This window comes from Erwinia sp. AnSW2-5, from assembly GCF_045107195.1.
Taxonomy (GTDB): Bacteria; Pseudomonadota; Gammaproteobacteria; order Enterobacterales; family Enterobacteriaceae; genus Erwinia.
This window is the reverse complement of the sequence record NZ_JBJGXA010000018.1, coordinates 1-115,343: the sequence shown is the minus strand read 5'-3', so window position 1 is coordinate 115,343 and position 115,343 is coordinate 1. Positions and strand designations below refer to the sequence as shown.

Genomic DNA, 115,343 nt, shown 5'->3' with positions numbered 1-115,343 from the left:
ATGCCCAACCTACCTTTATGCGAGATCGAGAAGCTCCAACTTCAGGGAGACCGAAAGCTGTGCGAGCATTAATCCTCTATCCGATGAATGCGCTGGTAGAAGATCAATTAGTGCGTATGCGCAGGGCGCTCGATTCTGATGAAGCTCATAAGGTAATGGATTCCCATTTTGGTGACAATCGTATTTTCTTTGGTCGTTATACCAGTGCCACCAAAGTGACTGGGTGGTTGGATCATCCTCGACAGGGTAATGAGCCAAAAGAGAAAAAACGTGTCGCAAGTAAAGTCGCTGAATTACGTGAATATCTGCAATTTGCTGAAAAAACCCATCAAGAGGCTGTACATCAAGGCAACCTCGATAAGGATGAGAATCTACAGTTCAATTTCCCCAGACCAGGCGGAGGCGAAGTGCTTAGCCGCTGGGAAATGCAAAAGATGCCGCCAGATATTCTCATTACCAACACCAGCATGCTTTCAACTATGCTAGTGCGTGAAATTGATGATCCTATCTTTGATCAGACCCAACAATGGATTGAACGCGATCCGAACGCCTACTTTTACCTTGTGCTCGATGAACTGCATCTTCAGCGCGGTACGGCAGGTACAGAAGTCAGTTATTTGCTTAAACATTTGATCAATCGCCTGGGGTTAGATCAACCACAACATCGACACAAATTACGAATTCTGGCTTCGAGTGCTTCACTCCCCGTGAGTGGTCAGGACGGTAATCAAAGTATTGACTATCTATGGGGCATGTTTGGTCAACGCGGATTACCGATGAATGCCAGCTCTAAGGACTGGAAGACTTGTATCGTAGATGGGAAACTCGAGGAACTGGTTGATATACCGTGTTTTTGTAGCGATCTCCAAGCGTTTTGTCAGGCAGTTGAGAAACTAAAGTCAACTGAAGCATCTGTAATATGGTGTGACATAGCTCGTAGCCTGAGATGCTATCGCGATGGTGTCGCTATAGAAGAATTGGCGCAGCATGTAGTCTTATTGGCTGCCAGAATGCTTGAAAAAGGATGTATCGATCATAACAAATCTCTACGCGCAACTGCTATCAGCTCACTGGCAACCGATATATTTGGAGAACATCCCGATGCGCGCAGGGGAGTAAGTGCGCTAATTTGGATACGGACGACGGTTGATAGTTGGCAACAGTGGTTTGAACAACCTTTTCCTACTCATATCGTTCTGCCACGTTTCCGGGCTCACGCATTTTTACGCGCATTGGAAGGTTTGTATGTTGCTCCGCTTCCATCGACACCACAAGCAGATAAAGATGAAATAAACCAATGGTTATTTGCTGATCTTACGGTTGAATCTGGTCTACGCTACGGCGATCGTTTGTATGGAGACAAGCAGCGTTCGCGACGCGTGGAACTGCTTTATTGTGAATGTTGTGCAACATTATTTTGGGGCGGAAAACCATCTACCTTCTCAGCGACATGTCACCGGACAGAACTACTACCAAACGATCCTGACACAGAGAAGCTCCCGGAGCACGCAAAATCAGTGATGATTGAGCGACGTTCAGCGGAAGAATATGTCTTATTCATGCCAACCGTTGATCGGTTCTGGCCTCTCGGTAATGAAAAACTCATAGATGACGATTCTTTTGGTAAATGGAGGGAGGCAAGTTACGATCCGTTTACCGCAACGATTACTCAGCCAAGATCTTTAGTGAAACCTTTACTGGAAACCGAGATTGCAGGTTGGTTTTATAATGTTCCTTCGGGTGATTTTATCCTCCCGAAAAGAGATCAGTCATCCAGTAAATCGCCTGGATCTTCATTGCCTTTCCAATGCCCAGCATGTGGGACCTCATATAAGTATGGTAAAGGAAAACAGTCGCCTATTCGTGGTTTTCGAGTGGGTTTCGCGAAAACCACGCAGCTCCTTGCTAGTACATTAATGGCAGAATTGCAGAAATCAGGAGGTCAAGAACGGCTGGTAACATTCTCTGATAGTCGACAAGATGCGGCTAAGGCGGCGCTTGATCTTGAATCTGGGCATCATGATGATATCAGGAGGGAGATTCTCATCGGTTCGCTGAAAGAACTTGCAGCGGATAAATGTTCTCATGAAAAATTGCTAATACGTTTTGATGAGGTTATAAAAAGGAAGAAAGAACTTGATATTCTTGATGATCTTAACAAACTTTCAGATGCGCAGGAAAAAGAATTAGACGATCTTTGGAAAGAACGAAAACGTATCAAAGAAACGTTATTACTCCCACAGGCTGATAGTGTCTCGCTAGAAGCGATATTGGAAAATTCACCCAAAGCGGGAGAGCCACTTAATAAATTACTGGCAAAACTGGTTAAAGCCGGTATTCATCCAACGGACCGGACTGGCATTACTCCGGTACCCGATCCATCAAAACATAGCGAAGATATTAAAACTTTCACATGGCAGCAGCTCTTTGATAAAAACCATCAAAATAAATGGTGCTGGAAGGCTTTTCCTTACTATGAAAGTGATCTGGATATTGCCCGACAGGAAATTTCACGCGACCTGAAAGAATTAGCTGGTGAAAGCATCTTCAGTAAAACTTACTTTGCATTGGAAGAAGCTGGATGGGGGTATCCCTGCATCCCTATTTCTGAGAGTTTTTCCCGGGAAAAATTAGCAATATTTGATGCATTACTTCGAGTTTTAGCGGACGCTTATCGAGTTGAGCCATCGCAGTATCGTAATCCCGACAAGCCTAATACACCTTGGGGAGCGGCATCAGCTATTCCTAAAAATAATAGGGTATTTCGCTTTGCTAATTCAATATGTCAACAATCTGGCGGTAGTGTTTTAGGCTTACTTGGTGAGTTTCTTCTGTTACTTGAAAAAGCAGGCCACCTAGGTGGCATCATTGATATTGGGAAAGTACATTTCCATTTAGTTGAGCCTGCAGGTAGCTTCTGGCGTTGCAGTAAGTGCGGTCGCGTTCACTTACATCTGGGGGCAAAAATATGCACCCGCTGTCATGCTGTTTTACCCGAAATACAATACGGTGAAGCAGGTGTACTTCAAAAACAAAACTACCTTGGTAAGCGTATTTTACATTCATCCGGAAGCCATCGAATGCGTTCTGAGGAGCTCACTGGGATGACAGAAAATCCAGCGGCAAGATTACGTCGCTTCAAAGGTATTCTGATTGCGGATGATGATGATATTTTACCAACGGGACTAAAAAACTTTGATCCAGACCCTGACCTAGATAGAAAGGCACGCGTTATTGACGTACTTTCTGTCACCACTACCATGGAAGTTGGCGTTGATATTGGCGATTTACGTGCTGTATTTCAGGCCAACATGCCACCACAGCGTTTTAATTACCAGCAGCGTGTTGGTCGTGCTGGACGACGTGGGCAGGCTTTTGCTTTCGTTCTGACCGCATGTCGTAGCAAAAGTCATGATCTGTTTTACTTCCGCCATCCAGAAAAAATAACTGGCGACCTTCCACCTCCGCCTTTCTTAACCACCAAACTGGAAATGATCTGCCAGAGACTAGTACGCAAAGTGTGGTTGGTGGCTGCGTTCAAATGGTTAAGACAGAAGACAATTAATTCACACCAGTCATGGCCTGTGGATGAACACAGGCAAAAACCTGATAACCACGGCGAGTTTTTTCAAGTTGACTGGCTAAAAGGCTATCGGAACGAGTGGCTACCACGTATCCGTCACGCATTAACAGCAACGTTGAGAGATCGTGATGAATTTGCCCATGTCTGTATGCCGGATGATCAATCCTTCTATCATAGTATTGTACAATTACTAACCCCCGATAAGCTTATACAAGATATTGATGCAGCGCTAAACGACGATGCGATGGCAGGTAAAGGGCTGGCTGAGGCATTGGCTGAGCGAGGGCAATTCCCGATGTATGGTATGCCAACGCGCACGCGTCTGTTACAGAGTCGAGCTATTGCTACACGCGAAGATGATATCCAATTTGCTAACATGGATCGCGATCTAGACATTGCAATACAAGAGTTTGCTCCAGGAAAATATCTGGTACAAGACAAACGACGGTACTTAACAGCAGGCTATGCTGGGATGCTTAGGCAGCGCTATCCTAAATCGAGAGAGTTTGATTCCAACGTGAATGAGTTGGGAGAAGGCCGAACGATGACTGCCTGTCCTGTGTGTCATGTCTGGACTCCAATCAATCATACCATCAGCGAGTGTACCGCCTGTGGTGCGGAGATAGATGATGTTGAGCAGTACCAATGTTATGTTCCTTATGGGTTTATTACCTCACTGGAAGATAAATCAGTCAAAGAGGATGTCGATCAAACCCTGACTAATGCTAGCCGAGTTTCTATTGCTGAGGCTTACTCATTTTCATCTGGGGCAGAGTTTGAGGCTAATGTTGCTATTCAACTTGAATCTCAAATCTGTCTTCACCGTCTTAATCGCGGCACTTATGTCGATGAACGGTGGAGCGGTTTTAATGCAGTACAGGGAAATTTACGAGTTCCCTTTAGAAAAGAAGGGGTGTATCAGTCATTAACGGCAAATCGCGTTTGGGTAGATAGCCAATTGCTTGAGGGTGATCGTTTTTTGAACAAACGGTTCACACCTTTGCCGGAAAGTAGAACTTCTTTTTATCTTGCCGCCCCTAAAGTGACGGACTTGTTGGCTCTGATGGTAGTTAATACCCCTGTTGGCCTTCAGTTACAGACGCAAGCATTCCGGGCCGCAGCACTTTCTGCTGCTTTTATTATTGTTAACTATGCTTCAAAAGAGTTGCTCGATATTGATCCAGAAGAAATCGAAGTTCTGGAACCGCGTGTCCAACGATTATCGGATGGAAGGCTTGCACCGATACTGCAAATGGCCGATCGTTTGGTTAATGGTTCCGGATTATGTGAGCGCCTACAACAGAAAGGAACGTCCGGTACGCCGATAATTCTTGAGGTAATGAAAGCTATTGTAAGCAACAAAAATGGTTTCCCGCTTAAAGAGTTTCTGGACAATGACCATCCTAAAAAATGTATTCAGGCGTGTTATTACTGCCTGCACCGATATGGTAATCAGGCTTATCATGGGTTGCTTGACTGGCGACTAGGGTTGGATGTTATCCAACTGCTACTGGATAAAAACTATGACGCCGGATTAAATGGTGATTTCTCAGCTCCTGGTATCGTTGACTGGCGAGAAAACGCCGTGAGTTTGGCTAAAGAGGCGGCATCACTCTTTAATAGTGAAGTTAGAATGGTAGGTCATATTCCGCTGATCAACATTGGTCCACAACGCTGGGTTGCGGTGACCCATCCATTTTGGAACGTGGATGGAGTTTTTACTGCTAATCCTGAACTTGAAAGGCTATTCCTTGAATGGCAACTAGAGAAAAAAACGATCAGTACTTTTGATCTCTCTCGTCGCATGGGGGCTGTTATGACCAAGCTAAGAAATCCAGACAGAAATCAGGCGAGTTGAGAACGATATGAATTCTATTGAACTGGCACGTACTCGCCCGGCGCTACCTTCCAAATTAGGGGTGTTTATGGCCTGTCCAGCGAGATATTTGTTGGAGAGTGAACCCCATACGATCCAACAAGTACCAGTACACCCACGGACGGTCCTTGGAAGTGCTGTGCATCGGCTGGCATATATATTGCAAAAGGATAAGGAGATTAAGTCAGCCTCTGTTATAGAGCTGTTGGAAAAGAGTTTTATTAGCGAACTGGATAATAATCGGCGGTCAGGGCTTATTACTCAATGGGCTTTACAGCACCATGGTGTGGCAGGATTAATCTCACGCCATACGCTGCTTGAACAAGTTCGCTATGCCATATCGCTTACAGTTCCCGTTGCGGAAAGAGAGAACTTTTTATCAGATAGTCCAAAAAAGCGGCAGAGTTATATCCCTGTTGGTCGAGAACAATTACTTACCAGTTTTCAGTTTAATATGAGCGGACGAGCTGATCTTATCTATCAGATAGACTCGAGGACGTTACGGGTTGTTGATTATAAAACAGGAAAAGTAACCGATGATCTAAACCAACCGAAAGATCACTATCTGTTGCAGATTGCGGCATATGGCATGATGCTGAAAGAACTTGCTCCCGATATAGATATTGAATTGGAACTGACTGGTATTTCTGATCGTTGGATAGGGGGTCTGGATTTTAATCTTAATAATAGAGTTGCTCATATTCTTTCCAGCATGGATAACACACTGCCGCTCAATGAACCTATGCATATATCAGCTCTTGCGCAAACAGGCCAGCATTGCATTACTTGCATCAGCCGTTGTTCATGTCCTGTCTATCAGAAAAAATTAGAGCTGTATTTGCAGCGACGTCTGTTTGATTTAAATAATTTTGGCTATGATATGGTCGGGCGCTTGATATCGGTTGAAGAGGAGAATGAATTAATTACGCTGAGAGTTAAGCTAGACAATGGTTTTGCGATAAAAATATTTCGTATCCCTACACGGTTTTTTCCTGAGTCAGAAAGAGTTATTGGTCGCTATTTGTCTATATATGGTGCAAATCGATTAGGTGAAAGCGTGGCAGGAAGATTTCATCGAAATTTTTATGTCATTGATACACAGGACCCAAAGAGATCCGCATTCCAATTTTTCTTGCAATGGAAATAAGACTTACCTGAAAGGTGAAATATTTCTTAAAAGGGGAAATAGCCTTCCCCTTTAGTTGCGCTTTAACCTGGGAATTACTTAAACAGGTCAATCAGTCGTAACAACGCTAATAAAATCTTCAGTACGACAATGATCACATATAGCATGTTCATCCGCTTTCCCCTTACATAAGGAGCACGACGCCAGCACGTAAATTGATTCTCGCTGGATGACCGACCTACAAACAGGCAAAAGTGGAAGGCGGGCAGGTGCGTAAAGGGGAACACAGCACTACCGCCATTTTCTATACCACACTGGAAAAGGAAAAGGAAAAGGAAAAGGAAAAGGAAAAGGAAAAGGAAAAGGAAAAGGAAAAGGAAAAGGAAAAGGATGATGGAAAAACTGACTTTATCCCGATGCAGAAAATGTTTACCGTGTTTATGTTGAGCAAATGGATGGTTTGCCTCTGAGTGATGAAGCCGTTTTCCCGGCAGAGACTTTTGACCCGTTGCCGCGTGAGGAAGCGCTTTTCCTTAACAACTGGTGCAACCAGCCTTGAGAAGGGACATAACATCTTTTTCGCACCTTCAACCGACAAAATCCATTTATCGGAACGTCGTCTTTTTAGCGATGCTGCCAATTTCTACGCTACGGACCTGCATGAACTGGCTCACTTGAGTGGAGCCAGAAGTCGGCTAAATCCTGAAATGAAATGAAATGAAATGAAAGGGAAGTTTGGCAGTGAGGGGATGCATTTGAAGAGTTGATCGCCGAGTTGGGAAGTGCGTTCCTGATGGCGGATCTAGGGATCACTGGAGAGGTTCAGCATGAAAGCTATATCGCTCCTTGGCTGATAGCACTGAAAAACGACAAACGCTTTATTTTCAAGGCCGACAGTGCGGCATCAAAAGCGCATCGCTAATTGATGGTTCAAATCTAAGTCAGGCAGAGATTCAATCATTCCAGACAACAAAAAGCCCGCTCAGGTTTCCCTGAGCGGGCTTCTTAAATTTGGCTCCTCTGACTGGACTCGAACCAGTGACATACGGATTAACAGTCCGCCGTTCTACCGACTGAACTACAGAGGAATTGTTGGAACGGGGCGCATGATATCCAGCAGGGCAGGGGATGTCAAAGGCTGTTTTCACGCTTTTGGTTCAACTGCTGAATAAAGCAGCATACTTCAGAAAGGTCTGTGATTTTTGCCACAAAAATCGTGCTTTTGCGTATTGCGTAGCAGGATGCGGTGGGACTTGCAGCGGCGTTACATTCATTTTCGCCAGGGCGATCACGTTTGTTTCATTTTGACGTTGAATAGCGATGTGGCGAAATATACATTTCATGCATATTGAATTTTTGTTCCATTTTGTTCCCCTACATCTAAGGATTTATCATGAAAAAAGTCAGAATTGGCCTGATCGGCACCGGTTATATCGGACGCTGCCATGCGATTGCCTACTCTCAGGCGCCGACAGTGTTCAACCTGAAAGGGGAATTGGTTCGTGAGATGCTGGCGGAGGTAAACCCGGAGCTGGCGAGTGCGCAGGCGGCGACGCTCGGCTTCAACCGTTCAACCGGAGACTGGCGTGAACTGGTGGCGGATGAAAATATCGACGTTGTGGATATCTGCGCGCCTAACTTCCTGCATAAAGAGATGGCGCTGGAAGCCATTCGTCACGGTAAGCATGTCTATTCTGAAAAACCGCTGGCGCTGGATGTTGCCGATGCCGAAGAGATGGTGCGTGCCGCCGAAAAAGCCGGGGTGAAAACGCTGGTGGGCTTCAACTATATGAAGAACCCGACCAGCCAGCTGGCGAAAGAGATTATTGCCCGTGGCGAAATCGGTGATGTGGTGCACTTCTACGGCACGCACAACGAAGATTACCTGGCGAATCCAAACACGCCGCTGGACTGGCACTGCCAGAAAGCGCTGGCGGGCCTTGGCGCACTGGGTGACCTGGCCGCGCACATTGTCAATATGGCGCACTATCTGGTGGGCAACATCGATGAAGTCAGCGGCGATATGATGACGGTGATCAAGCAGCGCCCGGACCCGAAAAACCTCTCCCAGCTGCGCGATGTGGAAAACGAAGATCAGGCCAGCGCACTGCTGCGCTTTGCTAACGGCGCCCACGGCGTGATTGAAACCTCACGTATCGCCTGTGGCAGCAAAATGGGCCTGACCTATGTGGTGACCGGCACCAAAGGCAGCATCCGTTACACCCAGGAGCGCATGGCGGAGCTGGAGCTGTATATTCATGATGACCCGGCCGGCCGCCAGGGCTTTAAAACCATCCTTACCGGCCCGGCGCACCCGGATTATGCGGCGTTCTGTATTTCTGCCGGACACGGTATTGGCTTTAACGACCAGAAAACCGTGGAAGTCCGCGATCTGATTAACGGTATTGCCGCCGATGACCGTATGTGGCCTGACTTTGCTGAAGGTTTGCAGGTGTCGAAGGTCCTTGAGGCGATTGCCCTCTCTGCCGCCGAAGGGCGCTGGATGAAAGTCTAATTTTTCACTGAGGCCGGGCTTGCCCGGCCTTAATTATGGCTAACTGTTTTCCCCCGCACGTTCCGATCTGTCATAAGCGATTTAAATTCCCCGCCATTAAATGTATGATAATAATACTCATTTGCAACGAAATGGCTAAGATGAAAAAACTGTTCTCCTTCCCGGTGCTGTGCGCACTGCTGGTGGCTGCCGCGCTGATCTTTGTTGTCTCAGTCCGCAGCTGTTCAACTCAGTATTCAGAGGCGCAGCCCGCCTCGCCACAGGCTGCGGCCGCAGCTGAGGCGCCATCGGGCGCGCAGCAGGGCTGGCCGCGTACCCTGCAAACCCCCAAAGGGCCACTCACCCTGGCAAAAGCCCCGGAGCGCATCGTCTCCACCAGCGTGACCATTACCGGCACGCTGCTGGCGATCAATGCGCCGCTGGTCGGTTCCGGCGGCACCAGCCGTAACAGCACGGTGTCGGATGACCAGGGTTTTTTTAAACAGTGGAGCGCCGTGGCGAAGCAGGCCGGTCTAAAGCCGCTCTACATTTCTGAACCGAACGCCGAGGCGATTGCCGCTGCGGCACCGGACCTGATTGTGATTGCCGCCACGGGCGGTGACTCCGCGTTAAAGCTCTACGATCAGCTGTCGGCGATAGCCCCGACGCTGGTGATCGACTACGGCGATAAAAGCTGGCAGCAGCTGGCAACGCAGCTGGGTGAAATCACCGGGCATGAGAACGATGCCAGCACCGTGATCGACCGTTTTGAGCAACGCGTGCAGGCAGTGAAGCAGACGATCACGCTGCCACCGCAGCCGGTTTCAGCGCTGGTTTACTATGAAGATGGTCGCGGAGTGAATCTGTGGACCCTGGCATCAGCGCAGGGCAAACTGCTGTCGGCGCTGGGCTTTACCCTGGCGATGCCACCGTCGGACGTGCAGGGCGGCACCAGCATGGGCAAGCGTAACGATGTTATTCAGTTGTCCGGCGAGAATATGGCGGCGGGCCTCACCGGGAAGAGTATGTTGCTGTTCTCCGCAGACGACGAGACGGTGGGGCGCGTGCGGGCCAATCCGTTCCTGGAACATCTGGAGCCGGTGACGGCAGAACGGGTGTATGCGATGGGCCCGGATACGTTCCGTCTGGATTATTACAGTGCCAGCAATATGCTGGACAGCATCGAACGGCATTTTAAGTCCCACTAAGGTGGGATTTCCTCAGGTTCTGCGCTGCTGTGATTTATTGTAGGGTTCGACCTTCTGTTCCGGTCGAACCGTGCTGAGGGTTGGCACAACAGGCCTCATCAGCCGCCGTTATTTTCCATCTCCCGGCTATAATCCTCTGTTATAACGGAATAATCCTGCGGCGCGAAGGGATGCGGTACACCCTTTATCATCCTGAATTCAGAAACAATTATGCGGCGTATCATCCTTCTCTCGGTGGTGCATCTCTGTCTCTGATAGAAAGGTAATGCGCGTAATAGTCTCCGGCATTGTTAATCTGGAAACAGAATCCGGTCTCAGTTTTGGAAACTTGTCCGATTTCAAGTGAGGGAAAGTGATCTCCCAACCAGCAACTTGTTAGTAATAAAGAGAGAAGGGCAGGCAGCACGAGTTTATTGATCTTCATAGGGTATAAACATCCCTTACTCTATCCATAGATACTAACGAATTCCCGAGCATAACAACGGCGCATTTTATTGGAAATTCTTCGATATACGATTTTGATACTGGCATTATGGCCGCCAGGGACGCCTCTTTTCCCTGTCTATCCAGGCTGATGGCCTACACAGTGGATCAGATTAACCTCCAGATCAGCGCTGCGGGCCGACCGAAACAGAAGGTCGGCCGCTACGGTCGTTGGCCGGGTGTTATGGTACGTTGTAGGGTTCGACCTTCTGTTCCGGTCGAACCGTGCTGAGGGTTGGCACAACAGGTCAGCTCAACCGCCGTTTTTTTCACTCTCCCGGATATAATCAACCGTAAGCACGGAATAATCCCGCGGCGCGAAGGGATGCGGTACACCTTTTATCATCCTGAATTCAGATATAATGATGCGGCGTATCATCCTTCTTTCTGTGGGAGAACGTAATGATATATCTACGTTAATTTCACCGGACTGCGGGAATTGATAGTAAGTCTCAGGGATGCAAAGCTGATTATTAGCAACTTTTAAAGCAGGTAACTTGCGGTTGAAACCCGACCTTTCAGGTGCATGTCTGTCTCTGATAGAAAGATAATGCACATAATAGTCTCCGGCATTGTTAATCTGGAAACAGAATCCGGCGTCCGTTCTGGAAACCTGTCCGACTTCATACGGCGGGAAGTGGTCCCCCAACCAGCAGCCAGTGAGTAATAAAGAGAGAAGGGCAGGCAGCACGAGTTTACTGATCTTCATAGGGTATAAATATCCCTTACTCTATCCATAGATACTAACGAATGCCCGAGCATAACAACGGCGGTTTTTATTGGAAATTCGTTGATATGCGATTTTCCGGTATCGCCATTAATGAACTCAGCTCATAACGACGACCTGATTACCTGCCATTATCTTCACAGAGTAACCCGCTACTATACCGTTCTCCCTTTCTGCCCCGATGGATTGCCATGACTGACTCTCAGGCGCATGCGCCGTTAGCCACCCCAAAAACCACCGGCTTTACCTTTGTACTGATCCTCAGTGCATTAATGGCCATTACTTCGTTATCGACCGATATTTACCTGCCTGCCATGCCCGTGATGACGAAGGATTTACAGGGCGATGCGGAGCTGACCATCACCGGCTTCTTAATCGGATTTTGCATTGCGCAACTGATTTGGGGACCAATCAGCGACCACTTCGGTCGCCGTTTGCCCATGTGCATTGGCATGGTGCTGTTTGTGATGGGATCGGTGGGCTGTGCGTTATCCACGGATATTGTGCATATCGTCTTCTGGCGGGTGTTTCAGGCGCTGGGCGCGTGTACCGGCCCGATGCTGGCGCGGGCGATGATCCGCGATCTCTACAGCCGCAGCCGTGCAGCACAGATGATGTCCACGCTGATGATTGTCATGGCCATTGCCCCGATAGCCGGGCCGCTGCTGGGCGGGCAGATGATTAACATCGCCTCATGGCATGCCATTTTCTGGCTGCTGGCGATCATCGGTGCCGTGATGCTGCTGGCGATCGCCTGGCTGCCTGAAACCTTGCCCGAAGCGAAACGGGTGAAAGCCTCGATACCCGGTGCCTTTCGCAACTATTACCGGTTACTGACGCACGCCACCTTTATGCGTTTCACGCTCTGTGTGACGTTTTATTATGTCGCGGCCTACGCGTTTATTACCGGATCTCCGTTTGTTTATATCTCCTATTTTGGTATCGACCCGGCACATTACGGCTGGTTGTTTGCGGTCAATATCGTCGGATTAATGGCGGTCAGCATGGTGAACCGACGGCTGGTCCATCGCTATCCGCTGGAAACCTTGCTCAAGTGTGCCGCCTCGGTTGCAGCTATCGCCGGACTGCTATTAGCGGTGGCGGCCGGGACAGGCTTTGGTGGGATTGGGCTGATTATTGCAGCGGTATTCGTTTTCTTTTCCATGAACGGGATTATTGCGGCAACGTCAACCGCCGCCGCCCTGGATGCCGCGCCGCAGATGGCGGGTTCAGCCTCGGCGCTGGTGGGATCGTTGCAGTACGGCAGCGGCATTATTTCGTCGCTGTTACTGGCGCTGTTTAGCGATGGCACGCCCTGGACGATGGGCTGGATCATCGCGCTGTTTACCCTGGCCAGCGCGGTAATGGCACTGACCACGCGCACAACGAAAATAGTCAGATAGACTTGAGATACCGGTTGATGAAAATTATTCAGGAAATGCGTTGAATCGCGTTCACCCAGAAAAGAGACGTTCCCGGAAAGTACCTGGATGAAAAAACAATAATAAGGCGGGATCAGCGATGAAAAAGATAGCCATAATCGGCTCGGGACCAACAGGCATTTACACGTTTTACGCGTTGCTGGGCAATCCGCAACCGCTGTCTGTTTCTGTCTATGAACAGGCCGCTGAGGCGGGCGTTGGCATGCCCTACAGCATTGAGGATAACTCGCGCATGATGCTGGCAAATATCGCCAGTATTGAAATCCCGCCTGTTTTTATCACCTATATCGCGTGGCTGCGCACCCTGAGTGACCGCCACCTGGCCCGCTATGGCGTCGAGGCATCTTCCCTGCATGTGCGCCAGTTCCTGCCGCGTATCCTTCTGGGGGAATATTTTCGCCACCAGTTTCTGGAAATCGTTGCGCAGGCCAGGCGTCAGGGTTTTGAGGTCAACATTCATGAAGCCTGTGAGGTGACCGATCTGGAGGCGACCTCGCAGGGTGTCCATGTCTGGGCGCAGGGTGAACGCGCCCCGGAGCTGTTTGACCTCGCGGTGATTGCCACAGGGCACGTCTGGCCCGATGACAGCCAGGCGACCCGCACCTTTTTCCCCAGCCCCTGGTCAGGATTAATGGATGCCCGTATTCCCGCCTGCGAGGTCGGCATTATGGGGACGTCGTTGAGTGGCATTGATGCCGCAATGGCGGTGGTGGCTCAGCATGGAAAATTTACAGAGGGCGATAACGCACAGATGACCTTTGCCCTGAATCAGGAAAGTGAGTTGCTCAGCATCACGCTGATGTCCCGCACGGGTATCCTGCCGGAAGCCGATTTTTATTGTCCGATCCCCTATGAACCGTTAAACATCGTCACGCCAGATGCCATCGAAAAGGCGATTGCTGGAGGATCGGATGGCCTGCTTGATCGGGTGTTCGGGCTGATGGTTGAGGAGATAGCGCAAAGCGATCCGGCATGGGCAAAACATATCTCCCTGAGGACGCTGGACGCTGACCGTTTTCCGGCCGCCTGGTTCGCCGATCGGCATCAACATGACCCATTCGACTGGGCCTGCGCCAATCTGAATGAGGTCGAGCGCAACAAGCGTGAAAAACACACGGTGCCCTGGCGTTATACCCTCCTGCGCTTACACGAAACCGTTGAGGATATTGTTCCTTTTCTTAATGAGAAAGATGCGAAGAGGTTCAACAGCGGCCTGGCCCGTGTATTTATCGATAATTATGCCGCCATTCCCTCGCAATCGATCCGTCGGCTGCTGGCGCTGCATCAGGCCGGGATCATCAGCATCCTGGCGCTCGGGCAGGATTATCATCTGAGTGAGAACGGCAGCCAGACGCTGATTTCCGCTGAAGGGAACACGCGGGTGTTTGATGTTTTTATTGATGCCCGGGGGCAAAAACCGTTAAAGACCAGCGACCTGCCATTTCCAACGCTGCGTACCCAGTTGCAAGCCTGTGGGGATGATATTCCTGACGTCGGTGATGATTACACGTTGCTGTCCCCCGAGATTGCACGCGGACGCATTGCGTTTGGGGCCTTGCCTTATTTAATGCACGATCGGCCGTTTGTGCAGGGTATTACCGTCAGTGCTGAAATCGGTGCGGCGATGGCGAGGGCAGCCCTTGAGCCACCCTCGCGCACGCGCAGACGATTGCCCTACATTGACATCTGACCAACCCGATGTTTGCCACGGCGAAATGAATCCCATGGCACGCTTATGGCTAAATGTTTTTATCGAAGAACGGTTCAAGCTGGCTGAGCGCCTGGTCCACATAGCGTGGCACCCAGTAGGTTTCGATATGCGTTGCGCCTTCGATCAGGTACAGCCTTTTGTTCTGCGTACCGCTGGCCTTTTTGAATGCGCTTTCGGTCATATAAAGCGAGTCGGCTTTGCTTCCGGCGATCATCAGCAGCGGCTGATTGATCAGGTCCATATTGCTTTGTGCATCAAAGCGCATCAGGTCCAGCAGGCTGCTGGTGGTATAGCGGAACGTCGAGTTCGGGTGCGCATGGGTTTTGCCGTAATACTCAAAGCCCTGGCGATAGAGATCAAACGGCAGTTTAGCAATCTGCTCGTCGGTGAGCTTTGCATCACCGCTGTAAGTGATTTCCCCGGTGGCTGCTTCCCTGGCGCGGGCCGCGGAGGCTTCCTGTAAACGCTGCTGAATGGTGGCGATCTGTGAATCTTGATAGCCGTTACGGCGCACCAGCCCGGAGTCAAACATGCTGAGCGTTGCCAGGGCTTTAAAACGTTTGTCCGTCTGCGCGGCCTTCAGTGAATAACCGCCGCCGCCGCAGATGCCGAGCAGACCAATACGCGTGGTATCGGCACCCGGATACTGGCTGATGTAATCCGCCATGCCGTGAATATCTTCAATGCGGTTGGCCGGTTTATCCACGCTGCGCGGCATCCCGCCGCTGGCTCCCTGATAAGCAGCATCGGCGGTGATGGTGATATAGCCGTGCTCCGCCAGGCGTTGCGCATACAGCCCGGCAACCTGTTCTTTTACGCCGCCGTTAGGGTGCGCCACCACGACGACCGGGTATTTTTTTGCCGGATCGTAGTTGGCGGGAGTGTAAACATTGGCCGCGATCTGGATGCCATGAAGGTCGTATTTCACCGGATGGATATTGACCTTGCCCGCCACGTTGGCGGTGATGGCGCCCTCATACACCAGGGTAAACGGGTTCTTTCTGTAATCGGCGGCCTGCACGGAAGCCGAGCTGACGATAGCGGTCAGCAGCAGGGCGTTTAATGGCGTGAATGTCATGATCTCTCCTGATAAGCGATGGCCTGATTCAACCAGGCGGGTGAGACAGAGTAGGGAGATCGGGCTGTCAGCAGCATGACCGCAACATAACAACGCTGTCAGTTAACCGGCTGGCCTTAACTGACAGCGTTGTCAGGAAAATGTCAGCCTGGCGTTGGCAGCGATCATTTATCCTCGCGCGAAAACGCGAGTCACACCAACACTCAGAAGGAAAAGCAGATGCGACTGCTGCTGGTGGAAGACGAAGAAAAAACATCGACCTATCTCAGCCGCGCGCTGGGGGAGTCGGGATTCAGGGTGGATGTCTCAGCTGATGGCGCGGAAGGCCTGCACTACGCGCAGGAGTTCGACTATGACGCCATCATCCTCGATGTGATGCTGCCGGGCATGGACGGCTACAAAGTGCTGGAAGGGTTACGCGCCAGTAAACACACCCCGGTGCTGATGCTCTCAGCCCGCGGATCGGTGGATGAGCGCGTCAAAGGCCTGCGCCTGGGGGCGGATGATTATCTGCCCAAACCGTTTTCCCTGATTGAACTGGTGGCACGCATTCAGGCGCTGGTGCGCCGACGCCCCCCGGATGGGGCCGATATGACGCAGTTGCAGATCCACGATCTGCAACTGGACCTGCTGGCACGCCGGGTGTTTCGTGACGGGGTCCGTCTGGAGCTGACGGCAAAAGAGTATGCGCTGCTCAGCCTGCTGGCGCGCCACCAGGGAGAGATCCTCTCCAAGATGATGATTGCGGAGCAGGTGTGGGATATGAATTTCGACAGCGATGCTAACGTGGTGGAAGTCGCCATCAAACGTCTGCGTGCCAAGGTCGACGTGCCGTTCGGCGTCCGCTTACTGCACACCGTGCGCGGCATGGGCTATGTGCTGGAAGTCCGGCCGGATACTGCGCATTAAATGAAGGGGAAAGCGATGTTCAGACGTTCCATCTCTCTGCATCTGGCGCTGATGTTTGCATTGGCAGCCTTACTGATTGTATCGACCATCGGCATTCTGCTGCGCAGTTCGCTGCATCAGTCGCTGCAAAAGCAGATGCATAACGAACTGCTTTTTCGTGAATCCCTGATGAGTCCGTGGATCACTGCCCGCACCTCGGCAGAAGGCTGGTCAACGCTGGCGAACAAGTTCACCGTGCTGGCAAGTTCGGAAGGGGAGCGGGTGCGTTACTGGATCGTCAGCGATCGCCCGGGGTTTAGCGTGGGCGGCCCTCCGCCTGCGGGCGTGAACGGGTCTTCACTTGCCGAAGGGTTTAACAAGCTGCCGGGCGTGACAGAAGGGGCCTGTTCGCTGTTTCTGCTGGTGAAAACCCTGCCCGCCAACGGAGATCGCCCGGCGTTGCGCTATATCGTCGCCATCGACTCCACGCCCTATATGGGCACGCTGGATGCCTTCACGCGCACGCTGTTGATTATCACGGCGCTGGGCGTGCTGATTGTTGCTCTGCTGGGTTATGCCGTCTCGCGCATTGGCCTGCGTCCGCTGGGCGCACTCAGCGATCAGGCACAGCGGCTGGCTCCGGGGGATCACGGCCAGCGTCTGGATAGCGCGGCACTGCCGCAGGAGTTGCAGCAGCTGGCATCATCCTTCAACGGTGTGCTTGAACGCCAGGAGATTGCCTGGCGGCAGCTGGAGAGTTTTAACGCCGATGTGGCGCACGAACTGCGCACGCCGCTGACCAATCTCACCGGGCAAACGCAGCTTGGCCTGGCGCGCCGACGCTCGCATGAGGAGCTGGAAGAGTTGCTGGGTTCCAATCTGGAAGAGCTGGAGCGCATGACCTCAATCGTCAACGATATGCTGTTCCTGTCGCACGCCCACGCCGGGGAACATGCCGCCCAGTTAACCCGCATTTCCCTGCGCGAAGAGACGCTAAAAACGGCAGAGTACGTGGAGCCATCGTTTGCTGCCAAACAGCTTTCACTGAATGTGGAGGGGGACGCGATTGCTCATATTGACCGACGCCTGTTCCACCGCTCGCTGGCAAATCTGCTGGAGAACAGCGCCAGGCACTCAGCGCCGCACAGTACCATTACGGTCAGGCTGAACGAACGGGATCAGCAGGCTTCGGTGGCTGTCTCCAATCCTGGCGACCCGATTGCGTCCCCGCATCTTCACCGTCTGTTTGAACGCTTCTATCGCGTGGACTCATCGCGCACCCGCAGCGATACCCATCACGGCCTCGGGCTGTCTATCGTGCGTGCCGTGGCGATTATGCACCGGGGAGAGGTGTTTGCGCGCAGTGAAGAGGGCGTGAATACCTTTGGGCTGACGTTCGCCTTAACCCCATATGTCGCCTCCCCACGAAATGCCGCGCTGCATTCTGAAAGCTCATTATCTGGCCCGGCTGACAATATTGTCAGGCAGCCGTCAGCCTGACGACATCGGCACCTCGTTACACTCATCGCCACGCAGCATCCACTCAACTGATGATAAGGACGCAACGCATGATGAAAGCAATGAGGTGCTTCGGGCTGTTACTGCCGCTGATCGCCTGCTCTTCCCTGGTACAGGCGCAAAGCCCGGCCGTACATATCGCACCCGGCGGGAGCCAGACCGCGCTGGCCGGACCGGAAGAAAACTTCACCGGACGCGTGCGCGTGGACCCGCTATTTCGCGCGGATAAAGATATCAACGTGTCCGGTGCGTACGTCACCTTCGAACCGGGCGCACGCTCGGCCTGGCATACTCACCCGGCGGGGCAGCGGCTGGTTGTCACCTCCGGCATCGGCCTGACGCAGCAGGAAGGTCAACCGGTGCAAACGATCCGCGCAGGTGATGTCGTCTTATGCCCGCCGGGCGTAAAACACTGGCATGGCGCCGCGCCGGGCAGTGCCATGACGCATCTGGCGATCACCGGTGTGGTCGAAGACAAAAGCGTTACATGGATGGAGAAGGTGAGCGATGAACATTATCACGCGCAGTAGAACACGCCGTGCCGCAGCACTCCTGCTGCTCAGCATCAGCCTGACGTCGGGCGCTGTACCTGCTACAGGAACAGGTTCCACGATGGATCAACAACAAAGCGCATCCGCTACGTTATCTGCGCGTCAGCAGGCCATTCCCTTAATCGGCGCATTGATGGCCAGCAGCAAGATGCCCCAACTGAATGCCGCCCTGAACCAGGGGCTGGATGCCGGGCTGACCATCAATGAATCCAAAGAGATCCTGGTGCAGCTTTATGCCTACAGCGGATTTCCGCGCAGCCTGAATGCCCTGACGGAACTGATGAAGGTGGTGGAGGCGCGTAAAGCGCGTGGTATCCGCGATGCGGAGGGCAGCGAGCCTGCCGGCCCGATTCCGGTCGGGGAGGAACTGCGCCGCGTGGGCACCGCCAACCAGACCCGGATTTCGGGCGCAGCGGTGCAGGGTCCGCTGTTCGATTTTGCGCCGGTGATTAATCAGTTCCTGCAAACTCATCTGTTCGGCGATATTTTTGCCCGCGACAATCTGGACTGGCAAAGCCGTGAGCTGGCTACCGTCGGCGCACTGGCCGCCACGCCCGGTGTGGAAGCGCAGCTGCTGTCCCATATGCGCGCCAGCCTGCGCGTGGGGCTGACGGCCGGGCAACTGCGCCAGCTGGTGCAGGTTCTGCGTGAGCATGGCGAAACGGATGCCGCGATACGAGCGGAAACGGCACTGGCTGCCGCCAGTCGCTGATTGATCACCGGGAGGGATTAATTTTGACAATACGATCAACAACGCTGGGGTTCTGCATGCTGGCGGGCGCATTTGCCGCTTATGCAGAGCCGCTGACGATTCAGGCGCAGGGCAGTTTCTCTGCGGGCGGGACGGTCGCGACCGCGCCGGGGACATTCGACGCCACCCAACCGCTGGAGCCTGGCGGGCAGACGTACCACGGCGATCACGCCTCGGTGTTTTATCAGATCCCGCAACACCCGCACCGCTACCCGATAGTGATGCTGCACGGTGCCGGACAGTCTTCCCGTACCTGGCAGAGCACGCCGGATGGCCGCGAAGGGTTCCAGACTCTCTTCCTGCGCCGTGGTTTCGCGACGTATCTGGTGGATCAACCGCGCCGGGGGGCAGCAGGGCGCAGCAGCGTAGAGGGAACGGTGACGCCGAAAGCCGATGAGCAGCTGTGGTTTAATCAGTTCCGCGTTGGCGTCTGGCCGAACTATTTTTCGGGTGTGCAGTTCTCTCACGACAAAGAGGCGCTGAATCAATATTTCCGCCAGATGACGCCAAATACCGGGCCTTACGACAGCCAGGTGATTTCCGATGCGCTCTCCGCCGTGGTTGATAAAAGCGGCCCGGCGATCCTGTTCACCCATTCCCAGGGCGGCGGCCCGGGCTGGTATACCGCCATGAAAAATCACAAGGTGAAGGCCATCGTGGCCTTTGAACCCGGCAGCGGTTTTGTTTTCCCGGAAAATGCGCTGCCAGCACCAATGCCCAGCGCGTTCGATACCCTGAAAGGTGAAGCGGTGCCGCTGACGCAATTTACCGCGTTAACCAAAATCCCTATCCTGATTATCTATGGCGATAACATCCCCGCGAAACCCGTTGCCATGCCCGCACAGGACAGTTGGCGCGTGCGGCTGGCGATGGCGCGGCAGTGGCGCGATGTGGTGAACCGGCAGGGCGGTGATGTCCGGGTGGTTCATCTGCCGGAGATCGGGATCAAGGGCAATACCCATTTTCCATTCTCCGACCTGAACAATGTGCAGATTGCCGGGCTGGTGGAGGCTTTCCTGAAAGAGAAAAATCTGCTGTAGGGGTCGATCATCTTTTCCGATCGACCCGTACAGATTACCCCAGACTCACAAAACCCCTCTGTTTTACTGCTTTGCATCGCCCGGCGTATTCGCCATAATCCCTTGATACGCCATCATTATTTGAGAGCACTATGATTAGGGTTTTGGTTCCGTTTCTGGCCGTTGCATCGGCATCCGTCCTGGCAGTTGAGGCGCCACCTGCCATCAAACCGCTGCCCTTAACGGCCGTGAAAAGCGGCAGCGATCAGTACCGCAGTCTGTGTGCGGCACTTAAAAATCGCTGTGATGCAGCGAAAGAAACCACCTTATGGAAAAGTAAGGCCGATGCGAACGCCTTCTATCTGATCAATTCATCCCCGGAATTGATGAAGATTGAGAAAGTGGGCAGCACCTGGACCGTGAAAGGAACCTGGGACTTTAGCCAGTATCATCACAGTCATAGCGAGCCAAACCAGAGTGATGACGAGCTGTCTGCCAGCGGTGTTACGCTCTATCCCGCGTTATATCCCCTGGGTAAAAACCAGCAGGCGGTCGCCCTGGTATCCCAATGGTCAACGGGATATTCGGGCGGCGGGCGTGAAGAAAACTATGCTGACTTTATGCAAATCAATGATGACGGGAGTTACCAGGCCGCCTTCAAAGACATTCTGTTTTCCTCCCGTGAAATGATCCGCGCCTGTTTCTCCGAGCAGGATTATGCTCGCAAGTCGCATTGCCACGATGAGAGCTGGCGTGTGTTGCAGTTGAAAATAACGGACGAGGGGAAGGCGTATTATGCCTGGGAGTTCATTACCCAATCCTCCGACTGGCCGTCGTTTACCGATAAATCAGAGATAACCACCTCCGTCAGCCGTGAAGTGAAAGTACCGTTTGCGGAGCGTGCGCAGTAGCCGGGAAAACAGCCTGTGGGTACAACCTGGTACAGCCCTAAAAATTAAAGGTATAATCCCCCGCATTATTCAACGGATTCAGAAGCGAACATGACAAAACTCACCTTACAAGAGCAGATGTTGAAAGCGGGATTAGTCAGCAGCAAAAAAATGGCCAAAGTTCAGAGAACGGTCAAAAAATCAAAGGCTCAGGCCCGTGAGGCCAGAGAAGCAGTAGAAGAGAATAAAAAAGCGCAGATTGAGCGCGATAAGCTGCTCAGCGAACAGCAGAAGCAGGCAGCGCTATCAAAAGAATATAAAGCGCAGGTCAAGCAGCTGATTGAGATGAACAAAATCGATATTGGCAAAGGCAATATTGATTTTAATTTCACCGATAACAACCTGATCAAAAAAATCGCCGTCGATAAGGCCACACAAGCTCAGCTTATCAGCGGTCGTCTTGCCATTGCGCGTTTGCTGGGGAGCAACGGCGAGAACGAATACGCCATTATCCCTGCGGTGGTCGCCGATAAGATTGCGCAGCGCGATGCGAACAGCATTGTGTTAAATAGCGCACTGAGCGCGGAAGAGCAGAACGAAGACGATCCGTATGCCGACTTCAAAGTGCCTGATGATCTGATGTGGTAAATCAGAACGGCGAGGCATTGCAGGCTTTGATTAACGCTTCGCTGATCGGATGAACAAAATGCAACTCACTGGCGTGCAGCATCATACGCGGCGTCAGTTCTGTCCCTGGTAACAGCAAACCACCATACAGATCGCAGCCCAGAATCGGGTGGCCCAGCTGCTGGCAGTGAATGCGTAGCTGATGGGTGCGCCCGGTCTCCGGGGTGAGCTGTACCCGCGTCAATGGCAGTAACGTCCCGTCTTCCTGCTCCTGAACCATGCGCTCAACCACCCGATAGCGGGAGCGGGCGGGCTTACCATTAATGGGGCAAATCGACATCAGCGGGAACAGCGCCGGATCTTTAGCAATTGCCGCATCAATTACCCCTTCGTTGTTATCCAGATGCCCGCACAGCAGCGCGCTGTAAACCTTGGTCACCGTGCGCTGACTGAACTGATGGCAGAGGGCGGCATTGATCGCCTTATTGCGTGCAATCACCATCAACCCGGACGTGCCGAAATCAAGCCGATGGATCAGGGTGCAACCGGGAAAAATCTGTACCAGCCGGTGATGCACGGAATCGAGATTAAGCGGATTTTTCCCTGAAAGACTGAGCAGTCCGGCGGGCTTATTGATCAACACCAGATGCTCATCCTGATAAAGGATCGCTATCTTGTCATGGCACGGCGGGGCAATAAAGGTATCGAAAATCACAGACATCAGGCAGCCCGGGAGGTGAATGGCAGCGGATAATAACCAATTATCAGCCAACTGGCGACGTTAGCGGCTTGTCAGGTTATAAATACAGCAAAGTACCCGTTTATCGCGGGTGGCTGGTCAAAAGCCCTTTAAGGAATGATATTATCGGGTTGAGACGCTGAAAACAGCAAGATGTAAGGCTATTAATCCCTGAGGATAACGAACGAATGAATAACACCATCCCCCTTAAATTTTATGATATCGCTGATGAATATTCGACGGAATCTGCAAAACCGCTCAGTGAGGCAGAACGTGATTCCGTGGCACTCTATTTCCAGCTGCTGCTCACCCGTTTAATGAACAACGAAGAAATCAGCGAGGAAGGGCAGCAGGAGATGGCGGTTGAAGCGGGCATCGACGCGCAGCGTATCGATGAGATAGCCACATTCCTGAACCAATGGGGCAATGAGTAGCCCTTGCTCCGGCGTGCCACGGATGGCGCACCACAGTAAAACCTCGCCTCACTTGCGACATAATCAGATAACCATTACCAATCATTCTATTTGCTTGTGTTTGTATCAAACAGTAACGTTGTTAAAAATAGCGCAATAACAATGGGCTTATCATTAATTTACCTCTGAAATTGAAAATTCGGAGTGAATGATTGCAACGTTATCTGGGGTGGGAATGAACGGACTATCAAAAGCCATTGTATTTACCGCAATGACGCTGACGGCATTTAACATTGCAGCGGCAGAGAATAACAGCAGTGATAATATTATTCGCTACGCAATATGGAGCAATCCCAGCGGTAATTTCCATCCGACACTGTATTTCACGGACTACGATCGCGCGGTTATTTTCACTCTGTTTGGTCGCCTGTTTACCCTCGATCAACAGCAAAATCCAAAACCCTCTCTCGCCGAAAAATATGAATACTCCCGTGACGGGAAAACCCTGACGCTTCATTTAAAACCCGGCGTGAAATGGCACGATGGCACCGCGTTTACCGCTGAAGATGTCTATTTCACCTACGCCACCGAAGCCGATGCAGGCTTCCCGAAAGATACCCCCGGCTTTGTGAAGCACCTGGAAGGTTACGACGATTACCACGCGGGTAAAACGGACCGCCTGGCGGGTATCAAAGTGATCGACCCGCAAACCATTAGTTTCACCTTTGTAGCGCCTTATGCGGCGGCCTTCTCGCACTTTGCCGACCGCCCGGTGCTGGCCAAACATATCTGGAGTAAAGTCCCGGTTTCCGAGTGGAACAAAGCCACCGATCTGCTGCGCAACCCGGTCGGTACCGGCCCGTACAAGTTTGTTGAGTTCCTGCCCGATCAGTACGTCAAGCTGGAGCGCAATGACGACTACTACGGCGGAAAACCGAAAACCAACACGCTGATATTTAAAGTCTCTAACGCGCAGACGGTACAAAATGAGCTGATCAATGGCGACGTGGATATTGCTGAACTCTCCTCCTGGAATAGCCGCGATTTACAGACCTATAAAAATGCCGGCATTCAAATTGTCGAGCAGCCGGGCGTGGGCGCTCAGTATTTATCACTGGATACGCGCAATAAAAATCTGTCGGATCGTCGTGTCAGACAAGCGCTGGTCTATGGCATTGACCGCCAGGCAATTGTCGATAAATTACTTTACGGCCACGGTCAGATATTTAACACCAAAGATAATCCGCACAGCCCTTACTATCCTCAGACGTTAAACCGTTATGCCTATAACCCGGAAAAGGCGAAGGCGTTATTAAAAGAGGCGGGCTGGGCAGACACTAACGGTGATGGCGTGGTGGATAAAGACGGCAAAGATTTCACCCTGACCATCAATTACCCAACCGGTAACCGCACCCGTGAATTAACCGCGCCAATTATTCAGCAAAACCTGAAAAAAATTGGCATCAAGGTGGTGCTTAACGTCGCCGACTTCAACGCCACGCTCTCGATTTTGCAAGATAAAGCGCAGGTCTACGATGGCGTATTGATGGGCGGCACCTTCCGGCCGGGCGAATATGATAACAACTTCTGGTGGGAGCGCTTCGCTACGCCGCAGCTGGATGCTTTCGCCAGTCAGTTTAATGCCAGCATTGACCCTGCCGTCCTCAAGACCCGCATCGGTGGCTGGTTAACGGGAATAAATGAAGAGGTGCCGCACGTCTGGCTTTATATCCCCAACATCGGCTACGCCCTGAGTAAGCGGGTGACAAACTACCACTCTTACCCTTATGAACCTTTCGCCGATGTCGCTGGCTGGAGCGTAAAACAGTAACGCCGGCGCAGTACAGGGTTTTACAGGGCATATTTCTGTAAAACCCGTTCACTTCAGTACGGGATTTTTTATGTTCAGGGTTATTGTTCACCGATTATTGATCGCCATTCCGGTGCTGCTCGGCATCTCACTGCTGGTCTTCTTCTTAATTCAATTACAGCCTGGCGATCCGCTGGTCGGCATGATCTCGCCCGAGACAACGCCCGAGCAGAAACAGGACATGCTGCGCCAGGCTGGCTACCTCGACCCGATATGGCTGCAATACCTGCGCTGGGCCTCGCGCGCGTTAGTGGGGGACTTCGGTTATTCACTCCACAGTGGCGCGCCGGTATTAACGCTGATCGGTGAGCGCATCTTGAATACGCTGCTGCTGGCGGGCAGTTCGCTGTTAATCACCTTAATCGTGGCGCTGCCGCTGGGGATTTATCTCGGCCTGCGTCGTGGTTCCACAGCGGATATCACGGTTTCGCTGTTGTCGTTTGTCATCCTGTCCATTCCGGTGTTTTTCATCGCTATTTTACTGGTGAAAGTCTTTGCCATGAACCTGCGCTGGTTTCCCGTCTCGGGCGTGTCTACGCTCGGCAGTCACCTGACCGGCGTTGACCATCTCGTTGACGTGGCGAAGCACCTTGTTCTGCCTGCTATCACCCTGGCGTTGGGCAATATCGCTATTTTTAGCCGTTATCTGCGTTCCAGTATCAGCGAGTTAATTAACCAGAACTTTATCAAAGCGCTGTTCGCCAGAGGAATGAAGCGCTCGGGCGTCATCTATCCGCATCTGCTGAAAAATGCCGCCAAACCGCTGATTACCGTGGTGGGGATGGAGATCCCGGCGCTGCTTTCGGCCACGCTGCTGACCGAGATTATCTTTAACTGGCCGGGCATTGGACGTCTGAGTTTTGATGCTATTCAGTCACGCGATTTTCCCCTGCTGATGGGCATTGTGCTGTTCCTGGCCGTTATCACCTTAGCCATCAATATCCTGGCGGATATTCTCTATGCTCTCGCCGATCCGCGCGTAAGGCTGACCCGATGATGCCGGACACCGCTCAGCGGCCGCGCACGCGGTTACCTCCTCTGCTGAAAGACAGCTATTTTGTCAGTGGCCTGCTTTTACTGACCTTGCTGGCCGCCTTTTCCCTGTTCGCCCCCTGGCTGACGCCTTACAGCCCCGATGATATGGACCTCTATAATATCGAGGCACCACCCGGCAGCGAACACTGGCTGGGCACCGATGAGATTGGCCGCGATGTCTTCTCCCGGCTGCTCTACGGCGGCCGCGTATCGATTATGGTGGCGCTGGCGGCGGTGTTTTTTCAGGCGGTGCTCGGCATCGTACTGGGCAGCATTGCGGGCTATAAAAGCGGTGCGACCGATATGATCATTATGCGTATCACCGACATTATTATGTGTTTCCCCTTCTACGCGATGGCGATTACTCTCGCGGCCCTGCTGGGTGCCAGCGTCTGGAACGTGATTCTGATCATCGGCGTGCTTCACTGGCCGGGCATCGCCCGACTGGTGCGTGCGGAGCTGCTTTCCCTACGCGAAAGCGGCTACGTACAGGCCGCAAAATCCATGGGCGTGAGCAGCTTCACCATCGTCTGGCGGCATTTGCTGAGGAATGCTTACGCGCCGATCGTGGTGAATCTCACCCTCGCGGTGGCAAACGCCATTCTTGCCGAAGCCGCGCTGAGCTTTATCGGGCTGGGCGTGAAACAGCCGCAGCCGTCATGGGGCAATATGCTCTCGGCGGCGCAGAGTATTCGGGTTATTGACTACGAATGGTGGCTGTGGATCCCGCCCGGTTTAACCATCGTGTTGATGGTACTGGCGATTAACTTTATCGGCGAAGGGCTTGCCCGGGTGTTAAACCCACGGCCTGCGGTGCCGGTGAAAGATATCCACCTCACTCGCTGAAACTCTCTCAAAAAAGGAAAAGCACATGAGTCCGTCCCTTCAGGAAAAAGGCTTCACTGGCAATCTCTCCGCAGAGGAGAGGGTTTTTTCGGAAAAAATTGAACAGTGGTTTGAGCAACACCGTGAAGAATTTATTCAGGATCTGCTGCAATGGGTGGCTTATCCGAGCATTGCCGATGAGGCATTAGCGCAGGACGGCAAGCCTTATGGCAACGAAGTGGAGAAAATTTTCCAGCACGTGAAAGCGCAGGCGGAGAAGCTGGGCTTTGCCACGGAACAGCATCAGGGGCACGCGCTGTCTGTGCTGGCCGATAACCGTAGCGATACCCAGGAACTGGGGCTGATTTCACATCTTGATGTTGTGCCGCCGGGAGATAACTGGCGCTTTGCGCCGTTCGAACCCTTCTATAAACAGGGCTTTGTGATTGGCCGTGGATCGTCGGATAACAAAGGTCCGGCGCTGCTGGATCTCTACCTGCTGCGCGCCTTCCGCGATCTCGGCGTCTCCCTGCACCATAAGCTGCGTGTGATTTACGGGGGCGCAGAGGAAATTGGCATGGGCGACATGAAATATTTCGCCAAAAACGGGCCGGTTCCGCGCTTTTCGGTGATCACCGATGGCGCATTCCCCGTCAACTACGCGCAAAAAGGCGGCCTGAACCTGATTTTACAGATCCCGACCGGCCCGGTGTTATCCCGGCTGTCGGCGGGGGTGGCGGAAAATGCCGTTCCGGCCAGCGCGACATTGCGCTTGAATGCCACGGACGCTGCCACCCTTGAAACCGCACTTGCCCGCTTACCGGACGGGCTGCGCAAAACGCTGTCGGTCACGCCTGAAGGCAGCGATGCGCTGCTGGTGGCGCATGGCAAATCCGGGCACGCTGCGTTTCCTGAAAACACGCAAAATGCCATCCCGCTACTGCTCAATGCCGCCGTGGACGCCGGGCTGCTGACTGATGCTGACCTGAACGCGGCCACGCTGATTGCGCAACTGCTGGCCGATCCCTGGGGCAACGGCGCGGGCATCGCCTTTGAAGATGAGCAGACCGGTAAGCTGACGCTGAACGGCGGCTTAGCGATCCCCAATGCGCACGGCGTGGCGATCTATCTGGATATCCGCTATCCGATCTTGACGGATAAAGACGCCTTGCTGGCGACGCTGAAGCAGGCTATTGCGCCGCTGAACGGCAGCTTAACCATCCTGCGCGACGACCTGCCAATGCACGTGGATAAAGAGAGCCTGCTGGTACAGCGCTTGCAGCAAACCTATGACGCCATCGCGGATGCCAGAACCGAACCTTACACCATGGGCGGTGGCACCCATGCGCGCGTGTTGCCGAACGCCATCACCTTTGGTCCGGGATTTGGCCGGGGTGCGTCGGCGTTGTTCAACGGGGAAAACGTCAACCAACGGCCTGACTTTATTCCTGACGGACACGGTTCCCCGCACGGTCCTGACGAGTTTGTCTCGATTGAAAACCTGAAGCGCGCGTTTAAAGTGTATGCCATCGCCATTCCGCGTTTAGACAGCTGGCTGGCGCAGGGGCTTATCGACAATGACGGATAACGCGCCTTTACTCAGCATCGAGGGGCTGTCCGTGCGCTATCCGGGGCAGGGCGCAGACGTGACGGCGGTGGACCAGGTGAGCCTGAGCGTTGCTGCCGGGGAAATACTGGCCGTCATCGGTGAATCGGGTGCCGGAAAATCGGCGATTGCGCAGGCGATCCCGGGATTATTACCGGCGAATGCCCTCGTTTCCGGCAAGATCCTGTTTCAGGGCATCGACCTGCTGACGCTCAATCGCACTGAACTCTCCGCCCTCAGAGGGCGGGAGATCGCCATGATATTTCAGGACCCGACGTCATCACTCGACCCGGTTTTCTCCGTCGGCACCCAGCTGAACGAGTCTATTGCCCTGTGCGATCCCTCACTCAATGCTGTGCAGCGGAAGGCACGCGCCATGACGTTGCTGACGCAGGTGGGCATTGCGCAGGCGGATAAACGCCTGAAAAACTACCCTCACCAATTCTCGGGCGGCCAGATCCAGCGCATCATGATCGCGATGGCGCTGGCCGGGCGACCAAAGATGCTGATTGCCGATGAGCCAACCACCGCGCTGGACGTCACCACGCAGCAGGAAATCCTCGATCTGCTGTTCAGCCTCAACCAGCAGTCCGGCATGGCGCTGCTGCTGATCACCCATGATATGGGCGTGGTCGCCGATATTGCGCAGCGGGTGATTGTGATGCGGCAGGGAAAAATTGAGGAAAACAGCGTAACAAAAACCCTGTTCCGTACCCCCGAAAGTGCCTATACCCGCCAGCTGCTGGCGGCTATCCCGTCATCCGTATCACAACAGATGGCCGCTGAGGAAACGTTTGACGCACTGGTGCAGGTGAACAATGTACACATCAGTTATCCGGCAGGCTTTGGCCAGCGTCATAACATTGTGGGCGGCGTCTCTTTTAACATCGGTAAAGGCGAGTTTCTCGGCCTGCTGGGGGAATCCGGTTCGGGGAAAACCACACTGGGGCGCAGCCTGCTGGGCATGATTAAACCGGATCGGGGCACCCTGACGCTGGCAGGAGAGGCGATTTATGCCCCCAGCCGCACGCGCAGCAAAGCGATTAAATCGCAGGTGGGTGCTATTTTCCAGAACCCGCTAAGCTCGCTCAATCCACGTATGACGCTCGGCCAGTCGATTGCTGAACCCTTACGCACGCACAGCACATTAAAGGAGGTGGCGATCCTCAACCGGGTGAAGTCATTAATCACGGAAGTCGGGCTTCCTGCCGAATGGCACCAGAAATACCCGTATGAGATTTCAGGCGGACAGTGCCAGCGCATTGCGATTGCGCGTGCGCTGGCGCTGAACCCGCAGCTGCTGATTGCCGATGAACCCACCTCGGCGCTCGATGTCTCTATCCAGGAAAGCATCCTCACGCTGCTGCGCAATCTGCAAAAGGAGTATCAGTTTGCCTGCCTGTTTATCAGCCACGACCTGGCGGTGGTGCGCAGCCTGTGCCAGTCGGCGCTGGTCTTGAGGAACGGCTCTGTGGTGGAGCAGGGGCGGGTAAGCGAACTGTTTTCACGGCCTGCAAGCGACTATACGCGATCGCTGATCGACAGCATTCCCTTCGCCGATCCGCAGCATCAGGAAAATAAGCGTCGGCTGCGGGCGCCGTGGCTGTTTGCGAATGCATACGAATTGGTGGGCTGACTGCGGGGGAAATGACCTCAGGCCCACGCAAGGAGAATCATTCTACGCAGACACAATGATGGCCAATACCGCGCTGACCCTTTCGGCATGAAATGAAATTGAAACGGCTACCCGTGCCCAGCGCGCGTTAGCCGCTTTCCTCTCCACAAAATTTGAGACGCAACAGATCCTGATTAAAGATGCGGATGTTAAACTTCGTTTAATTCAGCACGTAATAACGTTTCGAACGCATTTCGTGCGTGGTGAAGATCTATTCTACTATTTTTTATAAAGTAATTTTGTACGGGAGGTAACTGGTTAAACGTATACCCCCTGATATTACCTGTTCTTTTGAACTGCTCAAAAAAGCCAGCAGGCACCAGGGAGACACCTGCTCCGGAACTGACACACCCGAGAATAGTTCCGTAACTTGCAATGCTGGTAATATCGACCGGAACCTGATGCTGATTTAGCCAACGTTCCAGGGCCTGTCGGTAAGGGCACCCGTGTGGCCACATATAAACGCGTTTACCTTCCAGGTCCTGAGGAATGGATATCTTTCCTGCATAAGGTGATGCAATCAATATCAGTGATTCTTTATGAGCATTCACATAAGTGATATCCGGATGGTCACTCTTTGTCGCAATAACAGCACAATCGAGTTTATGTTCAGCGACATCACTGACTAGCTGTTGCCATGTCCCTGTACTGAACTGCATCTGGACGGCAGGGCAGTTTTGATGGAATGCTGAGAGAACGGCCGGTAGTCGTCCTGTTGCTGCAGATTCAATAGCCCCGATCCGTAGCACCCCTCCAGGCTCTGAGGAGGGTTCAAGTGCCCGGCGGGCTTCCTGGCAGTAAGCCAGTATTTTTCTGGCGTACTCAAGCAGTATTTCTCCCGAAGGTGTAATAACCAGACCGCGTCCTTTGCGTATAAAAAGAGAAACACCCAGTTCCGATTCCAGGAGCCTGATTCTGTTTGTGATATTCGAGGGAACACAGTGCAATAGCCCGGATGCTTTGGCGATGCTACCTTGCTCGACGACTGTTTTGAACATTTTCAGCTGAGATAAATCCATTCTCATATAACTCACGAAAAGTGAATGATTAACTCACTATAAGTCAGTTGTAGTGTGCCAATCAATCATCCTACACTCCATGGAGAAAGTGGGGTCAGACAGTATTTTTCAAAACACCGTAATAAAAATCGGAATTATTTAATTTTCATCCGTTTACCCATGAGCGATTCAAGCGCTTTTAAATGATTTCAGTCAGTGAATAACAGAGGTGAATATATGAATTCATTATCTTTGCAATGCTGTGATGGCATATCAACAAAACCTTCTTCTATGCATAAACTGGGGGGGGTATTCATCGATGGTTTGCCTAAACATATCTCAATGTTAAAAATCCCTGGTCGATGGATAGCCGGGAATGTTCGCATGTCACCCATGCCCGTGCATATTGAGCATGTCAAAGATATTCAGAATATGATGTACGAAGTTCTTTATCATGAGATAACTCAGGAGGCTCAGGCTTACGCGGAGGGGACTTTTCTCGCCTTTCTGAAAAAAGAAAAAGTTGATCCCGGAGTGCTCAGTTTCTTTAACGGCTGGAATGAAACGCACAAAACGACAAGCCTGGTATCTGGAAAAATAATCATGCGCCTGTCAGCTGATGCACGTTACATTTCACATGAAGAACAGGCTATCTATCATAATGTTCTGGCTCATATGCATGAAGTGACAAAAGATGACTTTGGCCTTGGTCAAAAGGGACATGATGGAATGTATAAATACATGGCGAATGCTTTTGGGGCTGCCGCCTGGGTTGATGATAAATATAAAATCAATGAGTGTAATACGTTCTCTGATTTCCTCTACAATATCGGCATTGCAAAACATCAGTCTGCGATGAATTCCCCTGAATACTGGCAGTCTGTCATGGATGCCATGATGGTTTCTGTCGCTTCTGAACTCTGGAACGGACGCGAATACAATTTTTTTGCCCAGTTTATAGAGGGGAAATTATTGTCCTTCGATGCGTCGTTAAATGAGGACGCTAAAACTCTGCATAAAGCCAAAGGTTACGTCATGGGACATGCTGGTGAGGTGGAAAACCGGCATGGTTTGCATGCGCTGGGCGCATTACAGGCTTTTGGCCGTATCGCCAAGCTTTCATTCGATACAGAAAGACTTAAAAATGCCATGTTTGATTATAACAGGAGAGCGGGAGTCGCTTTTTGTGCATTACAAAATGTGCTAACTCACTAAAATACGAGGCTGGCTATTAATTTGACAGGGCTGGCTGCAATTGCTTCTTTATGACTTAATCCTGTCATTATCCGTCCATCGACTGTTATTCAGTAACTGACTGATTTTCATAGGGGGAGGAAGAATTTATGAATATTGATATTTCTCTTGTTGCACTGGGAGGCTTCGCTTTCTGTGGCGGTCTGATCGATGCTGCTGTGGGTGGCGGAGGGCTGGTCCAAATTCCTGCTCTTATTCATGCTTTACCAGACTCCAGTCTGTCGACGATTTTTGGTACCAACAAACTTGCAGTACTTCTGGGGAACTCATTTTCTGTCTCAGGTTACCTCCGCCGTGTAAAAGTTAAATGGCAGCTTATTATTCCAACAATGGGTGCTGCATTTATTTTTTCATTTTCTGGCGCATATGCTGTCTCTCTTATACCAAGGGAGTTTATGGAATACCTGATTTTTGTTATTCTTATTATTATGGCTGTATATACATTTATAAAAAAAGACTTGGGGCGGATACATTCTGATATCAAGATTGGTTCGAAAGAGATACTGTTGGGGATAGTTCTGGGCGCTGTTATCGGATTCTATGATGGCATATTCGGAGCAGGTAGTGGAAGTCTTTTGCTTTTTGCCTTTGTTAAATATTTCGGCTTTGATTTTTTGAATGCTTCTGCATCAGCAAAATTAATAAATATTGGGACATTTACCGCTGCGCTAATTTTTTTCGTACCGTCAGGGCATGTATTGTGGGTGACTGGAAGTATTGTCGGTATTTGTAATGTTGCCGGGGCTGTGACAGGCGTATTTTTAGCGTTGCGGTTTGGCAGTGGGTTTATCAGGTTTTTTTTTCTGATATTATTACTGTTTCTCATCGGGCGAATGGGAATTTCCCTTCTCTGAATCAGTCTGAACAGAATGCCGATAGCCTGTCCTGAGAGGGGCATGATATGAGGCACAATCGGTAAAGGCTCAAGCCCACAATCTGCATTTTTTTCATTGAAAAATATCCACCGCTGCAGGCTGTTACAGCGAGTTATAGATGGATTCTATATCTCTCTGCAATAAATCAATTTCACTTCGCCTGATGCCCGCCCTATGCTGCAGCGGAAAATATGAAATGTTCTCAGGAGGAAATGTGGAAAAACAACAGCTCGCGGCGGGTGTGCTGAAGGCATTAGGGGGGGCGGACAATCTCGTTAAGCTGAGTTACTGCGCCAGTCGCATCAGGGTGACCATTCGTGACAACGCGCGCTTCGACAGGCACGCGTTAGAAGCGTTAGACGCGATTAAATCCGTGCTGGAAGTCGACACGGCTCAGCACAGCACTGAGTATCACCTGGTTGTCGGCCCCGGTAACTCGCGTTCGTTGTATGAGGCGCTGACGGGGTTAACCGATCAGCGTCGTTAAACCAGCAGGTGGCGGATCGGCTCAAGATGCTGTTGCATCAGTTCCTGCATTTGCACCACGTGAGCCGTGTCCCTCTTCTCACGCATCAAATAAAAGCCGACGTTATAGCGTGTGCTGGGTTGCGTGGTTTGCAACGGAACGATCTTATGGTGAGAAAAGAAGTCAGCCATGCATAACGGATAGCTCAACATCACGGCATCCGACTCGTTGATCATGTCGACTGCCGCCATCATCGAGTTAGTTGACCAGATAACCCTCTCCTCTAAATGCATGCGGTTTCTTGCCTGCCTTTTCGGTTGCATATCCTCCATCATATGTTGAAAGCGACCCTCATCCGGCGTCAGCTCCACACAAGGATAATCCTGCAGTTCAACCGGTTCGATGACTCTGTTGCTCAGCGGATGACCCTGCCGGACAAACAGGCTGTCTGTGACGCTAAACAGCGGCACAAAGCTGATCCCCGCCTTCGAATTCAGCCCCTGAATTTCATGCCCGACAAACAGATCGATATCACCACCCAGTAACAGGTCCATCAATCTGAGATGGTTTCCCTGGTCGATGTGAATATTGACGGTAGGGTGCAGCGTTCTGTAAGCGGTGAAGCTGTCGCGGATAAACAGGTGCCACCAGGCATGTCCGGTGCCCATGCGCAGGCTTTGCACCTGACGCGCCTTAATAAAGGCCAGTTTTGTCAGCGTATTTTCATAAATCCGCTGCATCATTTGCGCCTGCTCAAGCAAAAGATCGCCATATTCAGTGGTCTTCACGCCCGTTGACGTGCGCTCCAGCAGCTGCACGCCCAGACTCTCTTCTAACTTCTTCATATTATGGGTAACGGTGGGCTGGCTAAGGCAAAGTTTGTTTGCAGCATGACTCACATTTTTGAACATCGCGACTTCAATAAACTGACGAAGAATTTTATCCACGATCACATATTCCCCTCATGCTATAGATTTTTTCTATAGCTTAGCGGTGAAAATCAATTTCCGTCAATGTCATGGTTTCGCTATTTTTTTCTTATGACGATATTCTCGCCCCCACCTGAGAACAAGCTATGAGAAGAGTGATCCCGGAACTGGTGCTTGCCGTGCTGACCCTGACATCGGGTCTGGCTGCTGCAGATACCCTGCGCATGGAGTGTCCGCCCAGCAAGGAAGGCCGTCAATTTTGTCACTACATTAAACAGAAGTTTGAGGCTCAAACGGGCCATACCCTGAAATTTATCGATCTTCCTCCCGCCTCCAATGAAAAACTGTCGTTGTTCCAGCAGTTGTTTGCCGCGAAAGATGCCGATGCCATTGATCTGTTTCAGGCGGATACCGTGTGGATTGGTGTGCTGGACAAACATCTTCTGGATTTGACGGACAGCGTTAGCGATATCCGCAATGACTTTTTCCCCACCGCGATGCAAAACGATGTGATCAATGGACGCGTGAAAGCGATTCCCGCCTATATGGATGCGGGGGCGTTGTTTTATCGCAAAGACTTACTGGCTAAATACGGCGAAAAGCCCCCGGTGACCTGGACAGAACTGACCCGTATTGCCACGCGCATTCAGCAGAGTGAACGCGAATCAGGGCATAAAAATTTCTGGGGAATGGTGTTTCAGGGCAAAGCCTATGAAGGGCTGACCTGTAATGCGCTGGAGTGGGTGGAGTCACAGAACGGCGGCAGTATTATTGATGCTCAAGGCAATATTACTATCAACAACGCGCGCGCTGCACAGGCGTTGGATATGGCCGCAGGCTGGATCGGTAAAATCGTACCGCCTGGGGCGCTGGGCTATATGGAAGAGGAGTCGCGTTCGGTATTCCAAAACGGTGATGCCCTGTTTATGCGCAACTGGCCTTATGCCTATACGCTGGCAGAAGACCGCAGCAGTGCCATTCGTGGCAAGGTCGGCGTTATGCCGTTACCCGCAAGCGATGATGGCACACCGGTCAGCGCCATGGGCGGCTGGCACTGGGCGATCAGTGCTTATACCAAAAATCCACAGGCAGCGATTGCCTTGCTCAACATCGTCAGCAGTGCCGAATCACAGAAGAAAACGCTGGCGCTGATGGGGTGGACTCCGTCACGCACCGCGCTGTATGACGATCCCGACATCCTGGCGCAGGCACCTTATCTCTCTGACTTCAAAAATATCTTCTTGCTGGCCAAACCGCGTCCCGCCACGCAGACCCGACGCCAGTACGCGCAGGTCTCTAAAGCTATCTATAACGCCACCTACAATGTGTTGCGCGGTGACATTGATGGGGCAACAGCGGTGGCCGGGTTACAGCAGCGGCTGGAGAGAATTAAAGCCAGAGGATGGCGTTAAAGCCAATGCCCCATTAACGGTCCGGAGTACGATGTATGAAGCAAGAAACGCCTTCCCTGTCCCTTCCTGACAACAACGCCAGCGCACCGGTAGCGAAGCGCAACTATCAATTGCGCCGCAGCCGTATCGCCTGGCTGCTGGTGGCGCCTGCGCTACTGTTACTGGCCGGCGTCGCTGGCTGGCCTCTCTTTCGAACGCTGTTTTACAGCTTCACTGACGCCATGCTGGATTCGCCTGACGATTACCATTTTGTCGGCTTTTCCAATTATTTTGACTTTGCGGCGGGTGGCCATCATTACGGCGTGCTGGCAGATCCGCTGTGGTGGATGGCCGTTGGTAACACGCTGCGTTTCAGCATGATGTCGGTATCGCTTGAGCTGGTCTTCGGCATGCTGTTGGCGCTGTTGATGAACGAGAAGTTTCGCGGGCAGGGGCTGGTGCGCACCGCAATCCTGGTGCCCTGGGCGATCCCGACGATTGTGTCCGCCAGAATGTGGAGCTGGATGTTTCACGATCAGTACGGCGTGGTGAACGACTTGCTGCTCAACATGGGCGTGATCAACACCCCCCTGGCCTGGGTGGCGGACCCGATGCTCTCAATGTGGGCGGTGGTGATCGTTGATGTGTGGAAAACCACGCCGTTTATGGCACTGATGCTGTTGGCCGCGCTTCAGCTGATCCCCCGCGACTTATACGAAGCGGCACGGATTGATGGCGCCAACGCGTGGCAGCGTTTTCGTCGCATCACGCTGCCCTTAATTATGCCTGCGATGATTGTGGCGCTGATTTTCCGCGTCATGGATGCGCTGCGCGTCTTTGATCTGATTTATATCCTGACCTCCAATAGTGAGGCGACGGTGTCGGTGTCAGGTTACGCACGAGATCAGTTAGTGAGTTATCAGGAAATGGGGTCCGGTTCCGCTGCGTCGGTACTGGTATTCATGATGGTGGCCGGGATTGCAGCGTGTTTTGTGATGCTGGGCCGTCGTAGCAATGGAGAGGCAAAATCATGAGGCTGAACCGTCAACAACAACAGCTTGCCCGGCGTTTAATGATTCTGGCAGCAGCAACACTCGCCTGTTTGATCTGCCTGTTCCCGTTTTATTACGCCATTATCACGTCACTGCGTTCAGGGCAGAATCTCTTCAAGGTGGAGTGGCTACCCAATGAAATGAACTGGGGGAACTATGTCACGGCGCTGATGGATAACGGCATCGCCCGCAGCCTTTTCAACTCGGCAGTGGTGGCAACGCTGACCGTGGGGCTGTGCCTTCTGGTGTCGATTACCGCCGCTTTTGCTTTGTCGCGCATTCAGTTTACAGGCCGCAAGTATTTGCTGTTCACCATTCTCTGCGTGTCGATGTTCCCACAGGTGGCGGTGCTGTCCGGTATGTTTGAGCTGGTGCGTTTTATGGGGTTGTATGACTCGCTTGGCGCGCTGGTGCTCTCCTACACCACCTTTTCATTGCCGTTCACCATCTGGGTGCTGACCACCTTTATGAAAGCTATCCCAACGGAGCTGGAAGAGGCAGCCATCGTCGACGGTGCCAGCACCTGGACCATCATCCGTCGTATTTTCGTGCCGATCATGGGGCCGTCGCTGGTGACAACAGGATTGCTGGCATTTATCGGCGCGTGGAATGAATTCATGTTCGCCCTGACGTTTGTCATTTCCGGTGATAAACGCACCGTGCCTGTTGCGATCGGCATGATGCAGGGATCTTCTCAATTCGAACTCCCGTGGGGGGCCATCATGGCGTCCTCGGTGATCGTAACGCTTCCCATTGTGGCGCTGGTGCTGATCTTCCAGCGACGCATCGTCAGTGGATTAACCAACGGTGCAGTTAAGGGCTAATGCCCACATTATCCTCGTCAGGAGACGTAAACATGGCTACAAAAATCGTTTTAGTGGGTGCAGGCAGTGCTCAGTTTGGCTACGGCACCTTGGGGGACATCTTCCAGAGCCGTACGCTGTACGGCAGTGAAATCGTCCTGCATGACATCAATCCTGCTGCACTGGCGGTGACCGAAAAGACGGCGAAAGACTTTCTGGCAAAAGAAGATTTACCGTTCATCGTCAGTGCCACCACCGACCGTGGCACGGCACTGCGCGGGGCAGAATTTGTCATCATTTCGATTGAGGTGGGCGACCGTTTTGCCTTGTGGGACCTGGACTGGCAGATCCCGCAGCAGTACGGCATTCAGCAGGTTTATGGCGAGAATGGGGGGCCGGGGGGGTTATTCCATTCGCTGCGTATTATTCCACCGATCCTCGATATTTGTGCCGATGTGGCTGACATCTGCCCTGATGCCTGGATTTTTAACTATTCGAATCCCATGAGTCGTATTTGTACCACCGTTCATCGTCGCTTCCCGGAACTCAATTTTGTTGGCATGTGCCATGAAATTGCCTCACTGGAGCGCTATCTGCCTGAAATGCTTAACACCTCATTCGAGAACCTGAGCCTGCGTGCGGGGGGCCTTAACCACTTCAGCGTGCTGCTGGACGCGCGTTACAAAGACAGTGGCAAAGATGCCTATGCCGATGTCCGCGCCAAAGCGCCTGACTATTTCGCCAGCCTGCCGGGTTACAGCGACATCCTGGCGTATACGCGTCAGCACGGCAAACTGGTGGATACCGAGGGCAGTACTGAGCGTCATGCGGTGGGCGGTAAAGACAGTTCGTATCCGTGGGCAGACCGCACCCTGTTCAAAGAGATCCTGGAGAAGTTCCACTGCATGCCTATCACCGTGGATAGCCACTTTGGCGAATACATCAGCTGGGCGAGTGAGGTCAGTGACCATCGTGGCATTCTCGACTTTTACACGTTCTACCGTAACTACCTTGGCGGGGTGCAGCCGAAGATCGAGCTGAAATTAAAGGAAAGAGTGGTGGCGATTATTGAGGGGATCCTGACCGACTCCGGCTATGAAGAGTCCGCCGTCAATATTCCTAATCGTGGGTTTATTAAACAACTGCCCGAATTTATCGCGGTAGAAGTGCCGGCCATCATTGACCGTAAAGGCGTGCACGGTATTCAGGTTGACATCCCACCGGGTATTGGTGGGCTGCTCAGTAATCAGATTGCCATTCACGATCTTACTGCCGAGGCCATTATTGCTGGCTCGCGCGATCTGGTGATTCAGGCGCTGCTGGTGGACTCGGTGAATAACCAATGCCGTGCGATCCCAGAGCTGGTCGATGTGATGATCTCTCGTCAACAGCCGTGGCTCAACTATCTGAAATAGCGTCATTTCATTCATGCCGGTGGCGAACCGGCATCATTTTATTGAGGATGGGGAGAGGAATATGGCGCAGTTGACGCTGGACAAGATTCAAAAACGCTATGGCGCTAAGGCGGAGGTCATTCGTTCGCTGAATTTGCAGATTAAAAGCGGAGAGTTTGTGGTGATCGTCGGGCCTTCTGGCTGCGGCAAGTCAACGCTGCTGCGGATGATTGCCGGGCTGGAGGAGATCAGCGGCGGTGGCATGTACATCGATGGTCACTACGCCAATGACGACAGCCCGGCTGAACGCGGTGTCGGCATGGTTTTCCAGTCATATGCCCTTTATCCGCATATGAGTGTTTATCAGAATATGGCATTCGCGCTGGAGCTTGCGCACTGTTCAAAGCCGGAGATTGATCAACGGGTGCGGGAGTGCGCGCGTATTTTACAGCTGGAGCCGTTGCTGGAACGACGGCCGAAAGATTTGTCTGGTGGCCAGCGTCAGCGCGTGGCGATCGGGCGTGCCATTGTGCGCGAACCGCGACTGTTTCTGTTTGATGAACCGCTATCCAACCTTGATGCCTCGCTGCGGGTGCAGATGCGTATGGAGGTCTCTGCCCTGCATAAACGTCTGGGCGTCACCATTATTTATGTGACGCACGATCAGGTCGAGGCGATGACGCTGGCCGACCGGATCGTGGTGCTTAACCAGGGGAATATCGAACAGGTCGGAACGCCGCTTGAGCTGTACGATCAGCCCGCCAATGAGTTTGTCGCCCAGTTTATCGGTTCACCGAAGATGAATCTGATCCCGGCCACGCTCCGCCGGTCGGGCGAACAGCAAAGCGTGGTGGAACTGGACAATGGCAAAACGCTGGTGTTATCCATCGCCACCCCGGCAGAGGCGGAGGGCCGCAGCGTGAACATCGGTATTCGTCCAGAACATATTCGCAGTGGCGATGTGGAACAGTGTGAATACCAGGGCGAGGTGATGTTTGTTGAACAGATGGGCAATGAAACCCTGCTGTATCTGGACAACGGCAATGCGGGCGAACCCTGGGTCGTGCGGCATGCTGAGCGTTCGGCCATTCATGTTGGCCAAACCGTTGGGGTACGGCTTCCGGTGGAGTGCTGTTACCTGTTCGACAGTCACGGCCAGGCGTTCCAACGTCATCTGGCAAAAGTACACTAATTCGTCTGGGGGAACATCACGTGATAAACGATATGCACAGCGCACCGCACTGGAAAGAGGCCGTGGTTTATCAGGTCTATCCGCGCAGCTTTATGGACAGCAACGGCGACGGTACCGGCGATCTCAACGGTATTATCAGCAAGCTCGATTACCTGCAACAGCTCGGCATCACGCTTTTGTGGTTGTCGCCCGTTTACCGTTCACCTATGGACGATAACGGCTATGACATCTCCGGCTATGAAGAAATTGCCGACATCTTTGGCTCGATGAGCGATATGGAACGCCTGATTTCAGAAGCCAAAGCGCGCGATATCGAGATCCTGATGGATCTGGTGGTCAATCACACCTCTGATGAACACCCCTGGTTTATCGATGCACTGACCTCAAAAAACAGTGCTTACCGTGACTTTTATATCTGGCGAAAACCGGCGGCAGACGGCGGGCCGCCTGATGACTCGCGCTCGAACTTTGGTGGCAGTGCCTGGACGCGCGATCAGGCCAGCGGTGAATACTACCTGCATCAGTTTTCCACGCGCCAGCCCGATCTCAACTGGGAAAACCCGCGCGTTCGCGAAGCCATCCACGCCATGATGAATCGCTGGCTGGATAAGGGCATCGGCGGATTTCGCATGGACGTTATTGACCTGATCGGTAAAGAAGTGGATCAACAGATTATGGCGAATGGCCGCCATCTTCACCGGTATCTTCACCAGATGAACCGGGCGACCTTTGGCCCGCGCGGCAGCGTGACGGTGGGGGAGACGTGGAGCGCAACGCCGGAAGACGCGCTGCTCTACAGTGCCGAAGAGCGGCAAGAGCTGACGATGGTCTTTCAGTTTGAACACATCAAGCTTTTCTGGGATGAACAGTACGGGAAGTGGTGCAACCAGCCGTTTGATCTGTTGCGCTTTAAGGCCGTGATTGACAAGTGGCAGACGGCACTGGCTGACCATGGCTGGAACTCGTTGTTCTGGAGCAACCATGATTTGCCGCGCGCGGTGTCCAAATTTGGTGATGACGGCGAGTATCGCGTGGTGTCAGCAAAAATGCTCGCCACCGCGCTTCACTGCCTTAAAGGCACACCTTACATTTATCAGGGTGAAGAGATTGGCATGACCAACGTGCGTTTTGCCGATATTGACGACTATCGGGACATTGAAAGCCTGAATCTTTATCAGGAACGGATCGGCGAAGGGATGAGCCATGAAGCGATGATGCTCGGTATCCACGCCAACGGGCGCGATAATGCGCGAACGCCGATGCAGTGGGACAGCAGCCCACATGCCGGGTTTACCAGCGGTCAGCCGTGGATTGAGACGAATCCCAACTTCAGGACGGTGAATGTCGCGGCTGCGCTTGACGATCCTGACTCTGTTTTTTACCACTACCAGAAGCTGGTGACATTGCGTAAGCAACTCCCGCTGCTGGTTCACGGTGACTTCAGGCAGATCGTTGTCGACCATCCGCAGGTCTTTGCCTGGCTGCGCACGATGGGGGAGCAGACGCTGGTGGTGATCAATAACTTCACGCGAGAGTCTGTGATGCTGGCGATCCCCGACAACCTGCAGTGCCTGCAGGGCCATTGTCTCATCAGCAATTACGCGCCACGGGAGCGGCTGGAGCCGATGATGGAACTGCAACCTTATGAATCCTTTGCATTACTTATTGGGAGGTTGTGATGGCAAACTGGTGGAAAGAGGCCGTGGCGTATCAGATATACCCGCGCAGCTTCAACGACAGCAATAACGATGGCATTGGTGACCTGAATGGCATCACGGAAAAACTCGATTACCTGGAAGATTTGGGTATCGATCTGATTTGGATCTGCCCCATCTACCAGTCTCCCAATGATGACAACGGCTATGACATCAGCGATTACCAGAAAATCATGGCAGAGTTTGGCACGATGGACGATTTTGACCGTCTGCTTGAACAGGTGCATGCGCGCGGTATGCGCCTGATTATTGATTTAGTGGTGAACCATACTTCTGATGAGCATCCGTGGTTTTTAGCGTCCAGCGCCTCACGGGATAACCCGAAACGCGACTGGTATATCTGGCGCGACGGTAAAGGGGGCGCGGAGCCGAACAACTGGGAAAGCATCTTCAACGGTTCTGCCTGGAAATACAGCGCGGCGACCGGGCAGTATTTCCTGCATCTGTTCTCCGAAAGGCAGCCCGATTTGAACTGGGAGAACCCCGAGGTGCGTTCGGCGGTATACGCCATGATGCGCTGGTGGCTTGACAAAGGGGTGGATGGTTTTCGCATTGATGCCATCTGTCATATGAAAAAAGATCCGACTTTCAGCGATATGCCTAATCCTCTGGCGCTGCCTTACGTACCGTCATTCGAGCGCCATCTCAACTATGACGGGCTGCTTGATTACGTCGATGACATGTGCGAACAGGTGTTCCGTCACTATGACATGGTGACCATCGGCGAAATGAACGGTGCCTCCGCTGAACAGGGTGAAGAGTGGGTCGGCGAGCAGCGCGGCAGGCTGAATATGATCTTTCAGTTTGAGCACGTGAAGCTGTGGCAGGATGGGCAAAAGGACACCCTGGAGGCCAGCCTTGATTTACCCGGCTTAAAAGAGATTTTCACGCGCTGGCAGACGCTGCTGGAAAACAAAGGCTGGAACGCGTTATACGTGGAAAATCATGATCTTCCCCGCGTGGTATCGGGCTGGGGCGACGATAAAAATTATCAACGCGAAAGCGCGACCGCCATTGCGGCGATGTTCTTCCTGATGAAAGGGACGCCGTTTATTTATCAGGGGCAGGAACTTGGCATGACCAATACGCATTTCGCCAGCCTGGAGGATTTTGACGACGTTGCTGCGAAGAAACTCGCCGTTGAAATGCGCCGACAGGGCAGGGAAGAGCCAGAGATCCTCGCATTCCTCAGCCGCACCGGGCGCGATAACTCTCGCACCCCGATGCAGTGGGATCAGAGTGCCCACGGCGGTTTCAGCAATGCTACCCCCTGGTTTCCTGCCAACAGTCATTATCCTGAGATCAACGTGGCGGATCAGCGTGCTGACAGCGGTTCCGTGCTGAACTTCTATCGTGCGCTAATTCGTCTGCGTCGGCAGATGCCGGTATTGATCGAAGGGGCTTATCAACTCCTGCTGCCGACACATCCGCAGATTTATGCTTATATCCGTAGTCTGAATGAACAGCAGGTGTTGGTGATCGTCAATTTCAGTGCCCGCCAGCAGGAGATAGATCCGCAACAGCTGTTACTGGACGGCTGGCAACCGTTGCTGAGCAATTATCAGGAACAGGGGAAACGACAGAGCTTACGGGCTTATGAGGCACAGATTTATCAGCGGTAACATCTCTGCCTTTAAGGGGATATCTGATAATTTTCACAGCTTTTCTATCAGTGATTTTAATTGTGCAATGACAGATTTTTTCTCATCCACGTCTTCTCCACCGTAAGGACAGGTTGACTGGCGGATAATCAAATGTGTCGGCAGCAATTCACGGATGCGAATCTGAGGGGCGGCCATCTGCTGGATTAACAACTCGACGGCCCGCTTACCCAGCTTGTTGAAATCCTGCGCAACGGTTGTGAGCGGTGGCTGGAAATAGAGGCTGTCCGCCGTATCATCATAACCGGTGACGGAAACCATCCTGTTGCCGGTGCGATTCAGTTGCGCGAGAGCGCTCAAAACCCCTAGCGCCATTTGATCGTTCGCTACGACGATCGCGCTAATCCGCGTATACTGATGTAACAGCTCAAAGGCCTTATGCCGGCCACTGGCGGCACTCCAGTCACCAAAGACCGTAACCGCATTACTCACCCCAAGCCGGTGCAATGTCTCACGCCAGCTACTCAATCGCATACGCGCCGAAACGGAACTCTCAGGCCCTGCCAGCAGGCCAAACTCCCGATGCCCCAGTTCCCAGAGATGACGGATGCATGCTCCGCAGCCATCAAGGTGATCAAACCGGACGCAGCAGACATCCGTTTCCGGCGAAACATCTAAAAACAGACAGCAAATATCCGGGTTTTCATTCACCATTTTTTCCGCAATGTGATCCTCAAGGGGCAGATTAATCACCGCGCCCCGGATATTTTGTGCGCGAAATTCATTCAGCCGCGCCTGAAGTGAGGCATAGTCAGCCATCACCGGCATCGCGATAGCAACCTCCAGTTGATGTGTACCTGCGTGACTTTTTATCGCAGCGGCGATTTGCGAGGGCGCATGCAGAGTCAATGACGCGGTAATCAACCCTATAGACGGTGCCGACTTCCCCGCCAGCAATTGTGCTGAGCGGTTCGGTACATAGTGCAGTGCCTGCATTGCACGAATGACTTTATCGCGGGTACGCTCAGCCACCACATCAGGTTTATTCAGCACGCGTGAGACCGTCTGCTGGGATACACCGGCCTCGCGAGCCACATCTTCTAAGGTTGCCGTACGGCGCTCCATCGTTTTTTCCTTTAGCTGCTAATAATGTCATTCGCTAACATTTTATGTCAGAAAGACGACAATAAATTGTTGCTTTAGTCTTGTTTCGTGATCGTTCGTGAGTTTCAACTTCAACATTGTTGCCGCTATTAACAAAATATCTGATAACTCATTCTATCTTGTCTAGCGAATGACATTTTATATTGATCCTACAGGTATACCTATGCGACATCACGATTGCCACCTCTCCGGTGGTCCTCTGTTTCATGACGTACTTGCCCGTGAAGACTGGCAAAACCAGACCATTACGCACCTGAACCGTTTACCGGCCCATCCGACCTTTGCCAGCTGGCGCGATCTTCGCTCGGCAAGGGAGAATCAGTTCTCTGCACACCGCCGCCTGCTGGATGGTCAGTGGCAATTTTCTTATGCCCGCAGCCCGTTTGAGGTGGACGCCAGCTGGCTGGAAAACGATTTGGCTGACAGTCGCAGTACACCGGTCCCCTCGAACTGGCAAATGGAGGGGTATGACGTGCCAATCTATACCAACGTGCGTTATCCCATCGATACTACGCCGCCACGCGTACCCGACGAAAACCCGACCGGTTGCTATTCACTCTCGTTTAGCGTGGAGAAAGACTGGCTGGCTGAGGGCCAGACGCAGATTATCTTCGATGGCGTTAACTCCGCATTCCACTTGTGGTGCAACGGCGAATGGGTCGGTTACTCGCAGGACAGTCGCCTGCCTGCGGCCTTCGATCTCAGTGCGTTCCTACAGGCGGGCGAGAACCGCCTCTGCGTCATGGTGATGCGCTGGAGCGCAGGCACCTGGCTTGAAGATCAGGATATGTGGCGTATGAGCGGGATCTTCCGTTCCGTCTGGCTGCTGAATAAACCGACGCTGCACCTGAGCGATGTACACCTCACTCCGCAACTCGATGCGCTTTATCGCGATGCCGAACTGGAGGTCCATGCCACCGTCGCCGCCCCGACACAGCTGCTGGAAAAACTCACGGTGGCCGTTGAGCTGTGGAATGACACGCAACGGGTCGCCAGACATCAGCAGTCGCTCGGTTCACCAGTCACTGATGAACGCGGTAATTATGCTGAACGCACCGTGATGCGTTTCCCTGTGGAACGTCCGGCACTGTGGAGCGCGGAAACACCGAACTGCTACCGGGCAGTCGTCTCACTGTGGCGTGGCGATGAACTGATTGAAGCCGAAGCCTGGGATATCGGGTTTCGCCGGGTTGAAATCGATAATGGCCTGTTGAAGTTGAATGGTAAACCGTTGTTGATCCGGGGTGTAAACCGTCATGAGCACCACCATCAGCGCGGTCAGGTTGTTACCGAAGAAGATATGGTGCAGGACATTCTGCTGATGAAGCAGAATAACTTTAACGCTGCTCGCTGCTCTCACTATCCTAACGCGCCACGCTGGTACGAACTCTGTAACCACTATGGCCTGTACGTGGTCGATGAGGCTAATATCGAGACCCACGGCATGGTGCCAATGAGCCGTCTTTCCGACGATCCGTCCTGGTTAGCGGCCTGGAGCGCCCGCGTCACACGAATGGTGCAAAACAATCGCAACCACCCGTCGATTATTATCTGGTCGCTGGGCAATGAGTCCGGCGTGGGTGGCAATCACGAAGCTATGTACCACTGGCTCAAGCGTAACGACCCGTCACGTCCGGTGCAGTATGAAGGCGGCGGCGCTAACAGCACGACCACCGATATTCTCTGCCCGATGTATGCCCGCGTAAAAAGCGATCAGATTATTCCTGCGGTACCGAAATGGGGGATTAAAAAGTGGATCAGCCTGCCTGGCGAGCAGCGCCCGTTAATCCTTTGCGAATACGCTCACGCAATGGGCAACAGTCTGGGAAATTTTGCCGATTACTGGCAAGCATTCCGTGATTATCCGCGCCTGCAGGGGGGCTTTATCTGGGACTGGGCCGATCAGGCCATCACTAAAACTTTCGATGATGGTAGCGTCGGCTGGGCATATGGCGGTGATTTTGGCGATAAACCCAACGATCGCCAGTTCTGTATGAACGGTCTTGTCTTCCCCGACCGTAGCCCTCATCCGTCATTAATTGAAGCCAAACATGCACAGCAATACTTCCAGTTTACCCTGCTGTCGCAAACGCCGCTTTGCATTAGCATTACCAGTGAGTACCTGTTTCGCACAACGGATAACGAGGCGTTGCACTGGCAGGTCCAGGCTGCTGGAGAAACGGTTGCCAGCGGCAGCTTAACCCTTGAGCTTCACCCTGAAGGACATCGCGAGCTAACGCTGTCGGGGACATTAACACTGCCTGCCGGGGCCGAAGACGTATGGCTCACGCTGGAGGTTATCCAGCCGCAGGCCACGAAATGGTCCGATGCCGGGCATCGCGTCGCCTGGCAGCAGTTTGCCCTCGCAGCACCGCTGGTGCTTCGGGCACCTTTGTCAGCAGGAAATGCCCCTGAGCTTGAGCTTAGTGACAGTGCATGGACGGTGCGCAGCGGCTCGCAGCAGTGGGTGATCGACCGTCAAAGCGGACTGTTGGCACACTGGCAGGTGGACGGCGTGGAGCAACTGCTGACCCCGTTGCGCGACCAGTTCGTACGCGCACCACTGGATAATGATATTGGCGTGAGTGAAGTGGAGCGCATCGATCCCAACGCCTGGGTTGAACGCTGGAAAAGTGCTGGCCTGTACAACCTCACTACCCGCTGCGTGCAGTGTGACGCGCAGCGTCTGAACAGCAGCGTTGTTGTAGATAGCCGCTGGCATTACCTGAGCGGGGACGAGGTTATGATCGTCAGCCACTGGCGGATGACCTTTGACGCACAAGGCAAGCTGCACCTGGCCATTGACGGCGAACGTGCTGGCACCCTGCCGCCGCTGCCACGCATCGGGCTGAATTTCCAGGTACGGGATCAGAACAAACCGGTCTCATGGCTGGGATTCGGCCCGCATGAGAACTACCCGGATCGTCGCACCAGCGCCTGTTTCTCCCGCTGGGAACTGCCACTGGACGAGATGACGACACCGTACATATTCCCCACTGAGAATGGCCTGCGTTGTGATAACAAAGCACTTGACTGGGGGCGCTGGCATGTGGCGGGCGATTTCCACTTTTCCCTACAGCCTTACGGTACCGCGCAATTAATGAAGACTGACCACTGGCACTGGATGCAGCCGGAAAGTGGCGTCTGGATAACCCTTGATGGGCAGCACATGGGCGTCGGCGGTGATGACTCCTGGACACCCAGCGTACTGCAGCAATGGCTATTGCTTGAAACACAATGGAAATATCAGTTAACGATTCATTTCCAGTAATAATCGAAGCGTGAGCCACGGGCTTACCGGCATAACCAGATGGAACAGTCAAAATGAAACTCTCTGAACTCGCACCAAGAGAACGACATAACTTCATTTACTTTATGTTGTTCTTCTTCTTATATTATTTCATTATGTCGGCCTACTTTCCTTTCTTTCCGGTCTGGCTGGCAGAAGTTAACCACTTAACCAAAACAGAAACAGGGATTGTGTTTTCATCTATCTCGCTGTTTGCAATTATTTTCCAGCCGGTGTTTGGTCTGCTCTCCGATAAACTGGGATTACGCAAACACTTGCTCTGGATTATCACGGTCTTACTGATTTTATTTGCACCCTTCTTTATTTTTGTTCTGTCCCCTCTACTGCAGATGAATGTTTTTGCGGGCGCCCTGGCTGGCGGGATCTATCTGGGAGTCGTCTTCTCCAGTGGATCCGGTGCGGTAGAAGCCTATATTGAACGCGTGAGTCGGGCTAACCGTTTTGAGTACGGAAAGGTTCGTGTTTCCGGCTGTATTGGCTGGGCGTTATGTGCATCAATCACCGGTATTTTATTTAGCATCGACCCTAATATTACATTCTGGATCGCCTCCGGTTTTGCTCTGGCGCTTGCCGTACTGTTATGGATGTCACGCCCGGAAGGGAGCAACAGCGAGCGGGTTATCGACGCACTTGGTGCCAACCGCCAGGCTTTTTCTATGCGCACCGCCGCCGAGCTATTGCGGATGCCACGCTTCTGGGGATTTATTATTTACGTGGTAGGCGTCGCCAGTGTCTATGACGTATTCGACCAGCAGTTTGCTAACTTCTTCAAAGGTTTTTTCTCCAGCCCACAACGCGGGACCGAAGTGTTTGGTTTTGTCACTACCGGTGGGGAGATACTCAATGCAACGATTATGTTTTTTGCCCCTGCCATCGTTAACCGCATTGGTGCGAAGAACGCCCTCCTGGCCGCAGGCGTCATTATGTCGGCGCGTATTTTGGGTTCTTCTTTTGCCTCTTCAGCCACAGAAGTGGTTATCTTAAAAATGCTCCATATGTTTGAACTTCCGTTCCTCCTGGTCGGCACCTTTAAATATATCTCCTCGGCATTTAACCCAAAACTGTCGGCAACCTTGTTCCTGATTGGTTTTAATTTATCGAAACAACTTTCGGGCGTCGTACTGTCGACATGGGTAGGCCGGATGTATGACACCGTAGGCTTCCATCAGGCTTATCTTGTTTTAGGCTGTATCACACTGAGCTTTACCGTTATTTCACTGTTTACCTTGAAAGGAAGTAAAACACTGCTCTCGACATCCGAATATAACAACGCAACCTGATAAGAAATGCCCGTCTCACAGAGCGGGCATTTATCCTTCTTCAGAACGGTGATGATCTGGTGCCCGGTAAATCGGGCTTTACGCATGGTGATCTCCTCAAGGACATATTCAGTATGTCGGAAGATCTCTAAAAGTGAATGGCGCGGATTGCAGGGATACTTACATGAGGGCGGGCGGGTTGAAGTAGAGGTACGATCGTTAGAAAAATCCATTCAATTGCGCATCTCAGATGCAGGGCCAGGAATCATAGTTGAATTGAGGGAGCGGGTGTTCGACAGATTTTTTCGTGATCCCAATCAGATACAAAGCGGGAGTGGATTGGGGCTTGCAATAGTCAAAGCGGTTGCGCAGCAACATAACAGCAGTGTTTTACTTAGTACGTCTGCAGAAGGTGGGCTCATGGTTATTGTTGATATCCCAAATCACAATTCCGTCTGAAAGAGATCGCAATTTTAGCCCCAATCATGCGCAGGACATTTAGCAGAATAATGGAGCATAAATTGAAATATTTGGCCCTGGCTACAATATTACTTTCTATATCACTGAGCGGATGCGCCATAACCGTCAGCGATTTGAAAAACAGCAAATCATCCTTAGACGGCAGTTTTATTAGCAAGACGGGGTCCTCCAATACTTATCGAACCCTAAGGCACATGGCAAGGCAGTGTCTGGAATATGAGACATATTCAGGAAATCCGGTCATCGTATTAAGCGAGTTTGACGGTGAGCGTAAAGAAGGTGAAATCACTCAAAAGCTTGTTTCAGAGGGACTGTTGATCAACAACACGCTAATTCAGATAGAAAGTCATGATGGTGACAACGCTAAGATAAGCCTGTACACCACCAAGAATATCTTGAGCACGGGCATCAGGTCGCCAAATATAAGTGATATCAAGCGATGGAATGACGGCGACAGAGCCTGCTGACACATAGCCATACTGACGTGCCCCAGGATGAGATACAACGCTCACTTAGTTATGTCGGATCCTTTTCTATCAGAATGACCCTTTCTCCAGCCCGCCGCAAATTCTGGGTACAGACGCAGATGCATATGGCGACAGCTATAGTGAAATTGTTGATACAGCGACAACGCTTCTGCCGGGTCTAGTGGATGATCTTATTGATGAACTTTCTATTTTTATTGAAGAGTATCCAGACAATGAATCTGCGGCTTGCTCCCTGAATGAAATCACCAGGATGAAAGTTGGCGATCTGTCTTTTCTCCATCCATCAGCGATTGAATTTTTGCAATGGTTGTTAGGGTATCTGAAACAAAAGCAGCATGCTTGAAACGTCATGTAAATCCCCATGCCAGATCGTGATGCCATTGCGGGTGTCAGAACCGACAGCGAGCACATTCTTGCGGGGAGGGGGCCAGTTCGGGGTAAGCCGGACGTCACGCGACAGGACGTCGCGTGCCGAGGCCCGCAGGGATGCGGATTTTGCCGATCCGGTGTGCCCGAACTGGCCCCAGACCTGTCACCTATCTCCCAGCCACTCCGGGTGAAAAGTCAGCACCTGTGCCTGCGGGCTGAGCGGAACAAATGGTCAGCCCCTGTGCCAGCAGAAAACAAAAAGCCCGCTCAGGTTTCCCTGAGCGGGCTTCTCTAAATTTGGCTCCTCTGACTGGACTCGAACCAGTGACATACGGATTAACAGTCCGCCGTTCTACCGACTGAACTACAGAGGAATCGTGTGAACGAGGCGAATAGTAATCATCGCAGGCGGAGGTGTCAACGGCAAAAGTCACGATGTGCAACCAACTGCTGATGTTTGCAGCAACCTGATGATTTACTCAACATTTATCGCGTTTTATCGTCAGTAATCGCTGCCCTATAGCATGCTGAGAAATAGAGTCGTGCCAAAGCGCAGTGGGCGGGGGGAGATAATTTTCATCGTATGGTTCATTTCTGCAATCGGTTTCATCGTGCTGTTCACTCCACCGATTTTACTCTACTATTTCTGCCGTTCAGGCGGTGCTGACGTCGGGTTAAGGCAGTGCGATCGCGCTGCGGCGCCGCTAACTCTCCGTATTATTTAAGGAAAAGTGGCATGAAAGACAGGTTTCCGCAGGGCTTTATGTGGGGCGGCGCAACGGCTGCCAATCAGGTTGAAGGGGCATACGACGTTGACGGCAAAGGCCTGTCGATTGTCGATGCTATCCCGGGCGGCAAACAGCGCCTGAGCATTGTGGCCTCGCCAGAGTTCGACTTTACGCTGGATGAAACCCGCTACACCTATCCCAACCACAAAGGCATCGACCACTATCAGCGCTTCCGCGAAGATATCGCGCTGTTTGCCGAGATGGGTTTCAAATGCTACCGCTTCTCGATTGCCTGGACGCGCATCTACCCGAACGGCATTGAACAGCAGCCGAACGAGGCGGGCCTCAGCCATTACGACCAGGTGATTGATGCCTGTATTGCGCACGGCATTGAGCCGGTGATCACCATTTCCCACTATGAGATGCCGCTGCACCTCGCGACCGTGTTCGGTGGCTGGAAAAACCGTGAGGTGATCGGCCACTTTGAGCGCTTTGCCCGCACGGTGCTGGAACGTTTCGGCCACAAAGTGAAGTACTGGATGACCTTTAACGAGATCAACAGCGCCGCGCACTTCCCGATGATGAGCCAGGGGCTGACGGTGAAAACCGGCGCGCTGGACGCGCAGGCGAAATTCCAGGGCTGGCATAATCAGTTTGTTGCCAGCAGCCTGGCAGTGAAAATTGCCCATGAAACCAATGCGCAGATCCAGATGGGCTGCATGATCCTGTTTGCCACCAACTACGCCTACGACTGTAATCCGCTCAACCAGCTGGCTTCGCTGAAACAGACGCAGGCGTTTAACTTCTACTGCGCTGATGTGCAGGCGGGCGGGAAATATCCGTACTACGCCAAAAAACTGTGGCAGTCGCTGGGCGTGACGCTGGATATCCAGCCGGGCGATCTGGAACTGATTAAGCAGCACACCGTCGACTACATCGGTTTCAGCTATTACATGTCCTCCACCACCTATGCCACCGACCCGGATGCGGCAGCAGCCAGCGGCAACCTGCTGGGCGGGGCGCGTAACCCGTTCCTTGAAGCCAGTGCCTGGGGCTGGGAGATTGACCCGGTTGGCCTGCGTATTGCGCTGAACCAGCTGTATGACCGCTACGAGAAGCCGCTGTTTATTGTTGAAAACGGTCTGGGCGCGGTCGATGAGCCGGACGCTGACTTCACCATCATTGATGACTACCGCATTAACTACCTGCGTAAGCACATTGATGCGATGGCAGAAGCGATTGACGATGGCGTTGAGCTGATGGGATACACGCCGTGGGGCTGCATCGATCTGGTGAGTATGTCGACCGGGGAGATGAGCAAGCGTTACGGCTTTATCTATGTTGATCTGGACGACAAGATCAGCGGCACCGGCAACCGCTACAAGAAGAAATCCTTCCACTGGTATCAGAAAGTGATTGCCACTAACGGCCAGGATATCAGCTAAACCGACAGAAACGGCGTCCTGTGCAGACGCCGTTTTTTGTTCCGACTACGAGAGGACAACCCGGCGCTCGCGGCGCACCGAGAAGATAAAGGTGGCAATAAACAGCAGGGCGAACAGCACCACAATGGTCGGGCCGGGGGCGCTGTCGAGGAAGAAAGAAAGATAGGTTCCACTAAAGCACACCACCACCGACAGCAACACCGCGCAGATCATCACGCTGGAAAAACGACGCATCAGCAAAATGGCAATCGCACCCGGCGCAATCAGCAGGGCAATCGACAGCACAATCCCCACCGCCTTTAACGTGGCGACAATCGTCAGGGCAATCATACTCAGCAGGCCGTAGTGCAGCAGCGTCGTATTCAGACCGCTGGCTTTCGCCTGATGCGGGTCAAACGCATGCAGCACCAGGTCGCGCCATTTCATCCCGATAATCACCGCAATCAGGCAGGCAATGCCGCCGCTTTGCAGCAGATCGCTGGTGGAAATGCCCAGCATATCGCCAAACAGAATATGGTCGAGGTGTACCTCAGATTTGACCGAGATATAGAGGATCAGCCCGGCGGCAAACATCCCGGAGAAAACAATTCCCATCACCGTATCCTGTTTGATGCGGCTGTTCTCTTTCAGGTAACCCGTCGCCAGCGCGCAGAACAGTCCGGCGCAAAACGCCCCGACCGCCAGCGGAATACCGATAATCCAGGCGATCACCACGCCGGGGAACACCGCATGGCTCATGGCATCACCCATCAGCGACCAGCCCTTGATCACCATAAAGCTGGAGAGCAGGGCGCAGGGGATGGCGACAATCACCGAGATGGTCAGCGCGGTGTTCATAAAATCAAACTCAAACGGGCTTAACAGCAGTTCTGTCAGGTTCATACGGCCTCCTGCTGCGGGGCGGCTGCGCGTCGGCGGCTGGCCAGCAGCCCGTGTTTAGGGGCAAACACAAAGGCGGTGAGAAACACCAGCGTCTGCGCCACGACAATAATGCCGCCGGTGGCACCATCCAGGTAGTAGCTGATCCACGCGCCGAAGAAGCTGGTGCTGCTGCCGATAGCGACAGCAATCATCAGCAAGCGGGGGAAACGGTCGGTGAGCAGATACGCGGTCGCACCCGGCGTGACCACCAGGCAGATCACCAGAAACGCACCGACGGTTTGCAGCGCGGCGATGGTGCAGGCGGCCAGCAGGGTAAAAAACAGCAGCTTCAGCCGCGTCGGGTTGAGTCCGACGGATCGCGCATGGTTTTCGTCAAAGAAGGTCACCATCAGATCCTTCCATTTGATCAGCAGGATCAGCAGCGAGATAAAGCCAATCAGCGCCAGCTGAATGATATCTTCCGGGGCAATCGCCAGGATATTGCCCAGCACGATGGTTTGAATATTCACCGACGTCGGATTGAGCGACACCATAAACAGCCCAAGACCAAAGAAGGAGGAGAAGATCAGCCCGATAATCGCGTCCTCTTTCAGCCGGGTGCGCTGATTTAAAAACAGCATACTGCCCGCCGCCAGCCCGCCGGAGAGAAACGCGCCAAGGGCGAAAGGCAGCCCGAGCATATACGCCCCGGCCACGCCCGGCACGATAGAGTGTGACAGCGCATCACCAATCAGCGACCAGCCCTTGAGCATCAGATAGCAGGAGAGAAACGCACACACGCCGCCCACCAGCGCAGATACCCACATGGCGTTCAGCATATATTGATAGTGGAAAGGTTCTGCCAGCCACGCCATCAGCGCTCCCCCTGCGCGATGGCAAATGCAGGACGCGCATCGCCGTCGCCAAATACCACATCACGCAGTGCGCCGCTAAACGCGTTTTCCAGATTGGCGCGGGTAAAGGTGGTGGCCGTCGGGCCGCAGGCCAGCACGGTGCCTTTAACGATCACGCTGTGGTCGCAGTATTCACTGACCGAGGCCAGATTGTGGGTGGAAACCAGCAGGGTGCGGCCTTCCTCGCGCAGTTCATGCAGCAGGCTGATGATCTGGCGTTCGGTGTTGACGTCGACGCCGGTAAAAGGTTCATCCAGCAGGATCACCTGGCCGCGCTGGGCGATGGCGCGCGCCAGGAAGACGCGTTTCTTCTGCCCGCCGGACAACTCGCCAATCTGACGCTGACGAAACTCCACCATGCCGACGCGCTCCAGGGCTTCTGTCACCAGACGTTTATCTTCCGCACGCGCAATACGCAACATCCCCATATGGCCGTAGCGTCCCATCATTACCACGTCTTCCACCAGCACCGGGAAGGACCAGTCAACCTCTTCAGACTGCGGCACATAGGAGACCAGGTTCTGCTTCAGTGCCTTGTGCGCGGGCTGATCCAGCAGGGTAATCGATCCACGGGAGAGCGGCACAAAGCCCATAATGGCTTTAAACAGCGTCGATTTACCCGAACCGTTGATCCCCACCAGCGCGGCGATGCTGGCGGCGGGCACGCTTAAGCTGGCGTCGCGCAGGGCGGTATGCCCGTTGCGATAGGTGATGGTCAGATCATCAACCCTGATGCCGTCCGGTGCCGCCTGTGTGTTGATCATTTTGCCAGCCCCTGCTGAATGCCTTTCACAATGGTATCGCTGGTGACACGCAGTAAATCGAGATAGGTCGGCACCGGGCCATCGGCGGCGCTGAGGGAGTCGACGTACAGCACGCCGCCGTAATGGCTGCCGGTTTCACGTGCTACCTGGCGGGCGGGTTTATCGGAAACGGTGCTTTCACTGAACACGGCCGGGATCTTCTCCTGTTTCACTTTGTCGATCACTTTGCGTACCTGCTGCGGGGTTCCCTGCTGGTCGGCATTGATCGGCCACAGGTACAGCTCTTTCAGCCCGAAATCACGCGTCAGATAGGAGAATGCCCCTTCACTGGTGACCAGCCAGCGTTTATCGGCCGGGATCTGCGCCAGCGCCTGCTGCACCGGGGCAACGGTGGCGCGGATCTTCTCTTTATAAGCGTCGGCATTTTTACGATAGGTGTCGGCATTGGCCGGATCGTATTTCACCAGCGCATCGCGGATGTTATCGACGTAGATAAGGGCATTATTTGGCGACATCCAGGCATGTGGATTGGGTTTGCCGCTGTAAGGACCGTCGCTGATGCCCATTGGCACGATGCCGTCAGACACCACCACTTCCGGCACGCCGGAAAGGTGTTGGTAAAAACGCTGGAACCACAGCTCCAGGTTCAGACCATTGGCGAGGATCAGCTGTGCGCCCTGGGCGCGTTTGATATCCCCTGGTGTGGGTTGATATTCGTGAATTTCTGCACCGGCTTTGGTGATGGATGCGACGTCAGCGGCATCACCTGCCACGTTTTTTGCCATATCGGCAATCACCGTAAATGTGGTGATGACCTTGAATTTTTCCTGTGCCAGCGCGGGTGCCAGAGGCAATGTGGCGAGCAGAATGGCGCAGATCCACCTTTGTAACCGGAACTGAAAACGCATAGAAACCTCCTTGATAGCGATTAAAAATACGACGTAATTAGCATCTGCTATAAGGTATAGCACAGGCTATACTTCCGTGTGAATGATTTTTGTGTGGGATTACATTGATTGACAATCAGGCGGGGCGGCCGGGCGAATCCGCAGGGGCAGGCCCTTTTTTTCCGGTCTGCCCGTGATGTTGAGCAGGGTGCGGCCCCGGAGTTACGGGGCGATCGGAAAAGATGATCGCCCCCTACATCAGATCGAGATGCCGTGTAGGTTTTAAACCACGCAGCGAGCACGCTCTTGCGGGGATGGGGCGAGATTGAGGTAAGCCGGACGTCACGCGACAGGACATCGCGTGCCGAGGCCCGCAGGGATGCGGATTTTGCCGCTCCGGCGTGCTCAAACTGGCCTCAGACCTGAAGCCAGACTGTCAGCCCTCACCCGACGAGAGTTCGCGAAATTTCACCTATCGATAGTTGTTTAACGGCAATAGCACGCCTTCATGCTTTTTCCGGCAAAGGTTAGTCCTATTTGTTATTCGTAAATTGCGGGCAACCAGGGAAGATTAACAAAATATTTCATTAATCAATTTCGCGACTTACGCACAAATCAGGAGAAAAAAGGTGAATAACATTCCCGATGCCGGGCTGACAGTGGGAGTGGATGTCGGGGGCACCTTTACTGATTTTGTGATATTTGACCCGCAGCGCCAGCACTATTTCTTTCATAAACAACCCAGTACTCCGGCCGATCCGGCGCTGGCCTTCAGCGAAGGCTTACAGGCGGCATTGAAAAAAACGGGCCAGCCCGCCAGCGCACTTTCCCTGCTGCTGCACGGCACCACGCTGGGCCTGAACGCCATTATTCAGCGACGTGGCGCGAAAATTGCCCTGGTGATCACCCAGGGGTTTCGCGATGTGCTGGAAATTGGCCGCGCAAGGATGCCGTCTTCCTTTGATTTTCACGCCGACCGCGAGCCGCCGTTTCTGCCGCGTGAGCGGGTGCTGGAGATCGGCGCGCGCTTCAGCCCGAAGGGCGAGGTGATGCAGTGGCCGGACGAAAGCGCCCTGAGCGTGCTGGCGCAGGCGATTACCCGGCTCGACGTCAGCGCCGTGGCGCTGGTGACCCTGAATGGCTATGCCAATCCGCAGCAGGAAGGCGCACTGGCACAACAGATTAGCGCACAGCTTGCTGATATTCCGGTGCTCTCATCCGCCGAGCTGTGGCCGGAAATTCGTGAATATGAACGCACGCTGGTGGCGGGACTGAATGCCTATATCCAGCCGCTGATGCAGCGCTATTTCAGCCGCCTCACCGGGCTATTGGAGCAGCAGTCAGTCACCGCACCGATGCTGATCACCGCCTCTAACGGTGGCGTATTGCCGCTGAGTTCTGCCCGCCAGCGCCCGGTAGACACCTTATTATCCGGCCCGGCATCGGGCGTGATTGCGGCGGCACATCTTGCCGCCACCACCCACAGCGGCGGCTATGTCTCTTTTGATATGGGCGGCACCAGCAGCGATATTTCTCTTTCTGCGGATGGCGATGTGGAACGCGTCAACCGTACCGATATTGGCGGCCTGCCGCTGATTTTGCCGGTGGTCGGCGTCTCTGCCATCGGTGCCGGAGGCGGGTCGATTATCCATGTCGATGAATACGGCATCTTAAAAGTCGGCCCGGAAAGCGCAGGGGCCGATCCCGGCCCGGTGGCTTATCGCCGTGGCGGTCTTGCCCCGACCATTACCGACTGCTATCTGGTCAGCGGTATTTTGCCTGCCGATGCCCGGCTCGGCGGCACCATTGCTCTCGACCTTGCGGCGGCACGCACGGCGTTGGCCGGGCTGGCGCCGCCACTCGGCATCAGCGGCGAGGATGCCGCAGAGCAGGTTGCCCGCGGGGCGCTGGCGGTTGCCACCACGCAGATGGCGACGGAGCTGAACAAAGCGGTGGCGCAGCGCGGCGTATCCGCCGATGCATTGACGCTGATCCCGTTCGGTGGTGCCGGACCGACGCATGCCAACCTGTTTGCCAGTGAGGCGGGCATCGAGCGCATTGTGGTGCCGTTACGCCCCGGCACCTTCTGCGCGCAGGGCGCGATAACCGCCGATATTCGCCGTGACTTTGTGCGCAGCCTGCGCGTGCGGGTCAATGCCACCACCTTCACCACCGTGACCGCCACCCTCGACGAACTTCATCTACTGGCTCAGCAGTGGTTCAGCGAGCAGGCCGCTGCCCTCAGCCGCGTGGCACCGCGCTATGCGGTGGAAGCCGATATGCGCTACAGCGGCCAGGCCTACGAACTGAGCGTCAGCCTTGCCAGCCCGGACAGCATTACGCTGGACGGATTGCAGGAGAGTTTCCAGCAGCTGCACCAGCAGCGTTACGGCTTTACCGGCGCCCGTGCGGATATCGAATTAACCACCCTGCGCCTGTCGCTGACCGCACCGCTGCCGCGCCCGACGGAGAAAGCTTTTGTGCCGCAACCACCTGAAGCCCGTCGCCCCCGGCGGCCGCTGTATCTGCACCAGGGCTGGCAGCAGGCGGATATCTGGCAGCGAGCGCAGATCCAGTTTGACGACAGGCTAAACGGCCCGGCGATTGTCGAACAGGACGATACCACCACGCTGATCTTACCCGGCTGGACGGCACAGCTCGACCCGGCAGGCAACCTGATTATCACCCGTCAGCCGGGAGGCACCCTGTGAAACTGGATGCGATTGCACTTGAGATCCTCAACCATAAACTGACGGCGCTGACGGAAGAGATGTGCCATATCCTGCAACGCACCGGGCGCACGCTGTATGTCAAAGAGACGGCGGATTTCTGCTGCGCGGTGGCCGATCGGCACGGCAAATTCTTCGCTTATCCACGCGGCATCGGGGTTTCCGGTTTTGTCGGGTTGAATCTGCTGACGACCCTGCAGGCGGTGGGCGATGTGCAGCCGGGGGATGTGATCCTGACTAACGACCCCTGGCGCTCGCGCGGGCTGGCAACGCATCTGCCGGATTTACAGGTGCTGGAACCCTGGTTTATTGACGGTGAAATTGTGGCCTGGGGCTGGGCCTTCCTGCATGCGTCTGACGTTGGCGGCCGCGTGCCGAGCAGCATCTCACCGACTAACAGCGATATCTTCCAGGAAGGGCTGCAAATCCCGCCGGTCAAGCTGGTCAGGGCGGGGGTGCTGAATCAGGACGTGGTGAGTATTCTCGCCGCCAACAGCCGCACGCCGGATGCCAACGCCGGGGATATCCAGGCGATGCTGGCTGCACTGGGCGCCGGGCGTCAGCGCCTGCAAAAAATCGTTGCTCAGCACGGTGCAGCACAGGTCACCCAGGCGCAGCAGGATCTGCAACAGTATGCGGCGGCCCGTGCGCGCCAGGTGCTGCGCCGTATCCCGCAGGGCAGCTACGAATTTGAAGACTATCTGGATGATGCCGCGGGCAGCGGCCTGCCGGTGCGGCTGGCGCTGAAAGCCACCTTTGACGATGGCAACGTGCATCTGGACTTCAGCGGCAGCGATGCCCAGGTTGCGGTGGCGCTGAATATTCCCAGCCACGGCGATCCTCACGCCTGGCTGACCCTGCGCATCCTGGCGCTGGTCTGCACGCTGGATAAAACCGTGCCGCTCAATGCCGGTCTGCTGCAACCGATTTCCCTGTTTGCGCCCGTGGGTTCGCTGGTCAATCCGCAGTTCCCGGCCGCCGTTGGCGTGCGCCATGCGACGGCCGTGCGCGTGAACGATCTGCTGAATGGTCTGCTGGGGCATGCGCTGCCCGAGGTGATGCCAGCGGCCAGCGGCGGCACCATTATTCCGCTGGTGGTGGCCGAAACCGCCCGTCACGGCAAAGAGCAGAATGTGCAGGTGATTGAACCGATGGTCGGCGGCGGCGGCGGTCGTTTTGGCCGTGACGGTATCGACGGGCGCGACAACAGCATCTCCAATCTGGCAAATAACCCGGTGGAGATGGTCGAAGCCGAGACCCATATTGAAATTGTGCAGTATGCCCTGCGCGCAGAGTCTGCCGGAGCAGGACAGTGGCGCGGCGGCATGGGCCAGCAAATCCGTATTCGTATTTTGCAGGATGACACCCGGCTGCTGGCACGCGGCATGGAGCGCATGCTGTTCCAGCCCTGGGGCGTTAACGGCGGTTTGCCGGGGCAGCCCACGCAAATGACGCTCAATCCTGACGTCGCCGGCGGCACCGTGCTGGGCAAAATTGACCTGCTCAGCGTTAAAGCCGGGGATGAAGTGCTGCTGCAAACCCCGGGCGGCGGCGGCTGGGGCGATCCCTTCCTGCGTGACCCGGCAGCGGTGAAACGCGACGTGGATAACCAGCTGATCGGTATTCAGTCTGCCGCCGACCAGTATGGGGTGGTTATCGCAGAGGGCGAGGTGGATCAGCAGGCGACCGCCTCGCTGCGCCAGCAGCCCAGAACAGCAGGTTCCTCCTCCGGCCCGGCGCGTGATAACTGGCTGGCGGTGTTTTCCCCGGCGCTGTTATCACGCCTCAATCAACAACTTTATGCGCTGACGCCTGCGGAAAGGCAGCGTTATCGCCAGCAGGCGTTTGCCACGGCGCTGGCGCAGTTGCCGCCGCGCTTCCCGCGTGAAACCCATGCCGATATTCACACTGCCCGTCAGTGTTTTGCAGAGGCTGTTGCCGCACTGGAACAGCAGTTTTTATCCCTTACCTCGTCCTCACCAGGAGATGAACATGCGTTTAACTAAAAACAGTGGGGCACTGCTTTCTGCCTTGATCGGCCTTGTTATCAGCGGTGCCGCCACGGCAGCGACCGCGCCGGAAGCCACGGATTCGGTAGTCGTCGGCGTCTATGGTGGTGACTGGGAGAAAAATATTCGTGCCTCCGGCCTGGAGCAGTTTGCCAAAGATAACCATATCAAACTGACCGTGGTGCCAGGTGCCGATGCCGAATGGTTTGCCAAACTGCGAGCGGCAAAAGGGCGTCGTTCGCCTTACGATATCGTGGTTTTCCAGCCGGATACCGTGCAGCGTGCGACGGCGGCAGGGCTGCTGCAACCGCTGGAGGCCAGCGATATTCCTAACCTCGATAAGCTCTATCAGAGTGTGCAAGCGCGCTTTGTCAGCGAGAACAAAACCTATGCGGCCGCGTTCAGCCTCGGGCAGTTAGGCCTGGCCTACCGCAGCGACCTGGTGAAAACCCCGCCAACCAGCTGGCTGGATCTGTGGAAGCCGGAATACAAAGGCCACGTCGCCATTTCATCACCGACCTATGCGGCGGGGCTGCAGTTCTTTGCCGGGCTGGTGCATGCGCTGGGCGGTGAGCTGAATAACCCGGCGGATGTGGAAAAAGCCTTTGCCAAACTGAAAGGTCTGCGCGGTAACGCGGTGGCCTTCCCGGACAGCCCTGGCGCCATCCAGACGCTGCTGGAGCGCGGGGATGCGTGGATCGTGCCGTTCTGGGATGGCCGCGTGTTTGCCCTGAAGCAGCAGGGAATGAAAGTCGACTTTGTTTATCCGTCTGAAGGCGCGGTGGTCGGCGCGGCTAACTGGGTGATCCCGAAAGGCGCACCGAATCTGGCCAATGCGTACAAAGTGGTGAACGCGCTCTCCAGCGCGCAGGTGCAGAAAGCCTTCTCCGATAAATCGCTGTACGGCATGACCAACAAAGAGGTGCAGTACAGCGACAGCCTGAAAAAACAGGTGAAAGTCGGTGAAGAGGCGTACAGCAAGCTGATCTGGATTGACTACTCTACAGCCACGCCGCAGCTGGCCGACTGGACCAACCGCTGGAGCCAGTCGCTGGGGGCGACAAAATGAGTTCCGTGGTGATGGAAGCGGTGAAGCGGCAGTTTGAGCAGCACCGCGCGCTGGATGGTGTCAGCATGACGATAGAGCAGGGGGAGTTTTTCTCCCTGCTCGGCCCCAGCGGCTGTGGCAAGACCACGCTGCTGAATATCATCGCCGGGTTTCTGGCGGCCGATGAAGGGCGGGTGTTGATTGGCGGTCAGGATATGACCGCGTTACCGCCTTACCGGCGCAATATCGGCATGGTGTTCCAGAACTATGCGCTGTTTCCGCATCTGAGCGTGGCGGATAACGTCGCTTTCGGGCTGAAGGTGCGCCATGTGGCGCGTGACGAACAGCGCCGCCGGGTAACGGAGGCGTTAAAGCAGGTGCGTCTGGAAGGGCTGGCCGAACGGATGCCGCATCAGCTCTCCGGCGGGCAGCAGCAGCGCGTGGCGATTGCGCGTGCGCTGGCCATCGAACCGCAGGTGCTGCTACTGGATGAGCCGCTGTCGAATCTGGATGCCCGGCTGCGTAAGGAGATGCAGGATGAGCTGCGTGCGCTGCAAAAACGGGTGGGCATCACCACCGTGCTGGTCACCCACGATCAGGAAGAGGCGCTGACGCTCTCTGACCGCATCGGTATTCTCGGCCAGGGGCAGTTGCAGCAGGTGGGCACGCCGTCGGAGCTGTACCGCCAGCCGGAAAATCGCTTTGTCGCCGAGTTTGTCGGCCAGGCGAACCTGTTCCAGGTGACGGCCGACAGTCGCAGCGAACGTTATCAGGCCAGTGAACATTTCAGCGCAGCAGGGCAGCCGTTGCAGCTGGCCGCCAGCCGTTTTGATGCCCGCAGCGCATTACTGATTGTGCGGCCCGAACGAATTCGCATTCTGCCCGGTGGCGGTGAACCGGCGGTGAACGGCACCTTCGCCAGCGTGAAAGAGGCGAGCTTTGCCGGGGCGACGTTACGCCTGCTGTGCCAGCTTCCTGGCGGCGGTGAGCTGCGCGTGCAGCCTGCGGAACAGGACTTCCGTCAGTTACCCACGCCGGGCGATAAGCTCTACCTGACGTGGCGTGAGGACGATGTGATCGTGCTGCCCACGCCGGGAGCGCCGCAATGAACCGGCTGAGGCAGAACGCCTTTCCCTGGCTGATGCTGACGCCCTGTCTGGTGTTTCTGGTGCTGTTTCTGCTGGTGCCGCTGCTGTTGCTGCTCGATCAGAGCCTGACCGCGGTCGACAGCCTGCTGAATCCGCTGCCCGGCCACAGTCTGGCGCAGTACCTGACGGTGTTTGGCGAGTCGCAGTACCTGTATGCGCTGTGGACCACGCTGTGGGTGTCGTTGCTGACGGCGGCGATCACCGTGCTGCTGGCCTGGCCCGCCGCCTGGCTGCTGGTGACCGTGAAAGGCCGCCACTGGCGCACGCTGTTATATGTGATTTTAATTTCGCCGCTGCTGACCAGCGTGGTGATCCGCACCTTTGCCTGGATTGTGCTGCTGGCGCAGAACGGGCTGATTAACGGCTTTCTGCTGTTTACCGGGCTGATCCCGCAGCCGCTGGCGCTGTTGTGGAATATGAATGCGGTGGTGATTGCCTATGTGCAGGTGATGCTGCCGTTTGCCGTGCTGCCGCTGATCACTTCGTTAAATGAGATTGCCCCTTCGCTGCGCCTGGCCGCCATGAGCCTGGGCGCCACGCCGGGCCAGACGTTCCGCCGGGTGGTGTTGCCCCTCACGCTGCCTGGAATGCTGACCGGGTTTATCATCGTCTTTTCACTGGCGGCGGGCAGTTACATTACGCCGTTGCTGATTGGCGGGCGGCTGCAACCCTTGCTGCCGATTGCGATCTATCAGCAGGCGATGCAGACGGCAAACCTGCCGCTGGCGGCTGCGCTGTCACTGACGCTGCTGGTGATGACGCTGGCGGTTGCCGGTATTGTCGGCCTGTTCCTTAAACGCTGGGAGAAGAAAAATCATGGTCACTGACAGCCGTATCCTGCGGCGCCTGACTCAGGGGCTGGTGACGCTGGCCGGTATTCTGGTGTATCTGTTTCTCGCCTTACCGGTCGGGGTGATTGTGCTGTCGGCCTTCAGCCCGGAGCCGTATCCGCAGTTTCCGCCGCAGGGCATTTCCCTGCGCTGGTTCTCCGCCCTGATGGATGACGCGGGCTGGCGCGAGTCGCTCAGCATCAGCATTATTTTGCTGCTGGTGGTGACGCCGCTGACGGTGATCCTCGGCACCTTTGCGGCCTGGGCGCTGGCGCGTCTGGAGTTTCGGTATCGTGAGACGTTACAGGCGTTTATTTTATCGCCGCTGATGATCCCCCAAGTGGTGCTGGGGATTGCCCTGCTGTATGTGCTGACCGCCGCCGGGATTGCCGGGCTGGTCAGCGGGCTGGTGATAGGGCATATCGTGGTGGCGCTGCCTTATGTGGTGCGCACGGTAAGCGTCAGTCTGGCGGCGATGGATCGGCGGCTGGAAGCCGTCTCAATGAGCCTTGGGGCCGGGCGCTGGTACACCTTCCGCCACGTGACGTTGCCGCTGATCAAGCCCGGAATGCTGGCCGGAGCGGTGTTTGCCGGGGTGACTTCGTTTGGTGAAGTCTCCGTCAGCCTGTTTCTCAGCGCCCCGGACACCATCACCGTGCCGGTCAGGATCTTTAACTATGTGGATCAGACCTTCGACCCGACGGTCAACGCTATTTCGGTGATCTTTATCGTGATTGCGGTGCTGATCCTGCTGGCGATTGAGCGCACCATCGGGCTGGTGAAGATTTTGTAAGGGGCAGGGCGGTGGCGTAGGAACGTGCGCCACCCGCGATTGCTGGTTTCAATTTAGCTGAGTAGCCGGGCGTGGATTCTGCGTACGTTTGACACGATGTCATCATAGATTTTCGGTGAAAAATCATCGGGCAAGGTGCCCGTCACCGCCTCGATAGCGTCAGGAATGGCATCAGCAAAAAAGTTCAGGATTTCATTCATTTGCTCTTCAGCAAACTTCACCTCTTTTGCCGTTGCCATGAAGTGGCGTGGGTAGAGAGTATGGATGTCATTTTTGCGGCCTTTCGTTGCCTTGAGGTTCATTGCCAGCTTCAACTGGCTGATATGCAGACCCTGACCACCCAAGACCGGGTAAGCGGAGATGATATCGTAGAAGGGTGTTAAACGATAACTTCCGCCAGGCTGGATAAAAATTGAATAATTCTTTGCATGTCCGTCTGTGGCACCCAGTAGCCACTGGAAAACCTGAAACTTCATAAAGTTATATCGATCTTTTAGCGCCTCACTGGAGCCAAGCAGGAAGTCCATAATGGCGGGAATATCCGGTCCACCTTCTGACTCATATTTAACGGAGGAAGGCAGGCCAAACGCCTGGCAGAGGTCTTCCTGCGGTAAGCGTAGCAACGCCGTTCGGTTGTCCACCCAACGGCGGTCAAAGCGTTCAACGGCCAGTGCTCTGATTTTTTCGGTTCTGATTATTTCAGTATCCGGCACCTCAAAACCCAGCTCGCGCGCCAGTGCGAGGCACAGATATTCATTATCAACACTCTCACTCAGATCCATCGTCGCCGTTGGCTGTTTGATTTCACCGATAGGCAATTTAATGATATGCGTTGTCGGCGTCATCCCTTTGGGTATGCACCAGGTAGCATCGATCTTTAACAGCGCTATTTTTTCCTGAGCACCTGCAACCGATATTCTGAAATCCTGTTCATCACTCACCATGCCCAACGGAATATCTGCCTGATACGCCGTCAGGATGGTTTCCAGCCGACCCGCATCGAGGGCTTCCCAGCGTAAAGAGCGGTCAGGAACCTCTTCATCGGGTGGAAGCAGCGTCACTGCGCCTACGCTATCCCTGCCTATTTCAGCCAGCAGATCAAAAGGCTGTTTCGAACGGGCGCCATAGCGCTTAACGATGCGGTCCCGCACCACTGGATTGTCCGGCAGAAGATTATCGAAATAGTTAAACACGGCATCTGAGGTTATCGCCCGGATCTGTAAAGGGAGTGATAACGAGAGTGGCCTGGCATGACTGTTCTGGATCCAGCTCGCATCATATTTGAAGGTATGCGCCCCGTTTGTCAGCTTGGTGAGTTCACCGACAAGCACGCTGTTCATCCACGCAATCAATTTTGCCATTACCAGTCCAGTTCCTGTGGTCGGTTTTCTAAGCAACCGGTGGGTGCCTGCCCCTTTTCGGATAAGACCATTTCCATTTTTAGCGCCTGAAGCAGCTTAAACAGCGTGGTTAACGTTGTTTTATCTGGGTTGTTTTCGAAGTTAGAAATGGTGGCCTGCTTAATGCCAATGCGGCTGGCGAGTTCACTTTGCGTCCACTGGTTTTTCTGTCTGACCAGCCTCATATAGTTCGCCAGTTGTACCGGACTATAAAGCTTGGGTGGATTGAACATACTGCCTCCTGAATATCCCCTTGTAAGGATATCAACCGTTCTACCCCCTGGTGAGGATATTGTCAATGTGCTGCCTTGATTCAGTTTGTGGTCGTTTTATCCCTCCTGAGGGATAATGTGCTGAATATCCCTTATAAAGGATAAAGACATCATTAGATCGCTTTAACTGCCTGAAAAATAAAAACTCTAAAGATCGGCACCGGAATGCCGTAACTGATCAGGTCATCTTTGCTAAAAATCCCACTCATGATGTCTCACGGAGGATGTTGATGTTGCGACTGCTCAGGAACATGAAGGTTGGCCGAAAACTGACGGCAGGTTTCGGTGTGTTACTTTTTTTTGTCGCCGCGATTTGTTACTGCGGTTTTAGTGGTTTCAGCACGGCGGAAGATTCATCGGCGCGTTTAGCGGTGGTCGGTGCGTTGTATGACAACGCGGGTGCCGTCAAGGACGCGTTGCAGGAGAACCCTGCCGCAGCGATGACGAAGCTGGCGGCGGTCAGCAGCGAACTCGACAACATCCGTTCACTGATTAGCGCAGGCGACTGGCCAGCCCAGTACGCGCCCTTAGCCGAGACCATACAGCAAGACATCAACGCCCTCCGTGCCGATTTGCAAAGCACCGCTGCCCGCGATGATAAAGCCATGCAGGGGCGGGTCTCGGGCCTGCTGGAAGACATCAATAAAATCTATGGCGCGGAAGAGTCTCACTCGGCTGAACTCCTTGCCTGGAATCGCTGGCTGCTGGGCGTTTTGGGTATTGTCGCCATGCTGGTGGGCGTGATTGTCGCCGTCAGTATTCACCGGCAGATTGTTCCGCCGCTTAATGCCGCCTTACAGGAGGCCAACCGCATTACTCATGGTGACCTGACGGGAACACTGAATAGCGATCGGCAGGATGAAATCGGCCAGCTATTGCAGAGCATGGCGGGCATGAAAGCGCAGCTTAACCAGATTGTTCACCGCATTCAGGTGCGCACCAGTGAAATCGTCAATGCTGCGGATGAAATCTCCTCCGGCAACAGCCATTTATCGGCGCGTACCGAAGAGCAGTCCGCCAGCGTTGAGCAGACGGCGGCCACGCTGGGTCAACTGACCAGCACGCTCAGCCAGACGGCCGAGAATACCGGGCAGGCGCATCAGCTGGTGACCAAAGCCGACGGGATTGTCAGGCATAACGGGGAGATGATGCGATCCGTCACTCACCGTATGCAGGGCATTCATGATTCCTCTTCCCGTATGGCCGATATTATTCAGGTGATCGACAGCATCGCTTTCCAGACCAATATTCTGGCGCTGAATGCCGCCGTTGAAGCGGCGCGTGCTGGCGAGTCCGGGCGTGGTTTTGCGGTGGTGGCGGGGGAAGTGCGCACGCTGGCGGGGCGCAGTGCCACGGCGGCGAAGGAGATCCGTGAGCTGATTGACCGCTCTGTCGGCCAGATTGCGGAAGGCAGCGAACTGGTGGGGAAAGCCGATGTGGCGATGCAGGATATGGTGCAGAACATTACCAGTATGGCGCACCTGATGAGTGACATTGCGGGATCAAGCCATGAGCAGAGCGATGGCCTGGCGCAGATTAACAGCACCATGAACCACATTGATGATGCGACCCAGCAAAATGCCGCCCTGGTGGAGCAGTCTGCTGCTGCGGCGGCATCAATGCAGGAACAGGCGCGCGATTTGATGGTGATGGTCGATGTGTTCAAAGTGGAACCCGTCGCTTCACATTAATAGCTGACGGAAACGTAATAACAATAAAAGCCCGTTCAGGTTTTCCTGCGCGGGCTTTTTTATTTCAGTTGGTTTTGCAGCGCGAAATAACTTAAGCAATAACAATCAATTAATGGTTTTAACATTCAGCTGGGAAGCGATTTTTATTACTTTGGATATGTTTTTTTATTGTTTGTTCTTGCATGCGTCGCGGCAATATAGTTGCCACGATAAATCGGCATCGCACTCTCGCGGTACGTTCAATACCAGCAACTTCAGGAGGCAGGATGGCGACATTAAAGTGGGATCACGCAGTTCAGTTTGTAAACCTTCCCGAAGAGGCGATTCAGATTTTCGCCGCACAGCAGCTGAATGCCATACCGGGGGGGCGCCATCCGGGATGGGGCACGCGCAATGCGCTGAGCTATTTCGGCCTGACCTATATTGAGTTCCTCGCGATTGCTGACCAGGCGGAGCTGGAGGCGGCTGCAAAGACCTTTTTGCTGTCGCGCGAAGCTGCGAAGCTACTGCCGGATAATCAGGCGCTGCACCGGCTGGCCCTGCGCAGCGACGATATTGTGCAGACGCACGCAGATCTGCGCAGCAAAGGCTTGCAGGTTTCAGCGATTGCAGACGGTCAGCGCAACGATCCGCAGGGCAATGTGATCAGCTGGCGCATCTTCACTATTGATGGCGACGTTAACGGTCTGCCTTATCCCTTCGTGCTGCAATGGGGCGAGGACGATGATGCACGCCTGGCGCGGTTACGTGCTCAGGGGCTGGACAGCCCGCATCCTGCCGGACCGGTGGCGCTGAAGCGGGCGGTGTTTGAGGTGCAGGACCCGCAGGCGGTGCGCGCTCACTGGCAGGCGCTGTTTGGCTTTGCACCGTTAGCGGATGCCACGCAGGAAGGGCTGGACCTGGGTGACCAGCAGTTTGTTTTCCGCCGTGGTGCAGGCAACCGGCTGGTGGAGCTGGTGTTGACGGCGGGAGATGCCGCGTTGCAGGGCAAACGCTGGTCGGTGGGCAATGGCGAATATGTTTTCGACGGGGAGTAATGTGCGATGACACAGGTTCATTTTATTGGTGCCGGGCAGATGGCGGAAGCCATTGTGCGTGCATCGCTGAGCGCAGGCACCCTGCGTGCTGAGGCTGTTTCGCTGGAGGATATCGACGCCGCGCGTGTTGGCCTGCTCCATCAGCGTTATCAGCTCGGCGAGCGAAACAGTACGCAGGCACTGAGTAACGCTTCGCTGGTGGTGCTGGGCATTCGCCCGCAGGATGACCTGGCTGCCGTGGCAAAACGCGTGCGCCCGCTGCTGGCACCGGGTGCCACGGTGGTTTCCCTGATTGCGGGGGTGACTCTGGAGACACTGGAAGCGTTGTTCGGCACAGACACCCCGATTGCCCGCGTGATCCCCAATACCCTGACCGATACCGGTTTCGGCTACAGCGGCGTGGTGCTGAATGCGCATGCCCGCTCAGAACAGGTTGATCCCTTCCTCACGGGCTTTGGCAAGGTGCTCTATCTGCCGGAGAGCCAGATCGATATCTTCACCGGGTTTGGCATCGCCGGGCCTAACTACATTTACTACTTTATTGAGTCCTTCACCGATGCGGGCGTGCTAGCGGGATTATCGCGTGCGCAGGCCAGCGAAGTGGTGCTGGAAAACCTGCTGGGTTCGGTCGCGATGCTGCGCCACAGCCAGAAGCATCCGCGCCAGCTGCTGGATATTAATAACTCCCCGGCAGGCGTGGGGATGCACGGTTTATACGAACTGAACAACAGCGACTTCGCCGCCGGGTTACAGCGCAGCGTGCTGGCCGCAGTGAAACGCACCCGGGAGCTGGGGGCGGGGGAATAGCTGTCGGGAAAGCGTTATGTTTTTGGGCAGCCGGTGACGTGCGGATAATGGCGACAGACTAAATTGAGTGGGTTTTTCGGCTTGAAACCTTTATCCAGCATGCATTGCTGAACATTAGCGGCTTTGCGCAGCGTCGGCACGTAGGGCACCGAACCTAAAGGTTGCGGATAACCGCATTGATACATGGCCGCCAGGGCTTGTTTGTCATTTTCAGCTTCATAAGCAAAATGCAGTGAGGCTCCCTCTTTACGCCAGGTAATCAGGGAGGACTTGATCACACCGGAATCTGGTTGCAGCGGATGAAACCCTCTGTCTGCGACAAAAGGCAACGCTTCCAGCTGGCTCTGACTCAACGGGTGTCCCTGCCGTTGCTCAAGGCAGGCGGGGGTATCATAGTAAACACGAACGCTGCAAATTTTGAATCCGTCTTTACGGGTAAACCCCATACTCTCCATACACTGGTAATACAGAACGGACTCATTATCCGTTTTGGGGATCTCGGGACCAGGGAGTTGCACGCCGCACTTACCCATTGCGATACGCACGCCATCCATGTCCGTATCAGGACGCTTCCACCGTGTGATATCCGGTGCTGGGGCGCATCCTGTCAGCAGGAACACCGACGTCATCAGCAGAGATAAGTTCATGAGACTCAGTTTTCGGAACATTAAAATCCCTTATTTATTATTGTTTCAGGTCGCATCCATGAAGGAGTGCAGGTGATTGAGCCAGCCTTTGCGCCAGTGCCTTTATCCCTTCCACGATGTCTGTGGGGGAGTGCGCGGCAAAACCTAACAGGATAGCCTCTTTTTCTGGCTTCGTTTGGCAGTATCGTGAAAGGGGCTGTGCGCCTAACCCCGCTTTACGGCAGTGATCAATCATCAACGCCTCCGAAATTTTATCCGATAGCCAACACACAATATGAATGCCTGAATCCGACGGCTCTGCGAAGATAATTTCCGGGAGATAGCGTTGTATCGCTTCAATGATCACCCGCTGGCGTTCGTGGCACGCTTTTCTCACCCGCCGGACGTGACGCGCGTAATGCCCCTCAGAAATAAAGGTGGCAAGTATCGTTTGTTCTAAAAATGAGGTTCGGGTATCGGCATAATATTTGGCAATTTTAAACGATTCCACCAGGTTTTCTGGAATGACAAGGAAGCCTAGATGAAATCCCGTAAACATCATTTTAGAGAACGTACCCGCATAGATAACTCGCTGATGTCTGTCCAGCCCTTGAAGCGCCTGGATCGGCTGGGCGGTATATCTGAATTCACTGTTATAATCATCCTCAAAAATCCACATGTTATTTTCAGCGGCCCACTCCAGCAGAGACATTCTTCTGGATAAACTGAGTGTCCCGCCAAGGGGGAATTGATGAGATGGCGAAGTGAAAACCATTTTTGCATCCGGCCAGTGTTTGATGGCGTAAGAAATATCCATGCCCTGTTTATCACTGATGACGGGGCGGATTTTGGCACCGATTGACGTAAATGCACCCAGCGCACCGTCATATCCCGGTTCATCCAGGCACACTTCATCTCCTTTTTGTAACAGCACCTGAGCGGCAAGATTCATCGCTTGTTGTGTTCCATTGACAATCAGTATCTGCTCATCCGTGCAATTCAAACCACGCGTAGTGCGCACATATTCACTAATGGCCGACCTCAAGGGTTTAAACCCTAACGGTTCATTCAGCGCCCAGTCCTGGTGGCGAAACTGACGCCAGATTCGCCCCATCAGCCGCCCCCAAAGTTCATAGGGGAATAAATCGATGCAACCGATGCCAATATTGAATTTCATATGACTTCCGGCATGCGGGGCGGTGATGTCCCATATGTTTTTCATGACCGTCATATGAGGATTAATGTTGGGAGCATCCTTCCCATTATTGGTTTTTTTATGAAGAGGTAGTGATTTTATATGAATTACGTCATCAGGGATTAACGATGCAACGTAAGTACCGGACCCTTTTTTTGCGATCAGATAGCCTTCATCAATCAGGCGTTCTAAACCCGATAAAACAGAGTTTCTCGAAATTGACATCATTTCAGAAAATGTTCTGCTGGAGGGGAGTTTACTGCCTGATTTCAGCTGACCATTGAGTATCAGTTCTTTTATGGTCAGGTAAAACTGCTCTTTAATTTTTCCTTCCTTCAGCAACAAGCCTGGGAAGCTGGCAACGTTTTTTTTCATATGAAAGTGGACCCATAAAAAATTAAAAAACTGTGCCTTATATTATACCACTGCAAGCGCTACTCTTTCATCTCCCAATGTGTGACCTTCTCATAAGGTGATTGATATGAATGATAAAAATGTAAAAATCTCAGTGGTTCCCGTACAAGAAGACGATTACTCAGCATGGTTGCCTTACTGGTTAAAGTATCAGCAATTCTATGAGGTTCAGTTGTCCGAAGAGACGACCCTTGAAACATGGAGGCGTTTTTTTGATGCAGACTCAGAGATGTATTGTGCGGTAGCAAAACAGGGGCAAGTGATTCTTGGGTTTGTTCACTATGTTTTTCATGGTTCAACATGGTCTGTAAATGATTACTGTTATTTAGAAGACTTATTTGTTGATGAAAATAGCCGGGGTAAAAATACCGGAAAACACCTGATTGAGTATGTGACTCATCAAGCCAGGGAGCGCCAGTGTGGGCGGTTATACTGGCATACGCAGGAAAAAAACGTCACAGCGCAGAGACTGTATAACTGGGTTGCAGAGAAACCCGGCGTGATCGAATATCGATTACCTCTGTGACTTTCACTGACATCGTCGCTGATTAACCGCCATGAATATCAATTTGTCAGCGGAGAGGGTTTATAATGCTTTCCGTTGCACAAGCAAAAAGCCCGCTCAGGTTTCCCTGAGCGGGCTTCTCAAATATGGCTCCTCTGACTGGACTCGAACCAGTGACATACGGATTAACAGTCCGCCGTTCTACCGACTGAACTACAGAGGAATTGTGGAACGAGGCGAATAGTAGCGATACGCCTTCTGACTGTCAACAGCAAAAAACATTCTAGCTTTCAACTGGCTGCGTTTGAATCAACCCGACCGATTAGTGAACAATTCCCCCCGCATTGTGGTGTAACTGCTGCTGCTCCAGGCGCTGGTGGGGATCCTGGCGATAAAACTGGCGAAAGCGTTGGTACAGCAACGGGAAACGGGCGATCAGCAGCTCAGGCGCACTGAAAAAATACTCAGACAGCACCGCGAAACATTCGGCCGGTTCACTGGCCGCGTAAGCATCAATACTGGTGGCATTTTCCCCGACCAGGTCGATCTCATCCTGAATGGCATTCATCGCTGCGCGCAGATCGCGCTCCCAGCCCACCACTTCACGCAGGGGAATGGCCGGAACGCCGTTGGCTTCATCGCTGCCGCGCGCATCAAGTTTGTGCGCGACTTCATGGATCACCAGGTTATAGCCGGAAAGATCGAACGAGTCCTGCACATCCAGCCAGTTCAGGACAATCGGACCCTGCTGCCAGCTCTGCCCGGCGTGAACCATTTGTTCACGGTGAACCAGGCCGAACTCATCCTGCCACTCATCATCGACCATAAATGGGGAAGGGTAGATCAGCACCTCATGAAAACCGTCGAGCCAGTCGTAGCCAAGGCTGAGGACGGGCAGGCAAAACAGCAGTGCCAGTCGGCAGCTTTTCACATCGTCCAGTTCGAAACCCTGTAAAGGTACCAGGCGTTTCTGGCGCAGAAAACGGGTGGCAAGCTGGCAGAGCGCCTGCTGTTCGGCAGTACTTAAGGTTGTCAGCAGCGGGATCTCCAGCGCCTGTTGCCAGGGCAGCCCACTTTCTACTGCGTCATCACCGCCTTTCCACGGCCATTTGATCATGCTGTTGTCGCTCCTGCCTGATGATGGCGTTAACGCCGCTGAATAAGGGGAATATTCCATCAGTTATATTGCAGATTGTCTGTGACAAAACGCAAGCAGCGCTGAAAAAAGTCAGCGCTGCTGAGGTTTGCGGCGATCAAATACGCGCGAATTCGATGACCCAGACCCAGGGGTTCACTTCCCAGCTGGTGCCGCCGTACTGAATGGCCCACTGCTTGCGGTAAGCGTCTTTGGCGGAAACGGCTTCGCTGTGCAGGGTGAAAAAGTTATTAAGGAAGTGAGAGTCCACCTGCACACCTTCGGCCATCACGTCATCGTCACTGATATCCTGGATGCGCTCGACCCGGATGGCGGTGATGATCAGGTCGATACGGCTGGCCCAGCGCGGCATATGAATCCCTGCCTGCCAGCCAAAATTCGTCTCTTCTTCTTCAGACGTATAGATGCTGGAGTCTGCACGGTACTGGCAGTAATCAATATTTTTAAACTGGGCAGGAGAGGCCTGATACTGCGTCATCTCTTCTGCGGGAACCACAGGGCCGCGCCAGGTTTCACGCACCCACAGGCGGTCGTCCGGTTGCCCGTAAGGACAATGATAGCTGAGGTTTTCCATGCCCAGTACACGGTTACCTTGCAGATTGTTGCTCAGGACATCAATGCCGTAGCAACCTTCATGGTTGTCCTGGCCTGGCCCAAACAGCTGGGATTTCATGATGCGCCTTGTCTGCTTTTGCTGGCCTGAGAGCAGGGCGCGCACCCGTTGATCGCTAAATAGAATCGGGCGTTCTTTCATGGTGTAACCTCTAGTATGACTTTCTTGACCAGATCCTGGTTCATAAGCAAAGTAAAAACACAATACAGATAATTCCTAACATTAGCTCAAAAAAACGATTCAGCGTGTTTATTTTATTAAACATCAGGAAAACTGATAAAAATAAAAACGTGCAGCAAATTTGCGTACTCACCGGGTGACAGGACGCAGCTGATTAGCGAGCCCTGCTACATCATCGCGAACAGGTCAAGGTGTATTCAAATTGACATTTTACCATATTACAATGTGTTAGTGCGACGAATGCTTGGCGGCCGTTGCGTCCCAGTGATTGAGTTCGCCTGTCCCTCAAGATCATTGAAAGGGCAGGCGCCTGCCGCCCCTGTTTTGTTGTTTGGGAGAGGGCTATCCGCATTCTTTCATAATCTTTTTTTATCATTTAGATCAAAAAACAGCCAGGCAAACATTAGCCAGAAAAGGCTGAAAATAGAAAAAATGCTGTAACCCCGGCATAACAGCAGCTATAAGTTTGATGTGGATCGCATTTTTAAGCAGAAATGGTCAACCCGTTGCAGTGGGTTAACGCCACCGACATCTCAACAAGTTAAAACAATTAAGGAGAAGTCTATGACTCTGACTGACTGGCAATTACGTTTTGAGCACTGGTTGCACGACACCTGGCAACATGGTGATAAAGCGCATGATGTGGCGCATCTGACGCGCGTCTGGCAGTCTGCGCAGCGCATTATGGTGGGCACCGGGGCCGACGAGCTGGTGGTGCTGGCCGGATGTTACTTTCATGACATCGTTAACCTGCCGAAAAATCATCCTGAACGTCATCTGGCCTCTGCACAGGCGGCTGACGAGACACGCCGGGCGTTACAGCAGGTCTTTACGGATTTTCCCGCTGATAAAATTGAAGCCGTGGCTCACGCGGTTCACGCACACAGCTTCAGTGCTGGCGTGACGGCTGAAACCATTGAAGCCAAGATCGTGCAGGACGCCGATCGTCTGGAATCACTGGGTGCTATTGGTCTGGCGCGGGTATTTTATGTCTCCGGCGCATTAGGGCGTTCCCTGTTTGACAGTCGCGATCCGCTGGGGCGCGATCGCCCACTGGATGATGCTGAATGGGCGTTGGACCATTTCCAGAAAAAATTACTTAAATTACCTGAAACGATGCAAACGGCAGAAGGGCGGCGTCTGGCGGAATTTAATGCCAGTTTCCTCGTCACCTATATGGCCAAGCTGTGCGCTGAACTGAAAGGGGATTTTTACGCGTTGGATCAAGCCGTGCTGGAAGAATTTAATTCGACGCCCTCAAATATTAAATTTTTATGACAGTATGGTTAAATCGTACTTTACAGGTTACGTTGTTGGGACAATTCTTAGGAGAATCAGGCAATGACCGACAAAGTTAGCTTAACAATAAAGATCGATCCCGCCTTAAAGGAAACTATTAAAACACTCGCTCTGGATAGTGAGATTTCCCTTAGTGAGCTGGTCACCCAGCATCTGGTGAAGAGTTTTTCTGCTCAGGCACCCGATGCAGTCGATAATACCAATACAGAAGAAGAGATGGCCGAACAATTGAGCCAGGCGGAGCTGAAACAAGTTCGCGCACTGCTGAAGAAGTCGAAGAAGAAGAAGTAAGCCCCGTCTTATCCAGCGTCTCTCGCCCTGAGAGACGCTTTCAACCGCCTTACATGACAAACTGACTGACGCTGTGCGACAGTCGTTGGGCATGCTCCACCAGTGCTTCTGCTGTGCCAGCACTGCGGCGCGTCAGTTGCTCGCTCTCTTTGACCTGCTGATTCAGGCGACCAATCTCCTGTGCGATCGCATTGACCCTTTTACTCTGCGCATCCGAATTGTGCTGCAACTCACTCAACACCGTCACTACGCCGGATACGGCATGCGTAATTTCCCGATACAATTCGTCCAGCGTCTGTACCTGGCTAAAACCGCCTTCAATATGGTGATGGGTGGAGCCGATCAGTCCGTCAATCATGCGGGTCGAGGCGCTGCTCTTTTCCGACAACAGGCTGATCTCTTTTGCCACAATCGAGAAGCTGCGGCCATAAACACCCGCATGGGCTGATTCGATAGCGGCATTCAGCGCCACCAGTCGCGTTTGCAGCGAGATGCCATCCAGCAGAGTGACAATTCCGGCGATCTCACCGGAAGCATCAACAATCTGGCGCATCTGTGATTCAACAGCGGTCACTACCGCGCCGCAGCGGCGGGTCAGTTCGTCGGCGGCCTGCACCTGCTGCGTGGCATGATGGGTGAAGGTGACGCTGTGGCCCACTTCCTCTGCCACCCGGTTCAGGCGCTCGCTGATGTGCTCAAATGCGCTGCTCTGTTGCTGATTATGGGCGCTGAACTCATCATTCTGCTGTGCCATCCGGTCTGCGCTGCCGCGCACGGCGCCGGAAATGGCGTTAATTTCGCCAACGATATGCTGTAAACCCTGCTGCATCCCGTTCACGTTTTGCATCAGTTGGCCGATCTCCGTTGACTGGTAACGGCTCTGACGTACCTGCTGCGAGATATCGCCCGTCGCAATCTGTGCCAGCCAGCGCGACACCCGATCCATCGGCCGGATCACCCCGATCAGCAATAACCCGCCACTCAGTAACAGCAACCCGCCCAGCAGGGCAGAGATGCCCAGGGAAAGGTTGCGGCTGGTGGTCAGCGATGAGAGCGTCCCGAGGTTGAGATCGTCGGCCTGATGGTTGGCCTGCGTTAGCACCTGATAGTAGGTGTCATTAAACTGCTGCTGAAAGGCCTGCATCGGCACCATAAAAAAGGCATCGATATCTTTTGCGTTCAGCCCTTTAAGCTGCTCCTGCAATCCGTCGGCCAGCATATCGAAGTTCTGTTTCAGCGGGCTGTCCTGCGCCAGCGGATACTCATTAAACAGCTTACGGGCATTATCCAGTGAGACCTGAGCCGTTTCGGCCAGGCTTTTCCAGCTGTCGACGGAGCCGGTCTGGTTATCCTGCATCAGATAGATGCCGGCACGGTGGCTATTGTCGCTGGCGGTGAGCAGTTCCATACGGGCTTTATCCAGCAATGCCTGGCGGCCAGACAGCGTATGGATCTCGGAAATGTTGTCTCCGGTGCTGGAGACCAGGCGGGTCAGCAGCAGCACGCTGGCACACTGCAACAGTGAGAAGATCAGCAGAAACAGCACGAAGCCACCACGCAGGCTGCGCAGCCAGACCCAACCGGTCATTAACAAGGAGAAACGCGGGCGGTGCAGCATGGCGCGTAAGGGTAAAATCGTAAGCAGTGACATAAGTTTCCCTTAAAATAAAAGGGAGTATTAGTGAGTTTAATGTCAGTTGTGTTACAGCGATAACATGGAGAAAAGAATTAGAGGATCCTGCGCTGATAAGGCAAATTATCTTATTGTTTTCCTGCGGTTATTACTTTTAATTAACGTAAGTGAGTACATTTTTCATGATAAACGACGGTGTATGACTGAGGCCGTGTTGATCGATCCCTGCTTTCAGGACACGGTGAATTTGCGCCTGGCGCTGGGTCAATGAAGTGATAGACTGACACCTGTTTATCCCCGTTAACTGAGTGATTATGAGCGATTTTGACCGCGTGGCCGCAGAACTGGCCGAACAGGCACGAGTGCATGCCCAACATAAAGAAGAACAGGACCGTGAGCTGCTGCTGCGGGTGCTGGAAATTTATGATCAGAAAACAGTGGCGGCTACCTTGCGTAAGGTGAGTCAGCAGGAGTGGACGCGGGAATCAGTGAATCGCTGGGTGAAGGGCAACAGCCGTAAAACGCTAAATGAAGCCGAAGTCAGCCTGCTGCACAGTATGTTACCTGCGCCTCCGGCACACCATCCCGATTATGCCTTCCGTTTTATTGACCTGTTTGCCGGTATCGGTGGCATCCGCAGCGGCTTTGAAGCGATTGGCGGCCAGTGCGTGTTTACCAGCGAGTGGAACAAACATGCGGTGCGCACCTATAAAGCCAACTGGTACTGCGATGAACAGCAGCACCGTTTTAACCAGGATATCCGCGATGTCACGCTGAGTGGCGATGCACAGGTCGATGAAGAGCAGGCATATCAGCATATTCGCCAGCAGGTGCCGGACCACGATGTGCTGCTCGCGGGCTTCCCTTGCCAGCCTTTCTCGCTGGCGGGTGTGTCGAAGAAAAATGCCCTGGGCCGTAAACACGGATTTGAAGACGAAGCGCAGGGCACACTGTTCTTTGATGTGGCACGCATCATCACGGCCAAAAAACCGGCGATCTTCGTACTGGAAAATGTCAAGAACCTGAAAAGCCACGATAAGGGCAATACCTTCCGCATTATTATGTCGACGCTGGACGAGCTGGGCTATGACGTGGCGGATGCGGCAGTGACCGGTTCGCCGGACCCGAAAATTATCGACGGCAAGCATTTCCTGCCGCAGCACCGTGAACGCATTGTGCTGGTGGGGTTCCGTCGCGATCTGGCGCTGCCTGCTTTCAGCCTGAGCGCTTTATCGGCGCTTTATCCGCCGCAGCGCACGCCACTTAAGGCACTGCTCGACCCGGTCGTTGATGCCAAATATATTCTGACGCCAACGTTATGGAAGTATCTTTACCTGTATGCGAAGAAGCACCAGGCACGAGGCAACGGCTTCGGTTACGGACTGGTTGACCCGGCGCTGGAGCAGGGCGTGGTACGCACGTTGTCGGCGCGATATTACAAAGATGGTTCGGAGATCCTTATCGATCGGGGCTGGGATAAAGCGCTGGGAGAGGAGGACTTCGATAATGCCGACAATCAGCAGAATCGACCCCGTCGTCTGACGCCGCGCGAATGCGCCCGACTGATGGGTTTTGAACAGCCCGGCCAGGAGGCGTTCCATATTCCGGTATCGGACACCCAGGCCTATCGCCAGTTTGGCAACTCGGTGGTGGTGCCTGCCTTCGCGGCGGTGGCAAAATTATTGCGCCCCTGGATCCAGCAGGCGGTACAACAGCGCCAGTAAAATCTGACCAGGTGCCATCACGGCAGGGCCGCTTTTAGCTACACTTAAGGTCTTCGTTAAAGGAATATCAAGATGGCCGACGTTCACTCTTCCGACGTGCGCAGTAAGAATATGCGCGCTATTCGTACCCGCGATACGGCAATCGAAAAACGGCTGGCAGAACTGCTGGCTGAACTGGGCCTGAGTTATCGGGTGCAGGATAAATCGTTGCCGGGGCGCCCGGATTTTGTACTGACTGACTATCAGGCGATTATCTTTGTTCACGGCTGTTTCTGGCACCGTCATCACTGTCATCTGTTCAAGATGCCTGCGACACGCACGGCGTTCTGGCAGGGAAAAATAGACAGTAACGTGGCGCGTGATAAACGTTATATCGAGGAGCTGACCGCCAGCGGCTGGCGCGTCCTGCTGGTATGGGAGTGCGCGCTACGCGGCAAAACACGGCTGGAGGAAGAGGCGCTGCGCACGCGTCTGGAGGAGTGGATTTGCGCCGCTGAAAGCAACGGCGAGATCGATGAACAAGGGATCCGTAATTTGCCGTAGATACCGTCTTGCCAGTTATCTGGCAAGACGGTATCTACGCGTAGGGTTTACTCAGGTGGGCGAGCAGGGTTTAACCACCGGCTTTGCCGGGAACAGGTATTTACCCAGCGTCACCAGCACCACGGCCAGCACAATAATCCCCAGCGCCAGCCATTCACGCCCTGACAGGCTTTCACCCGCAAAGGCGATGCCCAATAGCACCGCAACGACCGGATTGACATAGGCGTAGCTGGTGGCGATAGCGGGTGTGACGTTGCGGATCAGGAACATATAGGCATTAATGGCAATCACCGAACCGAACAGGCTGAGATAGCCCAGCGAGAAGAAGCCCGCCAGTGAGGGTTTCTGTACCAGATGTTCACCGCTTAGCTGGCTGGCGGTCAGTAACACGACGCCTGCGGCCAGCATCTCGACGGCCCCGGCCATCATGCCGTGCGGCAGCGCAATACGTGAACCCCACACCGAGCCAAAGGCCCAGGTCAGCGATCCGCCCAGAATCATCAGCGCCCCCCACGGATTACCCGCCAGATGGCCGCCGCTGTTGAGTAAAATAATCCCCACCAGACCAACGCCAATCCCCAGCCACTCAATCCAGCGCGTGGTGATGCCAAACATACGGCTAAAGCACATGGCAAACAGCGGCACGGTCGCCACCATTACGGCAGCCAGCCCGGAAGGCACATGCTGGTGCTCCGCGACGGTGACCGCTCCGTTACCCATCGCCAGCAGCAGCACACCGACCATCGCGGCGTTACCGGCTTCACGCCAGGAGGGCAACTTTTCCCCTCGCAGTAAGAGAAATGCCAACAGCACCACGCCCGCAAGCAAGAAGCGCAGCCCGGCCAGCATCATCGGCGGCCAGCTTTCAACGCCAATACGGATCACCAGGTAGGTGGAACCCCAGATAAAATAGAGAGAAAACAGTGCAGCTAGCAGCGGTAGCAGGGCGGGGGCACGGCGTAACGTCATGTTGTCGTATCTTCCTAAAGTTATATCAGGTTATGTAAATGTTATAAGGACCCGATTTTGCCACTAATTTTCCCCGGCAGGCGTAATTTTTTTACAAAATTTGCACTCCATGCCCATAATTGCTTAGATCTGTTCCCTCTTTAATACAGCCAGCCAGGGGTGAGCCATGGCCAGTGTCAAACTGACGGTAAGACGTCTGTATAAACTCAGCGGCGAACGCATGGTCAACACCCAGGCGACGGCGCGTATTTTCGTGGGCGATCGTCTGATTGCCACGGAAGAGATCAGCGGGATGACCGAAAGCCCGGTGAGTAAGTATCTGCACCATGCGGAAACGCAGGGGCAGCCCGTGCGCGTTGAGTGGGACTGTGATGGCATTGCCGATATGGCGGTGACCGAAATGGAGCTGTGCCCCTGTTGTCAACATGATGGACATGAATAAGGAATCTGATTTTGGCCGGAAGTAGTTTACTGACCTTACTGGACGATATTGCCACACTGCTGGATGACGTCGCGGTGATGGGCAAAGTGGCGGCAAAGAAAACCGCCGGCGTATTGGGCGACGATTTGTCGCTGAATGCGCAGCAGGTCAGCGGGGTAAAAGCGAACCGTGAACTGCCGGTGGTGTGGAGCGTGGCGAAAGGGTCATTCCTTAACAAACTGATTCTGGTGCCGCTGGCGCTGTTGATCAGCGCATTTGCGCCCTGGGCAATCACCCCGCTGCTGATGGTGGGCGGGGCCTGGCTCTGCTTCGAAGGCGTGGAGAAAGTGCTGCACAGTCTGCATAAAGATAAAAGCCAGGAGACACCAGAAGCGCGCGAAGCGCGTTTGCTGAAGGCGGCAGAGCAGAATCCGGCGGAGTTTGAGGCGAAAAAAGTCAAAGGAGCGGTACGCACGGACTTTATTCTCTCCGCAGAGATTGTGGCCATTACCCTGGGCATCGTGTCCGAAGCACCGCTGCTGAACCAGGTGATTGTCCTGTCTGGCGTGGCGATTGCGGTCACGATTGGCGTGTACGGGATTGTGGCGGGTATCGTGAAGATTGACGATCTCGGCCTGTGGTTGCAGCAGAAGTCCTCGGCGGCGGCGAAAGCGATTGGCGGCGTGCTGCTGGTGGCAGCGCCGTTGCTGATGAAGATCCTCACGGTTGTGGGCACCCTGGCGATGTTCCTGGTCGGCGGTGGGATTATCGTGCACGGTCTGCCGTTCCTGCATCATCTTATTGAGGGCTTTAGTGCAGGTTTACATGGTTTGCTGGCAATGCTGCTGAGCAATGTGGCTAATCTGATCATCGGCTTTATTGTGGGGTCGATTGTGCTGTGCGCGGTAAATTTGATTGCCAAAATGCGCCCGTCATCAGTATAAAGACGGGCTGAAATCAGTAAATATCCAGGGGTTAATGATGAACGACGATATGTTTGAATTTGATATTGATGCTCAACTTGAGCAGGCAGAAGCCAATGCCCAGAAGAAAGCCGCCGAAGTTCCGGCTGACTTAGGTGATGAAGCCGACTGCGAAGGCTGCAAAATCTAAGCGCAAAATGCGACAGGTTTCACATAAAAAGCGTGTAGTAAAACTACACGCTTTTTTTATATTTAGTGTTTTTAACTGCTTATTGAAATTTAACAAATGTTTTACCTGGCGTTAACAGCATGGATAATATTCAGATGCTATAACTATCTGACGTTCGATAACCAGTGATAAGCAGATAGGGAGGTACTTTGTATGAGCTTTATTGTCAGTGATGAAGTGCAACATAAGGATGGTGGCCCGGCTATGATTGTGACGGGAATGGCCAGCGGTATGGTCGAGTGTCGTTGGTATGATGGTTTTAGCGTGCAGCGCGAGGCGTTCCGCGAAGAAGAGCTGTCGTCATTGTCGTCCGCAGCACGATTAGCGGGATAACGTTCGGTGATGTTTTCCGGGCCGATCGGAAAAGAGGATCGGCCCGGAAAACAGGTTGATGTTATTACAACTCGTTTTTAATACAAAATTCTTCCCAGCTCATCCCCAGCGCTTCAGCGTGGGTGTGCAGATAAGCTTCAATCGCGTTCACCATCACCTCTTTATCCGGCTCAGCCAGTTGAATGGCAAACAGCACACCATCCAGTTTCTTTTCGCGCACATACGCGGCATAGGCACGATCTTTCTGCATAGATTGCAGCTGCTCCACCGTCATACCGAGCGTGGCGGCCTGTTCTGCCGTCAGATTTTCAATGCCGGCTTTCAGCGTCGGGTGTGCCTCAAGAAACAGATCTTTGGCGATGGCGTAATATTCTTCAACGGTTTTCATAACGATAATGCCCGGATTGATGCAGGGAAATTGACTGGCATTAGTGTACACGGCCGGATGGATCGGGGAAAGCCGGGCAGACGCGCTGCCCGGCACCCGTTTATGGATTGGTTTTGGCGTAAATCTCGGTAACGGCCTGCTGGTTGCGTTGCAGGGTTTCGTCCAGCGTCAGCTTGCCCTGCAACAGCGCAGCGATGTTCTCACCCACGGCGTTGCCCATCTGGTCGAAGCCGGGAATGCTGACGTACTGCACGCCCTGATAAGGCACCGGACCGAGGGTCGGCTGTTCCACCGTGGCGCTTTCCATCGCGGCCTGCACCCGTTTTGCATAGGGAGCCAGGCGCTGGTAGCTGGCCTGCTGGTAGGTGGAGTAGCGACTGCCTGGCGGCACCGCACCCCAGCCGACCGTCTGGGCGACCTGCTGGATATAGGCGGGAGAGGTCGCCCAGCTGATAAATTCCTGCGCGGCCGCTTTGTTTGCCGCACTGGCGGGGACGGCCAGCGCCCAGGACCACAGCCAGTTCGAGCCGTTGCGCGTCAGTTCCCCGGGGGCCGGGGCAAAATCAATTTTGTCGGCCACGCGTGAGATCTGCGGGTTAATCAGCAGCCCGGCAGCCACGGTGCTGTCGACCCACATGGCGCACTTGCCTTCGGCAAACAGCTTAAGGATCTGACCAAAGCTGTTCTCTGCGCTGTCCGGCGGGCCGTAGTCATGCACCATCTGCACATAGTCGCTGAGCACTTCACGCCACTCCGGGCTGTCCAGCGTCGGCTTCCAGTCGAGATCAAACCACTGCGCGCCGTAGCCGTTCGCCATAGTAGTGACAAACGCCACGTTATCACCCCAGCCGGGGCGGCCGCGCAGGCACAGGCCATAAACGCCGTTCGCTTTGTCCGTCAGCTTCGCCGCCAGGCGTTTAATGTCGCTCCAGTTGATCTCCTCGGGCATCGTCAGGCCACGGGCAGCGAACAGATCCTTGCGGTAATAGGTCATGCTGCTTTCGCCGTAAAACGGCAGGGCATAAAGCTTATCCTGCCAGGAGAGCGCTTTACGTACCGGTTTCAGCAGATCGTCCACCTGATAGTCAGCAGGCAGGGCATCCAGCGGGGTTAACCAGCCGCGTTTGCCCCACAGTGGCGCTTCATAGGTACCGACGGTAATCACATCAAAGGTCGGCTGGCCGCTGTTCATCGCCGCCAGCACCTGCTTACGCAGTTCCGCATCATCCATCACCTGCCAGCGCAGGTGAATGCCGGGGTGCGCCTGCTCAAAGGTGCCGGAAAGCTGCTGCATGATGGTCATGTCACCATTGGCGATGGTGGCAATGGTCAGCGTGGTGTCAGCCCGGGCAGCGCCCGCAGCCAGTATCAGCAACAGGGCGGCGTCGGTCAGTTTGCTACGCATAATCGCTCCTGATATTACAGCGAAGGGGAACGGGGGCGGTCACCGCGAAAACGGAAGAAGGCCATTTTTTCAACCAGCAACTCGGCATGCTGATTCACCGTCTGACTGGCGCTGCTGGCCTGCTGGACCAGCGCGGCATTCTGTTGGGTGGCGCTGTCCATCTGGATCACCGCGACGTTGACCTGTTCAATGCCGCTGGACTGCTGGCGACTGGCAACGGCGATTTCTCCGACGATCTCCACCACGCGCGCCACGCCACCGTTGATCTCCTGCAACATTTCGCCAGAGCGTATCACCAGCGAGCTGCCGGTATCGACTTTACTGACGCTGGTCTGGATCAGGGTTTTAATCTGCTGGGCGGCCTGTGCCGAACGCTGGGCCAGTTGGCGGACCTCTGACGCGACGACGGCAAAGCCACGCCCCATTTCGCCCGCGCGGGCGGCTTCCACTGCCGCATTCAGCGCCAGCAGGTTGGTCTGGAAGGCAATCTCATCGATCACCCGGTTAATGTCGGCAATTTGTTTGCTGGAACTTTCGATTTCCCGCATCGCGCCGACGGCATCATCCAGCACTTTGCTACCGCGCAGCGCCTGTTCACGCACCGTCATCGCCAGTTCGTTCGCCTGTGCGGCATTATCCGCATTGTGTTTTACGGTGGCGGTCATCTGTTCCATGCTGGCGGCCGTCTGTTCCAGCGAACTGGCCTGAGCATGGGTGCGCCCGGAGAGATCCTGATTGCCTTCGGCCATCTGATGCGCGGCATCATTTAAGGCCACGGCGCTGTCGCCCACTTCACGCACAATGCCGGAGAGGCGATGGTCCATACTGGCCAGCGCCCGCATCAATTCACCCAGTTCATCGTGGGCGAAGTGCTCAATATGGTGGTCAAGCTGGCCGCGGGCGATCGCTTCGGCCAGCCGGCGGGCTTTGCCCACCGAACGGGTGATGGAACGCACCAGCATCAGTCCGGCAATCAGTGCCAGCAGCAGACCCACGGTCAGAATGCCGATCAGGCTGTTGCGTGCCAGTTCGTAGGAGTGCGCACTTTGCTGGTAGTTACGCTCGGCGTGTTCGCGCATCAACCGATCAAGCTGGTCAATGCCCTGTTGCAGCGCGAGGCTGCCGGTACGCAGGCGGGTTTCGATGATCACCAGTGCCGCAGAAGGATTGCCGGTTTTCAGCAGGGCGCCTGCGTCGTTCAGCGCTTGCTGCCACTGAGTGAGGTCTGTGACAAATTGTTTACTGAGGTTTTCGGTTCCGGGGATCTGTGCCAGGCTCTGGTACTGTATAAGGATCTGTTCAATCTGGCTGGCATACTGCTGGATGATGGCAAGACGTTTATCCACTTCCCCGGCGTCGGTCCAGTAACGCAGCGCCTCAAACAGCGTGGCCGATTGCAGCTGAGCCAGGCGGTAGAGGCGGGAAGAGCTTTGTAACGGGAGTAATTCGGTCTGGTAGGTGGCGGCAGCGCGCTGGTCAGCAGCACGTAGCCCGATAATTCCCCACACTGCGGCGATAATCAGCAGTATGCACAGCAGGCCCACGATCCCGATTAAGCGGGCGCGAATGGTTAATCGCATAACAGTTATTTCCCCTGAATTGACGACGCAATAGTCCGGGAGGGTGGTTGTTCTCTGTGCGGCGGGTTCCCTCATTTAAACTGCTATCGGCAGGACATAAGGCAAACTTTAAGAATTTGTTTAATTTTCCTGCAAAGTAACTATCAGAAAAGCCATGAAAAATCAGAAAGCACAGCGGCAGGGCGCGCCGGGCTTGCGGCGGGGCAGGGAAAAATTATAACGTATCGCCTAATTGAGAAGATCAGGATGAAAAAAATGAAAAAGTGGATTGTTGCCGCCGCAGCGGTGGTGACCTTAAGTGGTTGTGCGCAGTTAACGGATTACGCCAGCGCGGTGAAAACGCCGCCTCCGGCGACGCTGGTCGGAAACTGGCAAACCTTTGGCCCGCAGAAAGGCCTGATCAGCAAGGAGGCCAAAGCCAGCCTGATCATCACCGCTGAGGGTGACACGCTGGACTGCCGCCAGTGGCAGCGCGTGATTGCCAAGCCGGGTAAAGTGACCCATTTTGACGGCGAGTGGGTGAATGTGAATAACGCGGCGCGGGTGATGCCGCTGGAGCTGGAAGGCACCGAGCTGCACTACGATAAGTTGATCTTGCAGAAAGTGTCGCAACCCACGGCGGAGTGCCAGAAAGCGCTGGCCGACCAGGCGAAACCTCAGGAAGCGAAGGCCGTGCAGCCTGCGAACAGCCCTGCTGAGAAGCCAAAAAAACACAATAAGATGATCTACACCGCGAAGTAATCAGGTTGTCGTGGCCGTTCTGGCCACGACCGTCCTTAGTTCAGTACCCAGACGCTGACGCTGCCCGCCGGGCAACGAAACACCGCGTTGCCCTGTTCGTCGCTCCCGACCTCTTCACTGATGTGCCCCAGCAGATCGTGCCAGCGTTTCCCGGCGTAGTTCTCGCCTAAATCCAGCGTTTTCTCACCGGCCTCGCCGTTAGACATGATCACCACGCAGCCCGGCATCTCCTCCGTACCGCTGCGCGCAAAGGCAATGCAGTTGGGGTGATCAAACCACTCGCGTTGTTCTCCGTGGGCGTACTGCTGGCGGGCACGCACCAGGGTTTCCAGTTCAGCGATCACCGGGATCTCAATGTCGTACTGCTCACCGTCGCCGCCTTCATCTTTATAGTGAGCGCCAAACAGATCGGGGTAGAACAGCACCGGAACACCGTTTTCACGCAGCAGGATCAGCGCGTAGGCCAGCGGTTTGAACCAGGGTTCGACCGGGGCTTCCAGCGCCTGCAACGGCTGTGTGTCATGGTTGGCCACAAGGGTTACCGCATGCCAGGGATCGGCCGCGACCAGTGTGTCGGTAAAGATCTGGCTGAGGTCGTAATCTGCCCCCTGTTTAGAGGCGTTGTGGAAGTTCATTTGCAGCGGGGCATCAAACAGCAGGCTTTTGCCGTCAACCTGGTGGATATACTGTTGCAGCTTATCCACTTCGTGCGACCAGTATTCCGCCACAATAAACAGCGGTTGTTCTGCAACTTCCTGAACGTGCTCAATCCACTCTTTATAGAACCAGGCGGGAATATGCTTCACCGCATCCAGACGAAAACCGCTGCAATGCACCTCATCCATCACCCAGCGCGCCCAGTATTTCAGCTCTTCGGTCACCGCGTGGTTGCGGAAATCGATATTGGCGCCCATCAGATAATCAAAATTGCCCAGCTCGTCATCCACCTGGTCGTTCCAGCCTTCGCCGGTGTAGTCGTTGACGATTTTGAACACGCCGTTTTCATCGGGGTTTTCGATATGGTCGACGCCGCTGAAGCATTTATAGTCCCAGACGAACTGCGAATACTGTCCGGCACGCGCCGGGAAGGTGAAGCGCGTCCAGGCTTCAGCAGTGAATACGTCCGGGTCGATTTCATCGCGATTATCAGGATTCACGCGGTTAACCTGCACCTGTTCTTTTTCGTCAGCGCCCATTTTATGGTTAAGCACCACATCCAGGATCACGCCCACGCCGTGTGACTTCAGCGCGTCAACGGCGGCCAGCAGCTGCGCTTTGTCACCGTATTTGGTGGCACGCGAGCCTTTCTGGTCAAATTCGCCGAGGTCAAACAGATCGTAGCTGTCGTAGCCAACCGAATAACCGCCGGATTCCCCTTTATAAACCGGGGGTAGCCAGACGTCAGTGATGCCGATTTCTGCCAGCCACTGCGCGCGTTCTGCCGCTTCCGGCCAGAGTTTGCCGCCTGTGGGGTAGTACCAGTGAAAAAACTGCAATAGCGTAGGATTGCGCATGTAGTGGGTCCATTTTCGCCAGACGGGAAAATGAAGTATGAGCGAAGCGGCAGAAAAAGTGCGGGCCAGGAGGGAATTATTTATTCCACTCTGGCCCACAGGAGAATGTGTGATGGGTCATGCGAATTAACTGTCTGGTTTATCCGTTGGCTCCAGAGGGAAACAACACCACGCCGGATACTTTGGTATAGGCACTGTTGACCGATTTCTGACGCCCGGCCTGCTGTATCAAACCGGAAATCTCATCCTGACGATATTTCAGCAGTTTCTTTAACTCTGCTTCGTTATCAAGGATATGACGCAGTATCGGGCGTAGTTGCTCCTGAGTGTGCGTCGGTACCGGTTCGTTTTGCGTGGCTTTCGCCAGTTTTTCAACAGCATTGAGGTAGTTAACTTCCATATCAATCAGTGCGTCCCACTGTCCTTCGCCAGCCAGACGCAGCATAGACTGACTGTGAGTCAAAATTTCCTGATAAATCGCGAGCAGATGTGGGGCAATGTTCATGTATACAGAGTCCTAAACCAGAGCGGTTGTGCCAGAAACCTCTTTCCAGGCATCGGCGATATTGCGCAACAGCGCTTCAACTTCTTCAATTATTTCTGCATTGTTATCGATATTCGCACGCAGCAGGCGGTGTACCATATAGCGGTACAGTCCGAGCAGGTTCTGCGTTAATTCATCTTCACTGGTTTCATCCAAACCCAGCTTCAGGCCGTTTTCGATAATGTTAATGGCTTTGGAGAGCGACTCTCCTTTTTTGCCCATATTGCCGTCCTGCAAAAAAAGCCGTGCGCGAACCAGGGCACTGAGTGCCCCGTCGAACAGGAGAGTGATCAGCTGATCGTTGCTGGCACTCATCACTGCGCTTTCCACGCCGATTTTTGCATAGGCCTTGGTACCGCTTGCGCTATACATTATGACTCCTCACGGGCTATGAACTGCTGCTGGAGCTGGTTGACGTCGCGAATTGCGTCGTCAGGTAGCTACTGGTGGTGTTCAGCTTACTCATCATCACGTCCAGCGCAGTGAACTGGGTTTTTAAGCGAGCAATAGTGGCATCGATATTATCGCTGACCTTGTTGTACTGCTCGGTCAAATTGTTCAGGGTTTTGCTGACGCCATTGGTTGCTGCCTGGATCACGCCGGTGCTGGATAACCAGCTGGTCAGATTCGTGGCAAACTTAGTGGTAATCCCGGTGGTTTTACCGTCGCCAATGAACATCGCTTTAATGCCGTCCGGGTCTTTCGCCAGCGCCGCATCCAGTTTGGTCTGATCGGTGATCAGTTTTCCGTTGGTTGGGTCGGTGGTGATACCAATCTGCGACAGCGTTTTAAACGTTGAGGTGCTGGCCGTGTTGGTCAGCATATTTTTCATCTGCGTCTGAATTGAACGCAGGGTGCTGTCACCGAGCAGAGCACCGTTACTGGTGTCCTGTGCAGCCGTACCGGCATCAACCGCAGTATATTTGGTCAGCGCGTTAAGGCTGTCCTGCAGGGCATTATAGGCGGTGGCCCAGGCGGCAATGGTGCTGGATGCGCTGGTGGTGTCTTTGGTGATGGTCAGCGTCTGAGTGCCGGTGGTTTCGCCAGCCAGATTCAGCGTGATCCCTTCCAGCGCATCGCTGATGGTGTTGCTGCTGTTTTCAATCGCCACGTTGTTCACGGTGAGCTTGGCATTCTGTGCGGCCACGCTCTGGGTGACATTGCCACCTGTGGTGCCGTCATAGGTCAGCAGATCCTGCACCGCGCTGTCGCCGGTCACGCTGATGGTCGCCGCATTATCCGCACCGGTTTCATCTGAAGACAAAGACAGACGATAGCTGCCGTCGCCGGTTTTGATGATGCTGGCGGTCATGCCGGTATCCGCTTTATTGATCGCATCACGAATGCCGGTCAGCGAGGAGTTGGCTGCCGTGACGGTCACATCAACGGCTTTATCGCTTCCTGCCAGCTTGATCGAAATAGTGCTGTCCGCCGTCGCGAGTGCTGCGGTGTTACTGGTTTGTACCTTGGTCGTCAGGGTTTGCGCCGTTGCCAGCTGCGAAACCGCGATCGTGTATTTACCTGCGACTGCGCCGCTGGTGGTGGTCGCACTAAAGGCGGTGGAACTGCTGACGGTTTTGGTCGAGCTAAACAGATCGGCTTTGTTCAGTTTGTCATTGGCCGTCTGAAAGGTCGTCAGCGCACTCTTCATTGAGCTGTAAGCGCTCAGTTTGGCGGTGTAAGCCGTCTGCTGAGTAGAGATTGGCGTTAAGGCTGCCTTCTCTGCCGTCTGCATGCTGGTCAGGATGGTACTTAAATCGAGGCCGGAGCCGATACCGAGGGTAGAGATACTAGCCATGATGTTTCCTTTATTTAATCAGGACGGAGTATGAATACCGAGGTTATCGGCCACTGATGAACAAAGTTTACGATTTTTTGCGCAACGGCAATAAAGCGAATAACGGCAATAAGGAGGGGTATTTCGGCCAGTAGGGCAGAATGAAAAAAAATGGGGGGGGAGGGAAAAAAATTCTAAAGGTTATTGGTGGACAGACGATAACAACTTTGACGGCGATGAAGCCGGGGGGCAAACAAGCCCAACCACTTAACCCGAAATGATTTAACAGGAAACTTTATCATGGCACAAGTAATCAATACCAACAGCCTCTCGCTGATCACTCAGAACAACATCAACAAGAACCAGTCTGCTCTGTCTACTTCTATTGAGCGCCTGTCTTCTGGCCTGCGTATCAACAGCGCGAAAGACGATGCTGCTGGCCAGGCAATTGCCAACCGCTTCACCTCTAACATCAAGGGCCTGACTCAGGCTGCTCGTAACGCCAACGACGGTATCTCTGCTGCGCAGACTACTGAAGGCGCACTGTCAGAAATCAACAACAACTTACAGCGCGTTCGTGAACTGACCGTACAGGCAACTACTGGTACTAACTCTACCTCTGACCTGTCTTCAATCCAGGACGAAATCAAATCCCGTCTGTCTGAAATCGACCGCGTATCTGGTCAGACTCAGTTCAACGGCGTGAACGTACTGGCTAAAGATGGCAAAATGTCCATCCAGGTTGGCGCAAACGACGGTCAGAAAATTGACATCGACCTGCAGAAAATCGACTCTTCTACTCTGGGTCTGGGCGGTTTCTCTGTATCAGGTAACGCACTGAAAGTTGGCGATTCAATCACTCAGATCACTGGCGCTGCTGCAACTGCACCAGTTGCTGCTGACCTGTCAGCTGCTGCGACTTCACTGACTACTGCAACCGGCAAAACTGTTGATGCATCAAGCCTGACCCTGCACAACACCCTGACCTCAGCTGGCGCTGCAACTGCACAGTTCGTCGTACAGAGCGGTAGCGACTTCTACTCTGCCTCTGTCGACCACACCACTGGTGCAGTAACACTGAACAAAGCTGACGTTGAGTACACTGATACCGACAACGGTCTGACCACTGCGGCAACGCAGGCTGACCAGCTGATCAAAGTGGGTACTGACTCTACTGGCGCAGCTAAAGGCTTCGTGACCTTCCAGGGCAAAAACTACGCAACAACCGTTACCACTGCACTGGATGACGACAACACCAAAACGGGTACTGACAACAAAGTTACTGTTGAACTGTCAACTGCAACCCCGACTGCTCAGTTTGCTGGTGCGGCTTCTTCTAACCCACTGGCACTGCTGGACAAAGCAATTGCACAGGTTGATACCTTCCGTTCAAGCCTGGGTGCGGTACAGAACCGTCTGAACTCAGCGGTAACTAACCTGAACAACACCACCACCAACCTGTCTTCTGCTCAGTCACGTATCCAGGATGCTGACTACGCGGTTGAAGTTTCAAACATGTCTAAAGCACAGATCGTACAGCAGGCGGGTAACTCAGTGTTGGCTAAAGCTAACCAGGTTCCACAGCAGGTTCTGTCTCTGCTGCAGGGCTAATCGATTTATCGGTAAGCATACGAAAGGCGACCTCGGGTCGCCTTTTTATTAAGGCAATAATTCGATTTTAAGCGGGACCGATTATGAAAGAGATTACAGTTGTTGAACCGGTTTTTGTCACTGACTTCAAGTGTGCAGGCAGTGCGTGCCGTGACCACTGTTGTAAGGGGTGGGATGTTACGCTGGATAAAACAACGGTTAATCGCTATCTGAAAAGCGCTCAGATTGAAATCAGAAATATTGCTTCTGAACATATTGTTAAGGTTAAAAAAAGCTTCCAGAGCTGGGGGGTAATGAAACTCAGCTCAAAAGTAAACTGCGCGTTTATGGATGAGGATAAATTGTGTAAGGTACACAAGCAGATGGGGCCGGCAGCACTGAGTCCGACCTGTGCGACGTATCCGCGTACTCAGCAGAACCATAAATACGAGGTCAATAAATCGCTGACCCTCTCCTGCCCGGAAGCAACGCAAAAACTGTTAAGCCGTCCGGATGCGATGCTGCTTAATCAGACTGTACAGATTCAGGCGGAAGCGAATAAAAACGAAGATGTTGATAATGAGCATAAATTAGTCAACCTGATGTGTGCCAATATGGTTAAAGCAGCAGGCTGTAACGCAAGTGAAGGTCTGTACGGTATTGCAATGTTACTGCTTCATCTTGAGCAGATGAAAAAAGAGCAGGGGTTTAATAGCGAAGCATTAGAGAATGATTATTTTAATATCATGGATGCTATCGGTAACGGTTCAGTGGCGCAGAGCATTGCAGGGATTAACAACAATCACGATCTGCAATGGTCATTGTTAATGCGGATGCAAACCTATTTCTCAAGCAAAGTTAAAACCCGCTCCGCTGATATTCTGCAGCATTACCTCATGAAGCTGGTGCATATTCAGATTAGTGATGCGAAAGGCCATGATATTGGTTCATCGATGACACGTCTTGACGCCGTGTGGAATGACAAAGTCATGCCGTGGATGGCAGAACGCCCGCATGTGATCAGCAATTATCTGCAATACCGTATTTACAGTGATTCGTTCCCTGGCTATCAGGGACGTTCACCGCTCGCCAGCCTTTATCTGCTGACCGCTGAGTGGTTTATGATTCGATCGCTGATTGCTGCCTGCGTAGAGCTGGTGGGCGCTATTGATGAACATGATATTGTCAATATTATCTATAGCTTCCATGCCGTGACGAAACATAATAATTCCTCTATGGCTGCTTTCTTTGAAGAAATTGACAATGTCAAAGTGAACGACGACCTGTCTTTGATTTATCTTTTGAAGTAATTGTTCTTTTATATTAAATCCTTTTTACCTTAATTAAATCCCGCGACTGCGGGGTTTTTTCTCTCTGGAGTGTGCTATGCGCTTCAATTATGACTTGTTACCTGGGGAACTGCTGCCGTTTGAGGAGATAAACGACCGCTACAGCAGAAAGTACCCCGACGATAAATCGTTGACGACCCGAGGGTTGCTGAGTCCGTCGACCTCCAGCAAAAACTGGACTATCCGCGCGATCTTTGCCAGCAAAGACTGCCATATTCCGCTGGAAGACTTACTGTTTATTACCAATGATAACGAACGTAAAAATTACCTTCAGCGCTTCGAGCACTATTTGCAGCGTCAGGAGAGTTTTCTCTATTTTCGCCGTCCGCTGGAACCCACACCCTGGAATACCTGGAAGGTGATGGGGGAGAGCAAAGTGCTGGCGATGCTGGATCCGGCGTCGATCATGGCGCAAAGCCTGTTACAGCAGCGGGGTTACACCCTGACGCTGTTACGCAGCGATGAAGATGATGAATACTGGCAGCTGTACGATCGCCAGTCTCAGCCCTGTTTTGAATACTCGCGTCAGCTGCAATTTATTGTGGTGCTGACGTCACCGCTGTTGCCGCCGCCGGCCGGTGTCATTCAGGGCACGCAGGTGGGGCGACGGGTGAAAGCCCGGCTGTGGCACCGTGCCAGTCATCATGAGTTCAGTCACGCGGTACGCGCACGTTACGGTGCCTGTGTGATTACCGGCACACTGCTGACGGATGAGCATGCGTGGCCCTGGGTTGAAGCCTGTCATATCGACATGCGTGAGAATGAACAGGGCTTCCTGCTGGATAACAGCGCGGATAACGGCCTGTTCCTGCGCAGCGATCTGCACCGTCTCTTTACCAGCCGCAGAATGACCATCGATCCCTTAAACGGAACGGTACATTTTCGCCGCACATTGCAGGAAGATCAGGCCCTGTTACCGTATTATCAGGAACTGGAAGGGAAAGTGTGTGCGCTGTGGCAGCAGGTGCCGGAGAACACTCGCCACCGTCTGCTGCGCAAAGTTTGACCTTTTTTATTCTGAGGGATCCCCGCATCGAAAAATCGCGTCACGGGGATCGTTCAACCGCACAAAAATGAAATAACCCGCCTTTTTAACCGCTATTCCCCCAATCAATCTGCCCTACAGAAACAGATAATCGTGCCGATAACTTAATTACAGCAGGGTAGGTCAGAGTGAACGATCTATATACCGCCGATGGCGTGATGGACAAACATTCTCTGTGGCAACGATACATACCGCTGGTTCGCCATGAAGCGTTGCGCTTGCAGGTTCGTCTGCCAGCCAGCGTCGAACTGGATGACCTGTTACAGGCGGGAGGCATCGGGCTACTGAATGCCGTAGAGCGTTACGACGCACTACAAGGCACCGCATTCACGACATACGCCGTACAGCGTATCCGTGGGGCAATGCTTGATGAACTTCGCAGCCGCGACTGGGCACCCCGCAGCGTGCGCCGTAATGCGCGCGAGGTGGCGGGTGCCATGCATCAGGTGGAGCAGGCGTTGGGGCGCTCAGCCACCGAGCAGGAAGTGGCTTCGCAGTTAGATGTCTCGCTGGAGGAGTACCGGCAGATCCTGCTGGATACCAATAATAGCCAGTTGTTCTCTTACGACGAATATCGTGAAGAACACGGTGACAGCGCAGAGCTGGTGACGGACGGCCATGAAGAGGCCAATCCGCTGCATCAGTTAATGGAAGGGAGTCTGCGCGAACGTGTCATTGAAGCAATTGAGGCTTTGCCCGATCGCGAAAAAATGGTGCTGACGCTGTATTACCAGGAAGAGCTGAATTTGAAAGAGATTGGCGCAGTGCTTGAGGTGGGCGAGTCCCGTGTCAGCCAGCTGCACAGTCAGGCGGTCAAACGCCTGCGCGCCCGGTTAACGGGAGCGCGCTGACGGAGTCAGTTTTGCACTCTCAACACCAACCGGGGAATCTCGAATGGGATCCAAAACTAAAATGAGGCCATTGAGCCGTTATTTGAAAGACTACAAACACAGCCAAAGCAACTGCTCGCATTGCGGAAAAGTATTAGACCGCATGGCACTGGTTTTTCGTGGTCAGATCATTAACAAAGAGGCCATCGCCCGGATGGATCAGCTGATCGACGATCAGGTCTGGTTAAAATTACAGAATGAGCTTACGGCGTTGTGCCGTTTTTGTAGCGACATTTATTGCAACACGCATCCGACTTACTTTGACATCATGGCATTCAAACAGTACCTGTTCGAGCAGACTGAAATGAGCCACAGTACCATTCGCGAATATGTTGTTCGCCTGCGTCGTCTTGACGATATGCTCTCAGCACGAGGTTTCCCGGCAGAGCGGCTGAGTGGCCCAAGCTGGCATGAATGCCTCGCAAATGACTTACCGGATGCGGGGAATAACAACTACCGCATCGCGCTGCGTAAATATGATCAGTTCCTCGGCTGGCAGCGTAATTAACGGTATCGATGATAAGAAGATGACCATCAGGTCATCTTCTGCAACACTGTAAGGATAACCTGAACGCCTGCTATGGAGGCCGCGTTGTCCTTACACAATATTGCTAATTTTCCCCGTCTTGAACTGCTGGGGTCACCCACGCCTTTAGAGCATCTTCCCCGTCTGTCTGATTACCTCGGCCGCGATATCTTTATCAAACGTGACGATGTCACGCCGGTAGCCCTGGGAGGTAACAAACTCAGAAAGCTCGAATTTATTGCGGCCGATGCGCTGCGTGCCGGGGCTGACGTTCTGCTGACAGCGGGCGCAATTCAGTCCAACCATGTGCGCCAGACTGCCGCAGTGGCCGCGAAACTGGGCCTGAAGTGCGTGGCGCTGCTGGAAAATCCGATTGGCACCACGGCTGAAAACTACCTCAGCAACGGCAACCGACTGCTGCTGGAGCTGATGAGCACCGAGATTGTCATGGTTGATGCTCTGCATGCACCGGATGCGCAGCTTGAACAGCAGGCGACGCGACTGGAGGCACAGGGCTTCCGTCCCTATATGATCCCGGTGGGCGGCTCGAATGCGCTGGGGGCGCTGGGCTACGTTGACTGCGCACAGGAAATTGCCCATCAGAGTGAAGGTGTGGTCGACTTTGCTGCGGTGGTGGTGGCTTCAGGCAGTGCAGGCACTCATGCCGGGCTGGCCGTTGGGCTGGAACATCTGCTGCCTGAGACGGAACTGGTGGGCGTTACCGTTTCGCGCAAGGCGGCCGATCAATTACCGAAGGTGGAGAAAATCCGTCAGGAACTGGCCCGGTCGCTGGAGATGGTGAGTTCAGCGCCGATCACGTTATGGGATGACTACTTTGCACCCCGCTACGGCGAGCCAAATGAAGAAGGCATGGAAGCGGTAAAACTGCTGGCCCGGCTGGAAGGGATCTTCCTCGATCCGGTCTATACCGGCAAGGCGATGGCGGGCCTGATCGATGGGATTGCCCGGAAGCGTTTTCGTCGTGAAGGGCCGATTGTGTTTATTCACACCGGAGGATCACCCGCGCTGTTTGCCTATCATCATTAAACGTTAATAAGGTTATTCTTAAAGTTTAATGATACCTGCCTGAAATCAGAGCATATTGCGGATAAGGGCAGGAAAAACGTTAAGGATTTGAAAGCATTCGGAACGCTTTCAGACGATCCTCATAGTGATCCGTAGAGTATCAAGGGATACTTTCGGAATAATATGATGAGATTGGGTTTTATTATTATGTCTGTTGCTGGCAAGCAAGAAGTCTTGTGGATTAATACCCTCAAGGGCGGGTGCATATTACTGGTGGTGCTGCATCACACCATAATTACCACCTTCATTCCCTCTTTGCAGTATCTCTCCGCCGGAATGATACCGGCTGAAATGTGGGTTGTGTTTAATAAATACCTTTCGCCGCTGCGTATGCCGGCCTTCTTTTTCGTCTCGGGTCTGCTGGCGGCCAGTGCCATCAGTAAAAAGAGCTGGAGCGAGGTATTTACTAAGAAATTCACTAATATTCTCTACCTCTATATTCTCTGGGGGGTGATTCAGTGGGCGAGTATCTACACTATTTCCGCCAATCTGATCGGCCAGAAACTCTCTACCGCCGTCAATGCCGCTTATGCCAGTTCGCCGCTGGAGTTCGTTAAGCTGCTGACGCTGTCGATGACCAGCCTGTGGTATCTGTATGCGCTGGCGGGCTATTTTATCGCGGCGAAGCTGTTCCATCGCCAAAAAGTGCTGCTGCTGGTGGGGGCTGTCCTGCTCAACTACGCCACGCAGTTTCATCTGGTGCCGGGCTGGGGACCTAACGGGGTGGTGCAGAATTTTGTTTACTTCGTTCTGGGGGCATTCTTCAGCCACACATTGGTGGAGATCAGCCAGCTGTCGCGCCGTCACCTGGCCCTGTTAGCCGCAATGGTACTGGTTGGGGTGGCGCATCATGCCGCCGGGATGATGAAAAACCCGTTTTACTGCATCGTGGCGATTGTCGCCGGGATTGTGCTGTGCCGGGCGCTGAACAACCGCTTCAATATGGGCTGGTTGAACTGGATTGGTCGCAACACGCTGCAAATCTACGTATTGCACCGCATCTTTATCGAACTGCTGGGCCTGACCATGCTGACGCTGGCAGTGAAATATGGCCTGTTCGACAACCAGGGCTTCTCGCTGGCCTGGGCGCTGGTGCTGCCGATTTTCGCGGTGACCATCACCACCTGTATTTCGCTGGTGGCCTGGAACCTGCTGAATCGCGGGCCGGGTAAAGCACTCTTTATGTACCCAAGGCTGCTGCGTAAACCGCAGCCTGCGGAGAAAGCCGCCAACAACGGCTGAAATTTCATAAAAGGCCGATGATATCGGCCTTTTTTATATCCGCTATGCACATCGGTATGACGGGTACATTTTTTTCGATACCAATAAAAAATATAAAACGACCGTGACGGAGGATGCCTTTCCCTTTTATCAATATCAGATGCTCACAGCAGGAGTATTGTCATGAATATGACGACCAAAAAAGATATCGCCTGGGTTAATACCCTGAAAGGCGGCTGTATTTTACTTGTGGTGCTTTATCACGTTGTACTTCCCGGTTATGCCGATATTGCTCCTTTACTGACCGCCGGGCAGTTACCGGCCAAACTGTGGCTGGCATTTAATAACCAGCTTTCCCCGTTGCGTATGCCGGCATTTTTCTTTGTTTCTGGCCTGCTGGCGGCCAATGCTATTCTGAATCGTCCGTGGAAGCAGGTATTCACCAGCCGCGTGACCAACCTGTTTTACCTCTATTTCCTCTGGGGATTGATTCAGTGGCTGATGATCAACGGCGTGTCGGTCAGCATGATGGGCGGGCATCTCTCAGGTAATATCAATGCCGCCTGGGCTGATTCGCCGTGGCAGTTTCTTAAGCTGATGCTGCTGGCGATGAGCTCTTCCTGGTATCTTTACGCCCTGGCGCTGTTTTTCCTGTTTGCCAAACTGTTTCGCCAGCAGAAACCGCTGATCCTGCTGGTGGCAGTAGGGCTGAACTATGCGGCGGTGACCGGCATCATCCCCGGCTGGGGTCCGGAAAGCCTGTCGCAATACTTTGTCTTCTTCGTGTTAGGCGTATTTTACAGCGAGATCCTGATCCGCTGGAGCGAATGGCGACGGGATAACCTGCTGCCCTGGGCGCTGCTGCTGGTGATGACAATCGCGCACAGCCTGCTGGGCCTGGAACAGAGCCTGTTCCTGTGCGTGCTGGCGATCCTCGGCTGTATTGCGCTCTGCCGCACCCTGAACCGGATATTTTCAATGCACTGGCTCAACTGGGTGGGGAAGAACACCTTGCAGATCTACGTCCTGCACCGCATCTTTATTGAGTTCTTTGGTCTGTCAGCAATCCTGTATGCCGTGGGTCATCAGCTGTTTGCCAGCAAGGCATTTTCGCTGTTGTGGGCCGTGGGTTTCCCTCCGCTGATGGTGGCTCTCTGCGTCGGCTGTTCGGTCGGCGTGTGGACGTTACTGAATCGCGGCTGGGGCCAGTCGCTGTTTATCTATCCTCGGCTACTGCGGATGAAGTTTGAAGGTTGAGAGAGAAGGGCGGACCGAAACAGAAGGTCCGCACCAGCACGTAGGGGGCGACCTTTTTTTCCGGTCGCCCCGTGTCGTTAACCGATGGTCATCAGGCTGGCATTCCCCCCGGCCGCCGCCGTATTCACACTCAGCGAACGTTCCAGCAGTAGCCGCTCCAGCAGCAGGTTCGTTTCCCCACGGGCAAAGCCCTGCACGGAAATAATCGCGCCGTCACGTGCGGCCACCGCCTGGCACACATCACGCAACTGGTCGGCATCACCGTGGTAAATCACCGCATCAATGGTTTTGCTCTCCAGTGGCTGCGCCGCAAAATCAATGCGCTGTTGTACCGCCGGAGGCAACGGCTGCCACAGGCTGCGATGGAGGTCATCTTCCGGCCACAGTGCGCGGCTGCCCACGGCGGTCACAGCCGCCAGCTGCACCAGTACATCCTGCTCGTTATCGGCCAGACACAGCACCTGCTCACGCGGCAGCAGGGTAAAGGTGTTGCGTTCACCCGTTGGCCCTGGCAGCAGACGGATCGTACCGCCCTGGCCCAGTTCGGCAAAACGGGCACAGCAGGCCGCCAGATCGGGACGGTCAGCGGCCCACTCACTCAGCGCCTGATGCGCTGCCAGCAGTGCAGGGCGCAGTGCCGCATCAACAGGGCGCTCTTTGTCCTGGCGATTGAGAGTAACGCACAGCGCGTTATCCGGGCGCGACGACAGCAGACGATAAAGGTAAAGCGGGCCACCGGCTTTCGGCCCGGTCCCGGACAGACCTTCGCCGCCAAACGGTTGCACACCCACCACGGCACCGACCATATTGCGGTTAACGTAGAGGTTGCCCACGTGCGCCTTCTGCACCACCCGCTGGATCGTCTCATCGATGCGCGTATGCACGCCCAGCGTCAGTCCGTAACCGGAGGCATTGATCTGCTCAATCACCTGCGGCAGGGTATTGCGCGCATAGCGCACCACGTGCAGTACCGGACCGAAGATCTCTTTCGTCAGATCCTCCACCTTGTTCAGCTCAATCAGCGTTGGCATTACAAAGGTGCCGTTCTGCCATTCGCGGCGGCCCGCTGCCTGCGGCTGTGCCGCCTGGAACACGGTAAAGCCTTTACTGCGCATCGCCTCGATGTGTTGCTCAATGCCTTCTTTGGCTTCGGCATCAATCACCGGACCAATATCGGTGGAGAAACGCTCCGGGTTGCCCATCCGGCATTCGGCCATAGCGCCACGCAGCATGGTTAACGTGTGTTCGGCCACATCATCCTGCACGCACAGCAGGCGCAGGGCGGAGCAACGTTGCCCTGCGCTGTCAAAAGCAGAGGCCACGATGTCGGTCACCACCTGTTCGGTCAGGGCCGAGGAGTCGACGATCATCGCATTCATCCCGCCGGTTTCCGCCACCAGCGGCGTCGGGCGGCCCTGCGGATCAAGACGTCCGGCCAGATTGCGCTGTAGCAGGGTGGCAACGGCGGTCGAGCCGGTAAACATTACGCCGCGCACGCGGTCATCCTGCACCAGCTGGGCACCCACGGTTTCACCCGTACCCGGCAGCAGTTGCAGAGCACCAGGCGGTACGCCCGCTTCATGCAGAATGGCAACGGCCTGAGCCGCAATCAGCGGCGTCTGTTCTGCCGGTTTGGCCAGCACGCTGTTACCGGCGGCCAGTGCGGCGGCAATCTGCCCGCTGAAGATCGCCAGCGGGAAGTTCCACGGGCTGATGCACACCACCGGGCCGAGCGGACGGTGAGTTTCATTATCGAAGTCGTCACGCACCTGACCTGCGTAATAGTGCAGGAAGTCCACGGCTTCACGCACTTCAGCAATGGCATTACTGAAGGTTTTACCGGCTTCACGCACCAGAATACCGATCAGGCGCTGCATTTGGCCCTCCATCATCACGGCGGCGCGCTCCAGAATGGCGGCACGCTCCTGCGGCGGGGTGGCGAACCAGATAGGTCCGACGCTGGCGGCGGCATCCAGCGCGGCCGACACTTCGTCCGGGGTCGCATTACGCACATAACCCACCACATCCAGCGGTTCAGCTGGGTTGATCACCGGGATGCTATCGCCGGAGGCCAGAGGTCCATCAATCAGCGGTTGCACCTGCCAGGTCTGACTGGCGCTGTTCAGCAACGCGCTGGACAGTGAAGCCAGGCGGTGTTCGTTGGCGAGATCCAGCCCGGACGAGTTTTGACGGTGTTCGCCATACAGATCACGCGGTAACGGAATTTTCGGATGGGGCAGACCGACGGCGCCTTCGCTGCGTGCCAGCGCTTCCACGGCAGACACCGGATCGGCCACCAGTTCGTCCAGCGGCAGGGTGGCATCGGCAATGCGGTTCACGAAGGAGGTATTCGCACCGTTTTCCAGCAGGCGGCGCACCAGGTAGGCCAGCAGCGTTTCATGGGTGCCGACCGGGGCATAAATACGGCAAGGGCGGTTGAGTTTACCGTCGGCGACTTTCCCCACCACCTGCTCGTACAGCGGTTCTCCCATGCCATGCAGACACTGGAATTCATACTGGCCGGGATAGTAGTTGTTACCTGCCAGCTGGTAGATTGCCGCCAGCGTATGGGCGTTGTGGGTGGCGAACTGCGGATAAATCAGGTTCGGCACCGCCAGCAGTTTGCGTGCGCAGGCGAGGTAGGAGATGTCGGTGTAGACCTTGCGCGTGTAGACCGGATAGCCTTCCAGCCCATCTATCTGGGCGCGTTTTATTTCACTGTCCCAGTAGGCGCCTTTCACCAGACGGATCATCAGGCGGCGACGGCTGCGCTGCGCCAGGTCGATCAGATAGTCGATCACCATCGGGCAGCGTTTCATATAGGCCTGGATCACAAAGCCAATACCGTTCCAGCCTTCCAGCTCCGGTTCAAAGCAGAGTCTTTCCAGCAGGTCGAGCGACAGCTCAAGGCGATCGGCTTCTTCGGCATCAATATTGATGCCGATATCGTAGCTGCGTGCCAGCAGAGTCAGCGACTTCAGGATCGGGTACAGCTCTTCCATCACGCGTTCATATTGCGCGCGGCTGTAACGTGGGTGCAGGGCCGAAAGCTTGATGGATATCCCCGGACCTTCATAGATGCCGCGGCCGTTAGACGCTTTACCAATAGCGTGGATCGCCTGCTGATAAGAGAGCAGGTAAGCTTTGGCGTCCTGCGCCGTCAGCGCGGCTTCACCCAGCATATCGTAGGAGTAGCGGAAACCGGTCTCTTCCAGCTTGCGGGCATTGGCCAGCGCTTCGGCGATGGTTTCCCCAGTCACGAACTGTTCGCCCATCAGGCGCATCGCCATATCGACCCCTTTACGGATCAACGGCTCTCCGCTCTTGCCGATAATGCGGTTGAGCGAACGCGACAGGTTAGCTTCGTTATGGGTCGAGACCAGGCGGCCAGTAAACAGCAGACCCCAGGTCGCGGCATTCACGAACATCGACGGGCTGCGGCCAAGGTGAGAATGCCAGTTACCGTTGCTGATTTTATCGCGGATCAGGGCATCACGCGTTGGCTTGTCAGGAATACGCAGTAAGGCTTCAGCCAGGCACATTAACGCCACGCCTTCCTGGGAGGAGAGTGAAAACTCCTGGAGCAGACTTTGCACCATTCCGGCGCGTCCGCCTGCCCCTTTTTGGTGACGAAGCTTGTCTGCCAGCTGGTAAGCAAGACTATGGGTGGACTCTGCCAGCGGCTGCGGTAAACGTGCCTGTTCCAGCAGCATGGGCACCGCTTCAGTCTCTGGTCGACGCCAGGCGGAAGTGATGGCGGCACGGGCGACCGACTGCGGCAGGATTTGCTCGGCAAAATCCAGGAAGGGCTGATGTGCCTCTTCCGGTGGGCGTACGTCGCTTTCTACCACGAGGGTGCTGGTCGGTATCTCGGCCAGCGTGGCGCCTTGCTCAATCTGTTGCAGATAGTTGAAAATGGCCTGCTTAATCAGCCAGTGTGGGGTGCGGTCAATGTGCAGCGCAGCCTGTTTAATTCGGTCACGCGTTGCATCGTCCAGTTTGACGCCCATGGTAGTTGTGCCCATGCCTTACTGCTCCTGAATCAGTGGATGACAAATGATAGGGTGCAATATCACTGATGTTGCAACTTTGTGCAACCTCGTTAAATGTGACCCTGTCCTCAATCTTAAAAACTGGCTTTTTGTTAACGTTTAAAAAGCGGCATGGATATTGCTGCAAGAAACTCGCCAGGTTTAAAAAAGCCCATAATCCCTGGGTTGTATAAGGTTTATGTGCGGGTGCAACCCGATGAAATGTGATGCAGTGCAACCTGTCAACATTTAATCGTAACAACCTGGTGAAATGGATGTGCTTGCTGTGTTAAATCGTTTGTGCCACACAGCCGTTTACGGCAGGATACCGCCCCCGGCTGGATGCCACCCCCGTGCGCTGCGTTGCTAAGTTCCGGCATCACACGCATATGCAGCCTCCCGCTGTGGAAACTAATAATAAGTGGAGAACCTGAATGACTGTAAGTACACCTATGATGGTGACATTTTGTGTTTATATTCTCGGCATGGTGTTGATTGGTTTCATCGCGTACCGTTCAACGAAAAACTTTGATGACTATATTCTGGGCGGCCGCAGTCTGGGCAGCTTTGTCACCGCACTCTCAGCGGGTGCTTCAGATATGAGCGGCTGGCTGCTAATGGGCTTGCCGGGGGCCATCTTCCTGTCCGGGATTTCCGAGAGTTGGATCGCCATTGGCCTGACGCTGGGCGCGTATCTTAACTGGAAGTTTGTGGCGGGGCGTTTGCGTGTGCAGACTGAGCATCACGACAATGCCCTGACGCTGCCGGACTACTTCTCCAGCCGTTTTGAAGATACCAGTAAGTTGCTGCGTGTGATCTCGGCGCTGGTTATCCTGGTCTTCTTCACTATTTATTGTGCCTCTGGCGTGGTGGCGGGGGCGCGACTGTTCGAGAGCACCTTCGGTATGAGCTATGAAACTGCACTGTGGGCCGGGGCGGCCGCCACTATTGTTTATACCTTTGTGGGCGGTTTTCTCGCGGTAAGCTGGACCGATACCGTACAGGCCAGCCTGATGATTTTTGCGCTGATCCTGACGCCAGTGATGGTGATCCTCGCCGTGGGAGGGCTGGATGATGCGATGAAAGTTATTGAAGCCAAAAGCCTCGAGAACATCGATATGCTGAAAAACCTCAATTTTGTCGCCATCATCTCGCTGTTAGGCTGGGGGCTGGGCTATTTCGGTCAGCCCCATATTCTGGCGCGTTTTATGGCCGCAGACTCCCACCGCTCCATACGTACGGCACGTCGTATCGGTATGACCTGGATGATCCTGTGCCTCGCGGGTGCGGTTGCTGTGGGCTTCTTTGGTATTGCTTACTTCCAAAACAATCCTGCGCTGGCGGGCGAGGTTTCACAGAATAGCGAACGTATCTTTATTGAGCTGGCACGTCTTCTGTTCAACCCGTGGATTGCCGGTATCTTGTTGTCAGCGATCCTGGCGGCGGTGATGTCAACATTGAGTTGCCAGCTGCTGGTATGCTCAAGCGCACTGACAGAAGATTTGTACAAAAGCTTCCTGCGCAAGGGTGCCAGCCAGCGTGAGCTGGTGTGGGTAGGTCGTTTGATGGTGCTGCTGGTGGCGGTGATTGCCATTGCGCTGGCCGCTAACCCGGGCAACCGTGTGCTGGGTCTGGTGAGCTACGCCTGGGCTGGCTTCGGTGCTGCCTTTGGTCCGGTGGTGCTGTTCTCGCTTATCTGGAGACGTATGACGCGTAACGGCGCACTGGCGGGTATCATCGTGGGTGCGGCCACCGTGCTTATCTGGAAACAGTACGCATGGCTTGACCTCTACGAGATCATTCCTGGTTTCCTGTTCGCCAGTATCGCGATTGTCGTATTCAGTCTGCTGGGCAAAGGGCCATCCGCTGCTGCTGAGCAGCGTTTTGATGCCGCTGAAGCCGAATATCAGGCTGACTAAATGCTTCTCCTTCGCTGGTGCCGTCAGGTGCCAGCGAATTTTTCCCACCTCGCAAAACACGAAAATATCCTCCCGCCATCTTGTAATTACCCGCACGATAATGATAATCGGTATCGTTTTTATTTTACTTATCTTTACGGGTTTTGACCTAATTTCACGCTTTGAGGTGTATGGCATGTTTGTTCCGTTTCTCATTATGTTACGCGAAGGATTGGAAGCGGCGCTGATTGTCAGCCTGATCGCCAGTTACCTGAAGCGCACCCAGCGCGGCCAGTGGTTTGGCGCCATGTGGATTGGCGTGTTTGTGGCTGCCGCCCTGTGCCTTGCGCTTGGCTGGTTTATCAACGAAACCACGGGTGAGTTCCCGCAGAAAGAGCAGGAGCTGTTTGAAGGCCTGGTCGCCGCTGTTGCCGTGGTGATCCTCACCTGGATGGTTTTCTGGATGCGTAAAGTCTCGCGTAACGTGAAGGCACAGCTGGAAGATGCTGTTGATAGCGCCTTACAGAAGGGCAACAGCAGCGGCTGGGCGCTGATCATGATGGTGTTTCTTGCCGTGGCGCGTGAAGGTCTGGAATCTGTCTTCTTCCTGCTGGCTGCATTCCAGCAGGATGTCGGCTATGCGCCACCGCTGGGTGCGATGCTCGGCCTTGGCACGGCGGTCGTGCTGGGTATGCTGATTTACTGGGGCGGGGTGCGTCTTAACCTGGCCAGCTTCTTTAAATGGACCAGCCTGTTCATTATTTTCGTCGCAGCCGGACTGGCCGCAGGGGCGATACGCGCCTTCCACGAAGCCGGGTTGTGGAATCACTTCCAGGACGTGGCGTTTGATTTAAGTAACACGCTGACCACTCACAGCGTTGTTGGCACTTTGCTGGAGGGCCTGCTGGGCTACCAGGAAGCGCCAAGCGTCAGTGAAATCGCGGTGTGGTTTATCTATCTGGTGCCTGCGTTGCTGCTGTTTGCACTGCCTGCGCGCTCTGTATCGACCTCGGTGCGTTCCACGCGCTGAATCTGTCTGGCAGGCGGATAGCCTGCCGCTCACAACACTTTGACTGGGATGACTCTATGACCACACACTTTCGCCGCCACGCACTGAATGCTGCGCTGCTGGCCGCTCTGACTTCGTCCGGCGCGGCGCTGGCTGCCGATATCCCACAGGTTAACGTCAGCGTGACGGATAAACAGTGTGAGCCAATGACACTGACCGTGGAGGCGGGCAAAACGCAGTTCATCATTAAGAACAACAGCCAGAAAGCGCTGGAGTGGGAGATCCTGAAAGGTGTGATGGTGGTGGAAGAGCGTGAAAATATCGCGCCATCCTTCACGCAGAAGCTGACCGCGAATCTGGAAGCGGGTGAGTACGATATTACCTGCGGCCTGCTGAGTAACCCGAAAGGCAAGCTGATTGTTAAAGCTAACGGCAGTAAAGTGAACGACGGCAAGCCAGATGTGCTGCAACTGGTTGGCCCGATTGCGGATTATAAGCTGTATGTGACGCAGGAAGTGGCCCAGCTGGTCAGCAAAACTAAAGCGTTCACGGACGCCGTGAAAGCGGGCGATGTGGCGAAAGCGAAAGCCCTGTTTGCACCGACCCGTCAGCATTACGAGCGCATTGAACCGATTGCTGAATTGTTCTCCGATCTCGACGGCCAGATTGATGCCCGTGAAGATGATTTCGAGAAGAAAGCAGAGGACCCTAACTTCACCGGCTTCCACCGACTGGAAAAAGTGTTATTTGCGGATAACACCACCAAAGGTATGGATAAATTCGCCGACCAGCTGTACAAAGATGTGCTTGATCTGCAGACCCGTATCAGTGAACTGGCTTTCCCTCCGGGCAAAGTGGTTGGCGGTGCTGCCGGTCTGATTGAGGAAGTCGCTTCCAGCAAAATTTCGGGTGAAGAAGACCGCTACAGCCGCACTGACCTGTGGGATTTCCAGGCCAACGTCGATGGTGCGCAGAAGATCGTGAATCTGCTACGTCCGCTGGTGCAGAAATCGAACCCTAAACTGCTGGCGAAAGTGGACGGTAACTTTAAGAAAGTCGACGCCATTCTGGCGAAGTACCGTACCAAAGACGGCTATGAATCTTACGAAAAATTGACTGATGCCGATCGCACGGCACTGAAAGGTCCCATCACGGCGCTGGCCGAAGACCTTTCCCTGCTGCGCGGCACACTCGGCCTGGATTAATCAGAAATGGCAAAACCTGTTGACGGGGTGGCGCTAGCGTCACGTCGTCGTTTACTGAAAGGAATGGGCATCCTCAGTGGTGCCCTGGCAGTGGCGGGCGGTTGCCCGGTTCATGCGGCCAGTGACGAGAAAACCTCGTCACCCGGAACGCTGTCACCTGGCGCCCGCCAGGAACGTCAGCCGTTCTATGGTGCGCATCAGGCCGGGATCACCACGCCACAGCAAGCGTCAATGATGCTGGTGGCCTTTGATGTGCTGGCCACGGACAAAGCCGATCTGGTGCGTTTGTTTCGCCTGTTAACCGAACGCATTGCGTTTCTGACCACGGGGGGAAAAGCCCCGTTGGTGACCAACCCGCAGTTGCCACCGATGGATTCCGGTATTCTGGGGGATGAGATCTACCCGGATAACCTCACCATTACTGTTTCTGTTGGCACATCCCTGTTTGACGAGCGTTTCGGTTTGCAGGCGTTGAAACCGCTGAAATTACAGCGGATGACGCGTTTCCCTAACGATTCACTCGATGCCAGTTTGTGCCACGGTGATGTGCTGTTGCAGATTTGCGCCAATACCAATGACACCGTCATCCACGCGCTGCGCGATATTATCAAGCATTCGCCGGATCTGCTCAGCGTTCGCTGGCGGCGTGAAGGGTTTATCTCTGACCATGCGGCACGCAGTAAAGGCAAAGAAACGCCAATCAATCTGCTGGGCTTCAAGGACGGTACGGCGAACCCGGACAGCACCGACGGTCACCTGATGGACACTATTTTGTGGGTGACCAAAGCGCAGGGTGAACCTGCGTGGACGCTGGGCGGCAGCTATCAGGCGGCGCGCATTATTCAGTTCCATGTGGAATTCTGGGACCGTACGCCGTTACGTGAACAGCAAACCATCTTTGGTCGTGAGAAGCACAGCGGCGCGCCACTGGGCATGCACCAGGAGCATGATGTGCCGGATTATGCCAGCGATCCCAATGGGGATGTTATCCCGATGGACGCGCATATCCGTCTGGCGAACCCGCGCACGCCGGAAACGCAAAACAGCCTGATGCTGCGTCGCGGTTACAGTTATTCTCTCGGCGTCTCCAATTCCGGGCAGCTGGAAATGGGGCTGTTATTTGTCTGTTATCAGCACGATTTAGAGAAAGGTTTTCTTACCGTGCAAAAACGACTCAATGGCGAAGCGCTGGAAGAATATATAAAACCGATCGGCGGGGGGTATTTCTTCGTTCTCCCTGGCGTTGCTGATGCGCAACACTATCTGGCACAGGGATTGCTGGAGGCGTGATATTAATTAGCGGATTAATCTTAATCCGCTAATTCTAAGCCTGTCCCGTCTGGATGATTCTTAACATCAATAAAATTAATCTGATTAAAAATCACTCAGTTAATCTTTCCCTTCTCGCTATTGTTAATAAAAAGATTAACATAACCTCATGATTTTAATCGCATTCATCTAATTGTCATAATAACGTTAAAAAAAGTGTTGCATTTCTTCGCTAATATGAAGAATATGAAATTGCTGTTGATTTTCGCATATAGTTTTCCACTCTGGAGATAGCGAATGCAGAAGTCCTTTACCGGGCCAGTCGTCAAAAAGTCTCATATCGCGAATATTTGCGAGGAAATCATTTCCTCTTCAGCTTTCTCTTCTTTCACAACTCAACGGCTACTCAATTCCTTTAACCCTTACCGGTGCATTGTGGGCATGATTTCTGCTGTGCATTTGTTCCAACGGCCAGACAAGGCTTAAAAGGAAGCCACGACCTCTAAAGCGTTCACGTAATCGCATCGATAGACGGATGCGGGAAATGAAACCAACTGTAAGGTGCCACTATGGGAAGACAGAAAGCAGTGATCAAAGCGCGTCGTGAAGCAAAACGTGTGCTTCGTAGCGATTCACGCAGTCATCGTCAGCGTGAAGAAGAATCGGTCACCTCGCTGGTGCAGATGGGTGGGCTGGACTCGATTGGCATGGCACGCGATACCCGCGACCATTCACCGATTGAAGCCAGAAATGAAGCTCAGGCGCACTATCTCCACGCCATAGAAAACAAAAAACTGATCTTTGCCACCGGAGAAGCCGGATGCGGTAAAACCTGGATCAGTGCTGCGAAAGCAGCTGAGGCCCTGATACATAAGGATGTCGACAGGATCATCGTGACTCGTCCGGTACTTCAGGCAGATGAGGATTTGGGATTCCTGCCGGGGGATATCTCCGAGAAATTTGCTCCGTACTTCCGGCCGGTATATGACGTTCTGGTTAAACGTCTGGGATCGTCCTTTATGCAGTACTGCCTGCGTCCTGAAATAGGCAAAGTGGAAATTGCGCCTTTTGCCTATATGCGCGGCCGTACCTTCGAGAACGCGGTGGTGATTTTGGATGAGGCGCAGAATGTCACCGCAGCCCAAATGAAAATGTTCTTAACCCGCCTTGGGGAAAACGTGACGGTCATCGTTAACGGTGATATCACTCAGTGTGACTTGCCAGCTCATGTGAAGTCTGGCCTCAGCGACGCGATGGCGCGCTTCGAGGAAGACGAAATGATTGGTGTGGTGCGTTTTGATAAAGAGGACTGTGTGCGTTCAGAGCTTTGCCAACGAGCGCTGCTCGCTTACAGTTAATCAGCGGTAATGCAGGGCGGTCTGTTATCGCCCTGCATGAATCAAAGCCCGACTCTGCCGGGCTTTTTTTATTTATCGATGCCGAAGCCTTGCTTCAAAATGGCTGGCTGCACATGCGGGAAATAAATATTCTGATAATAGCTGGCGGTGTTGTTGCCCCAGTTATCACCGTCGGTGCGCCCGGTACTGTTCCAGTGCGCCACCAGAACCTCGTTGTAAGCTTTAATCACCTCCGGTAATGAGGCGCTGTCATAGCGTTCTTCATGGCGGAAGCCTGCCAGCGACATGCGGGGTTTCTGCGGGGCGGGTTGATCGACATACCCCAGCACCACGCCCGCCACCGGGAAGGTCAGTTCAGGCAGATTCAGCAGCTCAATCATGGCTTCTGGTTCACGGCGGATACCCCCAATGGGCACCACACCAAGCCCGTGAGAACGGGCTGCCGTCATCACCGCACCCAGCGCAATACCAATATCCGTTGAGCCAGAGATCAGGCTTTCCAGGCTTTCATGCGCAATCTGCGTTTTCCCTTCTGCGGCAATGCCCAGCTGGCTTTTATGCATATCGAGTACGAAGGTGATAAAGACGGGCGCTTTGGCTATCCAGGGTTGTCCACCAGCCACTTCAGCAATGCGTGCACGGGTTGCCGGGTCACGCACCACCACCAGCGAGACCTGCTGCGAGTTAACGGAGGTCGGTGCCAGCCAGGCCGCTTCGATAATGTCATCAATAATGCTGTCGGCAATCGGTTTATCGAGGTAGCTGCGATCGCTGCGATGGCTTTTCAGCAGTTGGGTAATATCATTCATGGGATACCTGGTCGTTAAGATAGGGGACAATAAGGGAGTAAAGATAGTGAAGATGGGGATGTTCGAGTAGCCCGTTTGTGCGGCAGATCACATTTGCGCCATGCGGCCCGCCACAACAATGCGGTACCCCGTAGGGGGCGATCATCTTTTTCAATCGACCCGTGCTGACGATATCCACAAAACGGGCTGACCGAAACAGAAGGTCAGCCCCTACAGCAGAATATGGATTGGTTTGGTGAAAAACAGGCAAAAAAATGCCTGAACTTTCGCTCAGGCATTCTCTTAGAATATGGTGGTGAGAGAGGGGGATCACTCGCGCCATCCCTGGCGCTCGCCCTGCGGGCAGCCTGCGGCTGTGCAAAACGGCTATCCTGCCGTTTTGTCGAACCCTGACGAGGGTTCTTCACTCCCTCTCTCCACTGAATTACATGCAAAAAAATGCCTGAACTTTCGCTCAGGCATTCTCTTGGAATATGGTGGTGAGAGAGGGGTTCGAACCCTCGATACGTTGCCGTATACACACTTTCCAGGCGTGCTCCTTCAGCCACTCGGACACCTCACCATATTTTACTGCCGTCACCCGCAGGGGGTAACGGGGCGGTACTATAGGCAGTCGCCGTTAATGGGTCAAGTAGTATTTTTCCCTGTGCTTCTATTCGCTTAACTCATGAGCAATCGCAAAATTCCCGCAATCAGCACACCCGGCAATGAAATCTCACTGTCACATGACTGACACAGAAATGAAATAGTTGTATCGCAGACTGTGACTTAGAAATATTAAGACAAATTTATTCATGGAGATCGCCAATAATGAAACATAAAGCCTTTGCTCTTTCCCTGCTGACATCGCTGATTTGCTCCTCCGCCGTGGCGGATATCGCCACCTGGAATCGTGCTGCGCAGGGGGATATCACCCAGCCCGGCGGTGCGCGCCGTCTGACCGGTGACCAGACCGAGGCAATCAAAGCCTCGTTAAGCAGCACCACAGCGAAAAATGTCATTTTGCTGATTGGCGATGGTATGGGCGACTCTGAAATCACGGCAGCACGTAACTATGCGGAAGGGGCGGGCGGTTTCTTTAAAGGTATTGATGCGCTGCCGCTGACCGGACAGTACACCCATTACGCACTTGATAAAAAAAGCCATAAACCCGATTACGTCACTGACTCCGCCGCATCCGCAACGGCCTGGGCCACCGGGGTGAAGTCTTATAATGGCGCGATTGGTGTGGATGTGAACGGTAAAGACTATCCTTCGCTGCTGGAACTGGCCAAAGCAGCCGGGAAAGCCACAGGCAATGTATCAACCGCCGAGCTGGAAGATGCCACCCCGGCCGCGCAGATTGCCCATGTCACCTCGCGAAAATGCTACGGACCGGTAAAAACCAGTGAACTCTGTGCGACTAACGCGCTGGAAAACGGCGGTAAAGGCTCCATCGCCGAGCAGCTGCTGAATGCCCGTGCCGACGTCACCTTCGGGGGCGGCGGTAAAACCTTTAGCGAGACGGCGAAAGCGGGTGAATGGCAGGGCAAAACGCTGCACGAGCAGGCGCAGCTGCGCGGCTATCAGCGGGTGAACGATCTTGACGGTATGAACGGACTGAGCGAAGCGGGCAACGATAAGCCGGTGTTGGGGCTGTTTGCCGACGGCAATATGCCGGTGCGCTGGAAAGGCCCGAAAGCCACTTATCACGGTAACCTGGACGGCAAGCCGATCACCTGTGAAGTGAACGCCGAGCGTCCGGCCTCAACGCCAACGCTGGCCCAGATGACCGATAAAGCCATCTCACTGTTAAGCAGCAAGCAGCAGGGCTTCTTCCTTCAGGTGGAAGGGGCGTCTATTGATAAGCAGGATCATGCGGCTAATCCGTGCGGTCAGATTGGTGAAACGGTGGATCTGGATGAAGCCGTGCAAAAGGCGCTGGAATTTGCGCGTAAAGACGGCAACACGCTGGTGATTGTGACCGCTGACCATGCGCACTCCAGCCAGATTATTGCCAATGACAGCAAAGCGCCGGGCCTGACGCAGACGCTGATCACCAAAGACGGCAGCCCGATGACCATCAGCTACGGTAATTCCGAAGAGGATTCTCAGGGGCACACCGGCACGCAACTGCGTATCGCGGCGTATGGTCCTCATGCGGCGAACGTGGTCGGCCTGACGGATCAGACCGATCTGTTCTATACCATCAAGGACGCGTTAGCGATTAAGTAACCCTAAGATGATGGGGCGACGAGCGGTGCGTCGTCGTCCCCCCGTCCTGAGGTTGCCCAACGTTACTGTTGGCAGATGCGCAGTACCTCTGGGAATGGAATGCACACTGAGCTGCTCTTTTCCGAACCCGTAGTTTGTTGCAGGATCTTTTTAATGTGAGGCCGTATTTGCTTCACAAACTGTCGCGCCTCTTTCTCACCAAATGGATAGCCCATAATGTTTTCGCTCACCAGTTTGCACAACGCCAGATGTCCCGCACTGCCATCGGAATAGGTGAAATGGATATCCTGTAAGGTACGAGTGAAAATGCCCGCGCACTCTATCTTCCTTCCTTCCTCGTAATACAGATCGATCAGCAAGGCATCTGTCGGCAAATCGGGCCAGCCTTCATAGAGGGGCGTCAACACCGGGTTATCCGTTTGTGGCTGGCAGACGCGCTTTTTCTGCTCTTCCCGGAAAGCTTTTTCTCCGTCTTCGGACATCGCCTCATTATAAATAACCAGGTAAATATTCCTGTCTTTAGCGTCTGTGGGGCGGAGGCGTTCCAGTGCGTGAAGAGGCGCGGATGCTGTGCGGCCGGAACGCCGCTGTGACCATCGCTGCTGTGCGAGCAGCAAATCCTTATCGCTGATGACGCGCGATGTTTCCCACTGCGAATCAAACCATTGATGAATGGACGCGATTTGTCCGGGTTCCTCAGTTAGCAGACCGGCTTCATCCCACCAGGACTGCTCGCTGCCTTCAAGGTTTAACCCGTTGGCCGATAAGTTGGCAGAACCGATCAGCGCTTTTTTGGCCCCGGCGATGACTTTGGCATGCAGCTTGTCTGACTGGCGTATTGTCACACCCGGTCTATTACGCAGTATTTTGACCACTTCTGGATTCGTGGCCCCACTATCTAAATTACAAATCAGTCTGGCGCGCTGGCCCGCACGCGGGCAGATCAGCGTCTCTGCCCCTTTTCCCCAAAACGCCACTGCCGCCAGCAGTTCTTCCTCGTCTGCTGCCAGCGAGGTGACCGCCTGCTGATAATCTGAAGATGTCAAAAACATCGTATTCCCTCCTATCTTCCGAATAAGACTTTTCCCGGCAGCAATAGAACATGTTCCTGCTTCGGGCGCCTCGTTATTATCAAGGTAATGCTCCCTTTTCAGGCATTTTTCGATGGCGCAAACTCTGCTGCTGTGGTTTTCCATCTGGCTTGCCAGGCAGTATACCGCATCGGTCTGGTGGCGCTGGCAGGGTTAATTTCTGCGATGTTTTTCACCAACGATGCGGTACCTTGTAGGGGGCGATCATCCTTTTCGATCGACCCTTGCTGATGATGTGCACCAGACGGGCTGAC

96 protein-coding genes, 4 tRNA genes and 2 pseudogenes (1 of these 102 running past the window's edge) are annotated in these 115,343 nt (G+C 54.0%); 69 read left to right on the top strand and 33 right to left on the bottom strand.

Annotation, left to right across the window (positions count from 1 at the left end; all coding sequences use genetic code 11):
• The 3 genes and pseudogenes from ACFL9S_RS14770 to ACFL9S_RS14760 form a co-directional block, all read left to right on the top strand.
• A protein-coding gene (locus tag ACFL9S_RS14770; RefSeq protein ID WP_405262647.1) for a DEAD/DEAH box helicase crosses the window boundary here: on the top strand, window positions 1-5,441 show its 3' portion. 520 nt of this gene lie to the left of the window's left edge; only the last 5,441 of its 5,961 coding nucleotides appear in the window; its start codon lies beyond the left edge, outside the window; it ends in the stop codon at window positions 5,439-5,441.
• A 7-nt stretch (window positions 5,442-5,448) separates the two neighbouring features.
• Complete coding sequence (locus ACFL9S_RS14765; RefSeq protein WP_405262646.1) at window positions 5,449-6,606, top strand: PD-(D/E)XK nuclease family protein; 1,158 nt, start codon at window positions 5,449-5,451, stop codon at window positions 6,604-6,606.
• Between the two features lie 215 nt (window positions 6,607-6,821).
• A pseudogene (locus ACFL9S_RS14760) lies at window positions 6,822-7,507 on the top strand (ArdC family protein); the annotation flags it as partial.
• Window positions 7,508-7,597: 90 nt separating this feature from the next.
• On the opposite strand, the gene ACFL9S_RS14755 reads toward ACFL9S_RS14760, so the two are convergent.
• Window positions 7,598-7,673, bottom strand: a tRNA-Asn gene (locus ACFL9S_RS14755).
• A 305-nt stretch (window positions 7,674-7,978) separates the two neighbouring features.
• Here ACFL9S_RS14755 and ACFL9S_RS14750 point away from each other — a divergent pair.
• Both ACFL9S_RS14750 and fepB read left to right on the top strand, forming a co-directional pair.
• Complete coding sequence (locus tag ACFL9S_RS14750) at window positions 7,979-9,100, top strand: Gfo/Idh/MocA family protein (RefSeq protein WP_405262645.1); 1,122 nt, start codon at window positions 7,979-7,981, stop codon at window positions 9,098-9,100.
• A gap of 140 nt (window positions 9,101-9,240) precedes the next feature.
• The gene (fepB, locus tag ACFL9S_RS14745; protein WP_405262644.1) at window positions 9,241-10,287 is read left to right on the top strand and encodes a Fe2+-enterobactin ABC transporter substrate-binding protein; all 1,047 of its coding nucleotides are present in this window, start codon (window positions 9,241-9,243) and stop codon (window positions 10,285-10,287) included.
• A 736-nt stretch (window positions 10,288-11,023) separates the two neighbouring features.
• On the opposite strand, the gene ACFL9S_RS14740 is transcribed toward fepB, so the two are convergent.
• Complete coding sequence (locus ACFL9S_RS14740) at window positions 11,024-11,479, bottom strand: putative T6SS immunity periplasmic lipoprotein (RefSeq protein ID WP_405262643.1); 456 nt, start codon at window positions 11,477-11,479, stop codon at window positions 11,024-11,026.
• Between the two features lie 209 nt (window positions 11,480-11,688).
• Here ACFL9S_RS14740 and ACFL9S_RS14735 point away from each other — a divergent pair, with 209 nt between their 5' ends.
• Together ACFL9S_RS14735 and ACFL9S_RS14730 are read left to right on the top strand one after the other, a co-directional pair.
• Window positions 11,689-12,900, top strand: a complete 1,212-nt coding sequence (locus tag ACFL9S_RS14735) for a multidrug effflux MFS transporter (RefSeq protein ID WP_405262642.1) — start codon at window positions 11,689-11,691, stop codon at window positions 12,898-12,900.
• A gap of 118 nt (window positions 12,901-13,018) precedes the next feature.
• Window positions 13,019-14,629 (top strand): FAD-NAD(P)-binding protein, encoded by a 1,611-nt coding sequence (locus tag ACFL9S_RS14730; protein ID WP_405262641.1) that lies wholly within the window; start codon window positions 13,019-13,021, stop codon window positions 14,627-14,629.
• 49 nt (window positions 14,630-14,678) lie between these two features.
• Here ACFL9S_RS14730 and ACFL9S_RS14725 read toward each other — a convergent pair whose 3' ends face one another.
• A complete protein-coding gene (locus tag ACFL9S_RS14725) occupies window positions 14,679-15,728 on the bottom strand; it encodes an alpha/beta hydrolase (RefSeq protein WP_405262640.1) in 1,050 nt (349 codons plus the stop codon).
• 219 nt (window positions 15,729-15,947) lie between these two features.
• On the opposite strand from ACFL9S_RS14725, the gene ACFL9S_RS14720 reads away from it, so the two are divergent.
• The 7 genes from ACFL9S_RS14720 (at window position 15,948) to ACFL9S_RS14690 (ending at window position 21,993) form a co-directional block, all read left to right on the top strand.
• Window positions 15,948-16,637: a heavy metal response regulator transcription factor gene (locus tag ACFL9S_RS14720; protein ID WP_405262639.1), complete on the top strand. Its 690-nt coding sequence runs from the start codon at window positions 15,948-15,950 to the stop codon at window positions 16,635-16,637.
• A gap of 15 nt (window positions 16,638-16,652) precedes the next feature.
• On the top strand, window positions 16,653-18,116 hold the full coding sequence (locus tag ACFL9S_RS14715; RefSeq protein WP_405262638.1) for a heavy metal sensor histidine kinase: 1,464 nt from the start codon (window positions 16,653-16,655) through the stop codon (window positions 18,114-18,116).
• Between the two features lie 68 nt (window positions 18,117-18,184).
• Window positions 18,185-18,664 carry a cupin domain-containing protein gene (locus ACFL9S_RS14710; protein WP_405262637.1) on the top strand — a complete coding sequence of 160 codons (480 nt, stop codon included), beginning with the start codon at window positions 18,185-18,187 and terminating at the stop codon, window positions 18,662-18,664.
• Window positions 18,642-19,397: a carboxymuconolactone decarboxylase family protein gene (locus tag ACFL9S_RS14705; protein WP_405262636.1), complete on the top strand. Its 756-nt coding sequence runs from the start codon at window positions 18,642-18,644 to the stop codon at window positions 19,395-19,397. The genes ACFL9S_RS14710 and ACFL9S_RS14705 overlap by 23 nt, the downstream gene beginning before the upstream one ends.
• A 56-nt stretch (window positions 19,398-19,453) precedes the next feature.
• Window positions 19,454-20,476 carry an alpha/beta hydrolase gene (locus ACFL9S_RS14700; RefSeq protein WP_405262728.1) on the top strand — a complete coding sequence of 341 codons (1,023 nt, stop codon included), beginning with the start codon at window positions 19,454-19,456 and terminating at the stop codon, window positions 20,474-20,476.
• A gap of 131 nt (window positions 20,477-20,607) precedes the next feature.
• Window positions 20,608-21,366 (top strand): hypothetical protein, encoded by a 759-nt coding sequence (locus ACFL9S_RS14695; RefSeq protein WP_405262635.1) that lies wholly within the window; start codon window positions 20,608-20,610, stop codon window positions 21,364-21,366.
• Between the two features lie 90 nt (window positions 21,367-21,456).
• The gene (locus ACFL9S_RS14690) at window positions 21,457-21,993 is read left to right on the top strand and encodes a DUF2058 domain-containing protein (protein WP_405262634.1); all 537 of its coding nucleotides are present in this window, start codon (window positions 21,457-21,459) and stop codon (window positions 21,991-21,993) included.
• Between the two features lies 1 nt (window position 21,994).
• Here ACFL9S_RS14690 and ACFL9S_RS14685 read toward each other — a convergent pair whose 3' ends face one another.
• Window positions 21,995-22,693 (bottom strand): RluA family pseudouridine synthase, encoded by a 699-nt coding sequence (locus ACFL9S_RS14685; protein ID WP_405262633.1) that lies wholly within the window; start codon window positions 22,691-22,693, stop codon window positions 21,995-21,997.
• A gap of 206 nt (window positions 22,694-22,899) precedes the next feature.
• On the opposite strand from ACFL9S_RS14685, the gene ACFL9S_RS14680 reads away from it, so the two are divergent.
• The 6 genes from ACFL9S_RS14680 to ACFL9S_RS14655 all read left to right on the top strand — a co-directional run bounded on the left by ACFL9S_RS14680 (window position 22,900) and on the right by ACFL9S_RS14655 (window position 30,096).
• Window positions 22,900-23,145 carry a YmjA family protein gene (locus tag ACFL9S_RS14680; protein ID WP_405262632.1) on the top strand — a complete coding sequence of 82 codons (246 nt, stop codon included), beginning with the start codon at window positions 22,900-22,902 and terminating at the stop codon, window positions 23,143-23,145.
• A gap of 214 nt (window positions 23,146-23,359) precedes the next feature.
• Window positions 23,360-24,955 carry an ABC transporter substrate-binding protein gene (locus tag ACFL9S_RS14675; protein WP_405262631.1) on the top strand — a complete coding sequence of 532 codons (1,596 nt, stop codon included), beginning with the start codon at window positions 23,360-23,362 and terminating at the stop codon, window positions 24,953-24,955.
• Between the two features lie 70 nt (window positions 24,956-25,025).
• Window positions 25,026-25,991, top strand: coding sequence for an ABC transporter permease (locus tag ACFL9S_RS14670; RefSeq protein ID WP_405262630.1), 966 nt, complete (start codon window positions 25,026-25,028; stop codon window positions 25,989-25,991).
• The gene (gene opp4C, locus ACFL9S_RS14665) at window positions 25,988-26,875 is read left to right on the top strand and encodes an oligopeptide ABC transporter permease (protein ID WP_405262629.1); all 888 of its coding nucleotides are present in this window, start codon (window positions 25,988-25,990) and stop codon (window positions 26,873-26,875) included. The genes ACFL9S_RS14670 and opp4C overlap by 4 nt, the downstream gene beginning before the upstream one ends.
• Before the next feature lie 25 nt (window positions 26,876-26,900).
• On the top strand, window positions 26,901-28,442 hold the full coding sequence (locus ACFL9S_RS14660; protein ID WP_405262628.1) for a Sapep family Mn(2+)-dependent dipeptidase: 1,542 nt from the start codon (window positions 26,901-26,903) through the stop codon (window positions 28,440-28,442).
• Complete coding sequence (locus ACFL9S_RS14655; RefSeq protein WP_405262627.1) at window positions 28,432-30,096, top strand: dipeptide ABC transporter ATP-binding protein; 1,665 nt, start codon at window positions 28,432-28,434, stop codon at window positions 30,094-30,096. The genes ACFL9S_RS14660 and ACFL9S_RS14655 overlap by 11 nt, the downstream gene beginning before the upstream one ends.
• 188 nt (window positions 30,097-30,284) lie before the next feature.
• Here ACFL9S_RS14655 and ACFL9S_RS14650 read toward each other — a convergent pair whose 3' ends face one another.
• Window positions 30,285-31,154, bottom strand: a complete 870-nt coding sequence (locus ACFL9S_RS14650; protein ID WP_405262626.1) for a LysR family transcriptional regulator — start codon at window positions 31,152-31,154, stop codon at window positions 30,285-30,287.
• Window positions 31,155-31,370: 216 nt separating this feature from the next.
• On the opposite strand from ACFL9S_RS14650, the gene ACFL9S_RS14645 reads away from it, so the two are divergent.
• The 3 genes from ACFL9S_RS14645 to ACFL9S_RS14635 all read left to right on the top strand — a co-directional run bounded on the left by ACFL9S_RS14645 (window position 31,371) and on the right by ACFL9S_RS14635 (window position 33,749).
• Window positions 31,371-32,348 carry a hypothetical protein gene (locus ACFL9S_RS14645; protein WP_405262625.1) on the top strand — a complete coding sequence of 326 codons (978 nt, stop codon included), beginning with the start codon at window positions 31,371-31,373 and terminating at the stop codon, window positions 32,346-32,348.
• A gap of 128 nt (window positions 32,349-32,476) precedes the next feature.
• Window positions 32,477-33,241: a sulfite exporter TauE/SafE family protein gene (locus ACFL9S_RS14640; protein ID WP_405262624.1), complete on the top strand. Its 765-nt coding sequence runs from the start codon at window positions 32,477-32,479 to the stop codon at window positions 33,239-33,241.
• A gap of 235 nt (window positions 33,242-33,476) precedes the next feature.
• Window positions 33,477-33,749 carry a PTS transporter subunit EIIB gene (locus ACFL9S_RS14635; protein ID WP_405262623.1) on the top strand — a complete coding sequence of 91 codons (273 nt, stop codon included), beginning with the start codon at window positions 33,477-33,479 and terminating at the stop codon, window positions 33,747-33,749.
• On the opposite strand, the gene ACFL9S_RS14630 is transcribed toward ACFL9S_RS14635, so the two are convergent.
• A complete protein-coding gene (locus ACFL9S_RS14630; RefSeq protein ID WP_405262622.1) occupies window positions 33,746-34,681 on the bottom strand; it encodes a LysR substrate-binding domain-containing protein in 936 nt (311 codons plus the stop codon). The two genes, ACFL9S_RS14635 and ACFL9S_RS14630, sit on opposite strands and share 4 nt — an antisense overlap.
• Before the next feature lie 122 nt (window positions 34,682-34,803).
• On the opposite strand from ACFL9S_RS14630, the gene ACFL9S_RS14625 reads away from it, so the two are divergent.
• The 7 genes from ACFL9S_RS14625 to ACFL9S_RS14595 all read left to right on the top strand — a co-directional run bounded on the left by ACFL9S_RS14625 (window position 34,804) and on the right by ACFL9S_RS14595 (window position 43,826).
• Window positions 34,804-36,069 carry an ABC transporter substrate-binding protein gene (locus tag ACFL9S_RS14625; RefSeq protein ID WP_405262621.1) on the top strand — a complete coding sequence of 422 codons (1,266 nt, stop codon included), beginning with the start codon at window positions 34,804-34,806 and terminating at the stop codon, window positions 36,067-36,069.
• 35 nt (window positions 36,070-36,104) lie between these two features.
• Window positions 36,105-37,082 (top strand): carbohydrate ABC transporter permease, encoded by a 978-nt coding sequence (locus tag ACFL9S_RS14620; protein WP_405262620.1) that lies wholly within the window; start codon window positions 36,105-36,107, stop codon window positions 37,080-37,082.
• The gene (locus ACFL9S_RS14615; RefSeq protein ID WP_405262619.1) at window positions 37,079-37,924 is read left to right on the top strand and encodes a carbohydrate ABC transporter permease; all 846 of its coding nucleotides are present in this window, start codon (window positions 37,079-37,081) and stop codon (window positions 37,922-37,924) included. Before ACFL9S_RS14620 ends, ACFL9S_RS14615 begins: the two co-directional genes overlap by 4 nt.
• A gap of 32 nt (window positions 37,925-37,956) precedes the next feature.
• Entirely contained in the window at window positions 37,957-39,318 is a 1,362-nt protein-coding gene (locus tag ACFL9S_RS14610) for an alpha-glucosidase (protein WP_405262618.1), read from the top strand.
• 61 nt (window positions 39,319-39,379) lie between these two features.
• The gene (locus ACFL9S_RS14605; protein ID WP_405262617.1) at window positions 39,380-40,489 is read left to right on the top strand and encodes an ABC transporter ATP-binding protein; all 1,110 of its coding nucleotides are present in this window, start codon (window positions 39,380-39,382) and stop codon (window positions 40,487-40,489) included.
• 32 nt (window positions 40,490-40,521) lie between these two features.
• Window positions 40,522-42,168 (top strand): alpha-glucosidase, encoded by a 1,647-nt coding sequence (locus ACFL9S_RS14600; RefSeq protein WP_405262727.1) that lies wholly within the window; start codon window positions 40,522-40,524, stop codon window positions 42,166-42,168.
• Complete coding sequence (locus tag ACFL9S_RS14595; protein WP_405262616.1) at window positions 42,168-43,826, top strand: alpha-glucosidase; 1,659 nt, start codon at window positions 42,168-42,170, stop codon at window positions 43,824-43,826. The genes ACFL9S_RS14600 and ACFL9S_RS14595 overlap by 1 nt, the downstream gene beginning before the upstream one ends.
• A gap of 33 nt (window positions 43,827-43,859) precedes the next feature.
• On the opposite strand, the gene ACFL9S_RS14590 is transcribed toward ACFL9S_RS14595, so the two are convergent.
• On the bottom strand, window positions 43,860-44,930 hold the full coding sequence (locus ACFL9S_RS14590) for a LacI family DNA-binding transcriptional regulator (RefSeq protein ID WP_405262615.1): 1,071 nt from the start codon (window positions 44,928-44,930) through the stop codon (window positions 43,860-43,862).
• Between the two features lie 202 nt (window positions 44,931-45,132).
• On the opposite strand from ACFL9S_RS14590, the gene ACFL9S_RS14585 reads away from it, so the two are divergent.
• From ACFL9S_RS14585 to ACFL9S_RS14565, 5 genes and pseudogenes are all read left to right on the top strand, one after another.
• Entirely contained in the window at window positions 45,133-48,240 is a 3,108-nt protein-coding gene (locus ACFL9S_RS14585) for a beta-galactosidase (protein ID WP_405262614.1), read from the top strand.
• A gap of 53 nt (window positions 48,241-48,293) precedes the next feature.
• On the top strand, window positions 48,294-49,559 hold the full coding sequence (locus tag ACFL9S_RS14580; RefSeq protein ID WP_405262613.1) for an MFS transporter: 1,266 nt from the start codon (window positions 48,294-48,296) through the stop codon (window positions 49,557-49,559).
• 156 nt (window positions 49,560-49,715) lie between these two features.
• Window positions 49,716-49,997, top strand: a pseudogene (locus tag ACFL9S_RS14575) (sensor histidine kinase); the annotation flags it as partial.
• Window positions 49,998-50,047: 50 nt separating this feature from the next.
• Window positions 50,048-50,485, top strand: a complete 438-nt coding sequence (locus ACFL9S_RS14570; protein WP_405262612.1) for a hypothetical protein — start codon at window positions 50,048-50,050, stop codon at window positions 50,483-50,485.
• Window positions 50,486-50,666: 181 nt separating this feature from the next.
• Entirely contained in the window at window positions 50,667-50,849 is a 183-nt protein-coding gene (locus ACFL9S_RS14565; protein ID WP_405262611.1) for a hypothetical protein, read from the top strand.
• 324 nt (window positions 50,850-51,173) lie between these two features.
• On the opposite strand, the gene ACFL9S_RS14560 is transcribed toward ACFL9S_RS14565, so the two are convergent.
• Window positions 51,174-51,249, bottom strand: a tRNA-Asn gene (locus tag ACFL9S_RS14560).
• 362 nt (window positions 51,250-51,611) lie between these two features.
• On the opposite strand from ACFL9S_RS14560, the gene ACFL9S_RS14555 reads away from it, so the two are divergent.
• Window positions 51,612-53,048, top strand: coding sequence for a glycoside hydrolase family 1 protein (locus tag ACFL9S_RS14555; RefSeq protein WP_405262610.1), 1,437 nt, complete (start codon window positions 51,612-51,614; stop codon window positions 53,046-53,048).
• A gap of 45 nt (window positions 53,049-53,093) precedes the next feature.
• Here the strand turns inward: ACFL9S_RS14555 and ACFL9S_RS14550 are convergent, their stop codons facing one another.
• From ACFL9S_RS14550 to ACFL9S_RS14535, 4 genes are read right to left on the bottom strand one after another with little or no spacing between them, the layout of a single operon-like run.
• Complete coding sequence (locus ACFL9S_RS14550; protein WP_405262609.1) at window positions 53,094-53,930, bottom strand: metal ABC transporter permease; 837 nt, start codon at window positions 53,928-53,930, stop codon at window positions 53,094-53,096.
• Window positions 53,927-54,784 carry an iron/manganese ABC transporter permease subunit SitC gene (gene sitC, locus ACFL9S_RS14545; protein ID WP_405262608.1) on the bottom strand — a complete coding sequence of 286 codons (858 nt, stop codon included), beginning with the start codon at window positions 54,782-54,784 and terminating at the stop codon, window positions 53,927-53,929. Before sitC ends, ACFL9S_RS14550 begins: the two co-directional genes overlap by 4 nt.
• A complete protein-coding gene (locus ACFL9S_RS14540) occupies window positions 54,784-55,587 on the bottom strand; it encodes a manganese/iron ABC transporter ATP-binding protein (protein WP_405262607.1) in 804 nt (267 codons plus the stop codon). The genes sitC and ACFL9S_RS14540 overlap by 1 nt, the downstream gene beginning before the upstream one ends.
• Window positions 55,584-56,495, bottom strand: coding sequence for a metal ABC transporter substrate-binding protein (locus ACFL9S_RS14535; protein WP_405262606.1), 912 nt, complete (start codon window positions 56,493-56,495; stop codon window positions 55,584-55,586). Before ACFL9S_RS14535 ends, ACFL9S_RS14540 begins: the two co-directional genes overlap by 4 nt.
• Window positions 56,496-57,103: 608 nt before the next feature.
• On the opposite strand from ACFL9S_RS14535, the gene ACFL9S_RS14530 reads away from it, so the two are divergent.
• From ACFL9S_RS14530 to ACFL9S_RS14505, 6 genes are read left to right on the top strand one after another with little or no spacing between them, the layout of a single operon-like run.
• A complete protein-coding gene (locus ACFL9S_RS14530; RefSeq protein WP_405262605.1) occupies window positions 57,104-59,185 on the top strand; it encodes a hydantoinase/oxoprolinase family protein in 2,082 nt (693 codons plus the stop codon).
• A complete protein-coding gene (locus tag ACFL9S_RS14525; protein ID WP_405262604.1) occupies window positions 59,182-61,209 on the top strand; it encodes a hydantoinase B/oxoprolinase family protein in 2,028 nt (675 codons plus the stop codon). The genes ACFL9S_RS14530 and ACFL9S_RS14525 overlap by 4 nt, the downstream gene beginning before the upstream one ends.
• On the top strand, window positions 61,196-62,281 hold the full coding sequence (locus ACFL9S_RS14520; protein ID WP_405262603.1) for a PotD/PotF family extracellular solute-binding protein: 1,086 nt from the start codon (window positions 61,196-61,198) through the stop codon (window positions 62,279-62,281). Before ACFL9S_RS14525 ends, ACFL9S_RS14520 begins: the two co-directional genes overlap by 14 nt.
• On the top strand, window positions 62,278-63,369 hold the full coding sequence (locus tag ACFL9S_RS14515; RefSeq protein ID WP_405262602.1) for an ABC transporter ATP-binding protein: 1,092 nt from the start codon (window positions 62,278-62,280) through the stop codon (window positions 63,367-63,369). The genes ACFL9S_RS14520 and ACFL9S_RS14515 overlap by 4 nt, the downstream gene beginning before the upstream one ends.
• Window positions 63,366-64,235 carry an ABC transporter permease gene (locus tag ACFL9S_RS14510; RefSeq protein ID WP_405262601.1) on the top strand — a complete coding sequence of 290 codons (870 nt, stop codon included), beginning with the start codon at window positions 63,366-63,368 and terminating at the stop codon, window positions 64,233-64,235. The genes ACFL9S_RS14515 and ACFL9S_RS14510 overlap by 4 nt, the downstream gene beginning before the upstream one ends.
• Window positions 64,225-65,031: an ABC transporter permease gene (locus ACFL9S_RS14505; RefSeq protein ID WP_405262600.1), complete on the top strand. Its 807-nt coding sequence runs from the start codon at window positions 64,225-64,227 to the stop codon at window positions 65,029-65,031. Before ACFL9S_RS14510 ends, ACFL9S_RS14505 begins: the two co-directional genes overlap by 11 nt.
• A 53-nt stretch (window positions 65,032-65,084) precedes the next feature.
• On the opposite strand, the gene ACFL9S_RS14500 is transcribed toward ACFL9S_RS14505, so the two are convergent.
• Entirely contained in the window at window positions 65,085-66,392 is a 1,308-nt protein-coding gene (locus tag ACFL9S_RS14500) for a type II toxin-antitoxin system HipA family toxin (RefSeq protein WP_405262599.1), read from the bottom strand.
• Window positions 66,392-66,664, bottom strand: a complete 273-nt coding sequence (gene hipB / locus ACFL9S_RS14495; protein ID WP_405262598.1) for a type II toxin-antitoxin system antitoxin HipB — start codon at window positions 66,662-66,664, stop codon at window positions 66,392-66,394. Before hipB ends, ACFL9S_RS14500 begins: the two co-directional genes overlap by 1 nt.
• A gap of 326 nt (window positions 66,665-66,990) precedes the next feature.
• Here hipB and ACFL9S_RS14490 point away from each other — a divergent pair, with 326 nt between their 5' ends.
• From ACFL9S_RS14490 to ACFL9S_RS14480, 3 genes are all read left to right on the top strand, one after another.
• Window positions 66,991-68,394 (top strand): methyl-accepting chemotaxis protein, encoded by a 1,404-nt coding sequence (locus tag ACFL9S_RS14490; RefSeq protein WP_405262597.1) that lies wholly within the window; start codon window positions 66,991-66,993, stop codon window positions 68,392-68,394.
• 266 nt (window positions 68,395-68,660) lie between these two features.
• A complete protein-coding gene (locus tag ACFL9S_RS14485; RefSeq protein ID WP_405262596.1) occupies window positions 68,661-69,431 on the top strand; it encodes a VOC family protein in 771 nt (256 codons plus the stop codon).
• 6 nt (window positions 69,432-69,437) lie between these two features.
• The gene (locus ACFL9S_RS14480; RefSeq protein ID WP_405262595.1) at window positions 69,438-70,238 is read left to right on the top strand and encodes a pyrroline-5-carboxylate reductase family protein; all 801 of its coding nucleotides are present in this window, start codon (window positions 69,438-69,440) and stop codon (window positions 70,236-70,238) included.
• A gap of 14 nt (window positions 70,239-70,252) precedes the next feature.
• Here the strand turns inward: ACFL9S_RS14480 and ACFL9S_RS14475 are convergent, their stop codons facing one another.
• Window positions 70,253-70,906, bottom strand: coding sequence for a hypothetical protein (locus ACFL9S_RS14475; protein WP_405262594.1), 654 nt, complete (start codon window positions 70,904-70,906; stop codon window positions 70,253-70,255).
• A gap of 16 nt (window positions 70,907-70,922) precedes the next feature.
• Window positions 70,923-72,434 carry a PLP-dependent aminotransferase family protein gene (locus ACFL9S_RS14470; protein WP_405262593.1) on the bottom strand — a complete coding sequence of 504 codons (1,512 nt, stop codon included), beginning with the start codon at window positions 72,432-72,434 and terminating at the stop codon, window positions 70,923-70,925.
• 106 nt (window positions 72,435-72,540) lie between these two features.
• Between ACFL9S_RS14470 and ACFL9S_RS14465 the strand changes: the two genes are divergently transcribed.
• Entirely contained in the window at window positions 72,541-72,999 is a 459-nt protein-coding gene (locus ACFL9S_RS14465) for a GNAT family N-acetyltransferase (protein WP_405262592.1), read from the top strand.
• Between the two features lie 126 nt (window positions 73,000-73,125).
• Here ACFL9S_RS14465 and ACFL9S_RS14460 read toward each other — a convergent pair.
• From ACFL9S_RS14460 to ACFL9S_RS14450, 3 genes are all read right to left on the bottom strand, one after another.
• Window positions 73,126-73,201 (bottom strand) — tRNA-Asn (locus tag ACFL9S_RS14460).
• A 99-nt stretch (window positions 73,202-73,300) separates the two neighbouring features.
• Entirely contained in the window at window positions 73,301-74,095 is a 795-nt protein-coding gene (gene mtfA / locus ACFL9S_RS14455) for a DgsA anti-repressor MtfA (RefSeq protein ID WP_405262591.1), read from the bottom strand.
• 136 nt (window positions 74,096-74,231) lie between these two features.
• Window positions 74,232-74,888, bottom strand: coding sequence for a hypothetical protein (locus ACFL9S_RS14450; RefSeq protein ID WP_405262590.1), 657 nt, complete (start codon window positions 74,886-74,888; stop codon window positions 74,232-74,234).
• Window positions 74,889-75,491: 603 nt separating this feature from the next.
• On the opposite strand from ACFL9S_RS14450, the gene ACFL9S_RS14445 reads away from it, so the two are divergent.
• Both ACFL9S_RS14445 and ACFL9S_RS14440 read left to right on the top strand, forming a co-directional pair.
• Window positions 75,492-76,205, top strand: coding sequence for a phosphohydrolase (locus ACFL9S_RS14445; protein WP_405262589.1), 714 nt, complete (start codon window positions 75,492-75,494; stop codon window positions 76,203-76,205).
• 63 nt (window positions 76,206-76,268) lie between these two features.
• Complete coding sequence (locus tag ACFL9S_RS14440; protein ID WP_405262588.1) at window positions 76,269-76,517, top strand: hypothetical protein; 249 nt, start codon at window positions 76,269-76,271, stop codon at window positions 76,515-76,517.
• 49 nt (window positions 76,518-76,566) lie between these two features.
• On the opposite strand, the gene ACFL9S_RS14435 is transcribed toward ACFL9S_RS14440, so the two are convergent.
• The gene (locus tag ACFL9S_RS14435; protein ID WP_405262587.1) at window positions 76,567-78,168 is read right to left on the bottom strand and encodes a methyl-accepting chemotaxis protein; all 1,602 of its coding nucleotides are present in this window, start codon (window positions 78,166-78,168) and stop codon (window positions 76,567-76,569) included.
• A 296-nt stretch (window positions 78,169-78,464) separates the two neighbouring features.
• Between ACFL9S_RS14435 and ACFL9S_RS14430 the strand changes: the two genes are divergently transcribed.
• Both ACFL9S_RS14430 and ACFL9S_RS14425 read left to right on the top strand, forming a co-directional pair.
• Entirely contained in the window at window positions 78,465-79,874 is a 1,410-nt protein-coding gene (locus ACFL9S_RS14430; protein ID WP_405262586.1) for a DNA cytosine methyltransferase, read from the top strand.
• Between the two features lie 72 nt (window positions 79,875-79,946).
• Window positions 79,947-80,417 carry a very short patch repair endonuclease gene (locus ACFL9S_RS14425; RefSeq protein WP_405262585.1) on the top strand — a complete coding sequence of 157 codons (471 nt, stop codon included), beginning with the start codon at window positions 79,947-79,949 and terminating at the stop codon, window positions 80,415-80,417.
• A gap of 51 nt (window positions 80,418-80,468) precedes the next feature.
• Here ACFL9S_RS14425 and yedA read toward each other — a convergent pair whose 3' ends face one another.
• Window positions 80,469-81,386 carry a drug/metabolite exporter YedA gene (gene yedA / locus ACFL9S_RS14420; protein ID WP_405262584.1) on the bottom strand — a complete coding sequence of 306 codons (918 nt, stop codon included), beginning with the start codon at window positions 81,384-81,386 and terminating at the stop codon, window positions 80,469-80,471.
• Window positions 81,387-81,552: 166 nt separating this feature from the next.
• Here yedA and ACFL9S_RS14415 point away from each other — a divergent pair, with 166 nt between their 5' ends.
• The 4 genes from ACFL9S_RS14415 (at window position 81,553) to ACFL9S_RS14400 (ending at window position 83,292) form a co-directional block, all read left to right on the top strand.
• A complete protein-coding gene (locus tag ACFL9S_RS14415; protein ID WP_133841709.1) occupies window positions 81,553-81,828 on the top strand; it encodes a hypothetical protein in 276 nt (91 codons plus the stop codon).
• Window positions 81,829-81,839: 11 nt separating this feature from the next.
• Window positions 81,840-82,751, top strand: a complete 912-nt coding sequence (locus ACFL9S_RS14410) for a DUF808 family protein (RefSeq protein ID WP_405262583.1) — start codon at window positions 81,840-81,842, stop codon at window positions 82,749-82,751.
• A 34-nt stretch (window positions 82,752-82,785) separates the two neighbouring features.
• Window positions 82,786-82,920 (top strand): hypothetical protein, encoded by a 135-nt coding sequence (locus tag ACFL9S_RS14405; protein ID WP_259151748.1) that lies wholly within the window; start codon window positions 82,786-82,788, stop codon window positions 82,918-82,920.
• 192 nt (window positions 82,921-83,112) lie between these two features.
• Window positions 83,113-83,292: a YodC family protein gene (locus ACFL9S_RS14400; RefSeq protein WP_405262582.1), complete on the top strand. Its 180-nt coding sequence runs from the start codon at window positions 83,113-83,115 to the stop codon at window positions 83,290-83,292.
• Window positions 83,293-83,356: 64 nt separating this feature from the next.
• Here ACFL9S_RS14400 and ACFL9S_RS14395 read toward each other — a convergent pair whose 3' ends face one another.
• The 3 genes from ACFL9S_RS14395 to ACFL9S_RS14385 form a co-directional block, all read right to left on the bottom strand.
• Window positions 83,357-83,680, bottom strand: a complete 324-nt coding sequence (locus ACFL9S_RS14395) for a DUF6388 family protein (RefSeq protein WP_405262581.1) — start codon at window positions 83,678-83,680, stop codon at window positions 83,357-83,359.
• A gap of 100 nt (window positions 83,681-83,780) precedes the next feature.
• Window positions 83,781-85,085 (bottom strand): ABC transporter substrate-binding protein, encoded by a 1,305-nt coding sequence (locus ACFL9S_RS14390; RefSeq protein WP_405262580.1) that lies wholly within the window; start codon window positions 85,083-85,085, stop codon window positions 83,781-83,783.
• A 14-nt stretch (window positions 85,086-85,099) separates the two neighbouring features.
• A complete protein-coding gene (locus ACFL9S_RS14385) occupies window positions 85,100-86,665 on the bottom strand; it encodes a methyl-accepting chemotaxis protein (protein WP_405262579.1) in 1,566 nt (521 codons plus the stop codon).
• Between the two features lie 255 nt (window positions 86,666-86,920).
• Here ACFL9S_RS14385 and yedD point away from each other — a divergent pair, with 255 nt between their 5' ends.
• Window positions 86,921-87,406, top strand: coding sequence for a lipoprotein YedD (gene yedD, locus ACFL9S_RS14380; RefSeq protein WP_405262578.1), 486 nt, complete (start codon window positions 86,921-86,923; stop codon window positions 87,404-87,406).
• Between the two features lie 35 nt (window positions 87,407-87,441).
• On the opposite strand, the gene amyA is transcribed toward yedD, so the two are convergent.
• The 4 genes from amyA to fliD form a co-directional block, all read right to left on the bottom strand.
• The gene (amyA, locus tag ACFL9S_RS14375) at window positions 87,442-88,920 is read right to left on the bottom strand and encodes an alpha-amylase (protein ID WP_405262577.1); all 1,479 of its coding nucleotides are present in this window, start codon (window positions 88,918-88,920) and stop codon (window positions 87,442-87,444) included.
• Window positions 88,921-89,059: 139 nt separating this feature from the next.
• Window positions 89,060-89,425: a flagella biosynthesis regulatory protein FliT gene (gene fliT, locus ACFL9S_RS14370; protein ID WP_405262576.1), complete on the bottom strand. Its 366-nt coding sequence runs from the start codon at window positions 89,423-89,425 to the stop codon at window positions 89,060-89,062.
• A gap of 12 nt (window positions 89,426-89,437) precedes the next feature.
• Complete coding sequence (gene fliS / locus ACFL9S_RS14365) at window positions 89,438-89,836, bottom strand: flagellar export chaperone FliS (protein ID WP_405262575.1); 399 nt, start codon at window positions 89,834-89,836, stop codon at window positions 89,438-89,440.
• A 16-nt stretch (window positions 89,837-89,852) separates the two neighbouring features.
• The gene (gene fliD / locus ACFL9S_RS14360) at window positions 89,853-91,262 is read right to left on the bottom strand and encodes a flagellar filament capping protein FliD (protein ID WP_405262574.1); all 1,410 of its coding nucleotides are present in this window, start codon (window positions 91,260-91,262) and stop codon (window positions 89,853-89,855) included.
• Window positions 91,263-91,541: 279 nt separating this feature from the next.
• Between fliD and ACFL9S_RS14355 the strand changes: the two genes are divergently transcribed.
• The 8 genes from ACFL9S_RS14355 (at window position 91,542) to ACFL9S_RS14320 (ending at window position 100,205) form a co-directional block, all read left to right on the top strand.
• Complete coding sequence (locus tag ACFL9S_RS14355; protein WP_405262572.1) at window positions 91,542-92,852, top strand: FliC/FljB family flagellin; 1,311 nt, start codon at window positions 91,542-91,544, stop codon at window positions 92,850-92,852.
• An 83-nt stretch (window positions 92,853-92,935) separates the two neighbouring features.
• Entirely contained in the window at window positions 92,936-94,141 is a 1,206-nt protein-coding gene (gene fliB / locus ACFL9S_RS14350; RefSeq protein ID WP_405262571.1) for a flagellin lysine-N-methylase, read from the top strand.
• A gap of 76 nt (window positions 94,142-94,217) precedes the next feature.
• A complete protein-coding gene (locus ACFL9S_RS14345) occupies window positions 94,218-95,186 on the top strand; it encodes an HNH endonuclease signature motif containing protein (RefSeq protein WP_405262570.1) in 969 nt (322 codons plus the stop codon).
• Window positions 95,187-95,353: 167 nt separating this feature from the next.
• The gene (locus ACFL9S_RS14340; protein WP_405262569.1) at window positions 95,354-96,076 is read left to right on the top strand and encodes an RNA polymerase sigma factor FliA; all 723 of its coding nucleotides are present in this window, start codon (window positions 95,354-95,356) and stop codon (window positions 96,074-96,076) included.
• 43 nt (window positions 96,077-96,119) lie between these two features.
• A complete protein-coding gene (gene fliZ / locus ACFL9S_RS14335) occupies window positions 96,120-96,623 on the top strand; it encodes a flagella biosynthesis regulatory protein FliZ (RefSeq protein WP_405262568.1) in 504 nt (167 codons plus the stop codon).
• 84 nt (window positions 96,624-96,707) lie between these two features.
• Window positions 96,708-97,688, top strand: coding sequence for a D-cysteine desulfhydrase (locus tag ACFL9S_RS14330; protein WP_405262567.1), 981 nt, complete (start codon window positions 96,708-96,710; stop codon window positions 97,686-97,688).
• Between the two features lie 186 nt (window positions 97,689-97,874).
• The gene (locus tag ACFL9S_RS14325) at window positions 97,875-98,969 is read left to right on the top strand and encodes an acyltransferase family protein (protein WP_405262726.1); all 1,095 of its coding nucleotides are present in this window, start codon (window positions 97,875-97,877) and stop codon (window positions 98,967-98,969) included.
• 162 nt (window positions 98,970-99,131) lie between these two features.
• Window positions 99,132-100,205: an acyltransferase family protein gene (locus ACFL9S_RS14320; protein ID WP_405262566.1), complete on the top strand. Its 1,074-nt coding sequence runs from the start codon at window positions 99,132-99,134 to the stop codon at window positions 100,203-100,205.
• A 77-nt stretch (window positions 100,206-100,282) separates the two neighbouring features.
• Here ACFL9S_RS14320 and putA read toward each other — a convergent pair whose 3' ends face one another.
• Window positions 100,283-104,230, bottom strand: a complete 3,948-nt coding sequence (gene putA, locus ACFL9S_RS14315) for a trifunctional transcriptional regulator/proline dehydrogenase/L-glutamate gamma-semialdehyde dehydrogenase (protein WP_405262565.1) — start codon at window positions 104,228-104,230, stop codon at window positions 100,283-100,285.
• Window positions 104,231-104,670: 440 nt separating this feature from the next.
• Between putA and putP the strand changes: the two genes are divergently transcribed.
• From putP to phoH, 5 genes are all read left to right on the top strand, one after another.
• Window positions 104,671-106,155 carry a sodium/proline symporter PutP gene (gene putP, locus ACFL9S_RS14310; protein WP_405262564.1) on the top strand — a complete coding sequence of 495 codons (1,485 nt, stop codon included), beginning with the start codon at window positions 104,671-104,673 and terminating at the stop codon, window positions 106,153-106,155.
• A 175-nt stretch (window positions 106,156-106,330) separates the two neighbouring features.
• A complete protein-coding gene (gene efeU / locus ACFL9S_RS14305; protein ID WP_405262562.1) occupies window positions 106,331-107,164 on the top strand; it encodes an iron uptake transporter permease EfeU in 834 nt (277 codons plus the stop codon).
• A gap of 56 nt (window positions 107,165-107,220) precedes the next feature.
• Window positions 107,221-108,348 (top strand): iron uptake system protein EfeO, encoded by a 1,128-nt coding sequence (efeO, locus tag ACFL9S_RS14300; protein WP_405262561.1) that lies wholly within the window; start codon window positions 107,221-107,223, stop codon window positions 108,346-108,348.
• 6 nt (window positions 108,349-108,354) lie between these two features.
• Complete coding sequence (gene efeB / locus ACFL9S_RS14295; protein WP_405262560.1) at window positions 108,355-109,638, top strand: iron uptake transporter deferrochelatase/peroxidase subunit; 1,284 nt, start codon at window positions 108,355-108,357, stop codon at window positions 109,636-109,638.
• 548 nt (window positions 109,639-110,186) lie between these two features.
• Window positions 110,187-110,975, top strand: coding sequence for a phosphate starvation-inducible protein PhoH (gene phoH, locus ACFL9S_RS14290; RefSeq protein ID WP_133841729.1), 789 nt, complete (start codon window positions 110,187-110,189; stop codon window positions 110,973-110,975).
• Between the two features lie 68 nt (window positions 110,976-111,043).
• On the opposite strand, the gene ACFL9S_RS14285 is transcribed toward phoH, so the two are convergent.
• Both ACFL9S_RS14285 and ACFL9S_RS14280 read right to left on the bottom strand, forming a co-directional pair.
• Window positions 111,044-111,784 carry a nitroreductase family protein gene (locus ACFL9S_RS14285; RefSeq protein WP_405262558.1) on the bottom strand — a complete coding sequence of 247 codons (741 nt, stop codon included), beginning with the start codon at window positions 111,782-111,784 and terminating at the stop codon, window positions 111,044-111,046.
• A 474-nt stretch (window positions 111,785-112,258) separates the two neighbouring features.
• Window positions 112,259-112,346: transfer RNA gene (locus ACFL9S_RS14280), tRNA-Ser, on the bottom strand.
• A gap of 248 nt (window positions 112,347-112,594) precedes the next feature.
• Between ACFL9S_RS14280 and phoA the strand changes: the two genes are divergently transcribed.
• The gene (gene phoA, locus ACFL9S_RS14275; RefSeq protein WP_405262557.1) at window positions 112,595-113,998 is read left to right on the top strand and encodes an alkaline phosphatase; all 1,404 of its coding nucleotides are present in this window, start codon (window positions 112,595-112,597) and stop codon (window positions 113,996-113,998) included.
• Between the two features lie 62 nt (window positions 113,999-114,060).
• On the opposite strand, the gene ACFL9S_RS14270 is transcribed toward phoA, so the two are convergent.
• Both ACFL9S_RS14270 and ACFL9S_RS14265 read right to left on the bottom strand, forming a co-directional pair.
• Window positions 114,061-115,194 (bottom strand): hypothetical protein, encoded by a 1,134-nt coding sequence (locus ACFL9S_RS14270; RefSeq protein ID WP_405262556.1) that lies wholly within the window; start codon window positions 115,192-115,194, stop codon window positions 114,061-114,063.
• The coding region (locus tag ACFL9S_RS14265; RefSeq protein ID WP_405262555.1) for a hypothetical protein at window positions 115,149-115,343 on the bottom strand (195 nt) is incomplete at its 5' end. The genes ACFL9S_RS14265 and ACFL9S_RS14270, both read right to left, overlap by 46 nt.

What these genes read in the sequence shown, in the direction of transcription:
- ACFL9S_RS14740 (WP_405262643.1), bottom strand. Translation starts at nt 11,479, where the DNA reads ATGAAGATCAGTAAACTCGTGCTGCCTGCCCTTCTCTCTTTATTACTC.
- efeU (WP_405262562.1), top strand. Translation starts at nt 106,331, where the DNA reads ATGTTTGTTCCGTTTCTCATTATGTTACGCGAAGGATTGGAAGCGGCG.
- ACFL9S_RS14600 (WP_405262727.1), top strand. Translation starts at nt 40,522, where the DNA reads ATGCACAGCGCACCGCACTGGAAAGAGGCCGTGGTTTATCAGGTCTAT.
- ACFL9S_RS14395 (WP_405262581.1), bottom strand. Translation starts at nt 83,680, where the DNA reads ATGAAAACCGTTGAAGAATATTACGCCATCGCCAAAGATCTGTTTCTT.
- ACFL9S_RS14765 (WP_405262646.1), top strand. Translation starts at nt 5,449, where the DNA reads ATGAATTCTATTGAACTGGCACGTACTCGCCCGGCGCTACCTTCCAAA.
- ACFL9S_RS14320 (WP_405262566.1), top strand. Translation starts at nt 99,132, where the DNA reads ATGAATATGACGACCAAAAAAGATATCGCCTGGGTTAATACCCTGAAA.
- ACFL9S_RS14715 (WP_405262638.1), top strand. Translation starts at nt 16,653, where the DNA reads ATGTTCAGACGTTCCATCTCTCTGCATCTGGCGCTGATGTTTGCATTG.
- ACFL9S_RS14510 (WP_405262601.1), top strand. Translation starts at nt 63,366, where the DNA reads ATGAACCGGCTGAGGCAGAACGCCTTTCCCTGGCTGATGCTGACGCCC.
- ACFL9S_RS14500 (WP_405262599.1), bottom strand. Translation starts at nt 66,392, where the DNA reads ATGGCAAAATTGATTGCGTGGATGAACAGCGTGCTTGTCGGTGAACTC.
- ACFL9S_RS14620 (WP_405262620.1), top strand. Translation starts at nt 36,105, where the DNA reads ATGAAGCAAGAAACGCCTTCCCTGTCCCTTCCTGACAACAACGCCAGC.
- ACFL9S_RS14470 (WP_405262593.1), bottom strand. Translation starts at nt 72,434, where the DNA reads ATGAAAAAAAACGTTGCCAGCTTCCCAGGCTTGTTGCTGAAGGAAGGA.
- ACFL9S_RS14640 (WP_405262624.1), top strand. Translation starts at nt 32,477, where the DNA reads ATGAATATTGATATTTCTCTTGTTGCACTGGGAGGCTTCGCTTTCTGT.
- ACFL9S_RS14710 (WP_405262637.1), top strand. Translation starts at nt 18,185, where the DNA reads ATGATGAAAGCAATGAGGTGCTTCGGGCTGTTACTGCCGCTGATCGCC.
- ACFL9S_RS14440 (WP_405262588.1), top strand. Translation starts at nt 76,269, where the DNA reads ATGACCGACAAAGTTAGCTTAACAATAAAGATCGATCCCGCCTTAAAG.
- mtfA (WP_405262591.1), bottom strand. Translation starts at nt 74,095, where the DNA reads ATGATCAAATGGCCGTGGAAAGGCGGTGATGACGCAGTAGAAAGTGGG.
- putA (WP_405262565.1), bottom strand. Translation starts at nt 104,230, where the DNA reads ATGGGCACAACTACCATGGGCGTCAAACTGGACGATGCAACGCGTGAC.
- ACFL9S_RS14465 (WP_405262592.1), top strand. Translation starts at nt 72,541, where the DNA reads ATGAATGATAAAAATGTAAAAATCTCAGTGGTTCCCGTACAAGAAGAC.
- ACFL9S_RS14285 (WP_405262558.1), bottom strand. Translation starts at nt 111,784, where the DNA reads ATGAATGATATTACCCAACTGCTGAAAAGCCATCGCAGCGATCGCAGC.
- fliD (WP_405262574.1), bottom strand. Translation starts at nt 91,262, where the DNA reads ATGGCTAGTATCTCTACCCTCGGTATCGGCTCCGGCCTCGATTTAAGT.
- ACFL9S_RS14690 (WP_405262634.1), top strand. Translation starts at nt 21,457, where the DNA reads ATGACAAAACTCACCTTACAAGAGCAGATGTTGAAAGCGGGATTAGTC.
- phoA (WP_405262557.1), top strand. Translation starts at nt 112,595, where the DNA reads ATGAAACATAAAGCCTTTGCTCTTTCCCTGCTGACATCGCTGATTTGC.
- ACFL9S_RS14405 (WP_259151748.1), top strand. Translation starts at nt 82,786, where the DNA reads ATGATGAACGACGATATGTTTGAATTTGATATTGATGCTCAACTTGAG.
- ACFL9S_RS14675 (WP_405262631.1), top strand. Translation starts at nt 23,360, where the DNA reads ATGAACGGACTATCAAAAGCCATTGTATTTACCGCAATGACGCTGACG.
- ACFL9S_RS14355 (WP_405262572.1), top strand. Translation starts at nt 91,542, where the DNA reads ATGGCACAAGTAATCAATACCAACAGCCTCTCGCTGATCACTCAGAAC.
- putP (WP_405262564.1), top strand. Translation starts at nt 104,671, where the DNA reads ATGACTGTAAGTACACCTATGATGGTGACATTTTGTGTTTATATTCTC.
- ACFL9S_RS14270 (WP_405262556.1), bottom strand. Translation starts at nt 115,194, where the DNA reads ATGGAAAACCACAGCAGCAGAGTTTGCGCCATCGAAAAATGCCTGAAA.
- ACFL9S_RS14650 (WP_405262626.1), bottom strand. Translation starts at nt 31,154, where the DNA reads ATGGATTTATCTCAGCTGAAAATGTTCAAAACAGTCGTCGAGCAAGGT.
- ACFL9S_RS14585 (WP_405262614.1), top strand. Translation starts at nt 45,133, where the DNA reads ATGCGACATCACGATTGCCACCTCTCCGGTGGTCCTCTGTTTCATGAC.
- yedA (WP_405262584.1), bottom strand. Translation starts at nt 81,386, where the DNA reads ATGACGTTACGCCGTGCCCCCGCCCTGCTACCGCTGCTAGCTGCACTG.
- ACFL9S_RS14625 (WP_405262621.1), top strand. Translation starts at nt 34,804, where the DNA reads ATGAGAAGAGTGATCCCGGAACTGGTGCTTGCCGTGCTGACCCTGACA.
- efeB (WP_405262560.1), top strand. Translation starts at nt 108,355, where the DNA reads ATGGCAAAACCTGTTGACGGGGTGGCGCTAGCGTCACGTCGTCGTTTA.
- ACFL9S_RS14540 (WP_405262607.1), bottom strand. Translation starts at nt 55,587, where the DNA reads ATGATCAACACACAGGCGGCACCGGACGGCATCAGGGTTGATGATCTG.
- ACFL9S_RS14580 (WP_405262613.1), top strand. Translation starts at nt 48,294, where the DNA reads ATGAAACTCTCTGAACTCGCACCAAGAGAACGACATAACTTCATTTAC.
- ACFL9S_RS14485 (WP_405262596.1), top strand. Translation starts at nt 68,661, where the DNA reads ATGGCGACATTAAAGTGGGATCACGCAGTTCAGTTTGTAAACCTTCCC.
- ACFL9S_RS14750 (WP_405262645.1), top strand. Translation starts at nt 7,979, where the DNA reads ATGAAAAAAGTCAGAATTGGCCTGATCGGCACCGGTTATATCGGACGC.
- ACFL9S_RS14515 (WP_405262602.1), top strand. Translation starts at nt 62,278, where the DNA reads ATGAGTTCCGTGGTGATGGAAGCGGTGAAGCGGCAGTTTGAGCAGCAC.
- fliB (WP_405262571.1), top strand. Translation starts at nt 92,936, where the DNA reads ATGAAAGAGATTACAGTTGTTGAACCGGTTTTTGTCACTGACTTCAAG.
- ACFL9S_RS14390 (WP_405262580.1), bottom strand. Translation starts at nt 85,085, where the DNA reads ATGCGTAGCAAACTGACCGACGCCGCCCTGTTGCTGATACTGGCTGCG.
- ACFL9S_RS14590 (WP_405262615.1), bottom strand. Translation starts at nt 44,930, where the DNA reads ATGGAGCGCCGTACGGCAACCTTAGAAGATGTGGCTCGCGAGGCCGGT.
- ACFL9S_RS14730 (WP_405262641.1), top strand. Translation starts at nt 13,019, where the DNA reads ATGAAAAAGATAGCCATAATCGGCTCGGGACCAACAGGCATTTACACG.
- ACFL9S_RS14325 (WP_405262726.1), top strand. Translation starts at nt 97,875, where the DNA reads ATGTCTGTTGCTGGCAAGCAAGAAGTCTTGTGGATTAATACCCTCAAG.
- ACFL9S_RS14400 (WP_405262582.1), top strand. Translation starts at nt 83,113, where the DNA reads ATGAGCTTTATTGTCAGTGATGAAGTGCAACATAAGGATGGTGGCCCG.
- fepB (WP_405262644.1), top strand. Translation starts at nt 9,241, where the DNA reads ATGAAAAAACTGTTCTCCTTCCCGGTGCTGTGCGCACTGCTGGTGGCT.
- ACFL9S_RS14445 (WP_405262589.1), top strand. Translation starts at nt 75,492, where the DNA reads ATGACTCTGACTGACTGGCAATTACGTTTTGAGCACTGGTTGCACGAC.
- amyA (WP_405262577.1), bottom strand. Translation starts at nt 88,920, where the DNA reads ATGCGCAATCCTACGCTATTGCAGTTTTTTCACTGGTACTACCCCACA.
- ACFL9S_RS14555 (WP_405262610.1), top strand. Translation starts at nt 51,612, where the DNA reads ATGAAAGACAGGTTTCCGCAGGGCTTTATGTGGGGCGGCGCAACGGCT.
- ACFL9S_RS14615 (WP_405262619.1), top strand. Translation starts at nt 37,079, where the DNA reads ATGAGGCTGAACCGTCAACAACAACAGCTTGCCCGGCGTTTAATGATT.
- fliS (WP_405262575.1), bottom strand. Translation starts at nt 89,836, where the DNA reads ATGTATAGCGCAAGCGGTACCAAGGCCTATGCAAAAATCGGCGTGGAA.
- ACFL9S_RS14430 (WP_405262586.1), top strand. Translation starts at nt 78,465, where the DNA reads ATGAGCGATTTTGACCGCGTGGCCGCAGAACTGGCCGAACAGGCACGA.
- ACFL9S_RS14385 (WP_405262579.1), bottom strand. Translation starts at nt 86,665, where the DNA reads ATGCGATTAACCATTCGCGCCCGCTTAATCGGGATCGTGGGCCTGCTG.
- ACFL9S_RS14505 (WP_405262600.1), top strand. Translation starts at nt 64,225, where the DNA reads ATGGTCACTGACAGCCGTATCCTGCGGCGCCTGACTCAGGGGCTGGTG.
- ACFL9S_RS14415 (WP_133841709.1), top strand. Translation starts at nt 81,553, where the DNA reads ATGGCCAGTGTCAAACTGACGGTAAGACGTCTGTATAAACTCAGCGGC.
- ACFL9S_RS14655 (WP_405262627.1), top strand. Translation starts at nt 28,432, where the DNA reads ATGACGGATAACGCGCCTTTACTCAGCATCGAGGGGCTGTCCGTGCGC.
- ACFL9S_RS14550 (WP_405262609.1), bottom strand. Translation starts at nt 53,930, where the DNA reads ATGAACCTGACAGAACTGCTGTTAAGCCCGTTTGAGTTTGATTTTATG.
- ACFL9S_RS14480 (WP_405262595.1), top strand. Translation starts at nt 69,438, where the DNA reads ATGACACAGGTTCATTTTATTGGTGCCGGGCAGATGGCGGAAGCCATT.
- ACFL9S_RS14685 (WP_405262633.1), bottom strand. Translation starts at nt 22,693, where the DNA reads ATGTCTGTGATTTTCGATACCTTTATTGCCCCGCCGTGCCATGACAAG.
- phoH (WP_133841729.1), top strand. Translation starts at nt 110,187, where the DNA reads ATGGGAAGACAGAAAGCAGTGATCAAAGCGCGTCGTGAAGCAAAACGT.
- ACFL9S_RS14425 (WP_405262585.1), top strand. Translation starts at nt 79,947, where the DNA reads ATGGCCGACGTTCACTCTTCCGACGTGCGCAGTAAGAATATGCGCGCT.
- ACFL9S_RS14535 (WP_405262606.1), bottom strand. Translation starts at nt 56,495, where the DNA reads ATGCGTTTTCAGTTCCGGTTACAAAGGTGGATCTGCGCCATTCTGCTC.
- ACFL9S_RS14735 (WP_405262642.1), top strand. Translation starts at nt 11,689, where the DNA reads ATGACTGACTCTCAGGCGCATGCGCCGTTAGCCACCCCAAAAACCACC.
- ACFL9S_RS14645 (WP_405262625.1), top strand. Translation starts at nt 31,371, where the DNA reads ATGAATTCATTATCTTTGCAATGCTGTGATGGCATATCAACAAAACCT.
- yedD (WP_405262578.1), top strand. Translation starts at nt 86,921, where the DNA reads ATGAAAAAGTGGATTGTTGCCGCCGCAGCGGTGGTGACCTTAAGTGGT.
- ACFL9S_RS14450 (WP_405262590.1), bottom strand. Translation starts at nt 74,888, where the DNA reads ATGAAAGAACGCCCGATTCTATTTAGCGATCAACGGGTGCGCGCCCTG.
- sitC (WP_405262608.1), bottom strand. Translation starts at nt 54,784, where the DNA reads ATGGCGTGGCTGGCAGAACCTTTCCACTATCAATATATGCTGAACGCC.
- ACFL9S_RS14680 (WP_405262632.1), top strand. Translation starts at nt 22,900, where the DNA reads ATGAATAACACCATCCCCCTTAAATTTTATGATATCGCTGATGAATAT.
- ACFL9S_RS14725 (WP_405262640.1), bottom strand. Translation starts at nt 15,728, where the DNA reads ATGACATTCACGCCATTAAACGCCCTGCTGCTGACCGCTATCGTCAGC.
- ACFL9S_RS14520 (WP_405262603.1), top strand. Translation starts at nt 61,196, where the DNA reads ATGCGTTTAACTAAAAACAGTGGGGCACTGCTTTCTGCCTTGATCGGC.
- ACFL9S_RS14475 (WP_405262594.1), bottom strand. Translation starts at nt 70,906, where the DNA reads ATGTTCCGAAAACTGAGTCTCATGAACTTATCTCTGCTGATGACGTCG.
- ACFL9S_RS14705 (WP_405262636.1), top strand. Translation starts at nt 18,642, where the DNA reads ATGAACATTATCACGCGCAGTAGAACACGCCGTGCCGCAGCACTCCTG.
- ACFL9S_RS14610 (WP_405262618.1), top strand. Translation starts at nt 37,957, where the DNA reads ATGGCTACAAAAATCGTTTTAGTGGGTGCAGGCAGTGCTCAGTTTGGC.
- efeO (WP_405262561.1), top strand. Translation starts at nt 107,221, where the DNA reads ATGACCACACACTTTCGCCGCCACGCACTGAATGCTGCGCTGCTGGCC.
- ACFL9S_RS14670 (WP_405262630.1), top strand. Translation starts at nt 25,026, where the DNA reads ATGTTCAGGGTTATTGTTCACCGATTATTGATCGCCATTCCGGTGCTG.
- ACFL9S_RS14700 (WP_405262728.1), top strand. Translation starts at nt 19,454, where the DNA reads ATGCTGGCGGGCGCATTTGCCGCTTATGCAGAGCCGCTGACGATTCAG.
- ACFL9S_RS14435 (WP_405262587.1), bottom strand. Translation starts at nt 78,168, where the DNA reads ATGTCACTGCTTACGATTTTACCCTTACGCGCCATGCTGCACCGCCCG.
- ACFL9S_RS14720 (WP_405262639.1), top strand. Translation starts at nt 15,948, where the DNA reads ATGCGACTGCTGCTGGTGGAAGACGAAGAAAAAACATCGACCTATCTC.
- ACFL9S_RS14345 (WP_405262570.1), top strand. Translation starts at nt 94,218, where the DNA reads ATGCGCTTCAATTATGACTTGTTACCTGGGGAACTGCTGCCGTTTGAG.
- ACFL9S_RS14695 (WP_405262635.1), top strand. Translation starts at nt 20,608, where the DNA reads ATGATTAGGGTTTTGGTTCCGTTTCTGGCCGTTGCATCGGCATCCGTC.
- fliT (WP_405262576.1), bottom strand. Translation starts at nt 89,425, where the DNA reads ATGAACATTGCCCCACATCTGCTCGCGATTTATCAGGAAATTTTGACT.
- hipB (WP_405262598.1), bottom strand. Translation starts at nt 66,664, where the DNA reads ATGTTCAATCCACCCAAGCTTTATAGTCCGGTACAACTGGCGAACTAT.
- fliZ (WP_405262568.1), top strand. Translation starts at nt 96,120, where the DNA reads ATGGGATCCAAAACTAAAATGAGGCCATTGAGCCGTTATTTGAAAGAC.
- ACFL9S_RS14660 (WP_405262628.1), top strand. Translation starts at nt 26,901, where the DNA reads ATGAGTCCGTCCCTTCAGGAAAAAGGCTTCACTGGCAATCTCTCCGCA.
- ACFL9S_RS14595 (WP_405262616.1), top strand. Translation starts at nt 42,168, where the DNA reads ATGGCAAACTGGTGGAAAGAGGCCGTGGCGTATCAGATATACCCGCGC.
- ACFL9S_RS14605 (WP_405262617.1), top strand. Translation starts at nt 39,380, where the DNA reads ATGGCGCAGTTGACGCTGGACAAGATTCAAAAACGCTATGGCGCTAAG.
- opp4C (WP_405262629.1), top strand. Translation starts at nt 25,988, where the DNA reads ATGATGCCGGACACCGCTCAGCGGCCGCGCACGCGGTTACCTCCTCTG.
- ACFL9S_RS14570 (WP_405262612.1), top strand. Translation starts at nt 50,048, where the DNA reads ATGGAGCATAAATTGAAATATTTGGCCCTGGCTACAATATTACTTTCT.